The 115,343-nt window shown below is 27.6% G+C and carries 111 protein-coding genes, 1 tRNA gene, 2 pseudogenes, 2 riboswitches and 3 other annotated features (1 of these 119 running past the window's edge); of the genes and pseudogenes, 19 read left to right on the plus strand and 95 right to left on the minus strand.

The genetic code is table 11. The annotated features are described in order from the left end of the window. Together hypD and K0039_RS01775 are read right to left on the minus strand one after the other, a co-directional pair. Positions 1–1,405, minus strand: partial view of a trans-4-hydroxy-L-proline dehydratase gene (gene hypD / locus K0039_RS01770; RefSeq protein WP_228103346.1) — the 5' portion only. The gene continues 965 nt to the left of window position 1, outside the view; 1,405 of the gene's 2,370 nt are visible here — the first part of the coding sequence; the start codon lies at positions 1,403–1,405; the stop codon falls past the left edge of the window. Between the two features lie 3 nt (positions 1,406–1,408). Further along, positions 1,409–2,320 (minus strand): trans-4-hydroxy-L-proline dehydratase activase, encoded by a 912-nt coding sequence (locus tag K0039_RS01775; protein WP_228103347.1) that lies wholly within the window; start codon positions 2,318–2,320, stop codon positions 1,409–1,411. A gap of 210 nt (positions 2,321–2,530) precedes the next feature. Between K0039_RS01775 and K0039_RS01780 the strand changes: the two genes are divergently transcribed. Next, a complete protein-coding gene (locus K0039_RS01780) occupies positions 2,531–3,103 on the plus strand; it encodes a helix-turn-helix domain-containing protein (protein ID WP_228103348.1) in 573 nt (190 codons plus the stop codon). 44 nt (positions 3,104–3,147) lie between these two features. On the opposite strand, the gene K0039_RS01785 is transcribed toward K0039_RS01780, so the two are convergent. Next, positions 3,148–4,821 (minus strand): MutS-related protein, encoded by a 1,674-nt coding sequence (locus K0039_RS01785; protein ID WP_228103349.1) that lies wholly within the window; start codon positions 4,819–4,821, stop codon positions 3,148–3,150. A 206-nt stretch (positions 4,822–5,027) separates the two neighbouring features. Here K0039_RS01785 and K0039_RS01790 point away from each other — a divergent pair, with 206 nt between their 5' ends. The 3 genes from K0039_RS01790 (at position 5,028) to K0039_RS01800 (ending at position 9,100) form a co-directional block, all read left to right on the plus strand. After that, on the plus strand, positions 5,028–6,212 hold the full coding sequence (locus K0039_RS01790; RefSeq protein WP_228103350.1) for a M20 metallopeptidase family protein: 1,185 nt from the start codon (positions 5,028–5,030) through the stop codon (positions 6,210–6,212). 21 nt (positions 6,213–6,233) lie between these two features. Further along, on the plus strand, positions 6,234–7,805 hold the full coding sequence (locus K0039_RS01795; protein WP_306665631.1) for an AbgT family transporter: 1,572 nt from the start codon (positions 6,234–6,236) through the stop codon (positions 7,803–7,805). A 134-nt stretch (positions 7,806–7,939) separates the two neighbouring features. After that, positions 7,940–9,100, plus strand: a complete 1,161-nt coding sequence (locus K0039_RS01800) for a M20 family metallopeptidase (protein WP_228103351.1) — start codon at positions 7,940–7,942, stop codon at positions 9,098–9,100. 427 nt (positions 9,101–9,527) lie between these two features. Here the strand turns inward: K0039_RS01800 and K0039_RS01805 are convergent, their stop codons facing one another. The 9 genes from K0039_RS01805 to K0039_RS01840 form a co-directional block, all read right to left on the minus strand. Further along, positions 9,528–9,779: a hypothetical protein gene (locus tag K0039_RS01805; protein WP_228103352.1), complete on the minus strand. Its 252-nt coding sequence runs from the start codon at positions 9,777–9,779 to the stop codon at positions 9,528–9,530. A gap of 128 nt (positions 9,780–9,907) precedes the next feature. Next, a complete protein-coding gene (locus K0039_RS01810) occupies positions 9,908–11,695 on the minus strand; it encodes a hypothetical protein (protein ID WP_228103353.1) in 1,788 nt (595 codons plus the stop codon). 209 nt (positions 11,696–11,904) lie between these two features. Next, complete coding sequence (locus tag K0039_RS01815) at positions 11,905–13,293, minus strand: FAD-binding oxidoreductase (RefSeq protein WP_228103354.1); 1,389 nt, start codon at positions 13,291–13,293, stop codon at positions 11,905–11,907. A gap of 20 nt (positions 13,294–13,313) precedes the next feature. Continuing rightward, complete coding sequence (locus tag K0039_RS01820) at positions 13,314–14,534, minus strand: electron transfer flavoprotein subunit alpha (protein WP_228103355.1); 1,221 nt, start codon at positions 14,532–14,534, stop codon at positions 13,314–13,316. 15 nt (positions 14,535–14,549) lie between these two features. Continuing rightward, the gene (locus K0039_RS01825; RefSeq protein WP_228103356.1) at positions 14,550–15,338 is read right to left on the minus strand and encodes an electron transfer flavoprotein subunit beta/FixA family protein; all 789 of its coding nucleotides are present in this window, start codon (positions 15,336–15,338) and stop codon (positions 14,550–14,552) included. Positions 15,339–15,354: 16 nt separating this feature from the next. After that, a complete protein-coding gene (gene larA, locus K0039_RS01830; RefSeq protein ID WP_228103357.1) occupies positions 15,355–16,629 on the minus strand; it encodes a nickel-dependent lactate racemase in 1,275 nt (424 codons plus the stop codon). Between the two features lie 19 nt (positions 16,630–16,648). Then, a complete protein-coding gene (locus K0039_RS24605; protein WP_500303615.1) occupies positions 16,649–17,509 on the minus strand; it encodes an L-lactate permease in 861 nt (286 codons plus the stop codon). A 56-nt stretch (positions 17,510–17,565) separates the two neighbouring features. Beyond that, positions 17,566–18,210 carry an L-lactate permease gene (locus tag K0039_RS24610; RefSeq protein ID WP_331476646.1) on the minus strand — a complete coding sequence of 215 codons (645 nt, stop codon included), beginning with the start codon at positions 18,208–18,210 and terminating at the stop codon, positions 17,566–17,568. 154 nt (positions 18,211–18,364) lie between these two features. Then, positions 18,365–19,069: a FadR/GntR family transcriptional regulator gene (locus tag K0039_RS01840; RefSeq protein WP_228103358.1), complete on the minus strand. Its 705-nt coding sequence runs from the start codon at positions 19,067–19,069 to the stop codon at positions 18,365–18,367. A gap of 262 nt (positions 19,070–19,331) precedes the next feature. Here K0039_RS01840 and rd point away from each other — a divergent pair, with 262 nt between their 5' ends. Continuing rightward, entirely contained in the window at positions 19,332–19,493 is a 162-nt protein-coding gene (rd, locus tag K0039_RS01845) for a rubredoxin (protein WP_228103359.1), read from the plus strand. A 94-nt stretch (positions 19,494–19,587) separates the two neighbouring features. Here the strand turns inward: rd and K0039_RS01850 are convergent, their stop codons facing one another. From K0039_RS01850 to alr, 15 genes are all read right to left on the minus strand, one after another. Then, positions 19,588–20,436, minus strand: a complete 849-nt coding sequence (locus tag K0039_RS01850) for a DegV family protein (RefSeq protein WP_228103360.1) — start codon at positions 20,434–20,436, stop codon at positions 19,588–19,590. A gap of 112 nt (positions 20,437–20,548) precedes the next feature. Then, complete coding sequence (locus tag K0039_RS01855) at positions 20,549–21,238, minus strand: radical SAM protein (RefSeq protein ID WP_228103361.1); 690 nt, start codon at positions 21,236–21,238, stop codon at positions 20,549–20,551. Beyond that, on the minus strand, positions 21,231–21,809 hold the full coding sequence (locus tag K0039_RS01860; protein ID WP_228103362.1) for an ECF transporter S component: 579 nt from the start codon (positions 21,807–21,809) through the stop codon (positions 21,231–21,233). The genes K0039_RS01855 and K0039_RS01860 overlap by 8 nt, the downstream gene beginning before the upstream one ends. 1 nt (position 21,810) lies before the next feature. After that, the gene (locus K0039_RS01865; RefSeq protein ID WP_228103363.1) at positions 21,811–22,776 is read right to left on the minus strand and encodes a nucleoside hydrolase; all 966 of its coding nucleotides are present in this window, start codon (positions 22,774–22,776) and stop codon (positions 21,811–21,813) included. 1,442 nt (positions 22,777–24,218) lie between these two features. Next, positions 24,219–24,641 carry a cytidine deaminase gene (locus K0039_RS01870; RefSeq protein ID WP_228103364.1) on the minus strand — a complete coding sequence of 141 codons (423 nt, stop codon included), beginning with the start codon at positions 24,639–24,641 and terminating at the stop codon, positions 24,219–24,221. Positions 24,642–24,807: 166 nt separating this feature from the next. Beyond that, the gene (locus K0039_RS01875; RefSeq protein ID WP_228103365.1) at positions 24,808–26,025 is read right to left on the minus strand and encodes a glycosyltransferase family 4 protein; all 1,218 of its coding nucleotides are present in this window, start codon (positions 26,023–26,025) and stop codon (positions 24,808–24,810) included. A gap of 14 nt (positions 26,026–26,039) precedes the next feature. Further along, positions 26,040–26,897, minus strand: coding sequence for a hypothetical protein (locus K0039_RS01880; RefSeq protein WP_228103366.1), 858 nt, complete (start codon positions 26,895–26,897; stop codon positions 26,040–26,042). 141 nt (positions 26,898–27,038) lie between these two features. After that, positions 27,039–28,469, minus strand: a complete 1,431-nt coding sequence (locus K0039_RS01885) for an ATP-binding protein (RefSeq protein ID WP_228103367.1) — start codon at positions 28,467–28,469, stop codon at positions 27,039–27,041. Positions 28,470–28,472: 3 nt separating this feature from the next. Beyond that, the gene (gene walR, locus K0039_RS01890; protein WP_228103368.1) at positions 28,473–29,171 is read right to left on the minus strand and encodes a cell wall metabolism DNA-binding response regulator WalR; all 699 of its coding nucleotides are present in this window, start codon (positions 29,169–29,171) and stop codon (positions 28,473–28,475) included. A gap of 31 nt (positions 29,172–29,202) precedes the next feature. Beyond that, the gene (locus K0039_RS01895; protein WP_228103369.1) at positions 29,203–30,555 is read right to left on the minus strand and encodes a hypothetical protein; all 1,353 of its coding nucleotides are present in this window, start codon (positions 30,553–30,555) and stop codon (positions 29,203–29,205) included. A 10-nt stretch (positions 30,556–30,565) separates the two neighbouring features. Then, entirely contained in the window at positions 30,566–31,231 is a 666-nt protein-coding gene (locus K0039_RS01900) for an HD domain-containing protein (RefSeq protein WP_228103370.1), read from the minus strand. Positions 31,232–31,428: 197 nt separating this feature from the next. Continuing rightward, positions 31,429–32,199, minus strand: a complete 771-nt coding sequence (locus K0039_RS01905; RefSeq protein ID WP_228103371.1) for a hypothetical protein — start codon at positions 32,197–32,199, stop codon at positions 31,429–31,431. Positions 32,200–32,271: 72 nt separating this feature from the next. Further along, positions 32,272–33,423, minus strand: a complete 1,152-nt coding sequence (locus tag K0039_RS01910) for a THUMP domain-containing class I SAM-dependent RNA methyltransferase (RefSeq protein WP_228103372.1) — start codon at positions 33,421–33,423, stop codon at positions 32,272–32,274. Between the two features lie 15 nt (positions 33,424–33,438). Further along, positions 33,439–34,239 carry an ATP-dependent sacrificial sulfur transferase LarE gene (gene larE, locus K0039_RS01915; protein WP_228103373.1) on the minus strand — a complete coding sequence of 267 codons (801 nt, stop codon included), beginning with the start codon at positions 34,237–34,239 and terminating at the stop codon, positions 33,439–33,441. A gap of 64 nt (positions 34,240–34,303) precedes the next feature. Then, positions 34,304–35,227, minus strand: coding sequence for an alanine racemase (gene alr, locus K0039_RS01920; RefSeq protein WP_265589384.1), 924 nt, complete (start codon positions 35,225–35,227; stop codon positions 34,304–34,306). Between the two features lie 467 nt (positions 35,228–35,694). Between alr and K0039_RS01925 the strand changes: the two genes are divergently transcribed. Then, positions 35,695–37,056, plus strand: a complete 1,362-nt coding sequence (locus K0039_RS01925) for an APC family permease (protein WP_228103375.1) — start codon at positions 35,695–35,697, stop codon at positions 37,054–37,056. A 211-nt stretch (positions 37,057–37,267) separates the two neighbouring features. Further along, on the plus strand, positions 37,268–38,611 hold the full coding sequence (locus K0039_RS01930) for an APC family permease (RefSeq protein WP_228103376.1): 1,344 nt from the start codon (positions 37,268–37,270) through the stop codon (positions 38,609–38,611). A 53-nt stretch (positions 38,612–38,664) separates the two neighbouring features. Here the strand turns inward: K0039_RS01930 and K0039_RS01935 are convergent, their stop codons facing one another. The 7 genes and pseudogenes from K0039_RS01935 to K0039_RS01965 all read right to left on the minus strand — a co-directional run bounded on the left by K0039_RS01935 (position 38,665) and on the right by K0039_RS01965 (position 48,620). Then, on the minus strand, positions 38,665–39,306 hold the full coding sequence (locus K0039_RS01935; RefSeq protein ID WP_228103377.1) for an ABC-2 transporter permease: 642 nt from the start codon (positions 39,304–39,306) through the stop codon (positions 38,665–38,667). After that, positions 39,306–40,163, minus strand: a complete 858-nt coding sequence (locus K0039_RS01940; RefSeq protein ID WP_228103378.1) for an ABC transporter ATP-binding protein — start codon at positions 40,161–40,163, stop codon at positions 39,306–39,308. Before K0039_RS01940 ends, K0039_RS01935 begins: the two co-directional genes overlap by 1 nt. 3 nt (positions 40,164–40,166) lie before the next feature. Next, a complete protein-coding gene (locus tag K0039_RS01945) occupies positions 40,167–40,541 on the minus strand; it encodes a GntR family transcriptional regulator (protein WP_228103379.1) in 375 nt (124 codons plus the stop codon). Between the two features lie 153 nt (positions 40,542–40,694). Then, positions 40,695–41,006 (minus strand): annotated as a pseudogene (locus K0039_RS01950) (Spx/MgsR family RNA polymerase-binding regulatory protein); the annotation flags it as partial. Between the two features lie 43 nt (positions 41,007–41,049). Then, complete coding sequence (locus tag K0039_RS01955; protein ID WP_228103380.1) at positions 41,050–42,369, minus strand: YopA family protein; 1,320 nt, start codon at positions 42,367–42,369, stop codon at positions 41,050–41,052. 123 nt (positions 42,370–42,492) lie between these two features. Continuing rightward, complete coding sequence (locus tag K0039_RS01960) at positions 42,493–46,827, minus strand: 2-hydroxyacyl-CoA dehydratase (protein WP_228103381.1); 4,335 nt, start codon at positions 46,825–46,827, stop codon at positions 42,493–42,495. 404 nt (positions 46,828–47,231) lie between these two features. Continuing rightward, on the minus strand, positions 47,232–48,620 hold the full coding sequence (locus tag K0039_RS01965; protein WP_228103382.1) for an MATE family efflux transporter: 1,389 nt from the start codon (positions 48,618–48,620) through the stop codon (positions 47,232–47,234). Positions 48,621–48,709: 89 nt separating this feature from the next. Between K0039_RS01965 and K0039_RS01970 the strand changes: the two genes are divergently transcribed. Next, positions 48,710–49,528: a MerR family transcriptional regulator gene (locus tag K0039_RS01970; protein WP_228103383.1), complete on the plus strand. Its 819-nt coding sequence runs from the start codon at positions 48,710–48,712 to the stop codon at positions 49,526–49,528. A 266-nt stretch (positions 49,529–49,794) separates the two neighbouring features. Here the strand turns inward: K0039_RS01970 and K0039_RS01975 are convergent, their stop codons facing one another. From K0039_RS01975 to gap, 3 genes are all read right to left on the minus strand, one after another. Next, complete coding sequence (locus K0039_RS01975; RefSeq protein ID WP_228103384.1) at positions 49,795–50,451, minus strand: pentapeptide repeat-containing protein; 657 nt, start codon at positions 50,449–50,451, stop codon at positions 49,795–49,797. Between the two features lie 59 nt (positions 50,452–50,510). After that, positions 50,511–50,586: transfer RNA gene (locus tag K0039_RS01980), tRNA-Met, on the minus strand. A 393-nt stretch (positions 50,587–50,979) separates the two neighbouring features. Next, a complete protein-coding gene (gene gap, locus K0039_RS01985; protein ID WP_228103385.1) occupies positions 50,980–52,014 on the minus strand; it encodes a type I glyceraldehyde-3-phosphate dehydrogenase in 1,035 nt (344 codons plus the stop codon). A gap of 335 nt (positions 52,015–52,349) precedes the next feature. Here gap and K0039_RS01990 point away from each other — a divergent pair, with 335 nt between their 5' ends. Continuing rightward, entirely contained in the window at positions 52,350–52,958 is a 609-nt protein-coding gene (locus tag K0039_RS01990; RefSeq protein WP_228103386.1) for a DUF6143 family protein, read from the plus strand. Between the two features lie 81 nt (positions 52,959–53,039). Here K0039_RS01990 and K0039_RS01995 read toward each other — a convergent pair whose 3' ends face one another. Further along, complete coding sequence (locus tag K0039_RS01995) at positions 53,040–53,330, minus strand: FmdE family protein (RefSeq protein ID WP_228103387.1); 291 nt, start codon at positions 53,328–53,330, stop codon at positions 53,040–53,042. A 173-nt stretch (positions 53,331–53,503) separates the two neighbouring features. Here K0039_RS01995 and K0039_RS02000 point away from each other — a divergent pair, with 173 nt between their 5' ends. The 3 genes from K0039_RS02000 to K0039_RS02010 all read left to right on the plus strand — a co-directional run bounded on the left by K0039_RS02000 (position 53,504) and on the right by K0039_RS02010 (position 56,526). Next, positions 53,504–53,674, plus strand: coding sequence for a helix-turn-helix domain-containing protein (locus K0039_RS02000; RefSeq protein ID WP_228104169.1), 171 nt, complete (start codon positions 53,504–53,506; stop codon positions 53,672–53,674). An 845-nt stretch (positions 53,675–54,519) separates the two neighbouring features. Then, positions 54,520–54,807, plus strand: coding sequence for a hypothetical protein (locus K0039_RS02005; protein WP_228103388.1), 288 nt, complete (start codon positions 54,520–54,522; stop codon positions 54,805–54,807). A gap of 330 nt (positions 54,808–55,137) precedes the next feature. Then, positions 55,138–56,526: a GGDEF domain-containing protein gene (locus K0039_RS02010; RefSeq protein ID WP_228103389.1), complete on the plus strand. Its 1,389-nt coding sequence runs from the start codon at positions 55,138–55,140 to the stop codon at positions 56,524–56,526. A gap of 725 nt (positions 56,527–57,251) precedes the next feature. On the opposite strand, the gene K0039_RS02015 is transcribed toward K0039_RS02010, so the two are convergent. The 3 genes from K0039_RS02015 to K0039_RS02025 form a co-directional block, all read right to left on the minus strand. Continuing rightward, a complete protein-coding gene (locus tag K0039_RS02015; protein WP_228103390.1) occupies positions 57,252–57,959 on the minus strand; it encodes a recombinase family protein in 708 nt (235 codons plus the stop codon). 348 nt (positions 57,960–58,307) lie between these two features. Next, positions 58,308–58,559, minus strand: coding sequence for a hypothetical protein (locus K0039_RS02020; RefSeq protein ID WP_228103391.1), 252 nt, complete (start codon positions 58,557–58,559; stop codon positions 58,308–58,310). A 101-nt stretch (positions 58,560–58,660) separates the two neighbouring features. Further along, positions 58,661–59,227 carry a hypothetical protein gene (locus K0039_RS02025; protein WP_228103392.1) on the minus strand — a complete coding sequence of 189 codons (567 nt, stop codon included), beginning with the start codon at positions 59,225–59,227 and terminating at the stop codon, positions 58,661–58,663. 331 nt (positions 59,228–59,558) lie between these two features. On the opposite strand from K0039_RS02025, the gene K0039_RS02030 reads away from it, so the two are divergent. Beyond that, on the plus strand, positions 59,559–60,005 hold the full coding sequence (locus K0039_RS02030) for a hypothetical protein (protein ID WP_228103393.1): 447 nt from the start codon (positions 59,559–59,561) through the stop codon (positions 60,003–60,005). Between the two features lie 267 nt (positions 60,006–60,272). Beyond that, positions 60,273–60,524, plus strand: a complete 252-nt coding sequence (locus K0039_RS02035) for a hypothetical protein (protein ID WP_228103394.1) — start codon at positions 60,273–60,275, stop codon at positions 60,522–60,524. Positions 60,525–60,579: 55 nt separating this feature from the next. On the opposite strand, the gene K0039_RS02040 is transcribed toward K0039_RS02035, so the two are convergent. From K0039_RS02040 to K0039_RS24410, 18 genes are all read right to left on the minus strand, one after another. Then, entirely contained in the window at positions 60,580–61,308 is a 729-nt protein-coding gene (locus tag K0039_RS02040; RefSeq protein ID WP_228103395.1) for a toxin regulator, read from the minus strand. Between the two features lie 40 nt (positions 61,309–61,348). Continuing rightward, positions 61,349–61,609, minus strand: coding sequence for a hypothetical protein (locus tag K0039_RS02045; RefSeq protein WP_228103396.1), 261 nt, complete (start codon positions 61,607–61,609; stop codon positions 61,349–61,351). After that, positions 61,590–62,531, minus strand: a complete 942-nt coding sequence (locus K0039_RS02050; RefSeq protein WP_228103397.1) for a hypothetical protein — start codon at positions 62,529–62,531, stop codon at positions 61,590–61,592. Before K0039_RS02050 ends, K0039_RS02045 begins: the two co-directional genes overlap by 20 nt. 120 nt (positions 62,532–62,651) lie before the next feature. Then, on the minus strand, positions 62,652–63,272 hold the full coding sequence (locus K0039_RS02055; protein WP_228103398.1) for a hypothetical protein: 621 nt from the start codon (positions 63,270–63,272) through the stop codon (positions 62,652–62,654). A 92-nt stretch (positions 63,273–63,364) separates the two neighbouring features. After that, complete coding sequence (locus K0039_RS21895; protein WP_265589385.1) at positions 63,365–63,490, minus strand: hypothetical protein; 126 nt, start codon at positions 63,488–63,490, stop codon at positions 63,365–63,367. Beyond that, a complete protein-coding gene (locus K0039_RS02060) occupies positions 63,468–64,061 on the minus strand; it encodes a hypothetical protein (protein WP_228103399.1) in 594 nt (197 codons plus the stop codon). Before K0039_RS02060 ends, K0039_RS21895 begins: the two co-directional genes overlap by 23 nt. A gap of 272 nt (positions 64,062–64,333) precedes the next feature. Then, a complete protein-coding gene (locus tag K0039_RS02065; RefSeq protein ID WP_228103400.1) occupies positions 64,334–64,927 on the minus strand; it encodes a hypothetical protein in 594 nt (197 codons plus the stop codon). Next, positions 64,927–65,910 (minus strand): hypothetical protein, encoded by a 984-nt coding sequence (locus K0039_RS02070; RefSeq protein ID WP_228103401.1) that lies wholly within the window; start codon positions 65,908–65,910, stop codon positions 64,927–64,929. Before K0039_RS02070 ends, K0039_RS02065 begins: the two co-directional genes overlap by 1 nt. Positions 65,911–66,088: 178 nt before the next feature. Next, entirely contained in the window at positions 66,089–67,594 is a 1,506-nt protein-coding gene (locus tag K0039_RS02075) for a DEAD/DEAH box helicase family protein (RefSeq protein ID WP_228103402.1), read from the minus strand. 13 nt (positions 67,595–67,607) lie between these two features. Continuing rightward, on the minus strand, positions 67,608–67,781 hold the full coding sequence (locus tag K0039_RS02080; RefSeq protein ID WP_228103403.1) for a hypothetical protein: 174 nt from the start codon (positions 67,779–67,781) through the stop codon (positions 67,608–67,610). A gap of 195 nt (positions 67,782–67,976) precedes the next feature. Beyond that, a complete protein-coding gene (locus tag K0039_RS02085) occupies positions 67,977–68,288 on the minus strand; it encodes a hypothetical protein (protein ID WP_228103404.1) in 312 nt (103 codons plus the stop codon). A gap of 34 nt (positions 68,289–68,322) precedes the next feature. After that, positions 68,323–68,454 (minus strand): hypothetical protein, encoded by a 132-nt coding sequence (locus tag K0039_RS21900; RefSeq protein ID WP_265589386.1) that lies wholly within the window; start codon positions 68,452–68,454, stop codon positions 68,323–68,325. A 277-nt stretch (positions 68,455–68,731) separates the two neighbouring features. After that, entirely contained in the window at positions 68,732–69,637 is a 906-nt protein-coding gene (locus K0039_RS02090) for a tyrosine-type recombinase/integrase (RefSeq protein WP_228103405.1), read from the minus strand. A 77-nt stretch (positions 69,638–69,714) separates the two neighbouring features. Then, entirely contained in the window at positions 69,715–70,107 is a 393-nt protein-coding gene (locus K0039_RS02095) for a formylmethanofuran dehydrogenase subunit E family protein (protein WP_228103406.1), read from the minus strand. Between the two features lie 21 nt (positions 70,108–70,128). After that, positions 70,129–71,391: a histidinol dehydrogenase gene (gene hisD, locus K0039_RS02100; RefSeq protein WP_228103407.1), complete on the minus strand. Its 1,263-nt coding sequence runs from the start codon at positions 71,389–71,391 to the stop codon at positions 70,129–70,131. A gap of 206 nt (positions 71,392–71,597) precedes the next feature. Continuing rightward, positions 71,598–72,500: a 3-isopropylmalate dehydrogenase gene (gene leuB / locus K0039_RS02105; RefSeq protein ID WP_331476714.1), complete on the minus strand. Its 903-nt coding sequence runs from the start codon at positions 72,498–72,500 to the stop codon at positions 71,598–71,600. After that, positions 72,484–72,741, minus strand: a complete 258-nt coding sequence (locus tag K0039_RS24405; protein ID WP_331476647.1) for a hypothetical protein — start codon at positions 72,739–72,741, stop codon at positions 72,484–72,486. The genes leuB and K0039_RS24405 overlap by 17 nt, the downstream gene beginning before the upstream one ends. Then, entirely contained in the window at positions 72,726–72,911 is a 186-nt protein-coding gene (locus K0039_RS24410; protein ID WP_331476649.1) for a hypothetical protein, read from the minus strand. The genes K0039_RS24405 and K0039_RS24410 overlap by 16 nt, the downstream gene beginning before the upstream one ends. A gap of 505 nt (positions 72,912–73,416) precedes the next feature. On the opposite strand from K0039_RS24410, the gene K0039_RS02115 reads away from it, so the two are divergent. After that, positions 73,417–73,779 (plus strand): hypothetical protein, encoded by a 363-nt coding sequence (locus K0039_RS02115; RefSeq protein WP_228103408.1) that lies wholly within the window; start codon positions 73,417–73,419, stop codon positions 73,777–73,779. A gap of 107 nt (positions 73,780–73,886) precedes the next feature. On the opposite strand, the gene K0039_RS02120 is transcribed toward K0039_RS02115, so the two are convergent. From K0039_RS02120 to K0039_RS02185, 14 genes are all read right to left on the minus strand, one after another. Continuing rightward, complete coding sequence (locus tag K0039_RS02120; RefSeq protein WP_334307950.1) at positions 73,887–74,945, minus strand: redoxin family protein; 1,059 nt, start codon at positions 74,943–74,945, stop codon at positions 73,887–73,889. Between the two features lie 141 nt (positions 74,946–75,086). After that, positions 75,087–75,962: an NAD(P)/FAD-dependent oxidoreductase gene (locus K0039_RS02125; protein WP_228103409.1), complete on the minus strand. Its 876-nt coding sequence runs from the start codon at positions 75,960–75,962 to the stop codon at positions 75,087–75,089. Positions 75,963–75,987: 25 nt separating this feature from the next. Beyond that, positions 75,988–76,245 (minus strand): C40 family peptidase, encoded by a 258-nt coding sequence (locus K0039_RS02130; protein ID WP_228104170.1) that lies wholly within the window; start codon positions 76,243–76,245, stop codon positions 75,988–75,990. Between the two features lie 3 nt (positions 76,246–76,248). Further along, positions 76,249–76,800, minus strand: coding sequence for an SH3 domain-containing protein (locus tag K0039_RS02135; RefSeq protein ID WP_228104171.1), 552 nt, complete (start codon positions 76,798–76,800; stop codon positions 76,249–76,251). Between the two features lie 403 nt (positions 76,801–77,203). Then, positions 77,204–77,521: a thioredoxin gene (trxA, locus tag K0039_RS02140; protein WP_228103410.1), complete on the minus strand. Its 318-nt coding sequence runs from the start codon at positions 77,519–77,521 to the stop codon at positions 77,204–77,206. A 213-nt stretch (positions 77,522–77,734) separates the two neighbouring features. Next, positions 77,735–78,940, minus strand: a complete 1,206-nt coding sequence (locus K0039_RS02145) for a homoserine dehydrogenase (RefSeq protein ID WP_228103411.1) — start codon at positions 78,938–78,940, stop codon at positions 77,735–77,737. A 68-nt stretch (positions 78,941–79,008) separates the two neighbouring features. Continuing rightward, positions 79,009–79,236, minus strand: a binding site (T-box leader). 42 nt (positions 79,237–79,278) lie between these two features. Continuing rightward, positions 79,279–79,500, minus strand: a binding site (T-box leader). A 108-nt stretch (positions 79,501–79,608) separates the two neighbouring features. Beyond that, positions 79,609–80,454 carry a YihY/virulence factor BrkB family protein gene (locus K0039_RS02150; RefSeq protein WP_228103412.1) on the minus strand — a complete coding sequence of 282 codons (846 nt, stop codon included), beginning with the start codon at positions 80,452–80,454 and terminating at the stop codon, positions 79,609–79,611. 83 nt (positions 80,455–80,537) lie between these two features. Beyond that, complete coding sequence (locus tag K0039_RS02155; protein WP_228103413.1) at positions 80,538–80,747, minus strand: hypothetical protein; 210 nt, start codon at positions 80,745–80,747, stop codon at positions 80,538–80,540. Continuing rightward, on the minus strand, positions 80,732–80,920 hold the full coding sequence (locus K0039_RS02160; protein ID WP_228103414.1) for a hypothetical protein: 189 nt from the start codon (positions 80,918–80,920) through the stop codon (positions 80,732–80,734). The genes K0039_RS02155 and K0039_RS02160 overlap by 16 nt, the downstream gene beginning before the upstream one ends. 571 nt (positions 80,921–81,491) lie before the next feature. Then, positions 81,492–83,189, minus strand: coding sequence for a phospho-sugar mutase (locus tag K0039_RS02165; protein ID WP_228103415.1), 1,698 nt, complete (start codon positions 83,187–83,189; stop codon positions 81,492–81,494). A 176-nt stretch (positions 83,190–83,365) separates the two neighbouring features. Further along, complete coding sequence (locus K0039_RS02170) at positions 83,366–84,187, minus strand: resuscitation-promoting factor (protein ID WP_228103416.1); 822 nt, start codon at positions 84,185–84,187, stop codon at positions 83,366–83,368. Positions 84,188–84,384: 197 nt separating this feature from the next. Then, positions 84,385–84,549, minus strand: coding sequence for a hypothetical protein (locus tag K0039_RS02175; RefSeq protein WP_018592530.1), 165 nt, complete (start codon positions 84,547–84,549; stop codon positions 84,385–84,387). A 23-nt stretch (positions 84,550–84,572) separates the two neighbouring features. After that, entirely contained in the window at positions 84,573–85,529 is a 957-nt protein-coding gene (locus K0039_RS02180; RefSeq protein WP_228103417.1) for an alpha/beta hydrolase, read from the minus strand. A gap of 711 nt (positions 85,530–86,240) precedes the next feature. Beyond that, complete coding sequence (locus K0039_RS02185; RefSeq protein ID WP_228103418.1) at positions 86,241–86,423, minus strand: (2Fe-2S)-binding protein; 183 nt, start codon at positions 86,421–86,423, stop codon at positions 86,241–86,243. A gap of 237 nt (positions 86,424–86,660) precedes the next feature. On the opposite strand from K0039_RS02185, the gene K0039_RS02190 reads away from it, so the two are divergent. Further along, on the plus strand, positions 86,661–87,770 hold the full coding sequence (locus tag K0039_RS02190; protein WP_228103419.1) for a DUF362 domain-containing protein: 1,110 nt from the start codon (positions 86,661–86,663) through the stop codon (positions 87,768–87,770). A gap of 133 nt (positions 87,771–87,903) precedes the next feature. Here K0039_RS02190 and K0039_RS02195 read toward each other — a convergent pair whose 3' ends face one another. The 6 genes from K0039_RS02195 to K0039_RS02220 form a co-directional block, all read right to left on the minus strand. After that, positions 87,904–88,659 carry an N-acetyltransferase gene (locus K0039_RS02195; RefSeq protein ID WP_228103420.1) on the minus strand — a complete coding sequence of 252 codons (756 nt, stop codon included), beginning with the start codon at positions 88,657–88,659 and terminating at the stop codon, positions 87,904–87,906. Positions 88,660–88,672: 13 nt separating this feature from the next. After that, positions 88,673–89,296: a GyrI-like domain-containing protein gene (locus tag K0039_RS02200; protein ID WP_228103421.1), complete on the minus strand. Its 624-nt coding sequence runs from the start codon at positions 89,294–89,296 to the stop codon at positions 88,673–88,675. A gap of 28 nt (positions 89,297–89,324) precedes the next feature. Next, positions 89,325–90,242, minus strand: a complete 918-nt coding sequence (locus K0039_RS02205; protein WP_228103422.1) for a helix-turn-helix transcriptional regulator — start codon at positions 90,240–90,242, stop codon at positions 89,325–89,327. Positions 90,243–90,972: 730 nt separating this feature from the next. After that, complete coding sequence (locus tag K0039_RS02210; protein WP_228103423.1) at positions 90,973–92,064, minus strand: KamA family radical SAM protein; 1,092 nt, start codon at positions 92,062–92,064, stop codon at positions 90,973–90,975. 170 nt (positions 92,065–92,234) lie between these two features. Continuing rightward, the gene (locus K0039_RS02215; RefSeq protein WP_228103424.1) at positions 92,235–93,425 is read right to left on the minus strand and encodes a pentapeptide repeat-containing protein; all 1,191 of its coding nucleotides are present in this window, start codon (positions 93,423–93,425) and stop codon (positions 92,235–92,237) included. 87 nt (positions 93,426–93,512) lie between these two features. Beyond that, entirely contained in the window at positions 93,513–95,261 is a 1,749-nt protein-coding gene (locus tag K0039_RS02220) for a Na+/H+ antiporter NhaC family protein (protein WP_228103425.1), read from the minus strand. Between the two features lie 108 nt (positions 95,262–95,369). Then, positions 95,370–95,545, minus strand: a riboswitch (Lysine riboswitch). 203 nt (positions 95,546–95,748) lie between these two features. On the opposite strand from K0039_RS02220, the gene K0039_RS02225 reads away from it, so the two are divergent. Beyond that, positions 95,749–97,068, plus strand: a complete 1,320-nt coding sequence (locus K0039_RS02225; RefSeq protein WP_265589421.1) for a Na+/H+ antiporter NhaC family protein — start codon at positions 95,749–95,751, stop codon at positions 97,066–97,068. A 173-nt stretch (positions 97,069–97,241) separates the two neighbouring features. Here K0039_RS02225 and K0039_RS02230 read toward each other — a convergent pair whose 3' ends face one another. The 3 genes and pseudogenes from K0039_RS02230 to K0039_RS02240 all read right to left on the minus strand — a co-directional run bounded on the left by K0039_RS02230 (position 97,242) and on the right by K0039_RS02240 (position 100,918). Next, positions 97,242–97,952, minus strand: a complete 711-nt coding sequence (locus K0039_RS02230) for a tRNA threonylcarbamoyladenosine dehydratase (protein WP_228103427.1) — start codon at positions 97,950–97,952, stop codon at positions 97,242–97,244. Positions 97,953–98,087: 135 nt separating this feature from the next. Beyond that, a pseudogene (locus K0039_RS02235) lies at positions 98,088–99,833 on the minus strand (Na+/H+ antiporter NhaC family protein). Between the two features lie 225 nt (positions 99,834–100,058). After that, positions 100,059–100,230, minus strand: a riboswitch (Lysine riboswitch). 91 nt (positions 100,231–100,321) lie between these two features. After that, positions 100,322–100,918: a DUF4362 domain-containing protein gene (locus K0039_RS02240; protein ID WP_228103428.1), complete on the minus strand. Its 597-nt coding sequence runs from the start codon at positions 100,916–100,918 to the stop codon at positions 100,322–100,324. Between the two features lie 188 nt (positions 100,919–101,106). Here K0039_RS02240 and lplA point away from each other — a divergent pair, with 188 nt between their 5' ends. After that, positions 101,107–102,093, plus strand: a complete 987-nt coding sequence (gene lplA, locus K0039_RS02245) for a lipoate--protein ligase (RefSeq protein WP_228103429.1) — start codon at positions 101,107–101,109, stop codon at positions 102,091–102,093. Between the two features lie 41 nt (positions 102,094–102,134). On the opposite strand, the gene K0039_RS02250 is transcribed toward lplA, so the two are convergent. From K0039_RS02250 to K0039_RS02300, 11 genes are all read right to left on the minus strand, one after another. Beyond that, complete coding sequence (locus K0039_RS02250; protein ID WP_228103430.1) at positions 102,135–102,725, minus strand: TVP38/TMEM64 family protein; 591 nt, start codon at positions 102,723–102,725, stop codon at positions 102,135–102,137. A gap of 192 nt (positions 102,726–102,917) precedes the next feature. Next, entirely contained in the window at positions 102,918–103,775 is an 858-nt protein-coding gene (locus tag K0039_RS02255) for a mechanosensitive ion channel family protein (protein ID WP_331476654.1), read from the minus strand. A gap of 114 nt (positions 103,776–103,889) precedes the next feature. Next, complete coding sequence (locus tag K0039_RS02260) at positions 103,890–105,125, minus strand: diaminopimelate decarboxylase family protein (RefSeq protein ID WP_228103431.1); 1,236 nt, start codon at positions 105,123–105,125, stop codon at positions 103,890–103,892. A 254-nt stretch (positions 105,126–105,379) separates the two neighbouring features. Beyond that, entirely contained in the window at positions 105,380–106,915 is a 1,536-nt protein-coding gene (gene cls, locus K0039_RS02265) for a cardiolipin synthase (protein ID WP_228103432.1), read from the minus strand. A gap of 187 nt (positions 106,916–107,102) precedes the next feature. Continuing rightward, positions 107,103–108,569, minus strand: a complete 1,467-nt coding sequence (gene gatB, locus K0039_RS02270; RefSeq protein ID WP_228103433.1) for an Asp-tRNA(Asn)/Glu-tRNA(Gln) amidotransferase subunit GatB — start codon at positions 108,567–108,569, stop codon at positions 107,103–107,105. 3 nt (positions 108,570–108,572) lie between these two features. Then, positions 108,573–110,030 carry an Asp-tRNA(Asn)/Glu-tRNA(Gln) amidotransferase subunit GatA gene (gatA, locus tag K0039_RS02275; protein WP_228103434.1) on the minus strand — a complete coding sequence of 486 codons (1,458 nt, stop codon included), beginning with the start codon at positions 110,028–110,030 and terminating at the stop codon, positions 108,573–108,575. 12 nt (positions 110,031–110,042) lie between these two features. Then, a complete protein-coding gene (gene gatC, locus K0039_RS02280; protein WP_228103435.1) occupies positions 110,043–110,318 on the minus strand; it encodes an Asp-tRNA(Asn)/Glu-tRNA(Gln) amidotransferase subunit GatC in 276 nt (91 codons plus the stop codon). A gap of 32 nt (positions 110,319–110,350) precedes the next feature. Then, the gene (gene aspS, locus K0039_RS02285) at positions 110,351–111,247 is read right to left on the minus strand and encodes an aspartate--tRNA(Asn) ligase (protein ID WP_228104173.1); all 897 of its coding nucleotides are present in this window, start codon (positions 111,245–111,247) and stop codon (positions 110,351–110,353) included. A gap of 3 nt (positions 111,248–111,250) precedes the next feature. Next, a complete protein-coding gene (locus K0039_RS02290; RefSeq protein WP_228104174.1) occupies positions 111,251–111,544 on the minus strand; it encodes an OB-fold nucleic acid binding domain-containing protein in 294 nt (97 codons plus the stop codon). Then, a complete protein-coding gene (locus K0039_RS02295) occupies positions 111,541–111,678 on the minus strand; it encodes a hypothetical protein (protein WP_228103436.1) in 138 nt (45 codons plus the stop codon). The genes K0039_RS02290 and K0039_RS02295 overlap by 4 nt, the downstream gene beginning before the upstream one ends. 58 nt (positions 111,679–111,736) lie before the next feature. Then, positions 111,737–111,984: a binding site (T-box leader), on the minus strand. 158 nt (positions 111,985–112,142) lie between these two features. Continuing rightward, complete coding sequence (locus tag K0039_RS02300; RefSeq protein ID WP_228103437.1) at positions 112,143–112,697, minus strand: ferritin family protein; 555 nt, start codon at positions 112,695–112,697, stop codon at positions 112,143–112,145. Between the two features lie 206 nt (positions 112,698–112,903). On the opposite strand from K0039_RS02300, the gene K0039_RS02305 reads away from it, so the two are divergent. Next, entirely contained in the window at positions 112,904–113,494 is a 591-nt protein-coding gene (locus K0039_RS02305) for a manganese efflux pump MntP (protein ID WP_228103438.1), read from the plus strand. Positions 113,495–113,551: 57 nt separating this feature from the next. Here the strand turns inward: K0039_RS02305 and vanT are convergent, their stop codons facing one another. Further along, positions 113,552–114,724 (minus strand): serine racemase VanT catalytic subunit, encoded by a 1,173-nt coding sequence (gene vanT / locus K0039_RS02310; protein WP_228103439.1) that lies wholly within the window; start codon positions 114,722–114,724, stop codon positions 113,552–113,554. 152 nt (positions 114,725–114,876) lie between these two features. After that, a complete protein-coding gene (locus tag K0039_RS02315) occupies positions 114,877–115,275 on the minus strand; it encodes a hypothetical protein (RefSeq protein ID WP_228103440.1) in 399 nt (132 codons plus the stop codon). Between the last annotated feature and the right edge of the window lie 68 nt (positions 115,276–115,343).

The raw sequence follows: 115,343 nt of genomic DNA on the forward strand, positions 1-115,343 counted from the left end.
TTACATTATCATAACCATTGTATAAAGTAAGTTCTAATATTTTAGGAAGGTTGAAATATCCTGTTAATATATACGCTTCGTTTCCAAATGCTCCTGTTTCAACACATCCACTAGTTCCACCAAGTCTAGCATCTTCAATTGTTTTACCTGCATTTAATAACTCTTGTATTATTGCTTCTGTATTATAAAATGCTGGCTGACCCCATCCTTTTCTTGAGATTTCACAAGCTCTTTTTAAGAATTTACGAGGAGTTTTTTTACTAATTTGTACGTTTGAACTTGGTTGTAATAATTTCATTTCATCCATACAGTCAAGTATTAAGTAAGAAACTTCGTTAACTCCATCTTTACCATCTTCAGTAATACCACCAGTGTTTATATTTGCAAAGTCAGTGTAAGTTCCACTTTCTTTTAATGTTATACCTACTTTAGGTGGTGCTGGCTGGTTGTTGAATTTAACCCATAAGTTTTCTAATAATTCTAAAGCTTTTTCATCATCTAAATCTCCAGCTTCAACATCTTTTTCATAGAATGGATATAAATGTTGATCTAATCTTCCTGGACTATATGCGTCCCAAGGATTTAATTCAGTTGTTACACCTAAATGTACAAACCAGTACATTTGTATTGCTTGCCAATAAGTTTTAGGCTTATGAGCTGGCACTACATCACAGTTAGCTGCTATTTGTAATAATTCTTCTTTTCTAGCTGGATTAGTTTCAACTTCTGCTAATTCTCTAGCATAAGCTGCATATCTTTCCCCTAAAATTATTATTGCATCACAACATATATCCATAGCATTTAATTGAGCTAATTTATCTACAGCCTCTTTATCATTAAAATAATCTATTTTTTCTTTAGCTGCTTTAATATCTGCTTTGTAATCTAAAAATCCTTTTTCATAGATTTTTTTTGAACCAACAGTATGTCCTGGTCCACGTTGTTCCATAAATTCAGTAAAAATACCATTTTCATAACAAGTTTTCCACTCATCAGTCATAGCATTTAAAATCTTATGTCTTACTGAACGTTTTTCCCAGAATGGTATTATTTTTTCTTCTTGTAATTTCATATCTTCTTCAGTAACTTTGAAGAAAATTAAATCTCTATTGTTCATAACTTTCATATCTTCTAAAGTATGACAACAAAGCTCTGGGAAAGATGGTGATGATTGAGGTGAATCACCTTTTTCACCAACTATTAATTCTCCCTCGTTGATACAAAGTGTTTTATTTTCCATAAGATGTTTAAAAGCTAAAGCTCTCATTTCTGGAACTGAAACAGATCCTTCATATTCCATATAAGCATCAGTCATTAAATTAGCTCTTTCCATATAAATATGTGGAGTAGCCTCTACACTTTGCTTTCTTAATTTTTTAATTCTTTCATTCATTCCTCTTTCCATGGTTTAACCCCCTATTTTTGTATTATTAAATCCATTTTTTATAAACAGTTCTTGAAGTTCTTTCATTCTGTCTTTGCTAGGAATTGTAAAATTTTCACCTTTGTACTGCATATCTAATCTGTCATATTTGCTGCTAGCAATGTTATGATATGGTAATAAATTCACTTGTTTTACACTTATATTTTCTTTTAAAAATTTAATTATTTCTTCCATATCCTTATCATCATCATTTACAGTTCCTATAACTGGAATTCTTATATAAATATTTGCATTATTTTCACTTAAATATTTTAAATTACTAAGTATAAGGTCATTTCCCTTGCCCATATACTTTTTATGCTTTTCATTATCCATAGTTTTAATGTCATATAGAAAGGTATCAACATATGGTAAAACCTTTTCATAATTAATTTCAGGTGCATATCCACATGTATCAATAGCCACATTATATCCCTTTCTCCTTATTTTCTTTAACAGAGAAACTATAAAATCGCTATCTTGTAACATTACTTCCCCACCGGATAAAGTAACTCCACCAAAAGAAGATTCATAGAACATACTATCTTTTTCAATTTCTTTCATTATGTCATTAATTGAATAATCATTACCCACAATTTCTCTAGCATTATTTACACAATAATCTAAACATTTACCACAAACCTCACAATTAGTTCTATCATATTTAACGATTCCACTTTCTTCATCTTTTGTGTTATGTGAACAAATCTTAGTACAATATAAACAGTTAGTACATTTTTCTCTATTGAACATTACTTCTTTTTTAAAACTTTGACTTTCTGGATTATGACACCACCAACAATTTAGTAAACAACCCTTAAAAAAAACTGTCGTCCTTATTCCATCTCCATCATGGATAGAATATTTTTGAATACTTATTATATTTGGTATTTTCATAACCTCCCCTCTATATTTCATGTATATGAATTTTATTTCCTTATAATTTCATAATAGTATATTGTTATTAATTTGTCATTGGTTTTTTTCAATATTTTTATATTTTTTTATTAATATGAAATTATTTCTTATTTATATAAGTTGACTTATTAAGCATATTATTTTAATATTTAAATTATTAATAATAAAATTTTGAAAGGAGTTAAGTTAATGAACTATAATACTACTATAGGTTTAAAAATAAAAGAACTAAGAACTGAAAAAAAATTCACTCTAAAATATTTAAGTGAAGAGACTAATTTATCAATCGGTTTTTTATCTCAACTAGAAAGAGGCATGACTAGTGTGGCTGTAGATTCTCTTGCTAAGATTGCAAAAGTTCTAGATGCAAATGTTCTAGACTTTTTTGATTATCCAGATGAAATTAATCAATCTTGCGTAACAAGAAGTTATGATAGAAAGTACACTGTAATAGATTCAGAGATTATTCAATATACTTTAAACAAAGATACTTTTACTTATGATATGCTTCCAAGAATACAAGAAGTAATGCCACATAAGTATAATGAACCTGAAGAAATAGAGCTCTACTCTCATGAAGGAGAAGAGTTTATATATGTACTTGAAGGTATTTTAACTTTAAATGTTGATAATAATATAACTGATTTATATCCTGGTGATAGTGCACATATTAAGTCAGAATCACCACATAACTGGAGTAATAATACATCAAAGTTAGTAAAAATACTTACTGTAAATACTCCTAACCCATTAAAAAAATAATTTCATTAGAATGAAAAAAGGATATGATATTCATATCCTTTTTTCTATATCCATTTACCACTTTTTACAAAATTTTCTGCTCTTTCATGTGCTCTTTCAACTATATTCTTTTCATAACCTATTAAGCTTAACAACTTAATTGCATTTTTTGATTTAGCCCTATCTTTATTAAGTTTATAATCAAATACTATATCATCATCTGTAATTTCTTCTTCAAAATGATAATTGTCATATTCCTTTTCCAGTAAATAAGTCAACTCAATATCGTGAGTTGCTGCAATACAAATAGTATTTGATTTATTTAAATGACTTAAGACTTCAGAGGATGATGCAATTCTCTCCACTGTATTTGTTCCTCTTAAAATTTCATCTACAAAACAAAGACATGGTACATTTTCATTACATTTGTCTATTATTCGTTTTAATGATTTTATTTCTACCATATAATAACTTTCTTCGTTTAATACATCATCTTTAAGGGCCATTGAAGTGTATATATTAAAAAATGTTCCTTCATATTTTTTAGTACATGAAGTATAAATACTTTGGCATAAAATTTGATTTATAGCCACACTTTTTATAAAAGTTGACTTTCCTGATGCATTGGATCCTGTTATAAGAACTCCTCTATTTATCTCAAGTGAATTACTCACTGGATGACTAATTAGTGGATGATATATTTCCTCAAAATTAGTAATATTATCTTCTTTTTTTAAACTAGTTGAAAGCTGTGGTTTAGAAAAATAATCTAAAGAAGTTCTAAAAGAAGTGATACTTATTAAGGCATCAATACCGCCTACATATTCGTAGATATTTTTCAAATACTCTTTATTTTTTATAATAGTTTCTTTAACTTTTTCATAAGTTATTAACTCTGATAAAGTAATCATATTAGCATATTCACTAAAAAAATTTAGATCTGATAAGATTGAGTTTGGATTTTTAGATACGGATTTTTTCTTAATTTTTTTAACCTTTTCCAAGTCTTCATCAATATTCTTTAAATTATTGTCTAGTTCTTTTATCTTCATATCTTTTATTTTAAATGCTACATTTATGGTTTTAATTATATATGTAAATCCACTAGTATCAATTTTTCTATTCTTATTATTAAAACTTATAAATATGTTTAATGCTACACTTAACATTGTTATAATAAGGAAAGATTTATTTATACCCATTAATAATAATGATATAAAAGGAATTGCTCTTAAAGTTCTATAAAATTTCAATCTATTTTTAGAGTTGTCCTCTTCTAAAAACAAACAAAGAGTGGTATTAGCATCATAATTATATCCTAAATTTGATAAAATTAATTGTAATTTAAGTCTTTCTTCAAAATTATGCATAAAATATTCAATAATATTATCTCTTTTTTTCAACTCTTTCAAAGTATATAAAGGATTTCTCAGCATATCATATAATACTTCTCTTCCCGCAGAACTTTGTGTATTGTTTATTTTTTTATAAACATCATCCATAGACAAATCACTCCATGTAATGTCATCTACACCTTTCTTTTGATCCTTATTTTTAAAAAAAGTAGCAATATTATTCATTTTATAATCCGCATCTTCAATATTTATTTCACACCCATAGTTTTTAATTATTTTAGCTTTGTTTTTATTAAATCCCTTTCTGAATGAATATAAGTCATACAATGAACAAATTATAATCATCAAAATTATACAAGCAACAATTTTTATTATATCCCCCATTTTTCCCCTCCTTTTTACTTTGATCCTCAATTTTATATTTTATTCTTTATCTACTCAATAGTACACCTTTATTTTTTATATAACCTTGTTTTAAATATAAAATATACATAATTTCTATTTATTGTAGATAGACTCTATAAACAATATTACTATTTAAAAAGCATACTTTTATCATTTTGATAATAGCTTTATAGAAAGGAGAAAATATGGTAAATAAAATTAATGAATTATGTGAAAAGTATTACGACAAAATAGTTAAAATAAGACATCAGTTGCATATGTATCCTGAAGTTGGTTATGAGGAATTTAACACCTCCAAGCTAGTATGCAATGAACTTAAAAATTTGAACTTAGAAGTAAAAACCAACGTTGCGAAAACAGGTGTCATTGCATTACTAAAGGGAAAATATCCTGGCAAAACCATACTTCTTAGAGCGGACATGGATGCTCTTAGAGTAAATGAAGAAACTAATTTAAAATTTAAATCTAAAATCCCAGGCGTCATGCACGCTTGTGGTCATGATGGTCATACAGCTTCACTACTTGGTGCTGCTATGATATTAAGCGAACTAAAAGATGATTTACATGGAAACATTAAGTTTATGTTCCAGCCAGATGAAGAAATTGAAGGTGGAGCAAAACCAATGATTGATGAAGGTATATTAGAAAATCCTCATGTAGATGCTGCCTTTGGCGGGCATTTGTGGGGAGAAGTAAAAGAAGGAATGGTAGGTATTAAACACGGTCCTATGATGGCATCTCCAGATATATTCAATATAAAGATTATAGGTGAAGGTGGTCACGGTGGTGTACCACAAAATTCCATTGATCCTATCCCAATTTTATCTCAAGTAATAAATACATTCCAAACTATTGTAAGCAGAAAAAATAATCCTCTTAATCCATTGGTCTCATCTTGTTGTCATGTTAAAGCTGGAAATACTGATTGTCATAACGCAATTCCTACAGAAGCAATTCTTGGCGGTACTGTTAGAACATTCGATGAAAAAACTAGAACCTGGGCAGAAAAAACTATAGAAGACATACTAAATGGAATTACTACTAGCCAAGGTGCAACTTACGAATATGAATATATAAAACAATTTCCACCTTTGATAAATGATTTCTCTATGACAGATTTAGTTATGTCATCTCTAAAAAAAATTGTTGGTGAAGAAAATGTTTTTGAACTAAATGAGCCATCTATGGGTGGTGAAGACTTTGCATATTTAGCAAAAGAAGTTCCTGCTTCATTCGTATTTGTTGGTATAGCAGAGGATGAAAATCATCCTGTAGTTCATCATAATTCAAAATTCCAATGGGATGATAGAAATATGAAAGTTCTTTGTAAAGCTTTATGTCAAGTTTCAATTGACTATTTAAATAGTTAAATTTTTTAAGGGGGGATTATCTTGGGTAAAGTAAAGGTAGAAAAAAAAGAAGGATTGCTAATGCAATTCTTGAACGTTGTTGAAAGGGTTGGTAATAAATTACCAGATCCAGTTACTATTTTTGTAATACTTTGGTTTGTTGTTATGATATTATCTTATTTTGTTGCAAAGTCAGGCGTTACAGCTATACACCCTGGACAAATTGATGAAGCGACTGGCAAGAATTTAGTAGTTAAAGGTGTAAATTTATTAAGCAAAGAACAATTGCAATTATTTTTAACAAATATAGTTACAAATTTTACAAGTTTTGCTCCTTTAGGATTAGTACTTGTTACTATGCTTGGAGCAGGTTTAGCTGAAAAATCAGGATACATGGAAACTGTAATGAAAAGTACAGTTACTAAGGTTCCAAAAAAATTACTTACTGGAACTATAATATTCGTTGGGATAATGGCCAACGCTGTTGCAGATGCAGGTTTTGTCGTTCTTCCACCCTTAGCTGCTCTTGTATTTTTAGGTGTAGGTAGACATCCTCTTGTAGGTTTATTTTCTGGATATGCTGGAGTTGCCGCAGGATTTTCTGCCAATTTAATTGTAAGTATGTTAGATGTTCTTGTTGCTGGTTTTACTATTCCAGCAGCTCAAATAATTGACCCAAATTATACTGGTACTCCTGCAATGAACTGGTATTTCTTAATAGTCTCAACACTTATACTTGTAGTTCTTGGTACATTTGTTACAGAAAAATATTTAGCTCCTCGTTTTGAGGGAAGTGATTACCTGGCTACAGATAGTGATAGTGATGTTGATTCAGAAATCACTCCATTGGAGAAAAAGGGTATGAAATATGCTTCTATAGGATTATTAATCTGTATAATTATTTTTATTGCTTTATGTATAGGACCAAATGCATTTATGAAAGATGCAAAAACTGGCTCACTTCTTGCAGCTTCTTCTCCTCTTATGGCTGGTATGGTCCCAATCATTACTATAATATTCTTTGTACCTGGTCTTACTTATGGTATTATAACTAAGAGAATAAAAAATGATAAAGATTTAGCAGCTATTTTATATGAATCTATGGCTGGTATGGGTTCTTATATAGTCTTAGCCTTTGCTGCTGGGCAGTTTTTAGCTTTATTTAATTCGTCTAATATGAGTTCTCTTTTATCTATTAAAGGTGCTCTATGGCTAAAAGGTATTGGTCTTACAGGTCCAGGGCTTTTAGTAGCATTTGTAGTATTTGCAGCTTTCATCAATCTATTTGTTGGTAGTTGTTCTGCAAAATGGGCTGTAATGGCACCAATATTTGTTCCAATGTTTTTAATGCTTGGATATGACCCAGCACTAACTCAAATGGCTTATCGTATTGGTGACTCTATAACAAACCCTATAAGTCCAATATTCACTTACTTCCCTGTTATATTAGCCTTTGCTAAGAAATACGACAAGGATATAGGCATTGGTACGGTAATGGCAAGTATGACACCATACTCACTACTATTTGGTTTAGCATGGATCGCTTTATTAGTTATCTTTATGATATTTAATTTACCACTTGGTCCTGGTGGAGGAATCTACTATCATATGTAAATATTACTCTTTTCATAAATATAATTAATCTGAGCGTATAAAGCTCATATAATGTGACCTTTTATAATGTAACTAAAGAGCTATATCTTAATTGATATAGTTCTTTAAATTCCTACAAAAACGGGGGTAATAAAATGACAATTAATGAATTGGCTAAAGTAAATAAAGACTATGTTATAAGTTTAAGAAGGGAGTTTCATAAAAACCCTGAAGTTAGTTTTAAAGAATTTAATACTTCAAAAATAATAAAAGAAGAATTAGATAAAATAGGAATAGAATATATTTCATGTGCTTCTACTGGTGTAGTAGCTACTATAAAAGGCAATCATCCTGGAAAAACAGTAGCTCTTAGAGCTGATATAGATGCTCTGTCTGTTCAAGAATTAAATAACATGGAATATAAATCTCTAGTTCCAGGTATGATGCATGCGTGTGGTCATGATGGTCACGCTTCTATGCTTCTTGGTGCCGCAAAAATATTATATTATCTAAAAGATGAAATCCATGGTACTATAAAACTATTTTTCCAACCTGCAGAAGAAATAGGTGAGGGTGCCAAAGCTATGATAAAAGATGGAGCTATGAATAATGTTGATTCAGTTTTTGGTATTCATTTATGGTCAAATATTGACGTTGGTGAAATATCTGTAGAATCTGGACCTAGAATGGCTAGTGCTGATTGGTTTAGCATAGATATTACCGGAAAAGGTGGCCACGGTTCTGCTCCTCACGAATGTGTTGATGCATTAGTTGTTGCGTCTTCCATAGTAATGAATTTACAAAATATAGTGAGCAGACAAGTTGATCCTCTTCATCCTCTAGTTCTAAGTGTCGGTATGCTTAACTCAGGTAGTAGATTTAATGTAATTGCTGAAAATGCATATATGGAAGGTACTACAAGATGTTTTAATTTAGATCTTAGAAAAAAACTTCCTGACATGATGGAAAATATAATTGACAATGTAGCTAATGGCTACGGAGCTAAAGCTTCTTTAAATTATAATTTCCTTTTATCACCAACAATTAATGATACAAATTGCTCTGCCATTGCAGAAGTTGCTGCAGAGAAAATAGTAGGTAAAGATAAAGTAATAAAATTTGAAAAAGTAACAGGTAGCGAAGACTTCTCTTTCTACCTTGAAAAAGCTCCTGGCACTTTAGCTTTTGTTGGATGTAGAAACGAAGAAAAATCTGCTTGTTACCCTCATCATAGTGGCAATTTTAATATTGATGAAGATGCATTGGAAATAGGTACAAAGTTGTATGTTAATTATGCTATTGATTATTTAAATTAAAAATATCAACAAAGGAAAAGATTTGCCATTATTAAAATAAAAGAGTTAATGAAAAGTTAAACTATAATAATCCTTTAAATTACATAAAATCATAACCACCCGTAAAACGGGTGGTTTGTACTAAGGCTATAAGCCTTTTTTGCTGGCACCACCTAAAGGCCGTTGTTTTTCACTTCGTTCAAGCCATAATACCATTTATTACTAGGCAATCTATAAAGGTATTTCTTGTTACCAACCCCCCTTTAAAATGTTCCATATATTCTTTTACACTTAATTTATCTTTAAATATATCGTAATTTTTCTTGTTCCTGTATATATATAATATGAAGAGCGAGAAATGTCAGCAAGACTACATAATGCTAATATAGAACACCCTTCTTTATTTAATTCTTTAATTGCAGTATATATAGTTTTTTCTTGATATTAGTTAGCCTCGCCTACTTTCTATTTCCTCCAATTTTAAAAAAGCATTCTCCATTTCTAAATGTTTATTTTGAGCTTCAAGCCGTTTTCTATTGATATAAAAAATTTTAACTTCATTTGAATAAAAGGTATTTTTAGAGGCTGTTTTACCAACTACAATCATTTTACAAATAGCCATTAGGACTATTTCACCATTTAAATACATTTCAACTGATTTAATTTTTGTTTTAAAATCAACTTTAGGTTTTCGTGACATAAAAATATACTCCCTTCATAGTGATAGTTTTATTATTATAACTGTCTACTATAAAGAGAGCATATCAAATTTCATTCAAGCGTAGAATCTAATTTTATAATCTCACTAATTAACGTATTTATTTTTTGTTATGGTAGCAAGCTTGCAAATATAATTGGATTGTATGTAGGTTTTGCATTTGAAGGATCAAAATTAGTTACTCTAGTATAACCATCTTCATACCATGTATTACCTGTTGATTCCATCATTAAACCGTCCCCTAAGTACACCGATACATGGCCTATACAATAGTTCTTACCTTTGAATGTAAACTTATGTTCACTCGGCCCATCTGCACCATAGTCCCAGAATATTAAATCTCCTGGTTTTAAATTGCTTACATTCATATTTTTATCATACCCCTTTGTAAGAACATACTTTGCTTGTTCCTCAACAGGTTTGTAATACATTTTTCCAGTATCTTCACCGTACTTTATTAGTTCCTTATTTCCTACAGCGAGTAGCACTTCCCCTGCAAATCTATTACACATAAGTTGATCATCAGCTGAGCCATAAGGAGTTCCTATTAATTCGAATCCCTCTATTAAAGCTTTTGCTCTTTTATTATTTTCATAACCACTCGCAGCTTTAACACTACTTATTAATCCATTTTTATTACTTTCAAATACTAAATATCCTATTTTAACAGTATCGTTTTTCATCATTTTATAATTTGATGGATTAAAATAATATGATTTTTCCCAGATTGAATGAAGTCCACTTAAAGCATTGGAATAAGTTGGATGGAAATAATATGAATCACCATCTACTTCAGTTATTCCCTTAGCTGCCTTTCCATCTTTTGGTGAGAAATAGTATAACTTATTATTTATTGTTCTAAATCCTTTATGTATTCCACCACCATATAAAAAGTAGTATCTTTCATTATCAACAGTAACCATACCAGTTTTACTTGTTCCATCTTCATCTATATAAAGATATGGCTCACCATCTTTGTAAGTTATTCCAAATACTTTTTCATCCTCTAATAAAATACCTGTTTCCTCATGGAACTTATAATACTTTCCATCTATTATCTGAATTCCAAATAACATTTTGTCAGTATATTTGTCAAAATAATGCTTATCATTATTAATAGTTATAAGTCCACTTAATGCTGCTTTAGTCTCTGGTGAAAAATAGTATTTATCTCCATCAACTTCTCTTAATCCACTTAGGGCTTTTCCACTAGTATTTGAAAAATAATATCTTTCTTCTGATATAAATCTTAAACCTGTTTGTGCTTTGTAGGTTGTTGTAGAAAAGTAATATTTATCTCCTGATAAACTTCTTAAGCCACTTAAAGCTTTTTTAGTTGTTTTTGAAAAGTAATATTTATCTCCATCAATCTCTCTTAGTCCACTTAATGCTTTTCCACTAGTCTTTGAAAAATAGTACTTATCTCCCGATAAAGTTCTTAAACCACGTTGCGATTTAAAGGTTGTTGTTGAAAAATAGTATTTATTTCCTTCTATCTCCTTTAACCCACCTAATGCTTTTCCAGTTGATTTTGAGAAGTAATATTTATCTCCATCAACTTCTCTTAGTCCGCTTAAACTCTTTCCGTTACTTTTTGAAAAGTAGTATTTGCATCCATCTATAGTTCGAAGTCCAGTTTGCATTCTTCCTGTACTAGAAAAATAATATCTGTAACCTTCTATAGTTTGTAGCCCTGTAACTTTCTTGCCTGTTTTTGGACTATAATAGTATGTATAGCCACCCTTTTTGACAAAGCCCTTAAGTTGTGAATAGACTACATTGCTATTTTTAGTATTTTCACTTTTTGAATAAAAGTCTAACGGTTTTAATACTATGATTGATGCAAATGCTACTAAAATAATAAATTTTATTGATTCTTTTGTAAAACTACTTGACACTATCTCATCTCCTCCCCTCAAATTTATTATAAGTTAAAATGAAGCTTAATAAAAGTATAATTTGTAATATTTTACCTAAAAACCAATAAATTGTATACTTTTTTCAAAATAGCGATAATTTTTATTATGAATTTCTATTTACCTTTGAATCAAAAAAATATAAAAGGATGAACTTATATAAGTTCATCCTTTTATATTTTTAATATATATTAATAAATTTTGCCTGGATTTAAAATATTTTTAGAATCAAAAGCAGTTTTTATTCCTTTTAATATATTTACGTAATTTTCATCTTTAGACTCACAGAAATATGGACTCTTGGCATATCCTATTCCATGCTCTCCTGAAACTTCTCCATTTAATTCTCTTGCTTTACTAAACATTAGTTCAAAAGCATGATTAAGTCTCTTTCTCCATTCTTCTTCTGGTAAATTATCTTTATGAGGATAAACGTGTAAGTTACCATCTCCTGCATGACCAAAGCTTTTTATTTTAAGACCTACCTCTTTTTGTATATCATGAGTATATCTTATAAATTCTGCAACTTTATCTCTAGGTACAACAACATCACATTCATCTATTACACTATTTGCTTTAAATGCTTCTAAGAATGCCCCCCTTGCAGACCATATACTTTCATTTCTCTCTTCTGTATCAGAAATTAATACATCATAAGCTCCACATTCTAAACAAAGTTTTGCCACATTTTCATATTCTTTTTCTATTTCTTCAGTAGAATTTCCATCAAATTTTAATAGCAAGTATGCATTTGATGAATTATCTGGGAACTTCTTACCTAAAAATTCTTCTGCACCTACAATAGCTTCTCTTTCCATAAATTCTACTGCTGTTGGTATAGACTTAGATTTTATTATTTTTGGAACAGTATCTATAGCTGACTCTAAATTAGGGAAAGGAATTAGTAAACTAATAGCTTTTTTAGGTAGTGGTAGTAATTTTAAAATAGCTTTAGTTACAATTCCTAATGTCCCTTCAGAACCTACTATTAAATCTTTTATTGCATAGCCAGAAGAGTTTTTAACAACTTTTCCACCTACATTAATTATTTCTCCATTTGGAAGTACAATCTCTAATCCTCTTACATAATCTCTTGTCACTCCATATTTTACTGCTCTCATACCTCCAGCATTAGTATTTATATTTCCGCCGATGGCAGCGCTTTTTTCTCCTGGATCTGGTGGATAAAATAAATCATGTTCTTCCACAAATTGACCTATAGTCATAAGTAGTACCCCTGGCTCTACAGTTAAAGTCAGGTTTTCTTCATCAAGTTCTAATATTTTATCCATCTTACACATGTTCATCATGATTCCACCATAAAGGGCAACAGATGCTCCAGAAAGCCCTGTCCCTTGCCCCCTTGGTGTTACAGGTATATTATTTTCATGAGCATATTTCATTATTTTAGAAACTTGCTCAGTACTTTTAACATAAATCATTACCTCTGGATATTTTAACTCTCCTGCCAACTCGTCATGGGCAAAGTCTTCACTTATTTCATCGCCAACAATAATATCTTCCTCATTACAAATACTTTTTAAAAATTCTATATCATTTTTATCTAATTTTTTATACATAATATTCCCCTCCTACTATTTTAAGATAGTGCAAACTCAGCTTGTGAATTATTCTCTTTTTTTATGTTTTCTACCTTTCCAATTAACATTGGTATTATTTCATAAATATCACCTATTAATGCCAAGTGAGCCACGTCAAATATAGGAGCATTTTCATCTTGATTAATAGCAATTATATAATCAGAGCCTTTCATTCCTGCAACAAATTGAACTGCTCCAGATACACCGCAAGTTATTATAAGTTTTGGTTTTACAGTTCTACCGCTTAACCCTATTTGTTTTCTAGGATCTATCCATCCTGATTCAATAGTCGGTCTAGTGCCTGCCAATTGGCCTCCTAAAAGACCTGCTAATTTTTCTGCCATTTTTATATCTTCAGCTTTTTTAAATGCTCTACTTACAACAACTACAACTTCTGCATCTTCAATACCCACAACTTTATTTTTCACTTTTGTTTCTAGTACTTTTATATTAGATTTTAATTTATCTTTTCCTATCTCACAAATTGTAGTCTTTCCACTAGGATTTTCAACTTTCTCAGGAGCTGAAAATATTTTATATCTTACAGTAGCAAATTGTGGTCTATGATTTGGAGTGTTTATATGTGCCATTATATTACCACCAAAAGCAGGTCTTATTTGATCCAAATCTGTATTTTTCTGAATATCTAAAATAGTACAGTCAGCAGTAAGCCCTGTTCTAAATCTTGCAGCAAGTCTTGGTGCCAAAGATCTACCTATAGTTGTTCCACCAAATAACATTATTGTAGGTTTTATCTTTGATATATAACTTTCCACTGCTGCCGCATATGGTTCTATTCTAAATTTATCTAACTCTTCATTATCATAAACAAATACTTCATCAACACCATAAGAAAGTAGTGGTGCACATTTATCTTTTATTTTATTTCCCACAAATACACAGTAAACTGGATGATTTATTTTGCCTGCCAATTCTCTTGCTTTTCCTATTAGTTCATAAGTTACTGGATGAATTTCTCCATCTGAGTGTTCTACATATACTGTTACACCTTTCCACTCATCTTTATTTATTGCCACTATCTTATCTTCTTCAAATTCAAAAGCACCTTCTGGTCCTTTTTTTACACACATTTTACACATTTTACAAGCTGCATTTATTTCAACTTTTCCATCTACTTCTTCCAATGCTCCAAATGGACAAATTTCTAAAACTTCTTTTATATTATTAATATTCTCAGAATTTACAATTATTTTTGCCATTTTTATTTCTCCCTTCTATAATATTTTCAAGTCTACTATTTTATTAAATAAAGCCTCTGTAAGCTCCTCATTACTTCCTCTTAATACGTTTTTATCTGTGTTTGGAGTAGGCGGGAATATCCTTTTTACTTGAGTAGGCGAACCATTTAACCCATAATGATTTTCATCTTTATCTTCAAAATCATTTAAAGTAAACATTGGTATCTCTCTATTTTTAGTAGCCATTTTTAACTTGAAAGAAGGTAATCTTGGTTGAAATATATCTTTTTCCACAGTTATTAAGCATGGGTAAGTTATTTCACACACTTCCATAGAAGTTGGTAAATCAATTTCTACAACTATAGAATTTTCTTTTACTTCTATTATTTCAGTTACATTTGTCACATGAGATATATTTAAAAACTCAGCAATTTCTGATCCAACTTGAGCTGTATCTCCATCTGTAGTTTGTTTTCCACATATTATTAAATCTGGATTAGATATTTTTTTTATTCCTTGAGACAAAGTGTAAGAAGTTGCCAGTACATCAGCTCCACCAAATTTTCTATCACTTATTATTGCTCCTTCATCAACTCCCATAGAAAAACTTTCTTTTATTACTGTCTTTGCTTGAGGTGGTCCCATAGTTATTGCTTTTATAGTTGCATTATTTTCTTTTTTAATTCTTAATGCAGTTTCTAAGGCAAATAAATCGTAAGGATTCATCTTCGAATCTACTCCATCTCTTTTTAAAACGCCAGTTACTGGATCAACTTCAACCCCAGTTGTTCCTGGAACTTGTTTAATACATACTAAAATTTCCATTATTCTTCCTCCTTAACTATTTAACAATTACAGATACGCCATCTGGAATGACAACTACCTTAGCATCTTCACCTTTAATCTCATAAGCTAAATTTAAAGCTTCATTAAAATTGTAAGCATGTTTCATATGCATACTTGTAATCATTTTAGGGTCACATTCATCAGTAACCATTATTACAGTGAATTTATCTAAAATTCTTGCTAATATTTGAAATTCCCATTGATCAGGAACAGTATCTTCTTTCTTAACATTTCTCACATTTTCTAGTATTTCTTTTGGTGAAGGTGCATTAGCCACGTTATTATAGAAAGACTCTCCTCCATGGCCATCATTGCAAGCAGCCACCATTATTATTACTCCACCCTCTTTGCAAGTAGCTTCAGCTGCTGTCATCCCTTTTACTGATTGATAAATATTTTGATCTAGAGGATATCCTCCATTTGTACTTACAACTATGTCAGCTGGAATTTTATCTATTTTTGATAATTTAGTTACAAATTCACAACCTTGTTTATGTGCTTTATCTACATCTCCGGAAAAAGATGCTATAACCTTTTTATTCTTATCTATAGCCACATTAACTATAAATGCCAATTTTGCAGTTTTTGCGGCATATACCATATCTTCATGAATAGGATTATTACTCAAAGTTCCAGTTCTTGAATTTTCACTATCTATAAACTCACTACAATGGTTGTACATTATAGTTTTTGCTGATGCTATGCCAGGAAGGACACTTTTTCGTCCACCTGAAAATCCTGCAAAAAAATGCGGCTCTATAAATCCTTCTGCCACAAGCAAGTCTGCCTTGGCAGCTAATTTATTTATATAAAAATCTCCACCAGAAGGAAGCACCCCCATTTTTATCATATCTTCATCATTTGTAGATTTATGAATTACAATTTCTTCTTTTTCTACTATTTCTTCACCTAATTTGAAAATTAATTCTTCTTTTGTACTAGGTCTATGAAATCCTGTAGCAACTAATATTTTAATTTTTGCATTTGGATTTCCTTTTCTAATTTTTTCTAAAATTTGAGGCATTATTACACGACTTGGTACTGGTCTAGTATGATCACTTGTTATAATAACAATATTTTCTTTACCTTTTGCTAACTCTTCTAATCTTGATGTGCCAATTGGATTGTCTAAAGAATTCTTTACAATTTCACTCTCACTTTTTGTAACGATAAAATCATGTGATTTAGAAACTAAAATAGCTTCTAAGTTTTTATCTTCTATTTCTAAGTTCATACCTTGTTTTGAATAAGGTACTTTTATAATTGTCATAATACTTTCCCCCTTAAAATTAAAGTCCAAGTATAGGTAAAAACCTACCAAAATATACTATTAAACCAAGTATGATTACATATCCTAAACAATACTTAACTGTTGAACTAAAAATCTTACCTTCTTGACCAATTAGTCCTGTTGCAGAAGTTGCAATTGCTATACTTTGTGGTGAAATCATTTTCCCAGCTGTAGCACCAGCCGTATTTGCTGCAGCAATCCAATAAGGATCTATTGATAATGACTTAGCTGCTTTCACTTGTAATCCTCCAAATAATATATTGGCTGAAGTATCACTACCAGTAACAAATGTCCCTATAGCCCCAAGAAGTGGCGAAATTAATGGATAAAAACTTCCTGTCATTGAACAAAGTCCAAATGATATGGAACTAGTCATACCACTATGTGACATAATCTTTGATATGGCAACTATAGACATTATAGTAATAAATGATGTTTTTAATTGTATTACTGTATTTTTAAATACCTTTGCCATATATGAAAATTTTATTTTTTGAATAAATCCTGCAATCACTGTTGCAATTATAATCATCATACCAGGTGTATTTATCCAAGAAAAACCTGATGTAGAAGTAGAATCCCCGCTGTATATATGAATATTACTACTAAATTGTCCTACAAATGAATTTAAACTCGGTACTAAAGGACTTGTTATTAAAATTAATGTACAAAGAAAAATATAAGGTAGCCAAGCTAAAATTCCTTCTTTAGCTGATACTTTCTTTGCAATTACTTCAGTATCCTCATCTGTAGTTAAATCTTCTGATTTTTCTTTATTCCTATTCATAAATTTTGCCATAATAATTGTACATATCATGGAGCAAATACTTCCTATAAGTGCTGGCAGTTCAGCTCCCAAGTATTTGGCTATAAAAATTTGAGGATTGGCAAAGGATGCCCCAGATATTAAGGTAATTAAAAAACACCTTTTACTGCTTTTATATTTCTTTCTGTTAAAATAACTAATAAAAATGGAATTAATATTATAAAACCTGCAAGTTGTAATGATGTGATAAAACTTAGTTGAACAACGTCCAGATTGGTAACTGTTGCTAGTGTTGTAATGGGTATTCTTATTGCTCCAAATGCAGTAGGAACAGTATTGGATATTAAACATATAACTGCTGCAAAAATAGGATTAAAGCCAATGGATGCTAGAATACTTGCTGGTATGGCAACAGCTGTTCCATATCCTGCTACAGCTTCAAGAAATCCTCCAAACCCCCAAGCTAGAATTAAAACTTGGATTCTGTTATCAGTAGTTATACTAGATAACATAGTTTTCATAACATCCATTGTTTTAGTTTCACAAGCAAGATTATAAGTAAATAAAGCTGCAACTATCACCAAAAGTATTGGCCAAAGTGCAATGGCCATTCCCTCTATTGAGGCTGTTACTCCGTCAATAACAGGCATTTTCCAAAATATTATTGCAATTAGTAAACTTAGAAACGCAGTAAACAAACATGTCTTATGTGCTGGCAATTTTAGTACACCTAAAGATACTATAAGCCAAACTATAGGAACTAAAGCAATAAAAAACAAAACATATTCATTCATTAATATATACCCCCTTGTTTATACTGGTCATTCCAAAGGTGGTCAGTGGTATTACCACTTTTATATTTAAAGTTTATTCCAATTTTTTTCAAAAAACAATAATAGTCTGAAATTTAACAATTTTTTTTATATTTTCATAATTTATTTAAAGACATTATTTGTCAAAATTTTCTTCAATGTACTTCATATGGGCTTCCATGGCTTTTAAAGCTTCCTTTTCATCTTTTTTAATTATTTTATTACAAATTTCATGGTGCTGACCTAATAAAAATTTATCAGCCTTATCATTTTGAATAATTTCAGATCTGGCATCTTCAATAAATCTTTCAAATAACATGGATGCTGTGTTAAATAAACTTTCTATTAAACAGTTTTTACTCATAGATGCAACCTTATTATGAAATCTTTTGTCTAATTCAACTAAAATTTCATTTCTATTTGCTCCTTTACTTTCTTCTTCCATTTCTTTCACTATACTAAGTAATTCCCTGCAATCCATGTCAGTTGCTCTAATAGCCGCAAGCCTCGCATTTTCCACTTCTAAGACTTTTCTAAGTTCAAAAATATCTTTATACTCACCATTATTTAATTTAAACATCATGGATAAAGGTTGTAATAATGATTTTTCAGTATTCGAGCAAATAAAATTTCCTTCTCCATGAATGCTCTCTACTACTCCCATGCTTTCCAATACTCTTAACGCTTCTCTTATAGACGTTCTGCTTATATTCATAAGTTCTGATAATTCTCTTTCTGATGGTAGCCTATCACCCTTTTTTAAATCACCATCAATTATATTTTTTTGTATTTGTTCAATTACTTCCTCGTAAACCTTTTTATTTGATATACTATTAAACATAAAATTCCCCCCATTGTACGCTATTTCGTCATAATTAAATTATATATTATTTTTTAGAAAAATGAAAATAAGTAAACATTAAAAAATTGTCATGTTATTGAGAATATTGTTGTTTTGTTTATATATCAAATATTAATTTAATAATATTATCCAAAAGTATTTTGTATACTTGCATTAATAATGTAGATTTTTACATTATTATCCATTATTATGAGTAGTAATGAATTAAATACATTTATAGTTAAATAAAGGGGGATAAATTATGAAAAAGTATATTTGTGATATTTGTGATTATGTTTATGATCCAGAAATAGGAGATCCTGATCATGGAATAAACCCAGGAACTTCATTTGAAGATTTACCAGATGATTGGGAATGCCCTTTATGTGGTGTTGGCAAAGACGAATTTTCTGAAACTGAATAATTAAAAATTAATTACAAAAATAGTATATCAAAATTGATATACTATTTTTGTAATTATAATTTATTTTATATAAGACCTTATATTTTGTAGTTTTTTACTTAGTATAGTATGCAATGCCAATGCTACCAGGACCCACATGAAGACCAATTACTGGTCCTATAGATTGAATACCAACCTTTTTACCAAGCTTATTTTCCAAAGCATTAGCTAATTTGAGACCTTCTTCTTCACAATTAATATGATGTACAACAACATCTCCTAACCCTTTAGATTCTATATCATTTAATACAGTTTCTACTATCTCATCTACAGCTTTTTTTCTAGTTCTAACCTTTTTGAATACAGAAGTTTCACCATCAACAACAGTAAGTATTGGTTTTATTTGTAATAAATTTCCAAACAAGGCTACTGCTCCACCTATTCTACCACCCTTTTTTAGATATTCTAAAGTCTCTGGTGTAAATAAAAATCTACCGTTATCTAACACCTGACTAGCTACATCTTCAACTTCATCTATACTTTTTCCTTCACTTGCAATTTCACCAGCTTTAATTGCAGCAAATCCCATTTGCATACAGTTAGTCTTTGAATCTATTATACGTATATCTGCTTTAGGATAATCTTCTATTATCATATTTTTTACCATATTTGCATTTGAATATGTACCACTCATTTTTGATGATAAGAATATTCCGACTATTGAATCTCCATCTTTTACTATCTTTTCAAATGCACTTAACATTTCTTCTGGTATGGGCTGAGATGATTTTGGAATTTCGTCTACTTTGCTCATTTCTTCATAAAAATATTTATTATCTATATCAACTTCACGTCTACTTACTCCATCCATAACAACGTTTAAAGATATTATTTTTATATCATATTTATCTATATACTCATTTGGAATATATGATGTACTGTCTATAACTACTTTTATTGCCATATACTTCACTTCCTTTTAATTGATTCTGTTTATAAGTACATTAATTATTATATACTAAATTTATTTATAAAGTTAAGTTAATATAAAAAAGTAGTCCCAGAGGGACTACTACTTAATCTCCTACTCCAAAATCTGTATTGTTAATCAATACCTCGATCTTAGGATTATTTATTAAAAACTTATATTTTTCACTAAACCAAGCAACTAATTTTTCATCTCTTTTCACTTTAGATGAATTATTAATAAAAACATTAATAGTTGCATGTTCAAAATAATCTTGTATAATTTCCATATCTTTATCAATCATTTCTTTGGTTTGACCTTTTATTCCTACCATAATACATGGAGAATCAAAATATTTTTTCAACTCTTCAACAGTCTCAAATTTTGCATTTTTATTAAGATATACATTTCTAAAGTTATTATCAAAAGTCTCCACGCCTATCTTAAATGTTATAGGAATTTCAAAGAAATCTCTCATTTGTTGAATTTTATTTTTGTATACCCAATGACTTTCTAAAAACAATCTTTCAATTTTCTTTTCTTTGATTATTTCCTTTATTTTAAGTAAAGTATCCTTAGGAATTTCAAAGCAACTTCCGGAATTTATTACTTCCAATACTTTATATTTGCCAGTAACATTTTCTAATACTTCAAAATTAAGTTTATTTATCTCTTCTTCATCTTTAGAATTATCTAATATATAATCACAAAAGCTACATTTTCCCCATTTACACGGAAAAGCTTTAAGTAGCACTATTTCACGCTGATTTTTATTTATTACTTCACTATATCTATCCATGTTGTTCATTCACCTTCTGTTTAAATGATAATTTGTAACTTTTAGGTAAAGCTGCTACACCTAAAGCTACTAAAACTACAGCTAAAAATTTATCTGCATAATCTGTACATACTTGAGTTATAAATACACTAACTACCATTGGCACATTAAAATGACTTAATATTTGTACTATATAAGAAGAACCAGAAGATGTGACTCCTCCAAATAAAAATGCTGCTATTACTGCACTTATAATACTTGTTGGTAACGTAAATATAAATACTCCAAATGGTGTTTTCTTTCCACTCAAAAATCCTTTTTCATACATTAATCCTGCTAAAATCCCTGTACTTATTTGTACTGGAGCAAAATACAATGAATACGGATCAAAAGTCATTCCACTTACTAAACTACCACATACCCCCGTCATAACTGCAAATTTAGGTCCTAGTAAACAAGCCACTAATATTGTCCCTATGGAGTCTAAATAAATAGGTAATCTTAATGTTAATGCTATTAATGCTCCTATTATATTTAAAGAAATCCCCATTGCCATCAAAGTCAAATTTCTTGTATTCATACTCTTATTCATTTTATATTACCCCCTGGATTGTATCTATTTCATCTTCATACCCTTTAAATATTCTTTTTAAGAACATTTTCATAAAAGCTTTTTCATCTACTTCTGTTAAAACATAAGCATTTGGATCATTTTGGTAAAAGTTAAATGAGTCTACTATAGATTGACCCATTGCCACTCCATCATGAGCTACTTCTACATAAGAATCAAAGCCTTTACATAAATTTCTATCAATGAAATATGCCACTGCAAGAGGATCATTAATTACACATCCTATTATGTGCTCTTGTTCCCAATGAAAATCTATATAAAATCTTGTTATTTCACTTATAAATTTTGATTTTTCCTTATCAAGTCTATTTATAAACTCGATAATATTTGGTGTTAAAACTATTCTTCTAGTTACATCTAGTCCTACCATATGAATTTTTTTAGGTAAATTTTTGTAAACATAATCAGCTGCATGAGGATCTACCCAATAATTAAACTCTGCAACTGGCGAACAGTTTCCATGTATCCTAAAGGCTCCACCCATAGATACAAATTCGTCTAAATTATTGAAAACTTCTTTACTCTTTATTAAAGCTTTTGCAATATTAGTCATTGGCCCTAAAGCTATTATAGATACTTTTTCATTGTTTTTTAAGGTATCAATAATAAAGTCTACTCCACCGTCTAATATTTCCTTGTTTACATCTTCATAGAAATTCTCTCCTATACCATCTTCTCCATGAGTATCTTGCGCTGTTACAAGGTCTCTTTTCAGTGGGAATCTTTCTCCCATATAAACTGGTATATCAAGTCTTTTTGATATTTGAAGTGCTTTTGAAGCATTTTTTGCTCCAATATCTGCTGGAACATTGCCACTGCAGATTGTAAGTCCTACAACTTCTAACTCCTTGGAATTTAACGCTAGAAGTATTGCCAGGCAATCGTCTATACCTGGGTCACAATCAATTATTACTTTTCTTTTTTCCATATTTTATCTCCTCCCAATCTTTCTAAAGGAGATCCTATACGCTTTTTTGCACAAAAAAAGCCGTATCTAAGGATTAACTTAAATACTGCCACTAAATAAGCTAACCTAGTTTTTTATACTTGGAGGATCTCGAACAAGTCCTAGATTATTTTTATAACCTAGTATTTTCAATTGTTTTATTATTATAAAACCACAATTGTCTAGTCTTTTAAAGTTATCCACAACTAAACAATTAATATTTTATCACAATTATATGTTTAATCCAATAATTTTATTATTATATTTAATAGAGTAATATTTTTGATGTACTTTTTCATAACAAGACCTATAAGTGAAACATTCTAAAACTTGCTTTAGATATTTTCCGAAGTGATTTAGTTTTGTGCAAGTGATATAGACTGCTTCTATTGTTTTGAAGAAGTAGTCTATTTTTTATAAATTTACATAAAAAAATTATTGTAATACTTTGTATTTTTGCAATCTTTGTGATGGTAGGTTGTAATTTTTATGAAAAACCAGTGTTACACGGTTATTATTCAAGTAAATCTATAGGCAGGTATACTATTGAACTTTCATTCTAGTAAGATGACAAAACATTTGTTAAGTATATTTACAACAGAGAGGTTGATAAAGGTATATATTAAAATTCAGATGACAATCAATAAAGATAAAATTTGTAAACAAAACACCACAATATTTCTGACAACAATTTGATGATGTAGAAGAATATAAAAAATTATGTAACTAATTAAAATTTGGTATTAAGGTAAATAAAGTATAGGTTTTATTAAATTTAACAGAAGAAAATAGTTTAAAATGGGGATTTTGAATGAGAATAAAGAAGAAAATTTTAGGTGCATATCTTTCACTAGGGGTAGTTCACAATAAAGAGCTACTTTAATTCTTAAAGTAGCTCTTGTAGTTCGATGGATTTTAGTCTCTAAAACCTTTACTACAATTACAGCAAGAAAAACAACGACCACATCTACGACACCTTAGCCTTCTTAAAAATCTTCTACCGCAGACAGGACATGTAAAAAATAGTATTGATTTAAAACACCTACTCATTAAACCACCTCTTTATAAAAAATTAAGCTTAAATTCACATTTAAACTTACTGTAAGATATGCATAAAATGTATTTTTGTGAGTTTTTTCAATGAAAAATGTATAAGTTAAAATACTGTTATATAGACCTGAATATTAAATAAGTGGATGGTAGTTCACGAATAATTGCATTGATTGGTTTAATTGCATTTTTAGTATTAGTAATAAAAATAATATTCAATTTTTGTAGGTGATGAAAATGGAAACACATAAAATAAATGTAACTATTACTAATTTTAGTTAATATTACATTTTAATACGGGCAATATTATAACATAAAAAAAGAAAGGTATAATCCCTTTCTTTTACTTGTTTAGACATAAACAATAAAATTGTTTATTTTAGGTTTGCTGGTCCAAATCCTAATGGTAATATTTCTTCCAGTGTATATTCTATATAATCATCAAGATTGTTTCTATCTTTCGCTAAGTAAATTTTAAATTCTTTTGGTTTACAAAATTCCATCATTACCTGTCTGCATACTCCACATGGTGAACAATATTCTCCTACTTCACCTGCTTTGCCTCCTACTATGGCAATTGCATCAAATTCTTTTTGTCCCTCTGATACTGCTTTAAAGAAAGCTGTTCTTTCAGCACAATTTGTTGGAGTATATGATGCATTTTCAATGTTACAACCTTGATATATTTTTCCATTCTTCCCAAGCAAAGCTGCTCCCACATTAAAATTAGAATATGGTGCATAGCTCATCTCTTGTGCTTCAAAAGCATTTTTTATTAATAATTGTATATTATTCATAAATTTTTAATATCCTTTCCAATTTAATACTTTAATATATTTAGTATGTGCATACAAATATATAAAGGATAATTATTATAACATCTATAAATGAAAAAGTATATATATTTTTGAAACTTATTTATAACTCTTATCTACTAATTATAATATATATATCATCATTATTTTATACAATTAATTTTATGATTTTATCTATTTTTTTTCCAAGGCCATCCCAAGTTTTGTTTGTCATATTTATCTCAGGTTTTTTTTCATCTTTTCTAATTACATTTATTAAACTTTCCATATTTCTCGCAATATTTTCTTCAAATTTTGATAAATCATCTTTTAATGGAGTAGTGCAATTTATCATCCTCGGCATTGTCAAATATAATATATTGCCAGAATTATTTATTTCATCTCCAATAAAATCCTCCAACCCATTAATTTTACTAACTATTACTTTACACCCACATGATAAAGCTTCCAGTGCAACTATAGGAAGTCCTTCATAAAATGAGGGCAATATAAAAATATGACTTTTATTAAATAACTCTGATAGCTCTATATGATTTAATCTTCCTTTAAAATTAACTTTGTATCTAGATTTTTTTGATATCTCTATTATTTTATCAATCTCTTCTTTATCACTTCCACTACCTGCTATATTTACAATTATGTCTTCTTTGTTATAGTTTAAAAGATTAAGACTATTTAATAAAGACTTTATTCCCTTGCTCTCACAAATTTTACCTGCATAAGTTATATTAATTTCTTTACCTGTTTTGTAGTTTTTATTATAAAAAACTTTATCGTCATAACCACTACCTATAACAGTAACCTTATCATCTTCAAAATTAAAAGTCTTAATTATATCTTCTTTTTGATCCTTATGTAAAGCAAAAATATAGTCCAACTTATTTATATTTGAAATAATATAATCCTTTTTTAAATCAATATTTTTCAATTGTCTAAGACAAGTTCCATGGCAAATTCCAATTACTTTAATATCTTTTACTTTTTCTATTACTAAACTAGTAATTAGATATAAATGATTACATATAATAATATCTGGCTTAAAATCCTTTATTGCCATATTTAAAATACTTAAAAACTCTTCTTTAATTTTATTTATCATATCTTCAGTAAGCTCTTTATATTTTGTACTTTCATAGGGTATAATATCGCTCATACCTATTACTGAAAAAGGTAATTGAGGAGTATTATAAGTCATTGGATAAAATTTTATATTGTCATTAAAATAAGTTTTTTCATCTTTTATATCTATGCCTGCTATTATACCTTGCTCATGACCTAATTTATGTAAACTTTCAATTACTCCATTCATATACACTCCACTACCTGTACTGTTTGGTTTTTGAGCTGTAATGTGTAGTATTCTCATATCGTCCATCCTTTTTATTTTTTTATAATATGTAAGTAGACACAGGATGAATCATCACTTTCTTTAAATCTTGGAAATATCATGCCATCATTATCTTCTTTTTCCAATTTTCTAATTTTATCTTTAATATACTCAATCCCTTTATGTTGTCCTATTTTTATCATTTCATTTTCTTTAAAAATATTATACCTATCCCAGGCACAAGAAAATCCATCGCTACTCATCATAATTTTTACCTCGTCTTCTACATCCATATAACCATGTATAGATTTTTCAACAGCTTCCTTGTTAAATTCCAATATCCAATATCCTTTTTCATTATTTTTTTTAAGTCTATTTTCTATTATGAGAGGAAGTAAAATATTCTTTTTTTCCAATATAGTTAAATTCCCTCTTTTATTTAACTTTTCCATCCTTGAAAATACTTTTTCATCAAGTCTACAAACACGGTCATCCTTGATTATTATATTTTCATTTAATTTATTTAAAAATAAAGTACAATCTCCAATAAGAAGATACTCTAGTTTATCTTCATAAAGTTTTATCATTATAGCAGAAGCTGAAGGCACATCTAGATTTTCTATTTTTAGCCCATTTAATTTTAATAAATATTCTTTTTTTACATTTTCTAATCCTTCTAGTACTATTTCTTTCAGTGTTTTATCTTTCCCTATATTCTCTTGTAAGTATTTATTCCACCAAGATACGTACCACTTAGCATCACTTTCTTTAGATATTAAATTTTTATTATTTAATCCTGTGGCTCCATCTAATACCCACGCACCTTTATTACATAATCCCACCATATCTTCATTGTAAATTCCACTACCTTTATCACAAAGTAGCTCAAATTCCTTAATACCTATTTCCATAGTCTCCTCCAAATTATGATATAAATATTTATCTGTAAATATTATTGTATAGTAAATATAAATTATTACAAATATTTATTAGTAAGAAAAATTTACTACTCTTAAAAAGCTGTACCATCAGTTTGATGATACAGCTTTTTATTATATAGATTCAATAATTTTATTTTTTAATGTGAAAGTTATGTTTGTACCAACACCTTTTTCACTATCTATTATCATTTTACCACCATGTAATTTTACTATCTCATTACTTATGGCAAGGCCAAGTCCACTACCTGATTTATTGAAATCTTCTTGGAAAAACTTATCTAAAACTTTGGTTAAGTTTTCTTTATTAATACCAACACCATTGTCAGTAACAGTAAATGTTGTAAATTCTTCTCCTTGCGATACAACTACTACAACATATCCACCCTCTGCAGTAAACTTGATGGCATTTTGAACTAAGTTAATTAAGACTTGTCTAAGTCTATTTTTATCGCCTTGAATGTCAAGAATTTCTTCTGTTTTAAATTCTGTAAGAAGTGTAATATTTTTTTCATTTGCCTTAACTGCCAACTGAGTTACTACACCTTTTGCCAATTTAGTTACATCTACCATATCAATTTGAAGTCTTATTCTGTCTGAAGATAAACGAGAGAAATCTAGTAAATCTTCTACTAAAGATATCATTCTTTCAGTTTCATCTTGTATTATTCCAAGACCTAAATCTAACTCTTCTTTACCTATACCCTCATAAGCTAAAGTTTCACTCCATCCTTTTATAGATGTTAAAGGTGTTCTAAGCTCATGAGATACAGAAGATATAAACTCTTCTTTTAGTTTTCTACTCTTATCAATTTCCACAGCCATATGCTCAAATGTTTGAACAAGATCTGCTATTTCATCATCATGCAATTGTTCTTTTTTCAGTTTGATATTGTAATTTCCTTGAGCTAATTCATTAGCAAACTGTTTTAAGTTTTTAAGTGGCTTAATTAAAGATTCTGCAAATCTTAAACTAAGCAAGAATGCAATAAGCAAAATAATCACACCTGCAACAATAAAGAAGAAAACAAGTTTAATTATGGTATTATCAATATTTCTTAAAGATAAACTATACCTAACAACACCTTCTATTTGGTTATTAACTTTAAGTGGTACAGATATACTCATTACATGTTCATTTGTTCCTACAATATTGTATGCATAAGGTGCTAAATCACTACTTCCTTTTAATGCCTTATTTACATCTTCATATTCATACTTTTCATTAGTTTTTATTCCATATTTATCTAATATTACATTTTTATTTTTATCTATAAATTCAATAGAAAAATTTGTATTACTATTTACTTTTCCCTTTTCAAAAATATTGGAAACTTTATTTTCAAAACTAGTAGACTCCATTCCTATCCCATCGTATATATCCGTAGTATAGTTTGCTTGAGAAATCAAGGATTGTTTAGCTGAGTTGTAATAATAGTTTTGAAGATAAAACATAAATAGCCCTTCAAATAATGCTACTGTTATAATTATCATTATAAAATAATACTTTATGACTCTTTTTCTCAGACCTTCTAAATGTAGCACCTATTATTCATCCTTTCTAAAACAATATCCATAACCCCAAACTGTTTGGATGTACTTAGGTTTTGATGGATCATCTTCTATTTTATTTCTAATTCTTCTTATGTTAACATCGACTATCTTAAAATCGTATAAGTAATTACTTCCCCATACCTCATTTAATATTTGATCTCTACTTAATGATTTTTTAGCATTTACCATTAAGTATTTCACTATAGAGAATTCTGTAGGTGTTAATTCAATTTCTAATCCATTTTTATATAATTTTCTTTTGTCTATGTTTAATACAAAAGGATCAGATATTATTTCATTGCTCTTAAGCTTATTATCGTCTTTTTTAACTCTTCTTATAAGAGCTGATACCCTTACTAGCAATTCTTTTATGCTAAATGGTTTTACAATATAATCATCAGCTCCAGATATAAATCCTTCTAATTTATCTTCTTCTTGGCCTTTTGCAGTTAGCATAATAACTCCAATTTGGTCAAATTGTTGTCTTATAAATTTACATACATCTATTCCACTCATATCAGGTAACATTACATCAAGTAGCGCTATTGATATGTCTGGGTGATTTGAAAGTTGCTCGATAGCTTCTGACCCACTACCAGCTTCAATTATTTCATATCCTTCTCTTTTTAAATTTATACTTACAAAACTTCTTATGCCTATTTCATCTTCTAAGACTAATATTTTTTCCTTCATTTTTTAATAATTCCTCCCAAAATTTCTATTTCTATTCATAAATTATAGAAAAATATTCCTTCATATTTTCCAATGTTAAGTCATATTTTTTAAAAGTATCTTTATTATTAACTACTAATTGGTAATAGTTATTGTCTGTTTCAGCCAAGATACTATCCATCTTAGGATTTGATTTAGTATCCTCAACTAAGTTTTTAGCAGATATACCTATTTGGAACAATTCTAAAGGCTCTTTACTACTCTTATCATAGTAATAGAAAATATAATATGGTGTATCACCTGCTATGCTCTTTTGAATATATAGTTTATTTGCAAGATTATCAGGTACTAAAAATTTAAAATTATTCTTATAGTTATAATAAACTTGGCTTATAAATATTGTATCTGCATCTTTACCAGTTTTATTATTCCACTTTCTCCAACTCACAAGGGCTGATGGCTTACCATTTGATCCAAAACTTTCAATCATATTATTATTTAGTACTGGTATATCTAAAATTCCATCACTATTTTCATCTCTTACAGGCACATAGTAAGAATTGAATATAAGATTATCATCATTAAATACTTTTTTAAGTTTACTATCTTTCATAAATAATATTTGAGTTGCATAACCATTTTCTTTTAAAGTAGGCATACTTAATATTACACCTTTTTTATTATTGTAGACTTTTCCAATTACTAAGTATAAATCATTTAAGTTTTTCACATTAGGTATTTTAATGGCATTAGTTGCAGATAACTCATTATTATTTGAATAATTTAACATAGTTGCATACATTTCACCACTACTGCTATCATAATTCATCATTAAAATATCTAGTTTTAAGTCATTATCTATAAATCCTACTTTTATTTTCATCTGAGAATATTTTTTATAATCTTCTAACCAAGTTGGTTTTATTTTGGAAATTCTCGTGACTTTATTGTCTTTTATACTATATACATTCATAGTGGTCACTGACTTGTTTTTTATAAGTAATATAACCTCATCACTTCCATCATTATTTAAATCATAGAAGTTTGCATACTCTATTTCCTCACCTTCTTCAAGATAACTATCTTCTAATGTATATCCTTCATCATTTTTGGAAATAAGTACAAAACCAACCTTATTTATTTTCAAATTTACATCTTGTTTTTTTTGAAATGCAATTATATTTGAGTCTACTTCATTTATTTGCCCAACCTCACCTGAGTTATCCGGTAAAACTAACGTGGTTCCATCTAAGGATTTGTTTATAAAGGTGTATAATTCGTTATTTCCTTTATCGTAAATAATATTATCATCAAGTAGGTTTTCAGGTAAATCACTACTTGTATCACAGCCTGTTGTCATTATACATATAACAAATACTAAGGCTGCTATTTTTAGTAACTTCATATATTCCCTCCTATTTATATTTGTCAGCAAAGAAGTTCTTAAAATTATTTATCCTTTTTTCTTCTTGTTTTATTTTTTCTTCACATAAACCAGACCTTCCTAGTCTATCGGCCAGAGAAAGTAGGCTTATTTCTTCATAATCAGAATCATTAATTATTTCTTTTTCTTTAAAATATGGTAGCTTTTTATCGTAGAATAGTGGTTGCATGTGGTGCTTTACTAAAATACATACTTCATTAATAAACTTTTCATCTTCTATCACTTGATGTAAAAATTGTCTAGATAGTATTTCTCCTTGTAAATCATGTCCATAAGCGGTTATTTTATTTTTTCTTTTTTTTGTGGTTGTTAATTTCCCTAAATCATGTAGTAATGCAGCCCACATAAATACTCTTTTATTTTTAGATTTATCTTTTAAATAACTTGCTTTGTCAATTACTAATAAAGTATGATTTAACACATTTCCCTCAGGATGATGAGTTAAATTTTGTTCTATATCTTCTAAGTTTTTAATTTTAATAAAGGGTTTTTGATCAAACTCACCTTCATCAATTAACTTTCTAATTTCCACTGATGGTTTATCACTACTTTGCAATATATCATCCACTTTTAAAAATATTTCTTTACAAGTCATAATAATCACTCTTTCTACTTTATTATACATGAAATTTTTCAAAATAAAAGATTACTTCCTTAAGTAAATCTTATTATATTCTAACATAAGATTGTTCTTTTATTTATATTTTCTTTTTTTCTTAAGATTTCTTATTATTATCTATTATGTATTTATACAAAAAAAATATAAAGCTAAATCTAAAGATATATAGTAAAATAAAAATATACCTTTAGGATTTAGCTTTTATAGTATTTTATTTAGTTTTTAGGAAACTTGTCATCTGACCAAATTATATCTTCAAATTTATATTCATTTAATTTTGCTTCCTCAACTTCGATCTGAGGATTTTCATCAATAGGTTCTTCATATTCTTCCATACTTCTAAAAACATTACCTTCTACAATTTCGTCTTCCTCGTTATTAACCTCTTCTACTTCAATAGTTTCTACTGATTTAGTTTTTACATCATCTTCTTTTCTTGATTTTTTAGATGATTTTTTACTTTTATCTTCTTTAGTAGGCTTACTATCTTTTTTCGACGTCTTCTTATTTGGTTTATTTGATTTACTTGATTTGCTTGTGTTATCTTCACTTGGTTGTTTTTTGGAACTCTTTTTGGATGATTTGTTTGATTCCTTTTTAGCTTTTTTAGATTTTGTTGATTTTGCTGATTTGCTATCTTTAGGTTGAGCTTCAACTTCCGGTTTATCTTTTTTACTTTCCACATCTATAATTTCTTTTGGCTCATCATTATCACTTTTATGTTTTTTATTTAAAGCTTTTCCTTTTTTATTTTTATCTTCATCAGAAGTAGATTTTTTCTTAGCTCCTAAGTTAAAATTAATTGCTTTCTTTTTCTTTCTTGTTGGTTCTTCTTTTACAATATCTTCATTATTTGGTTTATTTTCATCTACTAAATCATTTAATATTACTTCATTGTAATCTTCCACATATGAAGAATTTTTCTTATTATTTCTTGGTTCTTTGTGTTTTGCATTTCTTCTAAGGTTATTTTTTGTATTAAACAAGTTTACACCCCCTTAAGCCTACTTATTATAATATATATTCAGTTTAAGGGAATATATTTAACTTTTTATAAATTATTTATTATTTTTAGGTGGTCTTGGTCCTATATATTGATATAAATTACTTTTTAACATACCGTTATATAACTTTCTTCTTCTACTTGCCTCTCCGCCAAATTCATTTTCAAAATCTTCGTAAGAAGTAATAAGATAGTACGACCAATTTTTAAGTTTTCTAAATGTATATCCTAATTGCTTATAAAGCATCTTAACTGTATCTGTATCTTCTAATCTTTCTCCATATGGTGGGTTAGTTACTATAAATCCATATTCTTCATCACTAGTAAACTCAGTAGCATCGCCATAATTAAATTCTATATAATCTGCTACACCTGCTATTTCTGCATTTTCTCTAGCTATTTCTAAGGCTTCTTCGTCTATATCGTAACCATATATTTTAAACTCTATATCTTCGTTTACCTGAGCATAGGCTTCTCTTCTTACATCCCACCAGATTTTTTTGTCCATAGTTCTCCATGACTCAGAAATAAACTCTCTGTTAATCCCTGGAGCCATATTAATTCCCTTCATAGCCGCTTCTATTAAAAGAGTTCCAGAACCACACATTGGATCAACTAAAGTTCTTCCCGGTCTCCAAGGAACAAGTTCCATTATAGCAGAAGCTAAAGTTTCTCTAATTGGTGCCTTATTTGCTCTTTCTCTATATCCTCTTTTATGAAGAGCCGTTCCTGATGTATCTATTGTTAATGTTACTTTATCCTTATGTATAAATACAAATATAGGGTACTTTTCTTTATCTTCTTTTAGTAGTCCTGTTTCTAAATAGCTTTTCTTTAAACTTTCAACTACAGCTTTTTTTACTATAGATTGTATATCTGGTGTTGAGTATAATTTTGATTTTATTGAAGATGCCTTTGATATAGGAAACTGTGCACCAAAAGGTATATATTTTGCCCAATTTATTTTCTTTGTTCCTTCAAATAATTCATCAAAGCTTTTAGCATCAAATTCTGCCACCTTAAGATGGACTCTTTCTGCACATCTTAAATAAATATTTGATTTAGCAATACCCGCTTCATCAGTTTTATATGTAATCCTTCCATCTTCTGTTTTAATTATTTCATAACCTAAATTTTGTATTTCTCTACTTAACATTTTTTCCACACCAAAAAAACATGGCGCTACTAAAGTATATTCTTTTTTCATTTGTTCCTCCTGTTCTTAATTCATACTTCCCATTTTGTAACCACTTAAATCTAAGGTAACGTATTTAAAACCTATTTCTTTAAATTTTAGATTTACTTTATTTATCATCTCGTCATCGTAAAATTTGCAAATTTCTTTTTTATCAACTTCTATTCTTGCAATATTGTCATGCACTCTTACTCTATACTGACTAAAATTATTATCTTGTAAAAAGTTTTCTCCTTCTTCTATCATTCTAAGCTTTTCTTTAGTTATTTTATTCCCTACTGGTATTCTAGTAGCCAAGCAAGAAAAAGAAGGTTTTTTATATGTGGCAACATTTAATTCTTTTGATAAAATTCTAATTTCTTCTTTGCTTAATTTAGCATTTTTTAAAGGACTTATTATGTTTAATTCATCTAAAGCCTTTAGGCCAGGTCTATAGTCATCTAAATCACTTAAATTAGTTCCATCAAGTATATATTTAATATTATGTTCACTTGCTATTTCTTTTATTTTACTAAATACAAATTTCTTACAATGATAACATCTTAAAGGTCCATTTTCTATAAATTCTTGCGAATCTAGATTATCAATATTGCAAAGAATATGATTAACCCCATATTCTTTCGCATAATTTACAGATTCTTCAATTTCCCTACTTGAATGCATCATAGCACTAATAGTAATAGCCACAACATTTTCTCCAAGTACATCCTTTGCAACTTTTAATAAAAAATTGCTATCTACGCCTCCTGAATATGCTATTGCTACTTTTTTCATTTCTTTTAAATCATTAGTTAATAAATTTAATTTATCATTTAATATTTTATCCATATGTTTTATCCCACCCACTTAAAATAATTTATCTACTCTAGTATATATAAAGATTTTTAATAAATCAAATTTTAAATTTTGCTTTGATAAATGACCTATTTCTATATTCATATTCTAAGGGAACTTTAACCATACATTGATCCATGCATACTCTACCCACGACCTCTAATATTTCTCCTTTTATAGAAACCTTCGGATTATGTTGAGTCCTATTAAATCCGTCTGCATATCCTATGGAAATTGTCCCTATCTTGCTCTTTTCTCTTGTTTTATAAATATGACCATAACTGATACCTATATTTTCGTCTAATATTTTGATATTAGTTACAACTGATTTTAATTTTAAATATGGTTTTAATTCTATATCCTTATTTACTTCATCTGATGGATAATATCCATATAATATGATACCTATTCTAACCATATTAAATAAATCTTCATTTAAATCAATTATGGCTGCACTATTTGCAACATGTTTTATTGGTATATTAATATTTAAAGTAGTTAGTTCTTCAATTACTCTTTTATATCTGTTTAATTGAACTAATGTAGTTGTTTTATCTTTCTCATCTGCCTTTGCAAAGTGAGTAAAAATACCTTCTATATATATGTTTTTTAAATTGTTTATCTCTTCAATAGATTTTTTAGCTTCTTCTGCCAAAAAACCTAATCTGCTCATTCCTGTATCAATCTTTATATGTACCTTAGCTTTTTTATTTAATTTTTTTCCTATTTCATCTATTTTTTTAGCATATTCCAAGTTATATACTGTAATGGAGATATCTTTTTCTATTGCTTCTTTTATCATATGTATATCTATATATCCTAAACATAAAATAGGCAAATTTATATCATTATTTCTAAGTTCTAATCCTTCTTCTATTCTAGCCACTGCAAAAAAATCTATATTCTTATGTTCCAAGTATTTAGAAACCTTCACAGAACCACACCCATATGCATTTGCTTTTACCACACAACATATTTTCATTTTTTCTTTCAAACTATTCTTTATTTCTTTTCAAACTATTCTTTATTTCTTTTAAATTGTAGCCTATGCTATCTAAGTTAATTTCGGCCCAGGTTCCTGATTTGATTACCATATTTACCTCCTCAAATCTTTTGGTATGGTTTTATTATATAATTTCATATTTTTTTTTACAATAAATATAATGTTTATTTAAATTCAACAGTGTTATATCTTCTCTAAAAGTTTATTATTCTGTTGATTTTTCAAGGAAAATTATTTTTTAATTTTCTTATATTTATGTAACATTCAGCACTTTAAAATTCAATATTTATACTTTTGAAAATTTTATCGAATTTTATATAAAAAAGTATTGTTATATTTAAAAGAAAATTATATAATGATACAGGATTATTTGAAGAAATGCTTTTCAAGTAAAAGCATAATAGTAAACTTACTTAAAAAATGAATATTGAAAGGAAAATGTAATAATGAGTCAAAAATTACAAAAAAACTTAGGACTTGCTGCTGCATTATCTACAGTTGTAGGTATGGTGATTGGTGGTGGAGTATTCTTTAAACCACAAGCGGTTTACACTTTAACAGGAGGGGCACCAGGTCTTGGAATATTAGCTTGGTTTTTAGCTGGTATACTTACAATTACTGCTGGTTTAACTGCTGCTGAGGTTTCTGCTGCTATTCCTAGAACTGGTGGTATGATGGTTTACATCGAGGAAATTTATGGTAAAAAATCAGGAATGTTAACAGGTTGGATGCAATCAGCATTATTCTTCCCTGCTACAATTGCTGCATTAGCAGTTATGTTTGGTAACCAAACTTGTATATTGCTTGGATTAAATGAAAATATTGCTATTCCAATATCAATTGCTACGGTATTATTAATAAGTATATTAAACACATTTGGAAGTAAGACTTCTGGAACTATACAAACGGTTGCAACCATAGCTAAATTAATTCCACTTGCTATAATAATAGTATTTGGTTTCATTAAAGGTGGTGGAGGTAATCCTATAATTACTCCACTAGTTGCTGAGGGTGTATCTCCTGCATCAGTAATAGGACAAGTATTGATAGCTATATTATTTGCTTATGATGGATGGATTAATGTTGGCGCTATAGCTGGTGAAATGAAAGACCCAGGGAAAGATTTGCCAAAGGCAATCGTTGGTGGTTTATCAGTAACTATGGCTGTTTATATAGTAATAAACATAGCTTATTTATGGGTACTACCAGCTGATCAAATATCTCAATTTGCTAACCCAGCTTCTGCTGTTGCTCAAGTATTATTTGGAGAAGTAGGTGGTAAAGTTGTTACTGCTGGCATATTAATTTCAGTATTTGGATGTATGAATGGTTATTTATTAACTGGTCCAAGAGTTCTTTATACTTTAGGAACACAAAAATCATTACCAGGATACAAAGTTGTTGGTGCTTTAAATAAAAATAATGTTCCTGCTAAAGCAACATTAATAATGGGTGTTTTATCTTCATTATATGCATTATCTGGACAATTTAACTTATTAAGTGACCTATCAATGTTCGCTGTATGGTCATTCTATGTATTAACTTTCATAGGTGTTATAATCCTAAGAAAGAAACAACCAGATTTACACAGACCATATAAAGTTCCTATGTATCCATTTATACCAATGGTAGCTATAGCTGGTGGATTATTTGTTGTATTAAATCAATTATTATTTGCTGGTATGACAAATACTATAATTTCACTTGGTGGAGTTCTAGTTACTTTAGTTGGTTTACCTCTTTACAACATAGCTCAAAAGCAAGTTGCTAAAGAAAACAACAATTATGACTTAAATAAAGTTGCATAATAAAAATAAAAGAGCTTTCTTCATACTTATTGAAGAAGCTCTTTTTTAATATAATAAACAAATTTTAATTTTTCATAAATACATAAAAAATATCCTTTTACAAATATTAATATATAATTTATGAATTAAATTTTAATAATATTACAAATTAACATTTTTGTTGAATTTATAATTTTCATTTAGAAAATATGTTTGAAAGGAAATTTAGATTATGAGCCAAAAATTACAAAAAAATTTAGGTCTTACTGCTGCTTTATCTACAGTTATTGGTATGGTTATTGGTGGTGGAGTATTTTTCAAACCCCAAGCAGTTTACACTTTAACTGGTGGAGAGCCTGGGCTTGGTATGATTGCTTGGGTAGTAGCTGGAGTTATAACAATAACCGCCGGTTTAACTGCTGCAGAAGTTTCTGCTGCCATTCCCAAAACAGGCGGCATGATGGTTTATATTGAAGAGATTTATGGTAAAAAGTTGGGTGTTCTAACAGGATGGATGCAGTGCGCTTTATTTTTCCCTGCTACTGTAGCTGCACTGGCAGTTATGTTTGGTAACCAAAGTGCAAAACTAATAGGAAACGAAAATTTAATAGTCCCCATAACTTTAGGTGTTATTTTACTTATTAGTATTTTAAATACCCTAAGTTCTAAAACAACTGGTCTTATTCAAACAATAGCTACCATTTGTAAGTTAATCCCTCTTATCTTAATAATAATCTTTGGTTTTATAAGAGGTAATGGCAATAATCCTATAACTTCTCCTTTAGTAGGCCCTGGCGTATCTACTGTCTCTATTATAGGCCAATTATTAATCGCAATATTATTTGCTTATGATGGATGGATTAATGTTGGCGCTATAGCCGGAGAAATGAAAAATCCTGGCAAAGATTTACCAAAAGCGATCATTGGTGGTTTAGCTTTTGTTATGGTTGTTTATATCATAATAAATGTTGCTTACTTATGGGTTTTACCAGCCAGCGAGTTAGCGAATTTTGATTCACCAGCTTCTGCAGTAGCAGAAGTAATATTTGGCCCTATTGGTGGAAAACTTATAACTACAGGAATTCTAATTTCTGTATTTGGTTGTATTAATGGTTATTTATTAACTGCACCTAGAGTTCTTTACACTTTAGGTCAACAAAAATCCATCCCAGGTTATAAATATTATGGTCCATTAAATAAAAGCGGAGTCCCTGGAAATGCAACTATAGTAATGGGTATTTTATCTGCCATTTATGCTTTATCTGGTCAATTTAACTTATTAACTGACTTATCCATGTTTGCAATTTGGTCTTTCTACGTATTAACATTTATAGGTGTAATTTTACTTAGACAAAGACAACCTGAATTAAATAGACCATATAAAGTTCCTTTATATCCAGTAATACCAATAATAGCTATTGCTGGAGGATTATTTGTTGTAATAAATCAATTATTATTTGCCGGCATGGAAAATACCCTAATATCTTTAGGTGGTGTAATTGTCACTTTAATCGGACTTCCTCTTTACTCGTTAGCACAAAAACAAGCAAATAATGATAATAATAAAGCTGCTTAAATTAAAAATATAAAAATAGCATGATAAATATGTATTTATCATGCTATTTTACATTAAATTACTTCTTTTTTTTCATATAAAAATCTCGTAATAAAGTATGATATAAGCAATATTAATATTGTTAATATTGCACTAAAAAGATTAATATTTATTTCACTTAATTTGTTAAGTATTTTTATAACTGTTTGCATATCATCAACAGCTAAAGATGGTATCATCACAATAATCATAAATATAAATATCATTGCCATTCTACCTTTTTTCATTCCAAAATATAATAAAACTGGAATTAGTACTGATACTAAAGTAACTGCGCTTATTATGCCAATATATAAAATTATTTTATAATCAATTCCACTTAAATCAACTACATTTACTTTATTAGATATAAAAAATATCAAAGAACATAATATACTTGCTACAACAATAGTTATTATACAGAAAATATATCTAGAAATAACATATTCATTCTTTGTAACAGGTAAGTGCGAAATCATATAATCTATTCCATATGAATCTTCGTATGCCATAGTTTGATATGCTATAACATAAGTCATCATTCCCATTAACATTGTTGAAAAACTGGGATTTATTAGTGATGCAATACTAAATGCAACTAAAATAAATAAAGCCATTTTCTTTACTGAGAGAAAATTATTAAAACTTAAATTCACTAAATTCATTATATTTCTCATTACTTATTCCCCCTTGTATAATAAGTTAAAATATCTTCCAAGTTAGGTTTATCATAAACCACTTCTTCACCAAATAGCTCATAAGCTTTTTCTTTATTTTTTACTAATCCTTCAAATCCAAAAGTATTCTTATTTACCGATATAAATATATCTTCTGTATCTTTTTGTAATAGTTCATTTTTACCTTTTACTATAATATGATCTTGTAAAATACTATCTTTATCATCAGCTAAGAAAATTTTTCCCTTATAAATAAAAACTAAGTAATCTCCTATTTTATCCAAGTCACTAGTTATATGTGTTGAGAAAAATACTGTAGCATTGTCTTCCTCAATTCTTTCTTGTAACATTTCTAGTACTTCATTTCTAACTAAAGGATCCAGATTCGCTGTAGGCTCATCCATTATAATTATTTTAGGACGATGAGATAATGTCATTACTATATCAAATTTTTTTTGTTGACCTTTAGATAATTCTCTATAAATTTTATTTTCATTTAATTCAAATTCTTTCATATATTTTTTATAAAGTTTTTCATCCCAGTCTCTGTAAAATAAACAAAGGGATTTTTTTATCCTACTTAATTTTGATTCTTGTAAATATCCATTAAATTCCCCCACATATCCTATTTGCTCTTTTAAAGATAAATCATCACCTTCATATTCTTGGTTAAATAGTTTAACAATCCCACTGTCTCTTCTCAACATACTAAGTATTAGTTTTATTGTGGTTGTTTTCCCAGATCCATTTGGTCCGATAAATCCTGTAACAAAGCCTTGTGGTATTTTTAAATCTTCTATTTTTAAAGAAAAATTATCAAAATCTTTTCTCAAACTATTAATTTCAATTGCATTCATTTTTTAAACCTCCTCATAAATACTTTTAATAATCTCTATAAAATCTTCCTCATTTATTCCCATCTTTTTAGCGCCTAGAATTATTTCCTCTAGCTTACTTTCCATCTCAAATAATGCGGCCTCTTTTAATCTTTCTGTACTTTGACTACATACATAACTACCTTTGCCTGCAACAGTTTGTATGTATCCTTCTTTTTCTAATTCTTCATAAGCCCTTTTTGTAGTAATTATACTTACCTTTAGTTCTTTAGCTAGAGATCTTATGGATGGTAGTAATTCCTCACTACGTAAGTCTCCACTTAGAATCTGTGACTTAATTTGATTTTGAATTTGTTCATAAAGTGGCACTGCTGAAGAGTTACTTATAATTATATTCAACTGCTATTACCTCCTTTCATACATAAGGTATGTATATAAGTGTTTATATTTGTTTATAGCTGTATATATATCATATATACATATATTAACTATTTTGTTACACCTTGTCAACTAAAAAAATCTCCTTTGAAATTAATCAAAGGAGATTTCTAATTATAATAAATTTTCTTTATATTCATTTTCTTTAAAACCAATTAAGACTTTTTTATTATCTACTAATAAAGGTCTTTTTATAAGTTTTCCGTCACTTACAAGTATTTCAAGCATTTCATCTTCACTTGCTGTCTTTAATACTTCTTTAAGTCCTAATTCTCTATATTTTACCCCACTTGTATTAAAAAATTTCTTCAATTCATGTCCACTTTCTTCATAAATTTTTTTCATTTCTTCTTTTGTCGGTGGTGTATCTACTAAATCTATTTCTTCAAAGTTTATATTATTTTCCTTAAGCCAATTCTTGGCTTTTCTTGCTGTAGATCATTTTTTGTATCCATAAAGCTTCATATTATTATTCTTTCCTTTCATAAAAATTCCACGGCACCAATTCCACCTCTCCATAAGATCTTTCCTTTAATCTATTGGAGTACTCACCTTTATAGTTTATTAAATGTAGTATAACCAATTCCACATATCTTATTGCAATTTGAATTATATTCCACATATCTTCCACATGAAGAGTTGCTCTATTCCTTTTTCTACTTGGATGAACTATTTTATTTCTGAAATAAGTAATTAAATCTACTCCATCTAAAAATTTACTTTGAATATATTCATCAAATAAATAAAGTTCTTCCTTTCCTGTAGGAATTTTACAATTGTTAAGCAACTTTCTGATGTTTGTTGATGATAAATTTTCATCAAATTCCTCATCACTTAAAATCTTTTGTTGCTCAACTAAAACGACATAAGATAAAGTTTCAAGTGCAATTTGCATGGAAATGATATTATTTTCAATTGTAGTATTACCCAATGTTTCTATATACCAATCAATAACTTGTTTAATAGCATGTCCATAGTATAGGTCATTTAATCTTTTACACATTAACGCCATATATTTTTCTATATTGTGGTTATTAGCTATGGTATCCTTCCAATTAGGTACAAATCTAAAAGGACTTACTATGCACTCTCTACATAGTCTAAATATGTTATTGTTTAACTCATACCCTTTAACTATGCATATATCAACATATCTCCCACACATAAAACTAAGTGCCATAGATATGTTATCCAACACATCGTTTATATTATTTGTCTTAAATAAACTGTTATCTTTCTTTTTCATTCTTCCGATGTGGGTAATTATAGTTCCAGATTTATCTTTTAGTTCACGATTTAGTTCCTTTGTAAAATCATATCTTTTATCAATGGTTACTTCTAAATCTCCTATATTAAATTCCATCCTCCCAGCAAATAGCTTATCTTCATGCATTATAAGTTTGCCTGAATATCTATCAAGATTTACTATATAAAAATCTATACTATCTACAAAATAATTTTTCGACTTAATATATCCATCATTAATGTAACCTTCTAAGAATAAATCACTTGACGCTGTTACTGTTACGTTTATTGGTTTATAACCATAAACTTCTAATATAGCATTATCATAATCTAGAGTTATATCTACATCATAATCTTTTCTTGATAAAACTTTTCCTTTAAAATTTATAGACATGGGAGTGGTCATTTTATAAAATACTTTTCCGTAGCATTTATATTTTTTATTATATAAGTAAACACAAAATCTTCCTTCATGGATACTAATATCTTCGCTTACATTATAGTCTAAATAATCTAAAGATATAGCATCTTTAAGTGATTTCATAACTACTCCACCTTTTCTAATATATTGAATTTAATTATATCATAATAAATATATTCATTGTTGATAAAATTCCATTTTATATGCAAGAACAGATTAGAAATAACTCTAATCTGTTCTAGATACTTAGCATTTAACTAAACATTCCTTTTTATTTTCTTCCGGCTCTTTAGATTTGTAATCATTAATATCTATATAAGTCATTTCCTTATTATTCATTGTCTTAAATGCCTTTGACAACATTAATTTTATTCTATTTATTTGATTTACTTCACTTGCCGATGGATCATAATCTATTGGAATTATATTTGCATCTTTATATCTTCTTTTTAGCTCCTTAATAGATCCTTTGCCAATTATATGATTTGGTAAACATCCAAAAGGTTGCATGCAGATAACATTTTTCACATCATCTTCTATAAGTTCTATCATTTCACCTGTTAATAACCATCCTTCTCCTGTTTGATTCCCAAGAGATACTACTTCAGAGGCCTTTTTCGCCAAATCTCTAATATCTTTTGGAGGAGAAAATCTATTACTTTCTTTTAATGATTTTATATAAGTTTTTTGATAAAAGTTAGCAATTTTAATAAATAATTTAGCTAGTATTGTTGATTTATTACTCCCTTCTAAATATTTACTTTTGAAAAGAGTATTTACAGACCAAGCAGTAAAGAAATTAATAAGCTCTGGCATTACTGCTTCTGCACCTTCTTTTTCCAATATATCTACAACATTATTATTTGCTGTTGGATGAAATTTAACCAAAATTTCTCCTACTAATCCTACTCGTGGCTTAGTGATATTTAGTATTTCTAAGTTATCAAAGTCTTTTACAATATTTCTTATATTATTTTTAAACTCTGAAAATTTACCATTTTTTACAGATTTTTTGCATTTAATTACCCATTTATCATAAAGTTTATTAGTGCTTCCTTTTACAGCTTCATAAGGTCTGACCCTGTATACTACCTTCATTAATAAATCTCCATAAATCGCACTCATAATAGTTCGGTGTATTAATTTTAATGATATATTATCCATTACACCATTATCCTCTATATTATTTACACTTAGTGATATAACCGGTATATCACTAAAACCTGCCTCATATAGCCCCTTTCTCAAGAAACCAATATAATTAGTTGCCCTACATCCTCCACCTGTTTGAGTAATAGCTACAGAAGTATTATTTAAATCATATTCACCTGATTTTAAAGCCTTTATTAATTGACCTATTACAATTATTGCTGGGTAACAAGCATCATTATGTACATATTTTAGTCCCTCTTCTATTACTTCTCTATTAGTATCTTGAAGTATTACCAAATTCCATCCACAAGAATTAAAAGCCTCTTGTAAGAATTGAAAATGTACAGGAGACATTTGAGGTGCAAGTAGAGTATGCTTCATGTTAAGCTTTGTGTTTTTCACATAAGGCATTTTCTTAACTTCTATATTTTCTGCCCTTATGTTATTTTCTTCCCTTTCTTTAATCGCTGCTTTTAAAGATCTAAGTCTTATTTTTGCCGCTCCCAAATTATTACCTTCATCTATTTTTATTACAGTATAAATTTTAGATTTTTCACTTAAAATCTCTTCTACCTGTTCTGTAGTTACTGCATCTAACCCACATCCAAAAGAATTTAACTGAACTAACTCTAAATTATCGAAATTTCTTACAAAAGATGCAGACTTATATAACCTCGAATGATATACCCATTGATCTACAACACGAAGAGGTCTATCCAAATTAGCAAGATGACAAATACTATCTTCTGTAAGCACTGCCATGTCTAAAGAGTTTATTAATTCAGGTATTCCGTGGTTAATTTCTGGATCTAAATGATAAGGTCTACCTGCTAAAACAATTCCTTTTAAGTTATTTTCATTTATATATTTTAGTGCATTTTCTCCTGCTTTTCTTACTTCATTTTTAAAATTATTCTCTTCTTTTGTTGCTTCGTCCACTGCATTAAATATCTCCGACTTTGCAATATCACTGAAATTGTCTTTAATCACTTCATATAATCTATGTTTTAATCTTTCTTTATTATTTAAACTTAAGAAAGGATTAATATATTTAATATTTTTTCTTCTTAAATCTTCCAAATTATTTTTTATAACTTCAGAATAAGATATTACCACAGGACAGTTATAGTTGTTATCAGCACTTTTGTCTTCTTTGTATTCATGGGTAACAGCAGGATAAAAAATTGTTTTTATTCCTCTGTCGATTAAGCTTTGAATATGTCCATGAACCATTTTACCTGGATAACATACTGTTTCTGATGCTATTGAATCTATACCTTTTTCATATAATTTCTTTGACGATCTTTCTGATAACAGCACTCTAAATCCTAAAGATGTGAAAAATGTATACCAAAATGGGTAATCTTCATACATATTTAAAACTCTAGGTATTCCAATTTCCCCTCTTTTTGCTTCCTCTTTGCTTAATGATTTATAATGTTTAAATAATCTATCATACTTAAACTTAAATAAATTAATAGGATTTTCTTTATATTTTTTTACACTTTTATCTCCATTTAAAAAAGCTCCATTTTCACATCTGTTTCCAGATATAAAAACTCCTCCTTCTGAGAATTTATTTATGGTAAGCAAACATTTGTTTGAACAACCATTACACCTTTTAACTGTAGTATCTAGTTTAACATTATTAAGTCCATCATAATCTAACAATTGACTTTCATATCCTTCTTCGTAATGTGATTTTGCAATTAAAGCACAACCAAAAGCTCCCATTAATCCAGCAATATTAGGTCTAACAACTTCCCTACCTGTTAATTTCTCAAAAGCTCTAAGAACTAAATCATTGTAAAAAGTTCCACCTTGAACAACTATATTGTTGCCCAGTCTACTAAAATCTCTTATTTTTATAACTTTAAATAAAGCATTTTTTATTACCGAATAAGAAAGTCCCGCAGAAATATCTGCTACTGTAGCTCCTTCTTTTTGCGCCTGTTTAACCTTAGAATTCATAAATACTGTACATCTAGATCCTAAATCCACAGGATTTTTTGAATTTATACCAACTCTGGCAAAGTCCTCTATACTCATAGATAAAGATTTAGCAAAAGTTTCTAAAAATGAACCACATCCTGAAGAACAAGCCTCATTTAATATAATGCTATCAATTACTCCATTTTTTATTTCTAGACATTTCATATCTTGACCACCGATGTCTAAAATAAAATCTACATCTTCATTGAAGTATTTAGCAGCTTTATAATGAGCTATGGTTTCTATTTCTCCATAATCAACTTTTAATGCCTTTTTGAGTAATGCTTCACCATATCCTGTTACGCAAGATGAAAGAATCTTCATATCCTTAGGTAAAATTTTGTATATGTCTTTTAAAACTCTTATTGAAGTTTCTAAAGGACTTCCTTCATTGCTACTATAATAAGAATATACTAAATTTCCATCTTCATCTATTAATGTAGCTTTTGTAGTAGTTGAACCTGCATCTATCCCTAAATAAACATTACCTTTTACCTTATTAATATTTACTTTTTCCACTGAATTTTTATCATGCTTATGTGTAAATTCTTCATATTCATTAAAATCTTTAAACAAAGGCTCCAAACCCTTATTCCCACTAATATCAATATGATCAATTTCGTCTAATCTATCTAATAAATCATGTAATACTAAAAAATCTTCATCTTTTGATAGTAGACTAGCACCCATAGCTATATATAGCTGAGCATCTTCTGGAAAAATTATATCTTCATCTTTAACTTTTAACACATTTTGAAACGCTTTTCTAAGCTGAGATAAGAAATATAATGGCCCTCCTAAAAAAGCAACTTTACCTTCTATTTTTCTTCCACAAGATAAAACACTTACTGTTTGGACTACAACAGCATTAAATATACTCATAGCTATATCTGATTTTTTTGCACCATCATTTATAAGTGGCTGTATATCTGTTTTTGCAAATACACCACATCTTGAAGCGATTGGATAAATGACATTATAGTCCTTCGCCATTTCATTTAAACCTTTTGCATCTGTTTTTAGAAGTGTGGACATTTGATCTATAAAAGCCCCAGTTCCACCAGCGCATATTCCATTCATTCTTTGATCAATACCACCACTCAAATAAGTGATTTTGGCATCTTCTCCACCTAGTTCTATTACCACATCTGTTTCTGGGTGAAATGTTTCTATTGCCTTTGTAGATGAAATAACCTCTTGAACAAATTTTAAATTTAAATAATTTGATATATCTATTCCTCCAGATCCTGTTACTACCACGGATACACAAATATCCCCTAATTTATCATAAACATTTTGTAGTATTTCTTTAACAGCTTTTTTAACATCTGAAAAATGTCTTCTATATTCCTTATAAATAGGTATATCATCATATAAAATCACAGTTTTTACTGTTGTTGATCCTACATCTATTCCCATATTGTATGTCTTTATCATAACTATCCCTCCATGACATATAAACCCTTCTCATATTCCATGTATACTAAAATTTTTATTACGACTTTATAGTATAAATTATAAGGCAAAACTGCACATACTTAATAATGTTAATTAAATTTTAATATAATATCAATATAATATTTAGAATTCATATTATAAAATTTAAAATATTTAATTTTAACCTTATATATATTCTAACCCTTAAATGCTTTATTGTAATGTATATTTATAATTTTACTTAAAAGAACTTTTACCTTTATTACCTCGCATTTTTGTATATTTGAATTTATTTAAATATACCTTATTAATTAATTATGATTAAGAAGCATATAAATATGAAGGAAATTGAAAAGAACTAATAAAAAGAACAATGATAATTAACTTTATCATTGTTCTTTTTATTAGTTTATATTATTTATTGTTTCATTGTTTTTTTCATCTATATTGTTAAAAGTTTTCTTATAGAATACTCCAAATATTATTACAGTACTTATTATAGCTATAATATCTGCTATTGGTTCTGCTAATAAAACAGCAGTTAGACCATCTTCAATAAACATAGGTAAAATAAATATTAGCGGAACTAGCAATACAATTTTTCTAAGCATAGCAATAATCAGTGATGTCTTTGCTTGACCTAAAGCTAAGAAAGTTTGTTGGCAAGCTATTTGAGCTCCAAATAAGCACATACCTGCAAAATATATTCTCATCGCCCATGAAGTTATTTCAACAAGCTCTGGTTTATTATTAAATATACTTACGAAAACCTCTGGGAATACCATTATTAATAATACCATCAGTGCAGAATATGCTACACATATTATAAATAATAATTTAAATGTCTTTTTAACTCTATCCATTTCTTTAGCCCCAAAGTTATAACTCATTATAGGCTGTGCTCCTTGAGTAAGTCCCATCAGAGGCATCATTATCACTTGCATAATGCTACTCATTATTGTCATAGCTCCTACAGCTAAATCTCCACCGTATTTTAATAATTGATTATTTAAACTAACCAATACTAAAGACTCTGTGGCTTGCATTATAAATGGTGCCACACCTAAGGCTACTATTGAAAGAGCTAATTTTTTATTAAGTTTTAAATATTTTTTTCTAATTTTAAGAATACTTTTTTTACCAAATAAAAATTTTAATACAAAAATAGCAGATACTCCTTGTGCTATTATAGTTGCTAAAGCAGCTCCTTTAACTCCCATATTAAATCCAAATATTAAGATTGGGTCAAGAATAATATTTATTGCAGCTCCTATAATAACAGTAAACATACCTATTTTAGTAAATCCCTGAGTATTTATAAATAAATTCATTCCTAAAGATATCTGTACAAATATAGTACCAATTAAATATATAGATAAGTAGTCTAAACCATATCCTATAGTAGCATTACTAGCTCCAAAAGCCCAAAGTATAGGTTCTTTGAATAAAAAGAATACTATTGTTAAAATAATTCCTCCAGATATAAGCATAGAAAAACAGTTACTCATTATTTCCTCTGCTTTATCATTATCTTGTTTACCCATTTCTATAGCAGTTAGTGGTGCCCCTCCAGCCGCAAATAGCATTGCAAAGGCTGATACTAATAATATTATCGGCATAGCGACACCAACACCTGCCATAGCTATATCTCCACTAGCCATCTTACCTATAAATATTCTATCAATGATATTATATAATAGGTTTACTAATTGACCTATTATAGTTGGGATAGCCAATGTAAATAGTAATTTACTAATACTTCCCTTTCCTAAATCAATACTTTTATTACTCATATTATTACTCCTTATAATTATTACATATTATTTATCACATTGCTATAATATAGTATAGAGTAACCCAACAGTCAATAGGAGATAAAAAAATGAAAATGAATTTAAGAAAATTAACTACAGGAGAGTTTGCTAAACTTTGTAATGTTACAAAACATACATTGTATCATTACAATGATATTGGATTATTAAAGCCTAATTCCTGTGATGATAATGGCTACAGAATGTATACCTATGATCAATTAAATCTATTTTATTTTATTTCTGTTATGAAGGAAATGAGTATGTCTTTAAATGAAATTAATTCATTTTTAAATAATAGAACACCTGAAAAAGTAAAAAATTTATTTGAAAATAGAATTGATGAACTAAATGATGAAATAAATAGAATTAGAGAACTACAAAATACGCTAAAATCAAGAATTGAGAAAATTAATTATGCATCTTGCATAAATAGTGAAGAAATAAAAATTGAATATGAAGAAGAAGAAAAATTATTTCTAAGTAAGTCTTTAAAAAATGATGCTGATAAAAACTTCTTCTTCATGGTCAAAAATAATTTTAACCAGTTTATTAATAATTATAGCTTGAATGATTCTTTATCTACTTTACTAAGTATAGAAAAAATAAATGATAGTTATAATTTTACACCAGAAAACTTTTTGTTTAATTGTGAAACAGAAATACCTACTTCTAGGTTATTTATTAAAAACTCTGGTAAATATTTAGTTGCATATCACAAAGGATCTTACAATAACATAGAATCTACCTACGATAAAATGATTTCCTATATAAACCGTAATAATTTAAAAATCGGTAACTATTCTTATGTTAAAAATCTATTGGATGCATTAACCACAACTAGGACAAATATGCATTTATTTAAAATCACAATAGAGTTGTCTGACTAAGATCCATATTTTATAAAACCACCTTTTTATAAATTAGGGTGGTTTTATTTTATATATTTTGTTTTAAAAATGAATAAAATATATATCTATTTAACTTATTAACTTATTTTAAATTTATAATAAATAAAGTTATTGAAAACAAATTTTTATACGTATTGATAAGTTAAAATCAATTAATATACAGAAGCTAGTATATGAATAAGTAATAAAATTAAAAATAGCCTTAGATTTTTAACAAGCTAAGGCTATTTTTAATTTACATAAGTTTATAAAATTCCTTTATCCTTATAACTTTGTAAACTTTTTATTATATAACTTAAAGTACAGAAATCTTTATCAACTTTTTCACTTAAAATTCCTAAACCTTCTATAAGTCTTTTTTCTCTAAATTCTTCTAAAAGTATCATTATACTTATAGTATTAATACCTCCATCTTTTGTATCTAGCGTTCTTGATTTCTTTACATAATTATTTTCCATAGCTTTTCCTATGGCATTTTTTAAATTATCACTTATTTCTATTTCTGGCATTTCATCATATATTCTTACTTCATCTTCTTTATAGTTAAGATTTGAAGCTTTACTTAAGTCAGTATTTACAAATATAACATTTTTAAAAGTTGATCCAGTAAAATCAACGCTTTCTAGTTTAGCACCTTCAAATAAAGTGTCTTCAAACTTAGCTTTTGTAAATCTACTTCCTTTTAAATTACTTCCTACAAACTCAGCAGACTTAAATGTACATCCATAAAAGTTACAAGATTTAAAATGAGCCCCTCTTAAACTTGTAAAATTGAAGTTTGATTTTGAAAAATCACAATTATAACAATTACTTCTTTTCAAATCTTGATACATAAAATTTTTGTTCATTTTTGATGTCTTGTTGTATTTAAGTGCAGTATCTATTTTTTTATTGTTAGTCATTATTTCCTCCATAAAAAAACTCTTATACCAAACGATATAAGAGTTTTATATTTATATATTGGTTGCGGAGATAGGACTTGAACCTATGACCTTTGGGTTATGAGCCCAACGAGCTGCCAACTGCTCCACTCCGCGTCATTATTTCCTGCTCTATTATTAGGATAACATAATTAATTCAATATAACAACCCTATTTATTATGTACGAAACTTTTTATTTATTAAAAATAAATACCTACTTTAATAAGTATGGTCATAAAGTAGATATTTTATAACCATTATTTTATATATAAATTATTTAATATTAAATTTTTCCGAAAAAAACTTGCAACATTTGTCGAACTTTGTTATCATTAATAAGCAGTTATTTCCCCAATAACTGATTACTCCCCAAATAAAATATATTCCCTAATAAACCCCTTTTTATAATATATTTTAGAATCCTTACTTGATCGGTTAAAGTAAGGATTTTTTTTATTTCTAATTTTTTCAAAACAAGACATCTTTTATGCAGATGTCTTGTTTAACTATTAAATATTGCCTTTTGAAACTTGCATTCTATTAGCGACAAAATCAACTAAGTCCACTGTTCTTGAAGAGTATCCCCACTCATTATCATACCATGAAACAACTTTAAACATTCTACTACCCATGGCCATAGTTGATAATCCATCTACTATTGATGAACGTGCATCTCCTCTGTAATCTATTGAAACTAATGGTTCTTCGCTATATCCTAAGATTCCCTTCATTTCATTTTCTGATGCTTTTTTAAATGCTGCATTTATATCTTCAACAGTAGCATCTTTCTTTAATACACAAACTAAGTCTACAAGTGAAACAGTTGGTGTTGGAACTCTTACAGCAAATCCATTTAATTTTCCTTCTAATTGTGGTAAAACTTTAGCAACTGCTTTTGCAGCTCCTGTTGTCGTAGGTATCATTGATTCTCCAGCAGCTCTTGCTCTTCTTAAATCCTTATGTGTTTTGTCTAAAATTCTTTGGTCATTTGTGTAGGCATGTATAGTAGTCATTAGTCCTTCTTCTATTCCGAATTCTTGATCTAATACTTTCGCAAATGGTGCTAAACAGTTAGTTGTACAAGAAGCATTTGATATTATATTATGAATGTTTTCATCATATTCATTTTCATTCACACCCATAACAATCGTCTTGTCTTCATTTTTTCCAGGTGCACTTATTATAACTTTCTTCGCTCCAGCTTCAATATGTTTCATACAATCTTCTCTTTTTACAAACTTACCTGTAGATTCTATTACCAAGTCCACTCCCAATGCTTTCCATGGAATTTGACTTGGATCACCATATCTAAGTATTTTTACCTCATTGTTATTTATAACCATGGTCTCTTCATCTTTAACTTCTACATCACCTTTAAATATTCCATAACAAGAATCATATTTAAATAAATGTGCTAAAGTGTCTGCTTCTGCTCTTGCATTTATAGCCACTATTTCGAAGCTACCTTTTGGCATTTCCTCTACTATTCTAAGCACATTTCTACCTATTCTTCCAAAACCGTTAATTCCTACTTTTATTTTCAAGTCTATTCCTCCCACATATCATTTATAATTATTTAGGGTACACTATATATTTATTTTCATCTCTTTTTCTTTAGCTTTCTAAAGAAATATAAAATCATCATTAATATAATGTATATTAAATATGTTATTTTTCGATAAATAGTTTATTTAGTGTGTTATATTTACAATATATAGTGTACACTACATTTTTATAGTACACTATTTTATATACAATTTCAATATCTTTTTAATTATTTGTATACAATAAATATTACAAAGCGTCATCATTTATAAATATTCATAGTTTTTTATATTAATTCATATACTCTTTTAAGATAGTAATAGGAGTGATGAAAATGAAAATAACTCAAAATCAATATATAAATAAACCCAAATCATCTAAAAATATGAATAACTCAGAAATACCATCAACGATTAATTACTCTTGTGATATTTCTAATGGATATATTCAAACTAAAAACTTATCATTATTTAATGGAGTTAGTGAAGAAATGGATTGTGGTGGAAATAGCACCTTTGACTGTGCTTATTTTTTATTATCTAATCCTAAAAAATCAAACGTAAATATTTATGTTAAAAGTTCTATAATTTCCAATTTATCATCAAGTCCTGTTATATCTAAAATATATTACTGCGTGGAAGATGTCATAGGAAATTTAGAAAGTTCTAGTGATATAACTATAACCAATTCAAATTCTTGTGGAAGCATGCCTACTGGCAAGATATTTTTTGGTAATGATATTGAAAAAATTTATGGTATTTATAGTCAAAACTTAATTATATCTCCTTATAATATGCATATTTCCAATGAAAATGGTGGCGTAGTTATTTCTCCTGGGTTTAGTTACCTATTTGAAATTAGTTCTGTTAAAGAAGAAATAACTTCAAACTTTGTCATGTCATTTTCATGGTGGGAAGAGCCCTTATCCTCCTTCTTGGATTAAGAAATCTTACAGTTATATTATTAATCAAATAAAAAAACTCCTTTCTTTACAATGATTTCATTGTAAAGAAAGGAGTTTTAATTATAAGCTGTATTTTACTTCAGAAAAATCAAATAATTCATCTATATTTCCATTTAGAATATATTTTGTATACTCATCTTTTGAATTAGTATTATTTTTTCCTATATAAATAACCCTTAAACTATCACTATTATTAGTATTAAAAATATTAAAAGCCAATTCTCCACTTTCTTTATAAAATAAGTTCTTTTTATCATAACCACATCCAAAAACATACTTTATTCCATCTACTGGACAAGTATTATTTTCAGTTATACATATAATTAGAAATATGAAACGTTGAAATTTCAATAATCTTATAAAGCAAATGAAGTTATATTATTATACAGTTATACATAACCTTTTTATTTAATTTTATAATATTAGTGTACGGTAACACATAGGCCGTGTCAAGGTTTGATTCTGTGGAATATTTTGTGCTACAATTAAAATAAAAAGGAAATTTTGTAATATGATAAGCTATAATCCATGACAAAGGAATTTCTAAGACTAAATTGAGAGAAATGGCTAATTTTAGTACACATACGTTGAGTAAATTATCTAAAAATGAAAGTGTGAGTCTGTATATTATTGATAATATTTGTTTGGCTCTTAACTGTAAAATTGAAGATGTAGTAGAAATAAAAGAGGAGTAACCGACATTGGCTGCTCCTAAATTTTTGTTTTTAATCCTAAATCGTTCACAACGATATAGAACTTTTTGTACATAATTTACGAGTCATTTAAACTATCTTGTTTTTAATTGTTATAAAGTTTCTCATTAATAATAAGAAATTTACATCACAATTTGTGATACCTAGTAATTGATATTACTTAACTTTTTGCAGATAATTCCCGTAAAAATGTAATAGTTACAATCTATTTTATGTAGACACTTAATGTCTATTTGTAGACTTTATTCTAAGTAAGTATCGTAAAAAAATTGTAAATGAAGCTGAAATTAGACACTAATATTTTTTTAAATGAAATATAGAAGTAAAACACTTATTTTCGACTGTGTATAAACGATTTATAGCCTTTATGATTTATTCCTTTTATACTTTATCCTTCCATTTCTATAATTCAATTTTAGATAGTTATTATAATCATAAAATTACATTTTTATTTAGCAGCATTAAATACTTAATACTCTAACCTCGTATAAGTGATTTAATTATTATTACTTAATCTTTGTGCATTTTCCGTTATGTAGAAGTAGAAGTACTTAACTAATATGACTTATAAAAACTACATAAAAAATATAAAATATCCCCTCCATATCACCTTTTAAAATTGATTCTAAGCAAATAAAAAAGACTAGATTATTTCTCTAGCCTTCAATCAATTCTTTTTTATATTTATAATAACTATTTCTACTAATGCCTATTAGTTAAGGGGTTTTCTTATGCAAAAAATAGAATTGATAAGGTGAATTGTACCATAAGTAAAGGAAGTTTTTTATATGTTTCCTCGTATGCTGCACGTTGAGACGGTTGTCCTTTTGTCCCACAAAGATGCAGATGGATTTATTAGTGTAAAAATGGAATATGAGGACGGTGTTGATAGCATACCCGAACGAGTTACTTATTCAATGATACAGGCCTATGTTGAAGGAAAATACGGCTTTAAAGTGCATACAGCCTATATTGCTGAGGTTAAATGTTTGCTTGGTTTATCTATATATGATGCACCAAACAAGGTCGAAGAATTGAAATATCCATATAAACCAGCACCAGTTCATAAGGTGGAAGCAATTAAGGATGCCTTGAAGCATTTTGAGCTTATATGATGTTATACTGATATAAAAAGGCCTTTGAGGGATTAGTCAAAAGATACTTTGCATAAGTTTTTATTAGGGGTTTAGAGATTTTCGCTTATCCCTACAAACCATAAAAGCGGTTATGTATGATACTGGGTACAAACCGCTTATTTTTTTGTGCCTACAACAATGCACAACACTAATAATCATTTAAGACCGTGTGAACTATAGATTTACCAAATATTATGTCTTATAATGTATAATTATAACAGAGTTATTCAGATGAGTATGCATAGCATTAGTAACTATGCTTAAGCAGAACTCTGTTTCTTATTAGACACGTATAAAGGAGATACCCTAATGATAGATGAAATGAACGTTAATAAAGCTGCCAATATGTATAGTCTAAGGCAAAGTGAACATTCTATGGACTTAAGTAGCACAGAAGAAATGGTGCATTCGTTAAATAATGAAGGCAAGATTATAGAGGTAAGTCCGTGTTGGTTAAAAACAACTGGCTATGAGAGAACTGAGGTAATCGGTCGCTTTTTTGGTGAATTTTTACTTGATGAGAGTCGTGCCGTTGTTTATAATGAATTTTCACATCTAAAAGATTATGGATTCGTAAACAACGTACGATTGAAGTTAAAACGTAAAGATGGCGTTGTAATGGAAATTGTACTAAATGGTACTTCCAGATATCAGGAGGATGGTGCTTTTGAACGCACATTCTGTGAATGGAGGTCTTTAGACTACTTTATCAACTCAGTAGAAAAAGTGAATCAACTTTTAATTAAAGAAAAATTTTTCAGAATGATTGGATATATCAAGTCCAATATAACATTATTACTGTTAAAGGGTGATGATTATAATTACTGTGAGTCATTGAGTGAAATACTGAATGAACCTTCTGAGGTAAAGCAAGCTACTGTAGAACCAAATGTTGATAAATTTGAAAAACTGGATACAACTCAGATTATACGAATCAATGAGATTAAAGAACAAATAAATGCTAATGAACTGAAAGGTCAAGTAAATATTCTTAGAAGTGATAGTGAAAGCTATACAGCAGTTATGCGAGTTAATGATGAATTGATACCAAGAAGAGAAAGAATTCTTTTAATTGACTTTATTTGTTCTGAATATATGTTGAAAGATTGGAAAGAAGCGTTTCTAAATTTATGTAAATTAATTGAATCGGTTACTCAAATGATAAAAACAAATTTAGAAGTCAAAAGGCTTGTTGGTGAACTTCAAATAGCTTGTGAAACTGACAGGTTAACTGGAATAAATAATAGAATGATACTGGAAAGAATATTATCAAAGCAAAAGGACTCCTACGATAGATACAAGGAGAAAAGCTCTGTAATAATGGTTGATATTGACTATTTTAAAAACATAAATGATATATATGGTCATAATGTTGGAGATAAAGTACTTGTTGAAATAGCATATATTTTGAGAGAAAACATTCGTAAAACAGATGCAGTAGGCAGATGGGGCGGTGAAGAATTTTTGATTGTTTGTGAGCATACCGGAATAGAGGATGCAATGGTAATAGCTGAATCTTTACGAAATAAAATTGAATGCCATATGTTTGAAGAAAATATTCATCTAACTTCGAGCTTTGGAGTGGGTGAGTTTTCCGAAGGACTATCAATAGAACAAGTAATAGATACTGCAGATAAAGCATTATATAAGTCAAAACACTCTGGGCGTAATTTAGTTTGTAGTTGTGAACGGGAATAGCTACATAACTGTCATAATTACTGCAAAACCGTCTTCTGCAAAACCGAGGAATTTTTATCCGCTAATAATCAAAAGTAGAGAAGCTAGTATTGGTGCCAGTAAAATTATATAAAAAAAGTCTCCTTTGGATTAGACGACTCTTTTTTAAGTCTTTATATTATAACAATGGTATTTACCCAGTAGAACTTTCTGATTTTCTTTCTCTGCTATAATAGGCATTGGTGAAAAAAAATCAGAAAGTCTAAAAAATTAAAGTAAGGTTTATTAGTTGGTGAAAATTCTGTATATCAGAGCAATAGCTCCATTAAAATCTGCACTCAAATATTATATGAAAAATATCTCTCTTTTTCAATAATTTTTTACTATTTAGAAAAAAGTATATACCTTTTTTCGTAAGCCTTTACATTGTAACAAATATATTCTTACCCCATAGGGCTTCTGGTTCTATATTTCTAATCCTCCACAGTATTTATGCATAAAATTTACATAATATTACCCCCTTTTTATTATTTTTTATTAGCTTAATAGTTAGAGTTATTATTTTTTAACTTTAAATACTCTAACCTATCTATTTTAAGCTTAGTTTCCTTTAGAATATTCTTATCAACTAAAGCATCTTTTTTTAAGTAAGCATAAATGGCTTTAATTAAAATTGTATTTAGAGTTTATTCAATTAAAGCTATTCTAATGAACATAAGCAGATAATTATTGGATGTTCATTGATTTTAATTACGACATTGGGCATTGTGTAATTCTTCAATCAATTCTTTTTTATATTTATAATAACTATTTCTTGCTACTCCTATTAACTTCATTACCTCTGTATCTTTAAGTGATCCATTAAAGTCTTTACTATATTTTTGTATTTGTTCCTTAGCAGCTATACTTTTTTTAGTAATTAACTTAGTTCCTTTTTCAAGTCCTATCTGTTTACCATTTAATCTAGCCGTTTCAATTCCTTCTTTTGTTCTTTGTTGTAAATCCTTAACTTCTTTTTCTGCTTGAATAAACGCTAGTTTTATTTGTTCTTTTGCTAGTGCTAATAAATACTCATTCACACCTTTTAAAATGCTATCCACTGATGTTCCTGTTAACTCTATATTATTTGTTAATGCTTGCTTGTAAGTAGTTGTATTGATGTGTGGTTCTTTAATAAATATTAACTCTATACCTTTATTGTATAACTCTTCATATAGCTTATAACCTTCTTCCACATTTCTACTCATTCTACTTACACTATCAAATACAATTGTGTCTCCTGATTTAACTTTAGATAATAACTTATTAAATTCTTTTCTACCTTCTATTTTAGTTCCAGTAAATGATTCTTCTAATATTATTGCACTTGGATACAAATCCTTTATATTTCTTATTTGGCGTTCTATTGATTGATTTTTAGTTGATATTCTACAATAGCCATAAATTTTACTCATGTTTAAGTACCACCTTCTTATATTACAGTATTAAAATTAATGTTCATTTGTTTTTATACTACGATATTAATATACTATAACTAATGAGTCAAGCACTTTTGGTACTTTTTTATTTAGCATTAGTTTTGATACTTTTTAAGACTGTATTAAAAAAGGTTCTTTATTTTCTTGAACATTATTGTCTTGTCTAAATATTGTTTTTACTTATATTTTTAGTGATTTTAATGTATTAGTGAATGTTCACGATAACAAGTGTTTTGTTGAACATACCTAAAACCTAAATTTTGATATATCATTCAAACTCGTATATATCCTCCTATTAATTTCTATATAAGTTTATATCCTACATTAATCATTATTCATTAACCTTTTTATCAAATTAATATTTTTACCAGCTAATCTTGGTTTTCTTCGAATAGGATATAGCTCTTTTAGTCTATCTTGAATTTCTTCATAAGATTTACCATCTTCCGTCATATAGCTAACCCTTCCTTCTACATTTCTAATGTCTTCTATATCTTCCATACATAAATAGTTTCTTACTGTATCATTTGGTTTTAAGTCTAATCCTAAAAAGTCTTTTATATCATTAGATGTCATACCGAAAAGCAATTTATATATGTAATTAGTTTCTTTTGCATAAGTATTTTTTCTTCTATCACTAGGATCATGCTCTAAATCACCTTTTTCAATAAAATATTTTATTGTATCTGTAGTTTTTTTCTTTCTTTCTTACCAAGCAATCTTAGAACATATTGTTCAGCATCTTCACTGCTCAAAATAAGATTTCTCATTCTGAAATAGTCTCTTATTACATTTTTATATATCACCTTAGATTTAGAATCTGTCATCAGATTTATTAATAAAGAATACCCTTGCTCCGATAGTATAAACAAATTATTAGCTCTATTTACTGAGTTTTGAGTATATATTTTATTACTAATTAAATTTTTAATACATGCTTTGTGGTCGTTTGAAACGTCCTCGGATTTTAGGTCTATAATATCTACTCCAAATTCAAAGTATTCATCCCCACTATCAAGTATAATATTATTATTTATAAGCTCATTTATTCTTTTTATTTTACTTGTAACTTCAGCTTTATTTAATGGATCTACTGCGTGTAACATTGCTATTTGAGGAACAGTTAAGATCTTTTGACCTTGACCAAATCCACCATATAGTTCTTTTACAGATGTATTCACATCTTTTATTTTAACATCTGTACCAGTACATACTATATCCCATTTTAATTGTATATTACCCATTTAGAACCTCCATTATTGTAATTATTTATACTTCATATATTATACGAAATGTTTTCGTTTGTAATCTTCTTTAAGTTTCTTATTTATGAATTCTATTTGCTCCATTATACCTAATTTATTTAATGTATCTTTATCCACATTATCATCTCAAATACATTATAAACTACTTTTATAGTTAAAATGTTACTTATATAAATACTAAAATAAGAGAGGTTTTTAAATAGCTATTTTTATATTTATAAATAAAGGATAAAAGTGTTATTTGGTCTAATATAATTAATAGTATAATAGTAAGAAATTTAACAAATAAAAAGTATACGGAGGAAATAATTTGAAGAAATATATACTTATATTATTTTATATTTTATCTACGGTTATTTTAATAATTGGATGCCAGACAAAAGAGGATACCACAACAAAATACTTAAATACATTTAATGAAGGTCAAAAAATAGCTAAAGAAAATGGATATTCTTTAAAAAAAGATAAAGATGAATACGATTTAAAATTAGATATTGAAGATGAACATGTATTTTCTATGATTACATCATCATGTAAAGAAGGTGGATATGATGAAAATATTATTGAAAAAAACAAAAATAATTTTAAAATTAGTACATATCAATTAAATGAACATTCTAAATTTAATGATGGAATTGTAACATTATCTTTAATAGTTAGTGAAAATAATTCTATTATTGGTGCATTTTTAAATTACGAAGGATATATTCCTAGTATTACCTCAGTAAAATTTACTGAAAACTTAATTAAAAAATAAAACCACTTATTTATAAAATTATGTATGGTATTACTATCAGAAATAAATTGAACAAGATTTTCTGTGTTTTCGTAGACATATATATTTAACTTTATACAATAATGTGATACTAAATAATTATCTCTCCGTTTATATCTATTACAAAACTATTTCTTTATTATTTGTATTACTTTTGTAATTCATTAATATTTCCTTTTATAATATTACTAGATTTTAAGCCATCAAGTTGCTATAATTAAATGTAAATATATATTGGAGGAATTATAAATGCATAATGTATCTAACAATATAATAATACTAATAAGTACAATTATATGTTATATCTTATTGAATAAGTTTTATACGTATAAATCATATGAAAATAATAAGTACATAAAAATCAAATCTCTTATGTACGCTTTTATATTTATGCTAATATTCTATATAAAAGAAGTAATTGGAACATCAGGATCTATATTACTAGGAGCGCTAGGAATATATTTAGTGAACAATATTTTATGTAAATATTTTGAAAATTAATAATATGCAAAAGATAAATAAAAAACACTTACATATTTGTAAGTGCTGATAATATTTACATATCTATTTTTTCAACCATCATAGAAGGTATTGTAATTTCTCCGCCCATTGTAGATGTATAAGTTATTAAGTCTGAGCTTTTACCCATAACTGTTATATAATCATCTTCTAAAACTCTCGATGTTACAATTGAACTATTATATACACAATACATTATATTATCATAATCTCCATTTACAGCTAATCTTACTTGAACTTCTCCATCACCTTCCATGACTTGTACAACTTTTCCCTTGAATTTAATTTTTTCTCCTACATAATCCTTTGGATTTCTAGCTAGATCCTTATATCCTATTCCTGTATCATAACCTTTTTTCTCTTTTTCTTCTGCTTTTCTCTTTTCTTGCTCCTCTTCTGCCTTTTTCTTAGCCTGTTCCTTCGCTTCTCTTTTTTCATTCTCTTGTTCTATTGCTTTTTGTTCTTCTTTTTTCATTTCAAACCATGGTTTGGCTTCATCTAATTTGGATTTTAATTCTTCATTCTCTTCTGATAAATTATTATACTTCTTAACCAAAGAGTTATAATCATTTACTAATGAATCATAATTATCTGATATTGCAACATTCTCACTACATAAAATAAAAAATGATATTACTATAAAAAATACTATAATTTTTAATATTACTTTCACAGTTCCTTTAATACTAAAGTTTATATCTGTTTGATTTTTTAATTCTTCTTTGATTTTTAACCTAAATTTATTAAAATTATCCTTCATATTCATTTTTATCCCCCAAATTTAAATTATTGTATTAAAACTAATACTATTCTGCATCATCTGTATTATCGTACTGTGATTCTTGATCCCAACTATTATCAGCATTATCCGAATTATTATTTGAATTATCATAATTATCATCATATATTTCTTCTTCACCCGTATTAGAGTTATAATAATACGCACAGTAAGGGCAATTTACTTCTACATTATTAAAAACACTTATTCTTCTGCCACAGTTAGGACATGGTATTTTACTATCGTCATAATTTCCATTAGATTTATTTTTATTTTTTACTAGACGCATTTGACTTGCTGCTTGATGATTTTTTGCTTGTTTTATTTGAATTGTCTGATTGCTCATCTTTACTTTCTTCTGTTTCTTTCTTATCCTCTTTTTTGTCTTCATCATTTTTTGAAGTTAGTAAGTCAACATTTTCATTACATAATTCTTCGCCTGTATCTGCATTCATGATATAAACTCTACCCTTTACATCTTTAATATCATCTATTGATTTAACATTTTCATTAGTGCTTGAATTAGTTACCCATTCAACTTGACTATATGCTTTATTCTTAGCAGTTATATCAACTGCCCACATTGGATCATTCATAACGCCATCTACAGATACATCTTGTAACCCAACTGATATTGTATCATTTGTTTTATTTTCAACTAAAACTTTATATCCAACTGTTTTCATACTTTCATCTTCAGCTGGTTCTAATACTGTAAATTTACACACATCATTATCTAATATAACTTTTTTAGTAAAATTATTATTTTCATTCTTTGTTATTTCTTTAGTTTCGTTATCATTACCTTTAATAACTTTGTTTCCTATGATACTAGCTCCACCAATTATAAATACCATTACAGCAACTATTATTGTGGCTTTTTTCTTATCTGTAACTTTGAAGATTAGTGCTCCAGCGAATATTAAATTTAGTATTGACCATATTTGTAAATCTGCATATGAACCAATATTGCATGAACCCGTAATACCTCCAAGAATATAAAATACTATTGCGGTGATTAATACTCCTTTACTTTCTCTTGATGCTAATGTTAATATACCTGATACCAACATTATAATTGCCAATATAAATCCAGCTGTACCACTTACTTCTCCATTATTTACAATTGTATTACCTAATCCTGCTATCATACTTTGTAATCCTACAAATACACTTAAAACAATACTTATGATACCTATAACTTTCTTCATAATTATCCCCCTCCAATACTTAAATTATTGTATTCAAACGCCATAAGGCGAATAACTCAATTGCAAAAAGCCACTCATTGGGAATACCTTAGACTCTAAGTTACTCTATTTCATTGGCTTCTACATCTCACTAAATTCATCCTCATTTATGTTATATTTTTTGTATATGTCATTTTGTTTTTTTATATCTTTATCCGTAAATCTACTAGGAAACTTTTCTAAAGTTTTATTATCTATATGATATAATGATAACTCTTGTAATTGTTTTATTTCTTTACGTTCACTTTCTGTTATTTTATCGTCTAATATATATGGTATTATTTCAGAATAATAAGCAAATTTTCTTTTTATATTAAATATTTTCTTTTGAGTTTTCTCATACTTATCATGTTCTTCTTTTTTATTCGTACCTCTATATTCCTGTGCATTTTCATAAAAATTTTTAAACTTACTAATATCCATACTGTTTAATTTTTCATTATATTCTTTTAATTCATCCTTATAACATTCAAGGTCATCAGAATTAATATTTAGTGTATATTCAATATCAGGAATATCAAATTTCTCAATATATTCATCTACTCTCTTCTTTATTTGATTAGAGTCCATATTCATACTTTCAATATCTGATTCATAATCACAATATTTCTCCATTTCTTCATTGCTCATTTTGCTTTGACATCCAACCATAAAACCACAACATACAATTATAAATAATCCTAAACTTAATATTTTCCTCATATAAAACACCCCTTTTTATTGCATTCTAGTATTTCTTTTAATTCATCTATAACTTAATATCTTCTATCTCCGATTATGTTGTAGACTTCAATTTATATTTCTTTATCATCTTCCTTATAAGGTATAATACATCTTATTAAATCATTTTTAAGTTCTTCTAATTCAACTCTTTTTTCTTCCATAAAATCAATTCCTTTAGTTAACATCTTTAACTTCATATTTCTTATCAAACTTATTCTGTTTATCTATTAATGAAAATCCATATTTTTCTACTATAGATTTATACTCATCATTATCTTTCATTTCGTCTGAAAGTGGTGTATCTGAATTACATATTTCTCTCATGCATATCCAAGTCAATACCTCATTATCATCTATAGTATCATCTTTAAGCATATCTGTGATTCCATCTGTGTATTTTACACTTCTATTTATTTGATTGTATTTATTCTTTAGTTCATTATATTTATTTATGTTATTCTCATTTGTGTAATATTCTTTCATTTCATCCAAATTTATATTTTCTAAATCTCTACTTATTTCTCTCATTGATTTTTGACAGTTACGAAATTCATCACTATCAATAGATTTATTTTCATATTTAGATTCAATATATCCATCTATAATTGCAATTTTATCTTGTACTTTATTGTAAAGATCATTAATTACTGTTTCCTGATATTTAATATTTTCTATTTCTTCATCACTTATTTTACCTTCATTACCACAACCAACTAGAATAGTTACTACAAAAATATTCATAATTACTATACTTAATAATTTCTTCATAATATACCTTCCAAATTTAAATTATTGTATTCGAGCTCCATAAGGTGAATAACTCAATTGCAAAAAGCCACTCATTGGGAATACCTTAGACTCTAAGTTACTACATTTCATTGACTTATACATCTCACTAAATTCCTCAAAGGGTGTCACATTTTGAAGTGCTCCCCTTAAAGTAGATAGTTTAAAATTTCTCTAACTTGTTCTTCTTTTTTCATTTATTGAATGGGTATAAAACTTCACCAATAATTTTGTTTAATTTTAAATCGCTTAAATTAATCATTCAATTCAACCTCTTCATAATTTAAATCGTATTTTTTCTTCAATTCTTCTTGGAATTTATATTCTTCTTTATTATCCTCATCATCGCTCTTATAAAAATCTAATCTACGTGTAATTAATTGTATATCTAATGCATGGCAATATTCATCATATGTCAACACATCGTCGTCAAAATAAGTAAATATCTCCGTATATAATGAAATGTATTTTTTTATAGATTTTTGTGAATCTTTAGCATATTCAAATTGTAACCCTGCGTCATCATTACCCTTATCGTATAAATTTCTATAATATTCTTTAACCCCATCTATATTTAATTTATCTTGTTTCTTTTTACACTCATCAAATTGTTTTTTTAATTCACATAACTCTTTATAATATTTCTCTGAGTCAAGTTGGTTTTTAGCCTCATGTATGCTCTCTACTTTTTCGTCAATTTTATCTGTTAATGCATATAACTCCATCTCTACATTTTCAATATTTTTACTCTCATTAATAACATCATCTTCACTCATTTCACTTTTACACCCAACCATAAAACCACAACATATAATTATAAATAATCCTAAACTCAATATTTTCTTCATTATATTACCTCACAATTATTTTCAATAAACATTCTATATGATAATCTTTCAGCATCATTGAAAGTTTTACATTTCATTATTTTTTCGTATGATTTAGTTTGTTTGAATTCTTTAAAACACTCATATGAATTTTTTTCATCAGGAGACGCCCATAAAAGCGTTGACATGAAAAAAGGATTAGTGTCTAAGCTATACTCATCATCATAAAATTTAGATACATAAGCGTGCATTATCTCGTGCTTTAATGTTAATATTATATCTCTGCTATTTTCACTTTCTATATCATATTCATCAAGAAAAATATAATTTTTATCTATATCAATTTTGTATTCTTTAAATCTGAATCTTCCTTTAACATTTTCTTTGTCAAAGTAACTCCAATTTACATTTAAATCTAACTGACTAAACAAATCTTTACTATCAAAACATCTTTCATTTAACTCACTCATTGCTACATTATACAAATCTTGTAGGTATATTTTTCTGTAATGCTCTAATTGTTGATCTATTGACTTAATTTCATTATTAAGAACTTCTAGTTGTTGATCTATTGACTTGAAATATAGATTATAATTAGCATCGCTTTTGTCAAAGTCAATTTCATTTACAAATTTAACTAATGAAACTACAGTTATTTTCTTCTGTTCTTCGTCTAGCATATTGAATGTGATATGATTATTTTCTAAAACTAATTCATCAAACAATTTTTCTACTTCATTAAGATTATTTTTGAAGTTAAATTTTTTACATTTTTCATTTAAATCATATATTTCATAACTTACTATTTCAGAAGATCCTTCAATTAAACTTAGCATACCTTCTAATACTTCATTAAAATTATTTGATGCAATCGCTCTCACTTCATTGAAACAATAATACTTATTATCTAAATCATACATACTGTCGCATAAATCCTCAATCTCTAAATGTAATCTTCTCTTTTCATTAATTAACTCATTTTTATTTATAACTAATCCCTCCAATATTTAAATTATTGTATTCAAACGCCATAAGGCTATCCATACCCCTAGGAATGTACGTTTGAGAAAACCACTCAAGCCGTCCATTCTTCCCCTACTAAGGGGAGATTTATACTTTTTCTCACATGGTACCACTTTTAACGAATAATAGTTTATAGAAGTTCGTTATTTTCGGTACCAATTAAATGAACTCAATTGCTCTTGGTCGCTTACCGTTGATTCTTGGCTTAGTTTTATTAACATTGATTCCACTATTGACTATAATATTTGTCAAGTAGTTAAACGTCAATTCATTCCTGTCTTTACCTCTTATGCCTAATGAATGAGCATGAGATATTATTTCATTCTTTTGTTCATCAGTGTATATAAGTACATTTAGCCAATTATCTTTGATGTATTCAATGAATGAATCATTGTCTTTCTTATCTATTCTTTTGTATAAACTTTCATTATCTTTCTTTTGAACTATATTTGTGAAATGTGTGAACCATGTGAATGATTCTTTGTTTACTAATTCTCTAAACTCATAATAATGTTGCCTTTGAGCATATGTTGGTTTTTTATTTTTATCTTTTGAATTAATAATTCCGTTTAATGCCCTAGAATTAAGTATGTATAAATTTTTTATATTTCCTCTATATCTTCCTATGAACTGCTTAATTGCTACTGGATCAGAACTCTCAACAATTATATTCTCAATGTTATTATTGATTGTAAATTCGAATCCCTCTCTTATGCAACTTGTTCCTATTAAAATGTCAACTTCGTCTGGTAATTTTTTATATTTACATATGTAATCTTCTAATTTATCCATGTCATCAGTTCTCAAGTTATCTTTATTAGTTCTGCTTACTATAGCTCTAGCTTTATGATATTTATTAGCAAATTTTACTGAGTCTTTAGCTGATGCTGACATAAATAATGTTTTTCCTTTTGATTTTTTTATTACATCATCTAAATATAGTTCACTTGTTATCAAACTGATTGATTCTATTATTTTGTATTTATAATATGGAGTGTCTAGTAAGTTATTGATTAGTTTTTTGAGTTGTCTATCGTATTTGAAGTCATCAGTTGTTGCTGACATACCTACTATTATTAAGTCTTCATGTTTTTTTAAACCAAATATTTCTCGTTGCATTTCCTTATTTTTATCTAATAACATAATCATAATATCATATACATATTGTGCTTCTTTGTTAAATGTATCTGTTAGCATTGAATGAAATTCATCTAAAACTATTAATCTGAATTTATTTAATATTGATATGTTATCTTCAAGCATAAATTTGAAAAAGTTATATGTAACCATGTGAGCAATTCTTTCACGTTCTATGTTATCATAACAAGTTCCAATAGCATTAGTTTCTTTATACATTAATGCGTTATAAAAATTTGCATAATTATTTAATCCTAGTTGGCTATTATTATCTAGTCCTCTTACTATATCTTTATATTCTTCGTCTATTAATTGTTGATATTTTGTTATTGATCTACTTGTTACAAATAATACTTGTTCAGGTCTAATATTTTTTAATTGTGATGGCAATGTTTTCAATGCCCAAAATGTTTTACCTGTTCCAGTTCCTGCTTCAACGAAGTTTATTTTAGATTTGTCTATTCTTGAAGTGTCAATTAAATTACTTACTGTTATATCTTTTTCTTCTTCTTTTAATAAATTGCTCATCCTATTATACCTCCTAATGTTTTCTATTTAACCATTGCAAATACACTTCTTTAGTTTCATCATAGTTGAATATAAAAAACATTTTTTTAGTTTGTCTGTGTACATCTACGCGAACTGGCATTATACCATTTGATATATAAAATCTGGCTTGCTCAGGATTATAAATATATTTTTTTCCATCTCTCATCTTATTCACCTCACTTTTTTAAATTTGTATCACCCTCTCTATAAGAAAATATCTATTTTTTAAGCATTTAACCTTCTTGTTTGCAACAATTGTATTATGATATTGATATTGTATTGGTCAATCTAGTTCCCCTATAATTATTATACGACTCAAAATCTTAAATTTCTACCAACGTATCCTTGAAACGTATATCTTTTAAATTACATCTAGTAATACACATACACTGTAACAGTTATTTCCGTCAATTTCTTTGATTAAATCTTCCTTCGACACATTACTTTCAAATAATTTTCTTATGTAAAAATAATTTCCTTCTTCCTCAAGAAACATTTCTGCTACTAAATGTTTAAATTCTTCATAGTCGCCATCTTCTTTTGCTTTAAATAATGAATCCATCAAAATATTGATTTTCCCTGATTTATTTCTTTCATCAATTATGTTTTCTCTTTGCTCTGCCTTAGCAAACCAATTTTCTCCAGTTAGTTTTTTACTTATTCTTGCTATCATTTGTATACCCCCAATTAATTTATTTTCATTTGTTTTACTTTACACTTGACTCATGTCTGTTTATTAGTATTAAGTCGTATAGATCCTTTATCGTCATAGCTGGAAAAGTATCAGCTAAAAATTTAAGTCTCTCTAATGTCATTATAATTTTTCCATTCACACTCATCAGCGTTTGCGTATCATGCACACCTTTTAAATTGGTAGGCATCACCTAACATTGTAAGTGCAAATGGCGTAACTAAGATAATAACTTACTTACAACTGTTGATTTTATAGCATCGGCTCAACTCACCTTTTGAATTATTTATAGTTGTTCTTCTGCGTTACAACTACTTGAAAAAATCATATCAAAGTGATACAATATTTTCTTATTAAATTTTAGTGTTTTTATTTGAGTTTCTTGTATCAGGAGTGTTACGAGCGCTCTCTTTTTTATTTGCAATTTACTTTATATTCATTAAAGTTGAAAATCCTTGAAACATATCAATTATTTCATCATCTTGAATAGACCTTAGATATCTCTTTGTTATTGATAAATTACTGTGTCCCATGATTCTACTTACTGTATATATATCTGCTCCATTCCTTAAAAACTGCTGACAAGCTGTATGACGAAAAGTATGAGGAGAGCATCTTATATTCTTTCTTATGTTAATATTTTTTTCTAATTTTTTAACCATAAGTTGTACGCCTTCATTAGTTAGGGGTTTCCCAGTTCTACTAATGAAATAATTTTCAACATTAAAATAATATTTGGTAGCGTAATTATCTCTTATCCTTTCATATTTAATCATTATTTTCTTTAATGATGGACTTATTGGCACTACCCTTGTTTTCTTTCCTTTTCCTTCAAAAACTATAATTGACGTTTCTCCTACATCATTTATTTTTAATCTGCATAATTCTCCTACCCTTATGCCCGTATCCAATAAAGTTGCAATGATACATTTATTTCTAGCATTTAAGAAATTGTCCATTTTGAAATAATTAATCATGGATTTAATCTCGTCATTATTAAACGCTTGTATTATACCGTCTTCTTCTTTAAGCAATCCAATTTTATCTACTTTGTTAATGTAATCTTCTTTAACACAAAAGGAAAAAAATGCTTTAATGGCTCGTATATGAGTATTAACACTGCTTGGCTTTAATCCTTTTTGTTTCAAGCTAACAATATAATGCTTTATATGAAACTTAGAAATTTTACTAACATTAGTCACATCATGTTCATTCTCTAAATATTTAGCGAACATATTTAGAATGGATCTATAACTTTTAAATGTACTCGATGATAAATTTTTAATTTTTATCTCATACTCGTATTCTTTCAATATATCTTTAAGCAACAAAAAAACACCTCCACAACAACAAGGTTATGTAGGTGTAATAATACATTGTTCAATAATATAATTTTAGAAAATAATACTTAGTCTAAGCTGTATTTTACTTCAGAAAAATCAAATAATTCATCTATATTTCCATTTAGAATATATTTTGTATACTCATCTTTTGAATTAGTATTATTTTTTCCTATATAAATAACCCTTAAACTATCACTATTATTAGTATTAAAAATATTAAAAGCCAATTCTCCACTTTCTTTATAAAATAAGTTCTTTTTATCATAACCACATCCAAAAACATACTTTATTCCATCTACTGGACAAGTATTATTTTCAGTTATACATATAATTTCATCTTTATTTGGCTTTATATTCATTTTGCTTATTATTGCTTCACAAGCTTTTATTCCAATAGCTAACCCTGGACATTCATGACCATGAAATCTAATAGCTTCTTCCCATAATAAACTATTCATATTTCCTCCCAGATTTATGTATTATTTAATCCTTACTTTAGCCGCATTTGCATGGGCATATAATCCTTCTTCAACAGCTAAATCATGCGCTACTGGTGCTAATAAATCTACTGCTTTTTGACTTAATCTTTGAGTGGTACATGTTTTTATAAATGTTCCAACCCATACTCCACCTGTATATCTAGACGCTCTAAGAGTTGGTAATGTATGATTTGTTCCTGACACATAATCACCAAAAACTTCAGCTGATAACCCTCCTACAAATAAAGACCCATAATTTATTAGTTTGTCTATTATTTCGTCTTCATTTTTTAAGCTTATTTCTAAATGTTCTGGTGCATATTTATTACTAAGTTTGACTGCTTCATCTAAAGTATCAACATATATTATTTCTCCATTGTTTCTCCATGATGATACTGCTATATCTCTTGTAGGAAGATTTTTTAAAATTTCATCTACTTTTTTAGAAACTACTTCTCCCAATTTTTTATCTGTAGTAATTAAAATACCTCTAGCACTATAATCATGTTCACATTGTGCTAAAACGTCTGCTGCAATATAATCAGCATTTGCAGTTTCATCTGCTATAATTAAAACTTCACTTGGTCCTGCCACAAAATCTATTCCAACATTTCCATAACATTGTCTTTTAGCTTCTGTTACATATTTGTTTCCTGGTCCAACAATAATGTCCACTGGCTTAATACTTTCTGTTCCATATGTAAATGCTCCTATTGCTTGAACTCCTCCAACAGCATATATTTCATCCGCTCCTGCTATATCCATTGCAACTAGAGTTTTCGGATTTATATCTTTGCTATTTCTCATAGTTGGTGAACAAGCACAAACCCTTTTAACTCCTGCAATTTTAGCTGGAATAATTAACATTAGCGCAGTAGAAAAAAGCGGATATCCTCCACCTGGTACATAAGCTAATGCTGATTCTATAGGTATATGTTTTTGACCAAGTATTACACCAGGATAAATTTCTCTTTCAAAGTTATTTTCAAAGCTTTCTTTTTGAACTTTTGCAAACTCTTCAATATTTTTTACTGCAATTTTAACATCTTCAATAAATTTAATATCTACTTGTTTATATGCTTTTACTATTTCATCTCTAGTAACTCTGTATCTTAATCTTGGATTTTTATCAAACTGAAAATTATATTTTCTTACTCCAATATCTTTATTAAGTTTTATATCATTTAATATTTCTCTTACTTGTACCTTTACTGCTTTTTCAGTTTCTACATTTTTAAACTGAGATTTTTTTAATACTTCCATTTTTACTCCTCCTATGATAACTATGCAATAGATCAAATATTCCCCTATTTTATTCTATATAAAAATAATCCTATCTATTTACAAACTAGATGTCAACAATAATTCAGGTAATATAATTTTTTATTTTATAAAGGGTTAAATATAAATAAAACACCCCTCATACTTATTAATATTAGTAAGTTGAAAGATGCTTTATTTTAAATTATTTATATTTCATTCGCTATTAAATATCCCATCTCTTTCGTACCTATAACATTTCCTATCCCATTATATATGTCTATCGTTCCATATCCTTTATTAAGTACTTTCGTAACAGCTTCTTCTATTTTTTTTGCTTCTTTTTCTAAATAAAATGAGTATCTAAGCATCATAGTTACTGATAATATTGTGGCAATTGGATTTACTTTATTTTGACCTGCAATATCTGGTGAACTTCCATGTATTGGTTCGTACATTCCAGACTTATCATCTCTTAATGATGCAGATGGCAACATTCCAATAGAACCTGTTATCATTGAAGCTTCATCTGAAATAATATCTCCAAATATGTTATTAGTAACTATTGTATCAAACTGACTAGGGTTTTTTATTAACTGAATGGCAGCATTATCTACGTACATAAAATTAAGTTCAATATCTTTATATCCTTCACTTAATTCATTCATTATTTTTCTCCAGAGTTTAGAACTATCAAGAACATTTGCTTTATCTACACAAGTTAATTTTTTATTTCTAATTCTAGCAGTTTCAAAAGCTTTTCTTTCTATTCTTCGGATTTCATTTTCATCATATTTTTCCACATCATAAGCTACTTCTACATTATCTATTACTTCTGTTTTTCTTTCTCCAAAATAAATTCTACCTGTTAACTCTCTAACTACAACAAAATCTATTCCTTTTTCTACTATATCACTTCTTAGATGCGATAATTCCTTTAAACTTTCATGCATTGTTGCTGATCTTAAATTTACAAATAAATTAAGTTCTGATCTTAAATCTAGAAGTCCTTTTTCTGGTCTTATGGAAGGCTCAATATTATCCCATTTAGGTCCTCCAACAGCTCCAAGTAATACTGCATCACTTTTTTTACATTCAACTAAAGTTTGGATCGCCTACTTTATCTATGGCTGCTCCTTCGATTGCTATATCTATGATCTCTTTCTTACTTTTATTAAATACCACATCTCTTTGAAGTATAGATGTTGAATTATACAAATGAACAATTGCTTTTTTACATCCATTTAAAGCTTCATCTATTAATTTTCTCAAAAAATTGTATTCTGTCTTAGAAGCTGAAGGAAATCCTATTTCAATCTCTTTAAATCCAACTTCAATTAACATATTAAACATTTCAATTTTTCAAAAACGCTCATTGGAATAGGTAATGATTGATTACCATCTCTTAAATCAACAGAACACCAAATTGGCGCCATATTTATTTCATTATCCGGCCATTGTCTATTCTTAAAATTTTTAGGCTGAAAATTTATTTTTTTATATTTTTTACAATCAAAATTCATAAAAAACTCCTCCTTATTTTTAAATAAAATTCCACTATTTTTTAATTATTTTCAAAATTTAACTTTTGTACATTGTATTCAATATAAAATTATACTTTTTGTAAGTTTTAAACATTTCTAGAAATAAAAAACCTCATCTCTATATTTAGAGACGAGGTTTAACTCTCGCGGTACCACTCTAGTTAACTTTAATAAGTTCCCTTTACAACAATCCGATACCAAATTCCACCAAACTTTGGCTCTCTGTAAACTTCAAAATTCTTACTACTTCTATTCTTAGCTTTCCAATTATTTAACTTATTAGTAGTAATATACTAGAGTTAAACCTACGTCAATATATTTTTTTAGAATTTTCTGAATATTTTATAATTTTTTAAGTTATAGCTTCAAAAAAACTTCTCAATTCTTACATTTATTTATATTTAAGGGAATTAATATTATTTCTATCTAATAATATATATAAAGGGTTGTAGAATACTAAATTATCATGGAAGGAGATTATGAAATGGATGACATATACAAAGAAGCTCATAAAATGGCCAAATCTATTTATGAGGAGTACAAAGATGTAGACTATAAATTCCAATTTCAATTATGTTTGTCTTACCTTTCTGATAAAAGAATTACTGAGAGAATCCAAGAAATTTTAGCTGAAGTAAAAGTAAACGAAGAAGAAGCTAGAATATTAGAAAAAGTTGAATTTTACTATAAAAACTTTTTCAAAAATGAAGAAAATCTTAAGTTTAGACTTTGGCAAAGACAAGATAAAAGAAGAGTCTATTTATCTGCATCATACATTGTTAATAAGCCTTATATAGACTTAATAAGCAACAAATTATTTGATAAAAAAGAAATAAAGAAATTTTAGTAAAAAGGTGATATCGTGCTAAGAATAGTGCGATACACTTTTTTGCTTAAAAAAGAGCTGTTACATTTAATTTAAAATTATTTGTAAAACAGCTCTTCTATATTTTATTATTTATCTTCAATAAGATTTCTCATAGTTTCTTTATCCATTGCTCCTGGAACATATTTAGTTATATATCCATCTTTATCAATTATAAATGTAGATGGGAATGAACTTATTCCATATCCGTATATTTGACTTCCTCCTTCATCAAATACCACAGGGAATGTATATCCTTCCTCTTTTAGAAATTTTTCTATATCTTCCTTACTTCCTTCATTACCTAAATTTGGAGATGCTACACCAAGTATTATCACATCATTTTTATTTTTATTATATTCTTTGTATAACTCTTCTATATAAGGCATTTCTCCTTTACATGGAGGACACCATGTAGCCCAATAATTTAAAAATACTGTCTTTCCCTTATAATCACTAAGCTTATGTTTTTTTCCATATTGATCATATAAATCAAAGTCCAAAGCTTGTATTTTCTCGTCCTCTTTATTAGTATTTGCACCTTGACTACTTTCTGTCTTATTTTGCATTTCCTTTTTAGATGTATTCATATTGTTAGTAAATCCATTAAAAAACATTAACAAACCTGAAATAATAAGAATTATACCTCCAAATTTCTTTATAGCATCCATATGATTTTTCATTTTATCTACAGTATTTACAAGTTTATTGTAGAATAATGACATTATTATAAATGGTAAGATAAATCCTATGGTATATACTCCTATTAATAAATAAGATGATGCTGCACTTTTCGAACTAGAAGACATGATAAGTACAGATGCAAGTATAGGACCTATACATGGAGTCCAACCAAAACTAAAAGTAAATCCTAATAAAAATGAAGATATTGGAGTCATTTTTTTAGCTTTCATTTGAAATCTTTTATCTTTATTAAGAAAATTCACTTTTATTATATTCATATAAAATAGCCCCATGAATACTATAATAGTTCCACCTATCACCATAATTAAGCTTTTATTTGCACTAAAAAATGAACTTAGTGCATTTACAGATGAGCCTAGTATAAAGAATGTAGTTGATATTCCAAGCGTAAAGAACAATGTATTTCTAAATAAGGCACTTTTTATAAAGCTACCATTTTTCATATCTTCAATACTACTATTGGATAGCATACTTAACTATATTGGTAATATTGGCAATATACATGGTGATAAAAAGGATAGCAATCCTTCTGTAAACACCACTATTAAATTTAATTTTTCCATCACAATCTCCCTAAATTATTTTTATATACTATTTTTTTCTTCTATTCTTTTTTTGTCTAAATATGAAATTGCACTTAATACAGCGGTTTGTCCTTGTCCTGCTGATTTCAAATATTGATATGGCTTACCTGCACAATCTCCAGCTACATATAAACCTTCTATATTTGTTTTCATATCTTTATCACATTTTATATGGGGTCCATCTACTTCTACCCCAGGTACCATATATTTTGGTGATATACTATCTTTTATTACAAAAATTCCATCTACTTCTAATTCTTGATTTCTAAGTAATAATTTATTAGCTAACTTATCGCCTTTTATTTCTTTCGCTCTATCTTCTATTATTTGTATACTTTCGTTAAGTTTATTTGTCATTTTATATGTTGGTATATAATAAACTTCACTTGCTATTTCACTCAAGAAATTAGCATCTTCTTCTCCCTCATGATTACTACCTATGATTGCAACTTTTTTATTTCTATATAGAGCAGCATCACAAGTTGCACAATATCCTACACCTTTTCCTAAGTATTCTTCTTCACCTTTAATCATTTTTCCATATTCTACTCCAGTAGCAAGAACAACAGTTGTAGCTTCATACATATCATCTCCACTTACTAAAGTAAAATAATCTCCCATACTGTAAATGTTGTTTATCCTTTTTTCTGTAATTTCTACTCCCATGCTATTTACATGTGATATAAATTTATTTTTTAATTCTATTCCACTTATTTCTTCAAATCCTAAATAATTTTCTACTGAGGGTGCTTTTGTAATTTTTACACTAGCACCATTGCTTCCAAATATTATTATATTTTTATTTCTTATTTTTGCATTTAATGATGCTGCTAGACCTGCTGGTCCACTTCCTACTACTGCTATATCGTATCTCATATTTAGTCTCCTATAAATTGTTATATTATAATATCCTTTTAGCTCCAACATACACGCTGTTCCAATAACTATTGTTTATATCAACCTTTTTTACAACACTTTTAGAATTTGGCGCATGTATCATTTGACTATTTCCTACATAAATTCCCACATGTGTTACAGTTCCATCAGATCTTGTGCTTGAAAAAATTAAATCTCCTGGTTGTAGATTTGATTTACTTACAGATTTACCTACTTTGTATTGGTCTCTAGACACCCTTGGAGTTTGTACTTTATGTTTTATGAACTAAACCCGAGCAGTCAAAACTATTTGGACCTTCTGCACCCAAACATAAGGCTTCCCTAATTGTTCATGAGCTGTTTTAACTATTGCTTGTGCTTTTGATATATTGCTTGAATTGTTGGTACTTGATTCTGTTTGGGAATTAGAACCAGCGTATATAGATATATAATCTCCACTTGCCCATCCAGTAGATTCATTAGATAGTTTAACTTTATACCATCCATTACTTTTTTCCAATAAATCTACTATATCATTATTTCTTAACCTCGAAATTACTGCATAATTTTCAGAAGGTCCTTTTCTTACATTAAGACTAGTCCTTACTTTTACCTGCCCTTTTTTTCCTATAATATTTACACTATTATCTGAGATTAAATTATTTACATTTATATATTTTATACTACCATAACCTATTATTCCATTTGACAACTTTACTTTATACCACCCATTATTTTTTTCTAATATCTGTAGTTTATTACCTAATTTAACTTGAGTTAATGCAGTGTAATTAGTACTTGGTCCACTTCTTATATTTAAAACACTCGTGTTTACTATTCCTTATTGATTATTAACATATACACCTGATATAGACATCGCTATGCTCATTATTGTTAATCCTGCTATTAATTTTATATTTTTTGTCATCATCTCTCTCCCTTTTTATGTATTAGTATTATAAGATTATCTAGTTCTTATATATTTAATATAACAAAAATAAAAAATTGTCTCAATTAGGCATTTTTTCGTAACCTATTTAATCATTCAATAGAAAATATGATTTTATTATTACATCACACTGCTTCTACTTATAACATGCATTATAAATAATGTTGTTACATTATAATATTTTTCAAACTATAATTTATATAATGTGCTTTTTAATAAACAAACTTCTAGCAAAAAAAGCTATTACACTAGCTATTAGTGGAATAACTCTTTTTATGATTAAATAATTATATTATAAAAATAACCCAATTTTATCTATCAAATTATTTTTAGGTATAAAGCCTACTAGTCTATCCATTTCTTTACCATCTTTAAATACTATTACTGTTGGAACTGTCGATACAACAAATTTTTCTGCTAGTTCCATACTCTCATCAATATCAACTTTATAGAAATCTGCTTTATCTACCATTTCCTCTGCCAATGAGTTATATACTGGTGATAACATTTTACATGGTCCACACCAAGTTGCAAAGAAATCAACTACAACTATTCCTTTTTTATTTTTTACAACATTTGCAAATTCATTTGTTTTTATTATTTTAGCCATTTTATATTTCTCCTTTTATAATTTTTATAATTCTAACTTACTTAGTAATAATATTATTTAAAAGAATTACATTTAGTAAATTATTTTATTATCAGTGTGATTAGTATAATAAAATTAAAATTTAATCTCAATTAGGCACTTTCTAGTAACTATATCTTTACAAAAAATTCCCTTATAAAATTTTATAAGGGAATTATAATATTTTATTTTACTTTAACTAATTTTCAATAGTTTTCTACTCTCTTCACAATATCCCTTATCCTTAATTAGACATAAAATATTGTTAATTTCATATTCAGAACCTGCATAAACCATAACTGCCAATTCGTCATTATCATCAATTACATCATATTCATCTATACAAGCATTTATAAGAGATATTATCTCTTCTTTTTTAGGAGATTTAAATCTTAATAAAGCTTGGCACTTATTATTTATAGTTTTTTCCACTTCAATTTTCTCTTTTGTAAATTGATCTATCTTAGCAATTCTATTGTTAAATATATCCATAACATCTGCATAAACAGCACTACCTGTAGGTTCTTTTCCTGCTCCTTTACCTACAAAAGATAATTCTCCTATAGAATCTCCATTAAATACAACAATATTGTATTCATTATCTATTTGAGATAATAAGTTATTATTGTCAACAAGGACAGGTCTTACATAACCACTAACCTTTTCATTTTTCTTCTTACTTTGACCAACTAACTTAATTTTGCATCCCATTTGTTTTGCATAATTAATATCCTTCATATCAATTTTTGATATACCTTCTAAGTAAAAGTCTTTCCAATATACTCTACCATTGTAAGCCAAAGTTGATAAAATAGATAATTTTCTAGCTGCATCATATCCTTCCACATCAGCTTCTGGATTTGCTTCTGCAAAACCTAATTCTTGAGCTTCTTTTAATACTTCATCATAAGACAAACCTTCATTATACATTTTGCTTAAGATAAAGTTTGTTGTCCCATTTAATATGGCATACATACTATCAATAGAATTACCTTCTAATGACTCTGTTAAAGGTTTAAGAACTGGTATTCCACCACCAACAGATGCTTCAAATTTAAGACTTACATTATTTTCTTTTGCTAACTTAACAAGTTTATCCCCATACTCTGCTAGCATATCCTTATTAGCTGTGACTACGTTAATTTTACTTTCTAATGCTCTTTTTATATATTCATATGAAGGATGTAATCCTCCTATTAACTCAACTAAAATATCGATATCCTCTTTAAATACATCTTCAATATTTTCAGTTATTATATTCGCATATTTAGATGATTTGTATTTATTTTTATCTCTTACTAATATGCTTGTTATTTCTATATTTCTTTTATTCTTATTTCCCTCAATCATTTGTACTAGACCTTTTCCCACTGTTCCATATCCAAGTATAGCTATTTTCATATTAAGACCTCCTTTTTACTTTAAAAACAAATTTTACTTTTCTCAATCAAAAAAGAGACTAATTCCTCTAAAGGGACGAGTCTCTCGCGGTTCCACCCAATTTAGTTTTATTCATAATAAAACTCACTTTAAACTTTAACGCAGCTTACGGTTAATCTTACTAAAATCAACTGGATTACTTCAGATCACAGCTCCTAGGTAGTTTTCAATCCCTCTAATTTGAAAAGCCTTACAGCCCATGAGCTTTTCTCTCTGATAATCGAATTAGATTTACTTTTCCTATTCATCGCTTTTAAATATTAATTTGTATTTTTTTAAATAAAAAACTCGTCCTTATAAATAAGGACGAGATATATTCCCGCGGTTCCACCTAAATTGACTTAAAATCCACTTAATGCTTTAACGCAGCTTACGGTTAATCTTACTGAAATCAATTAGATTACTTCAGATCACAGCTCCTAGGTAGTTTTCAATCCCTCTAATTTGAAAAGCCTTACAGCCCATGAGCTTTTCTCTCTGGTAATCGAATTAGATTTACTCTTCCTATTCATCGCTTTTAAACTCTAAATTTATATTAAATTAATATTATAAGAATTATTATTAAATGTCAAGATAATTTTTAATTTATTAATCTATATAAAAGAAAAATAATTATAAACGATACAAGTTTATCTTATTTTTCTTTTATATAGCCTTGCATTTATTTCACAACCAATTAATATGGTCCAGCTGCTTAAATAAACCCAGGTCATAAGCACGATAATTCCACCTAAACTCCCATAAATAATATCGTATCTTGCAAAATTATTTGTGTAAAATGAGTAACAAAATGATGCTACTAACCAACATAAAGTAGACACTATAGCTCCTGGTAATACATCTTTAAAAGACAATTTTTTATTAGGAGTAAATCTATATAGGTTCATTAAAATTATAATTACAGTTATAATTCCCACCACGTATCTACAAAGGTTCCAAATATACATAAAATATTGATCCAAGCCAATTAAATTAAATAAAAATGAACCTAACCTCTCACCAAATACTAAAAATATCATAGATGTAAAAATCAAAACAACTAACATTATTACAAATACTAAAGATATGAATAATACCTCAAAATATGGTCTGGTTTCCCTAATATTATAAGATCTATTCATACCTCTAATTAGTGATAATACTGCCCTAGACATGGTGTACATTGCTAACATAAAACTTAATATTAAAAAACTAAAACTTCTGTTTTCTATGGCAGATTGCATTAATGATGATACTATATTAAAAGCACTTAAAGGTAATATTTTCTTTAATAGAAATATATATTTGCTAATTTTAATTATGGGTGTATATACCACCAAACTTATTGTAAATATTAAAAAAGGAAAGAAAGATAACAGTAAATAAAATGACATTTCAGCTGCTTTGGAGTTTATTTCTCTATAATTAGAATATTCCATAAGAAACTTCATTCTTTTACTATATGTCTGGAATTTACTATTAAGTCTATTTTTCATATTATCCCTCCTATTCTATATTTTTCTTATTTACTATTTCAATATAATAATTAATACAATTTTATTTTTTTATATTTTACATTTTAACTCATACTTAATACTTCATGTATATCTGACAATTCCGTTTTTTCATTTGTATATATTTTCAACTTTTCCAATTCTAATTCCCTTTTTATATCATCAGAAATATCCATACACGAAATAGCTATCTCTTTATTATTAAGTTTCTCTACTAGTTGCATAGTACAATATAACATCATTTCATCAAATCTATTTTTTATAATTTCCTCCATGAACCTGTCTTATTAAGAGATTTTAATACTTCATTACTATTATCTAGTTCATCAGATATATTATTAAAAAGAGAATTTAGACTTTCCATTCCATTATACTCTAAGTTAAAGTAATAGTCTTTAATCTTTTTATTAGCATAAATAGTATCTCCTTTTTTATTACAAATAAGCATAAAGCTATGTATATCATTATCAACTATACTATAAAATACCTTCCTATTTTAAGTTAATATTCTTGATTTATTTATATATATGTATAATTCAATAAAACTTACCCCTATAACAATTAATGATAATATATATGTTATACACACTGAGATTAATATAGCGTAAAAAGAAGTTTTTTTAATTGTAAAAATAGAGAAAACAGATTCAGAGCCTAACATGAAAATAATAATACTTAACGCCATAAATAAATATTTTTTCTAAAGTCGTTTCTAAGTATGGATTTTCAACATCTCATTTAATAGTTATTTTAGATGATAAAATAATTAATCTCCTCAATAAAATATTATTTTATTTAAATATAATTTTTGTTGCAAAGTATATATTACCAAATATTTGCAATCAAAAAAAGTTAAATATATAACTTTATATATATGAATACTAGGTAAAAATACCAAATATGATTATATAAAAAAAGTAATAACTTTTGATATTTTTAATCAAAAATCATTACTTTTCCTTTACTTTATTATAAACTTCATAAGAAAACGAATATCTCCCTTATAATATTATTTTTTTTTACATTAATTTGTTTAATATTTCGTTTATACTTTTCTTTATACTGGATACTTTACTATCACAAGTAACTTCATCATTACCTTTTACTGCTACATAGAACTTTAATTTTGGCTCTGTTCCAGAAGGCCTAATAGCTATCCATGATTCATCTTCTAAGAAGTATTTTAATACGTTTGCCTTTGGTAAATCATCTATACCCTTTGCGAAGTCTTTAACTTCAACAACTTTTTTATTGTTTATACTTTCTATATCATTATTTCTAAAATGAGAAATTATCTCCCCAATTTTTTCTAATCCTTCTATTCCAGCTAAAGTTAAAGATATCGTTTCTTCTTTGAAGTATCCATATTTTTTATATAACTCCTGTAATCCTTCATATAAACTCATGCCTTTTGAATAATAATATGCAGCCATTTCAGATATTAATAAAGATGCAACTACCCCGTCTTTATCTCTTGCATGAGTTCCAACTAAGTAACCATAACTTTCTTCGTATCCAAATAAATAAATCTTATCATTTTTCTCTTCAAAATATTTTATCTTTTCACCTATAAACTTGAATCCTGTAAGCACATTCATAACTTCCACATTATTTGCTTTTGCTACGTCTGCACCAAATTCAGAAGTAACGATTGTTTTTATAAGCACTGAATTATCTTTTAATTTATGTTCTTCTTTTTGACCTTCTATTATATAATTAGTTAGCATTCCACCAATTTGATTTCCTGTAAGGAGTGCATAATCTCCAGAAGTAGTTTTTACAGCCACCCCAACTCTATCACAATCTGGGTCTGTTGCTATTACTAAATTAGCCCCTTCTTTTTTAGCAAGTTCTATTCCTCTAGTTAGTGCTCTTTGGTCTTCAGGATTTGGATATTCTATTCCTGCAAAGTTTGAATCTGGTACCTCTTCTTCTTTTACAATAAGAACATTTTCAAATCCAACTTCTTCTAATGCCCTTTTTACTGGTACATTTCCTGTTCCACAAAGTGGTGTATAAACTATTTTAAATTCTTTTCCTACTTTTTTAACTAATTCTTTTCTTATTACTTGTATTTTAACTGATTCAATAAAGTCAGTGTCCTGTTTTTCATCTAATACTCTCACTAAATCTTTATTTTCTTCAGTTAGTGTAGGTATTATTGAGTAATCTTCAATTGAATTTATTTCTTCAGTTATTGCATTTGCTATTTCTGGCATTACTTGTGCCCCATCTTCCCAATATACCTTGTATCCATTATATTCTGGTGGGTTGTGGCTAGCCGTTATAACTATACCTGCTATTGCATTTAAGTTTCTAACTGCAAAAGAAAGCTCTGGCGTAGTTCTTAAACTTTTAAATATATAGGCTTTTATATTACATGCTGCTAGTGTATTGGCAGCTTCTATACAAAATTCTCTAGACATAAATCTATTATCATGAGCTATAACTACTCCTCTTTCTTGTTCTACTTTAGTAGTATTTTTTAATATATAATTAGCTAGACCAAAAGTAGCTCTCCTAACAGTATATTTGTTTATTCTGTTTGTTCCTGCTGCAATTACCCCTCTAAGTCCAGCTGTCCCAAATTCTAAATCTTTGTAAAATCTATCTTCTATTTCTTTTTCATTATCTTTTAAATTAATCAATTCTTCTCTAGTTTTTTCATCAAAATATTTATTATCTATCCAATTATTGTATTTTCCCCTATATGCCATTTAAGTTGCTCCTTTACTTTTTACTTTTTATCCATAATCACATATGAATAATCATATGTATATTTTATCCTTATTTTTCTATTTAGTAAACATGAACCGCTAATATCTAAATTAATTTTTTCTACAAAAACTACAAAAGTATTAGGTCAAGTTAAAACTTGACCTAATACTTTAATTTATCCAACAATATAAATATCTATACTTCTTACTCCCCAATTATAGCAAGCCGAGGAGCTATTCATAAATATATCTATTCTATTTCCTTTTATCCCACCGCCACAGTCTTCTGCTACAAAAGTCATATTAAATTTAGGTATATACACTTTTGTACCATAAGGTATTATTCTAGGATCCACTGCAATAGTTCCCCATCTTGGGCGTGTTCCAGTTGAAGTTGAACTATCACCACTATAGGCAGTAGCTGACACTACCATTTTATCCCTGTTAATATTTGAAGATTTTTTTTGTGTTGATAAATTTACAACACTAGCCGCATAACTCGTTCCTGTACCTTTTATAACAACCTTATTAACAGGCTCTTCTCTTATCATTTCCTTATTAGCAACTCTAGACACCAACTTACCATCATGATAAACTTCTTCATATACAATTGTTTTTCTTCCTTCTTTTCCTTCTTGAGCAACTTTAGTAACTCCCTTTGGCAAAGATTTATCTGTTTTAACTTCAGTTTTATATGATATTCTTGAATGCTCACTAACAGAAATTTGCTCTACATATGTAATTTTTATATTCATATAATCTTCTAATTTACTATCTAAACTAGGGTATATAATATCATCTTCGTTATAACATATATCTTTTTCACTCAATAATTCTTTTACAGTCTTACAATAAGTGTCTACAGTTGTCACCTTTCCATTCACTTGTAAAACTATTTGCTCTTTTTTCAATATAAAATATGATGCAAGAAGAACACAAAAAGATAGAGTTATTAGTAAACTTCTAAAAATTATATTATTTTTAAAATTATTTTTCATTTTTACTCCCCCTATAAATATTCAATATATAAAACTTAAGTATTTTAAATTTCAAACTGTTTATATATTTATATTTATAGAAGCAATAAAATATGTAACTAATCTGTAACTAATATTTAATTTTCAGATTCATTTTTGATAACATTTAGTAACCATCTCAATTTTAGCTATAAATTTTTTTAATATTTTGTAATAAATTATCTTGCATCTTTAACTATGTTGTAAATTCTAACGTAAGTTTCTCCAACTTCTTCTGCTGATTTAGCTTCTTCTTTTGACACTCTATAATATAATTCTGTTAGCTCTATAGCCACATCCTTTGCATTTCTTTGTGAAGATCCTGTTATTTTTGTTTCTGCCATTTCTATTTCCTCCTAAAATTTTCTTAATAATAACTTTGTTTTTTATTTTCTATTTTTTCAACTATCCACTTCATTACATCTTCTTTTACTTCTTCTTTGTTAATCTCATTTAATATTTCATGTCTACCATCTTTATATAATATACATTTTACATCTTCAATACCTGATTTTTCATATCTAATTTTTAGATTCAATAAACCCTTTCCGTTATTCCCAACAGGATCTTTATCTCCTGAAATTATTAATATGGGTAAATCTTTTCTGATTTTTATTATATTTTCTCTATCTTCTATAAATTTAAGTCCGTGTATAAAATCTTCAAAAAAACCACAAGTACATTTAAATCCACACATTGAATCATTTATATATTTATCTACTTCTTTTTCATCTCTGCTTAACCAATCATAATCTGTTCGACATGGTTTAAAGACTTTGTTATTTGACCCAAAGAATAAACTATCAATAAATTCACTAACATATTTTCTGCCTTTAATTTTACAAGTAGATTTTACTATTATATTCGCTAAATCTAGTTTTCCACCAAAATCTCCATTTGAACCAGAAAGTATTAATCCATCGATTTCATCTCCATATTTTATAGCATAATTTTGCGAGGCAAATGATCCCATACTATGACCAAATAATATTAAAGGTACATCTTTACTTTCTTCTTTTATTATTTCTGTTAAAGTATGTATATCATCTACTAAACAATCAAATCCATTTTCATCTGCTAAATAACCTGCATTTTTTAAATTTTTTGCCGTTTTGCCATGACCTCTATGGTCATTAACATAGACATTATATCCATTATCTGTTAAGAGTTTAGCAAAATCTTCATATCTTTTCCCATGCTCTGCCATACCATGAGATATTTGTACTACGCCTTTAACAGTTACGTTTTCATCACATACAAACTTATATGTAAATATCTCATTCTCATCTATTTTAGAAGTAAAATAAAAATTGCTATATCTCATAATTTTCACCCTTTCAATTAATCTTCTATATTAAGTATAACAAATATTTAACATATTTGTCTTTACATACAAAAAAAGTAGCACGATATTTATTCGTGCTATGGTGGGTTAAATTACTTAAGCTAATTTTTCATTTAATGTTTAATAAACTTTATAACTAAATAATATAATAATATTTTTTACAAATCAATTATATATCTTAAGGAATGATTCTCTTTTGGAATATAAATGTGTTTAGCTAAACCGTTGTATAATTATATACTTTATATAGCTTATTAATAATTTGATAAAAATAAGTCATTTTAAAACCCCCATTTTAAAATGACTTATTGAAAAGAATAAATTTAATTATTGCAAAATCCGATCACAATTTCCCCAAAAGATTTTCCCTTCCAATAGGAAAACCTTTTCAACCAATTACTCAAAGTTTAAATTTAATATACCCAAACTTTTGCTTGTAATAAAAATTTCCGTTTTTCTATTACAAATATAATTATAAAACATTTTCCTAAGAAAAGCTAATACTTTTTTTCTCATTTTTAAATAAAATTTTTTATTTTCATAGAATTTTTATTTTCCACTATAGATATTTTTTATTTAAATCCATCAATAAATTATTTCATTAACAATAATCAACATATAAATCCATTATATAATATCTAATAATATCAAAAAAAATAAAGATACATTCGCATCTTTATTTTTTATATATTATTTATTTAATTTACTTTTAACTATATCTTCCACGTAAGATTTGCATCTTCCGCATCCTTTTGTCGCCTTAGTTTCTTCTACAACTTTTTCAAAACTATCAGCTCCATTTTTTATACTATCTTCTATTTTGTCGAAAGATACTTTTTTACAATTACATACATTCTTATTTAAACTTTCCATATTTGCCCTCCAATATATTATGACTAATTTTATGTTTATATCATATATAAATATATTTATTCCCCTATATGTATTATAGTAAACAAATATTTTTTTCTATATTACAACACTTCAGAATAATTTTTTTAATGTATAATTATTTTTTTACGAATTATATATTTAAATCTATGGAAGAATTATTATTATGGGATTATAATATATTGAAATAACTTAATTTTCATATGGAAAGGGGAACTTATGAATAAATCAAAAGTATATTATACTAATCTAAGAACAGATTTTAAGAGCAATTTATTAGACAAATTACAAATGCTAGTCAAAAAAGCTGGCATAAATGACATTAATTTTGAAAACAAGTATACAGCCATAAAAATCCACTTTGGAGAACCAGGAAATTTAGCTTACTTAAGACCTAATTTTTCTAAAGTTATTGTGGATTTAATAAAATCAAAAAATGGTAAAGTATTTTTAACAGACTGTAATACTCTTTATGTTGGTGGTAGAAAAAACGGCCTTGAGCATTTAGATTCAGCTTATACTAATGGCTATAATCCATTTACTACAGGATGCCATATAATAATAGCTGATGGCATAAAGGGTACAGATGAGGCTCTTGTTCCAGTTGAAGGTGGAGAATATGTTAAAGAAGCTAAAATAGGCCAGGCTATAATGGATGCTGATATTTTCATATCAATGAATCATTTTAAGGGACATGAATCTACAGGTTTTGGTGGAGCATTAAAAAATATAGGTATGGGATGTGGATCTCGTGCTGGTAAAATGGAAATGCACAGTAGTGGAAAGCCTTTTGTAAAGGAAAATAAATGTGTTGGCTGTAGAGCATGTGCAAAAAATTGCGCTCACGATGCTATTACATTTGGAGAAAGTAAAAAGGCTTCTATTGACCATAATAACTGTGTTGGATGTGGAAGATGCATTGGATCATGTAATTATGATGCTGTAAATTCACCTACTGATGAATCCAATGATATACTAAATAAAAAGATAGCAGAATATTCTAAAGCTGTATTACAAGGTAGACCTCATTTTCATATAAGCTTTGTTATAGATGTATCTCCAAATTGTGATTGTCATAGAGAAAATGATTTAGCTATTATTCCAGATGTTGGTATTTTCGCTTCCTTTGACCCTGTTGCTTTAGACATGGCTTGTGTAGATGCTTGTAACAAGCAAAGTGTAATACATGGTAGTTATTTAGATGAACAAAAACACCATTGTCATGACCACTTTATAAATACTCATCCTGAAACAAATTGGGAAGTTTGTATTGATCATAGTGTCAAACTTGGTATTGGGAGTAAGGAATATGAATTAATTGAAGTATAAAATTTGAATACATAAAGAGTAGTAATCTTATATTGTACTTTATTCAATAAAAGTTACTACTCTTTTTTATATAAAGTATATTGATACATCTTATATAAAGTCTAATTTTAATATTTTGTTCTTTTATTTTTATTTACTTTATCATACTAAATATATAATCAAACTTTTTAATACTTAAAATTTCATGAGTTATAAATTTTCCGTTATAGTATAAACTATATGTTGTGAAAGGAGTTGAGGAATTTTGTGCTTGAACTTTATTTTCATACCTAACAATATGTAAATCTATATCTTTTTCCTTTGCATAATCCTTTATCATAGAAACATATTTAGAAGTAAAAGGACATTGGTGTGAATAATATAAAACAAATCCTTTTTCATCAATAGATTCTTCTTTTACTGTGTTTTTAAATTTAGGCATAACTTCACTTTCTTCAAAAGGCATATACAATAATTCAAAATAAGGCCTTGCAATATCAGCTACTAAGAAGCCCTTTTTTATAAAATATTTTTTATCAGATAAAAATGGTTTCTTTTTATCCGAGGATAATACTATTAATCCCTTCTTCCCCTTTTCTTTACTATCTTTTATACATTCTTCTAGTAACTTACTCCCTATACCTTGTCCCTTATATTTCCCCGACACCCAAAAACAATTTATAAACATATAATTATCTGCAATAATTGGGCACCAAGCATTTTCAACAGGTATGTATTCAATAAAAACTTTTCCCCTAACATCACCTTTTTTAAAAACTAGATTGTCTTTTAATCTATCTTTGAGCCAAGTTTTTTTTGATGATACTTGAAACTCTCCTTTTTTATCAGAAATAGCACAACATATATGTTCTTTATCTATATTTTCAAAATTTATATCTATAAAGTCCAAAGTAAATTCCTCCTTAATTAGCTTCTACCATATATCTCAAAACTGTCTTAAGTTTTTCTGATGAAATTTTTCTAAAGTCAGAAATATAAATTTCTCTATGATTTTTATCTTTTATCAATAAATTTTTCTCATGACAAAATTCTTTCATAAGTTGAAATGTTTTATATTCCTCATCAAAAGATCCTCTATGCATCATTTGAACACACATACCTTCATATATATTACCAAATTCTATCTCATCTAAGTACTTATTAAACTTTTTCTTTTTAGTCATGTCCACCGCCAAATCAAAAACTTCTTTAGTCACAAAATCAGGTTGTCTAATCATTATGTTATATACTAAATTATTTTTATCAAATACGTCTTTTTTCTCACCTTCTTCGTCTAAACCCCAAATTCCTTCCAATGGATATACAGTGTAATCAAAATATCCATCTGGAGTTATACCTTTTTTAGGCATCATTTTGATTGCATAAGCTATTGAATATAATGCACCTACCTTCTCAGAGAACTCCTCACTGTTTGGATTCCCACTGCCTTTTATTTGTATAAACTTAAATTTTTCAATGTTTGCAATTTCAGGTTTTGTTTTTGGTAAGTAATATTGCTTTTCTTTTTTTCTCCATTCATGTTTCATAACAAATCTTCCTTTTTCTTAAATTATATTAAGTATTTTTATTATACATATTTAAAGTTTCTTGCATTTTTTCTAAAACTATATTTCTTATATGCAATGGCTCTACTACTTTAGCATATGGACCAAAAGAAAGTATATACCCATACAGCCATTCATTCTCTGGAAATTCTATATTTACTTGGTAAGTTCCATTTTTATTATCAATAATTGATTCTTCTGCAAAATCATCAAAAGCCCTATATAAAGCCTCCTTTTTAACTTCTAATTTTACCTTAACAATATTGAAAACTTCCTTTTCTTCCTTATTTATTTCTTGATTTTCAAAATATCGTTTTATAAAACACTCATTCTTTACCTCAAAATCTTTTATTCTACTTATTCTAAATAATCTAAGGTCTTCTTTTAATCTGCAATATCCATATAAATACCAACTTTGACCTTTATAAGTGAGTTTAATGGGTTCAATAATTCTCTTAGATTGATTAGCTAAACTATTAATATAACTAAATTCTACTAATTTATTATTTAAAATTGCATATCTTATTTTATCGAATTTATCATCTTCATATGTTTTATTTCCCCATCTTGATAAATCTATATCTATCCAGTTATCGTTGTCCTCTTTATTGTTTACAAATCCAACTTTGTTAATTACAGAATTTATGTTTGGATATTCAATAGTAGATAGGGCTTTGAGTGCTAATGTAATACTTTCCTTATCATTTTCAGATAATAAAGTTTTATTTATAGAAAAACATTCTAATAAACCAATTCCTCCATTTTTTCCTTTACTCATATATACTGGCACTCCTGACAAAGATAGAGTTTCTATATCTCTATATATGGTTCTAGTTGATACTTGAAATTTATCTGATAATTCTTTGGCTGTTACTGTCTTTTTATTTAAAAGTATTAAAATAATTTCAGTTAATCTATTAATTTTCATGTTATTACCCCACTATTTTTAAAATCATACACAATACTTTTCAATATAAGTCTTCTCACTTATTTTAATATTATCACTATTAATATGACAACATTATGTCTTATTTAAAATATTTTGCACAAAAATTATATATCATTTATTATAATTTAAATGTAAATCTTCATTTATAATTTAATCCAAATTTCATTTTAACTTACTTATACCTTTTTATTTATATTTTTCCTCGTAATACAATAAATTTTTAAATGTTATTTAGAAAATAATAAAGCTATAACTGATAAAATTCATTTACCAATTATAGCTTTTCAAAGTAAGATTAGTTTACATATTTTAATTTATAAAAAAATCAATTAACTTTTATTAATTACATATCTTTTACTAATATAACTTTTATTTCATCATGAGTAGCTTCAATTGGGTTAGTAGCACCACAAGCATCTGTAACTGGAGTATTAGCAGCAGATACATAAGCTTATACTGCATGAGTTAATGCATCTATACCTATAGCAGCTGTTAAAGACACTGACATACTCACCATTAAACTAGAGTCATTTATTGACTATGTAATGGATTAAATCTATTTTTTAATAGTTGCATTTCTTATTGTTACATTATAGTTTTATGTATAGTAATATATTGTTTATACTTAACATAAAATTAAAACATCATTTAAAAAGCAATATTAACTTTTTAAATGATGACTAATAATAAGAAATTATTCTGAAATATTCTAATATATCCACGTTTGATTATCAGTAACCTTCTCTATAAATATTCTTCCCCTATCTTCTTTGTATTTTGCTTGATGAAATTTAAATACCATCTCATTATCTTTTGTTTTTCCTATTACTTCAATCTTTCCCTTTGTTGTTGATAGACAATATTTAAAACATTTACCTTGTCCATTTTGCAAGCTTTTAGCTCCTTCTACTATATCAATCCCCTCTTTAAGTGGAACTTGAAATTGATTTTTTACACCTGTAACTGGTCTACACTGAAATACATAGTAAGGTACTATTCCTATAGCAGTTATATTTTTTAGCAATTCTCCAAGAATTTCAATACTATCATTTACTCCTCTTAACAAAACTGTTTGATTTTTTACTATAACACCAGCATCTCTTAAATATTTTATTGCCTCAGTAACTTCCTTAGTCACTTCTCTAGGATGGTTAAACTGAGTTACTACATAAATTTGTTTTTTTTGTCCATATTTGCTAAGTATCTCTTTAAGTTCATTATCTCTTGTTATTCTCTCAGGATAAACTACAGGTATTCTTGTTCCAAATCTAATCAAATCAATATGAGGAATGTCACATAATGCAGCTAAAAATTTTTTAATTTTAGTATTACTATTTAAAAATGAATCTCCTCCAGAAATTAGCGCATTACTTATTTTTTCATGTTTTTTAATATATTCTAACATTTCTTCAAAATGTGTAGCTATCTCTTCATCTGATAAACCTACTAAACGTTTTCTAAAGCAATGTCTACAATACATTGCACAGTGATTTGTAGAAAGCACTATAACTGTTTGCTCATATTTATGTTGCATCCCTGTAATAACAGTATTATCTGCTTCTCCACTCGTATCAAAACTTCCACTTAAATCAATTTCTTCTATTGAAGGTATGCACATTTTTTTTATAGGATCATTTTGATCATTAAAATCAATTAAAGATAGATAATAAGGTGTAATAGACATAGGATATTTTTCAAGTATTTCATTCATTTTTATTTCTTCATCTTTTGTTAGGTTCATGTATAAATTTAAATCTTCTGCTTTAGTTATGTTTTTTTTTAATGACTCTGTATTATTCAAGATACCACCCCTTAATAAGTATATAGAATTTTAAAATCACTTTAACATATATCATTCACATAATCAATGTATATGAAATAGTTAATTTAATAGTAAGAATATTACAAAATATTAATATATATATTACTAAATACTAGATTATACGGTAAATTTCCTTTTTTTCATAGATATTATCTTATAATTTTTCTCACTATTGCACCTATACCAACCCCCACAGTTACTGTCCCTAAAATCATTTCAATATTAGATAGCATCAATGATATTTGGACTGGTTCACAGCTATATCCACCCACACCTAAAAATATACCTGAACTTAATGCTAACGATTCATTATAATCTTCAATGAATCCAATAAAATTAAAATGCTTTAATGTTTCTAAATTATAAATAACGTAATTATTATCAATATCCAAACCAACAATTAAATATAACAACGCAAATACTGCTATTAAAAATATTCCCATAAATAGTGCATTAAAAGGTCTCTCACCATAACCACAAGATACCCTATACAAAAATGATCCTATTCTTGGAAGAGGGTCCAGGGTTTTACTTTGAATTTTCTTACATAAATAATAATATTCACCAAAGTTATTATCCAGAGTATTTTCTTTAAATTTATTGGCAATAGCCTGATAAGTTAAATATAGCCCTTCATATTCTTCTCTACTTTTTTTAATTTCTACTAATTTATCAAAAAATGTTTTTTCATCTAATTTAGTTTTATACTTATCATCAAATTCAAAATCTAAAATATAACATTTGTGTGTTTTAAATCCACTTAAGTCACTATCCGAAATTTTTATTTCATTCAATTCACATTTATTTGCTATCATACTTTTCATCATGCATATTTCAAATGAAGTATTTTTTATTAAACAATTTTCAAATATTGAATATGATAAATCACAATTCTTAAATTTACTATAAAACTCACAATTATAGAATTCACAAGAGTAATTTGTTGTATTATTCAATGATGGTGACTTTATATTATCTTCCATAATAAATATACAATTTTCAAAAATAACGCCACCTAAAATAAATTTGCAATCATAAAATTTACAACCTATCATTCTACAATTGATAAATTTTGTATTTGCAAAAGTACAATCTTTGAAACTTGCACATATTATGTCTTTATTGGAGATATTATAATAATCTTTTTCATCTAACAATCCTTTTTTTCCAATAAATTCGTTTTCTATTATCTCATAACTATATCTACTATCTGGATTATAATCAGTCATCTCCTTTTTATGCTTTGTAATATAGCTATAATTTTTTTCGTTATTCTTTTTTCTTTTTTCTAATTGAATCTTTAATTTATAATTTTCTTCTTTAAAATTTACATAAGCCATAGTAATTTCTCCTTTTACAAACTCTATAACTTATTATTTGCATAAAAAAAGACTTAAATGCATTATAATTTAAGTCTTTTATAAATATTAATTTTCTAACAATTCATTTCCTTGTACATCTTCAATCTCTACACTCTTACCAAGTAATTGTATTCCTATAAACATAGCTACAAATGATAATGGTAAAACTAAATAAACAGGTAATCCCAATCCTGCTGGTATATAGCCAAAAACTATAGTAATAACTCCAACAAATATAGAATAAGGCATTTGTGTTCTAACGTGATCTATATGATTACATCCAGCACCCATTGATGAAAGTATTGTTGTATCTGATATTGGAGAACAATGATCTCCAAATATAGCTCCAGTTAATACTGCAGATGTTGCGACTATTACATAAGACATATCTGTATTTATTGAATATGCAAGTGGTATAGCCAGTGGCATAAGTATTCCCATTGTTCCATAAGAAGTTCCTGTTGCAAATGATATTATTGCTCCAAGTACAAATATTAAACTTGGGACTATAAATGGAGGTAGCGAACCTGATAATAATGTAATTAAGTATTTTGCTGTTCCAAGTTCTTTTATTACAGATGAAAGTGACCATGCGCATATTAATATTACACCTGTTATTACTAATGTTTTCATTCCATCTACCCAAATATCTAGCGCTTCTGACACACTAAACATTTTTTTACATACACCCATAACCATAGCAACTATTCCTGCGAATAACGCCGATTGGAAAAGAGCAACAGATGCATCTGCATTTGAAAAAGCTTCTTTTATTGCATCAAATGATGCTGGTGCATTTTGCATAAGTTGTATTATTGCTGTATCTTCTCCTCCCATTATTGCAGTATATCCACTGTAATAGAAAGCAAATAATGCACCAACTATTAACGCTCCTATTGGTATTATTGCATTCCATACACTTAATTTAATACCTTCTAATGGTTCCATGTCATCATGTTTACTTAAATTTTTATTTACTTCATCGTTTGAAGTAAGATTTTGACTTCCTCTTCTACATTCTAATTCGGCTTTCCTCATAGGTCCAAATTCTTTTAAAAGTAAAGCTGTCATTACTATAAATCCTAATATTAATAGATTATAAAATCTAAATGGGATTGTATTTAAAAATATTCCGAATGGATTTGCTTCAACACCTATACTTTCAAATGCTGTACCTATAAGTCCAACTTCTAAACCTATCCATGTAGATATTATTGCTAGACCTGCGACTGGTGCTGCAGTAGCATCTATTATAAAAGCTAATCTTTCTCTTGATACTTTCATTTTATCTGTAACTGGTCTCATCATAGGACCTATTATTAAAGAGTTTGCATAGTCATCAAAGAATACAAATAATCCTGCGAACCAAGTCATTATTTGAGCACTTTTTGCTGTTTTTGCTTTATTTGATAAGGCTTCTGCTATGGCTTTTGCTCCACCCATTTTGCCCACTAAGTTTATAACTCCTCCTATTGCTAAAACTTGAAGAATTATACCTGCATTCCATGGATCTGCTAGAGATTCCACTGATCTTTGAATTAAATCTAAAAATGAATAAAATATTGCCATAAAAGGATTGTTTCCAGTTATATTTAATATAAATCCTCCTGACATAATGCCTAGAACTAAAGAGACTATAACATTTTTGGTTATAAAAGCAAGTGAAATGGCAACTAGTGGTGGTATTAAAGTCCATAAACCAAATTTACTTGCATTTTCTGCCGCAACATCAACTTCTTCTGCAAAGGATAATGCCGTCGTCATTATGAATAGCATGGTTGTCATTAAAAATAATCTTAAATTTCTTTTTCTCATTTTATTTCCCCCTAATATTTTTGTAGTGAACATTATAAGGGCTATTTTTTTCATTAAAAAAACCTTGATGTAAGAGCATCAAGGTCATAATTATACTAAACTATAAATCCATTTGATAGCTCAACACTAATTTCTTAGTGACAGTGGCACATATATTATATATACCCCCAGCCAAATAACCTTAAAGCTTCAGTTATATGCTTCGGCGATGTTTCCTTTCACAATAAATCAACGTTGCTTAACTCCTTATTGTTACTTATAAAAATCGCACCTCTACCTCAAATATTCACTTATTAATATGAGTATATATTACCTTACAATATTTAGCAACAATTAATTCTATCTTTTTACCATATATGATTTATAAATATTTTTTTATATTCAATTAATATTTTAATATTATTTCTCTATAATTTTATTATAATGATAAATTATGGGAGGAATTATTTGTATGAGTATTTTTTTAATTATTGTTATTACAATCATAATGTTAATATTTAGTGTTTTTAATGATATTTTTCTTGGATACGGTTTAACTATTTCTTTAATTTTATTTTCTTTAATCGGTTTAAAAAGAAATAAAAACATAAAAGACCTTCTTAAACTATATGCTTTTGAGTCAAAAAGAAGCTTTCCCATTATACAAATTTTATTATTAATTTCAATTTTAATAAGTGTTTGGTTAAGTTGTGGTACAATCCCTGCAATAGTTTATTATTCATTAAAATATATTAATCCTAATCTATTCATTTTGTTTTGTTTTTTAATACCAGCCATAACATCTTTTTTAATTGGAACTTCTTTTGGTACTGTAAGCTCAATAGGTATACCTCTTATTATCATTGCACAGGCATCTAATATTAACTTGAATTTAGTTGGAGGGGCGATTATGTCTGGGGCATATTTAGGTGATAGATGTTCACCTCTATCTTCTAGTTTACTTCTGCTTTGTAATTTAACTAACGTTGATTTATTTAACTATGTTAGAAAAGTTTTCATCTTTGGTATTATTCCAACTGTAATTAGCGTTATTTTTTATCTATTGTTCTCATTTAAAAATCCTTTAACTTTTATTGATAACTCACTAAGTTTAACTTTACACATTGATTTTCATATAAGTTTTATTTTATTAATACCCGCTATTATAATTATTATTTTGTCATTAAAAAAAGTTTCAATTTCAAAATCAATAACCATAAGTATAATAACATCCATAATAATTTGCTTTATTATTCAAAAAATAAATATTATAGATTTGTTTAATTATATTATATTTGGATACGAAGCTTCTTCGTCTTTATCAAATATTATTAAGGGTGGCGGTATTATTTCTATGCTTAAAACTTGTTATATAATTATTGTTTCGTGTTGTTTAACAGGGTTTTTTAGTGGGTTAAATATTTTTGACGGTTTGAAAAAATATTTGAAAAAAATAAAGCTAAATAGAAGTAAGTTATTTTTATCAACTTTATTTCTTGGTTTAATAATTGCCTCTATTGGCTGTAGCCAAACTATAGCTTTTATTTTAACTATCGAAATACTTAGGGATACTTATGAAGATTATAAAAATGAAGATATGGCTATGGAATTTTCCGATTCTGCCATTGTCACATCTGCCTTAATTCCATGGTGTATAGCTGCACTTGTTCCTACTTCAGTCTTAGGTATAAGTAGTTACAAATTTATTCCCTATGCTATTTTTCTATATATTGTCCCAATTTGCCATTTATGTTATTGTATCTACTTGGACTATTATAAAGATAAATCACAAAAAATTTTTTCTAAAACAAAGGCTTTTGATAAATAAATTAAGTATTATATCTCTTTATAAAAAATACCATTAAATTCCTAATCAGCATTGGCATTATGGTTTTAAGTAAGGTCTTCTTGAAATATTTTTTATAATTTATTAAATAAAAATAGCAATAATTTTAGCCATTCATACTTAAAATTATTACTATTTTTGTTTTGTATTTTTAACTATTTTATATTTAGTAAGTCTTTTATAACCTGAGATGACATTATCAATCCTCCACAGGAAGACATAAAAGGCATACTTCCTGGTAGTATTCTATGACCATTTGATATCTTTTCCTTAACTTCTATAGGTTGTTCTGTGGAAAATACTACTCTTAAATGCTCTATTCCTCTATCTCTAAGTTCTTTTCTCATAACTTTATCCAATGGACAAGTATGAGTATTTGAAATATCATTAATTTCTATCTTTGTGGGATCAAGTTTGTTGCCCATACCCATGGAACTTATTATTGGTATATTTTTATTTAAACATAGCTGAATTAAATGAATTTTTGATGAAACCATATCTATAGCATCTACAACATAGTCATACTCTTGACTAAATATTTTATTACTACTTTCCTCATTAAAAACACAGTTTATTGCTTTTATATTTAAGTCTTTATTTATATCTATCAATCTATCTTTTACTACTTGAATCTTGTCTTTGTTTAAATTAGATATTAATCCAGGTAATTGTCTATTAAAATCACTTTCTTCAACTTTAGCATAATCTACTATAGTTATATTTCCTATACCAGCTCTTATTAAAGCTTCTACACAAAAACTTCCAACTCCGCCCACTCCTATGACAAGAACATGAGAATTTTTTAATTTTTTCATTCCTTCTTTTCCTATAAGTAGATTTGTTCTCATTGTAAAATTATTATTCATTTAAATTCTCCTTTAAAAATTACAACTAAATCTACTATTTAGTTTTCCCTAGAAACATAAGTATATTACTTAAATACTAAAAATCCCTTTAAACTATTGTATATACAATAAATTAAAGAGATTTTTTATAATAAATTAAGCTATTAAACTTTCTTCTTTTTCATCTACATCTACACTTTTTCCAAATATTTGGATTCCTATAAACATAGCAACAAACGCTAAAGGAAGTATTAAATAAATAGGAAGTCCAAATCCTGCAGGTATATATCCAAATAATATTGCTATACTCCCCACAAATAAAGCATATGGCATCTGTGTTCTCACGTGATCTATATGATTACATCCAGCTCCCATTGATGAAAGTATTGTTGTATCTGATATTGGAGAACAGTGGTCTCCAAATATAGAACCTGTAAGCACAGCACTTATACAAACTATTATATAAGACATTTCAGGACTTATTGAATGAGCAAGTGGTATAGTAAGTGGCATTAATATTCCCATTGTTCCATAAGATGTTCCTGTTGAAAATGAAATTATTCCACCTAGTACAAATATTATACTTGGTAATAAAAATGCTGGCACAGATCCTGATAATATTTGTATTAAAAACTTAGCCGTTCCAAGTTCTTTTATTACTGATGAAAGTGACCATGCACATATTAGTATTACACAAGTAATAACTAAAGTTTTCATTCCATCTACCCACATTTCTAATCCTTGTGACACAGTAAATATTTTTTTACATACACCCATAGCTATGGCAACTATACCTGCAAGTAAAGCTGATTGGAATAGTGCTACTGATGCATCAGAATTAGAAAACGCTTCTCTTATTGCTACAAATGATAATGGTGAATTATTAATTATTTGAATTAAACTTGCATCATCTCCACTCATTATTGTGGTATAACCACTGTAGTAGAATGCAAATAATGATCCCACTATTAATATACCTATTGGTATTATAGCATTCCAAATATTTAATTTAGCACCTGATAATGGCTCTAAATCACTATGCTCATTACTTATTTTTTCATCTATATCTTTATTAGAAACTAAATTTATATTTCCCCTTCTAGCTCTTAACTCCGCTTCTCTCATTGGACCAAACTCTTTTAATAGTCCTGCTGTTATAACTATAAATCCGAGAATCAATATATTATAAAATCTATATGGTAATGTACTTAAAAATACACTAAATGCATTTGTATTTACTCCTATAGCATTAAATCCATCTCCAATTAGTCCAACTTCTAAACCTATCCATGTTGAAATCATTGCTATTCCTGCCACTGGTGCAGCTGTAGCATCTATTACAAAAGCAAGTCTTTCTCTTGAAATATTCATTTTATCTGTAACTGGTCTCATCATAGGACCTATTATTAAAGAATTTGCATAGTCGTCAAAGAATACTAAAAGTCCTGCTGCCCATGTTATAAGTTGAGCACTTCTTGCACTTTTTGCTTTTTTAGCTAATGATTCAGCTATTGCCTTTGCTCCACCCATTTTAGCAACTAAGTTGATTACTCCACCTATTGCTAGAACTTTAAGCATAATTCCCGCATTCCATGGGTCAGCCAATGCTCCTACAGCTCTATCTACTAAATCTTAAAATGCATTAAATAGTGCCGAAAAAATATTTATACCATTTAAGTTTAATAAAAATCCACCTGACATAACTCCAATAACCAAAGATACTATAACATTCTTAGTTATAAAAGCTAAAATAATAGCTACAAGTGGTGGTAATAATGTTAATATTCCATACTTTTGTGCATTTATTACAGCCATATCTTGTTCAGCTGCAAAACTTGGTATGCTTGATATTAGAATCAGCATTGTTGGCATTAATAATAATCTTACATTTCTTTTTTTCATTTTATTTCCCCTATGAGATAATTGTGAATATTTTAGGGTTTAGTCATTTTTAAACAAAAATTTGCTTCGTTCATGTGGCTAATGGCTTTTAAAACAAATCCATTATTCCATTAAGTAGTTAGAAATTAGTATTTTTTAATAAAGAATTATGATTTCTTTGTAATAAAAAAACCTTGATTTCTTCATCAAGGTTAAAATTACATACTAAAAATATTATTAGTTCTTCTCAATGATAGCTCAACACTAAAGTTAGTGACAGTTGTATATATATTTTATATACCCCCAGCTATATAACCTTAAAGCCTCAGTTATATACTTCGGCAATATTTCCTTTCTTAATAAATCATCGTGCTACCTCATTATCAATACTTATAAATATTGCGCCTCTACCTATATATTCACTTGTTTTTATAGTATATAATATATACCATAAAAACAATACATTTTGTTCTAATTTGTCAAAATTATATTTACTTTATTATAATCATCTATGAATTTATATAATAAAATACAAACCCATAAGATATCCAATCTGATATATTTGAACTCAATAAAGAGTAATTAAGTTCATCTAAAGTTATTTTTTTATCATCTAATAAATATACATAGGTTTTATTGTTTTCTTGAAATAATTTTAAATATTTAAAACTATATTCAAAATAATCTTCATCTTTACTATCCCTATATTGATCTCTAGAGTCATCTTCAATCATAAAGAATTTATTGTCTTTGCAAGATAAATAAGTTAGTATTGGATCATCCTGTTCAGTATATTGAACAATTAATATGCTATCTTCTTTTTTCTTTTTGCTATTATTATAAAAATCATTCCATATCTCTTCATTTGCTACTATTTGTTCATTTTCTATAACTATAATATTATTTTTTTTTGCTTTTTCAACTGTTAAATTTTTCGATTCTCCATATGATTTTAATAGTTCTTTTACTTTTTGTGAGTCTTTTTCTGAATATATTTTAAGCTTTTCCTCATTAAAAGTATCTATAGTCTTTTCAGTATCAACATTTTTACATCCTACTAAGCTACAAAAAATTAAGCAAATAATAATAGAAATTATCTTTTTCATCTTATCCCCCCTATATGTTGATTACTACTATCTTCTTTTTTTTTGAAGTAATTCCTTCATTTTTCATTCTCTATGATTATAAAAATTGCGACAAATTCTTTAATTTTTAATATTTATTAAAGGAAATTCTCACATCTTGTTGAATATTAGTAAAATATCTGATTACAAAATATACGGAGGAATAGACTATGTTGTTAATCAATAATACTAGTACAAATGCTTACTTTAACTTGGCTATGGAAGAATATTTTTTAAAAAATACTACTGAAGACATATTTATGCTATGGAGAAATGAGAGTGCTATAATCGTAGGTAAAAATCAAAATACATTATCTGAAATTAACTATGAATATGTGAAAGAAAATAAAATAAAAGTCGTAAGGCGACAATCCGGTGGCGGAGCTGTTTTTCATGATTTAGGGAATATAAACTTTACATTTATTTCTTGCAATGATAATAGTTTTAGCGACTTTAAGCGATTTACTATGCCAATAATAGACGCTCTAGAAAATTTAAATATATATGCTGAGTTTTCAGGAAGAAATGATTTACTTATTGATAATCAAAAGTTTTCAGGCAATGCCCAGTATAATTATAAAAATAAGGTAATGCACCATGGTACACTATTATTCTCATCTCAAATAAATGATTTATCCAGTGCTTTAAAAGTAAAGCCATCTAAGTTTCAAGGAAAAAGTGTAAAATCTGTTAAATCTCGTGTTACTAATATAAGTAATCACTTAGAAAAAAATATGACTGTTTTAGAATTTAAGGATTATTTAATGAACTTTATAAATAGTAAGGATAAAAATAATCACTCTTACGAATTAAGTAAACAGGATGTAAATGAAATAAATATATTAGTTGACGAAAAATATAATACTTGGCAGTGGAACTTCGGTCATTCTCCTAAATATGCTCTTAATAACGAAATTAAGTATCCCGGAGGTAATATAGAATTAAGTTTAAATGTTGAAAAAGGACTAATTAATGAGATAAAATTCTTTGGAGATTTTTTTGGTAAAAAGGATGTTACTTATATAGAAGATTTATTGAAAAATGTAAAGCATAATGAAATTAGTATTAAAACTACCTTAAGTAGTATGGATATAAATGATTATTTTTTAAATTGCAATATTGATACTTTAGTAGATGGTATAATGGGAGCTAAATAAAATTTAAGTGGTTAATAAAAAATGAAGAATAGACTTTACGCCTATTCTTCATGCATTCTTTTATTTTCAAAATTATCTAAATCCTTATTTAGTTTATTTCCTATTTTCCAAGCAAAAAAAGTTATTAAAATTAAAGTTAATACTTTCAAAGGATTTGTTATAAAACCAACAATATCCTTTCCTATATAACTAACTATAAAAAACATAACTAATTTTCCTGCTACTACTGCAGATATAAAGTCTGTAGTATGCCTTTTTGCTAATCCCTGAGATATTGTAACCACACAAGCTGGTAAAAATGGACAAGCATAAGCAAAAAATAATAGCTTAAACCCTTTTTCTTCTACCCAATCAATTGCTTTTTCTACTTTTTCATTTTTTAATAATTTAATAAATTTTTTATTACTAATTTTCTTTACTATTAAAAATAGACATATAGTTCCAGCTGTAGAACCAATCCATGATATTATTAACCCTTGAAACATACCAAATAAGGCCGCGTTAGCAGTAACAATTGCAACTAGCGGTAGTATAGGTAGAAAACTTTCTACAAATACACTTGTCAATCCAACAATAATAGACAATAACCAATAATCATTTACTATATTATATATGTTTTGAATATATTCCATAAATATCTCCTTTTTTATGATTTAAAATAATTATACCATAATAAGTTTTGTTTAAATCTATTATGAATAAATTTTCATTTTTTCTTAACAATTTGCACTTTTATACCCTATTTTCTTAATTTTTTCTTACTATTTTGTTATTAATTTTTTTAAATTTATAGAATAAAAAAAGATTGCTAAAAGCAATCCTTTCTATTTTAGAACTTGTTTTACGTGTAAATCCATTTGAGGATATGGTATTGAAATCTTTTCCTCATCAAATCTAATTTTAACTTGTTCTAATAAATCATAATATACAGTCCAATAATCCGGTGTATTTACCCAAACTCTTACAGCAAATTTTAAAGAACTAGGAGCTTGTTCAAACAATCCAACAAATGGCTCTGGATAATCAAGAATTAATTTATTTTTAGATACTATTTCTTTTAGTACACTTCTAACTTTTAAAATATCACATTCATATCCTGCTGAAAATGTTAAATCAACTCTTCTAGTTTCTTTTGTAGAATAATTTATTAAACTTCCATTTGATAAAGTTCCATTTGGTATTAGTACCACTTTGTTATCTACTGTAGTTAAAGTTGTATAAAATACACCAATTTGTTCAACTGCTCCTTCAAATTCAGCTGCCTGAATATAATCTCCAACCTTAAATGGTCTAAGAAGTAAAATTATAAATCCTCCAGCAAAGTTTGATAAACTACCTTGAAGTGCAAGACCTATGGCAACCCCAGCTGAAGCAACTATAGCTGCTAATCCTGATAACTTTAGCTCCCAATATGCACCTGCAATTACAAGCACTAATAAGCCTTTTAAAGATATACTTATAAATGACCTTGTAAATCTAACTAATGTCATATCTATATTTCTTTTTTCTGCAAAAGTTACAAATCTTTTTGATAATCTATTTATTATCTTAAATCCTATTATTATTAAAATTGTACCTATTATTAGCTTTACTCCGCTACTTAGTGCCCAATCTAGCATTTTGGTAGCCATAGTTTCCATGGTCATATTTTTAAGATTCATATTTTGTATTTCTTCAATCATCAATTTACCTCCAAGTCTATTACATACATAAATAAAATAATACACTTTTTCACGAAAATTGTCTAGGATTGTTGTAAATAATTATAAGAAATCATATAATGTAAATTTATGTAATTAGTCTATTAAATATTCATACTCACTTATAAAATAGATTTCTACAGGCTTTTCTTGACTACTAAATAAAAGCGGTGTAAGAGAATAAGCATAACTTCCAGCATTATTTATGAAAATCAAATCATTAATTTCAGCCTTAGCAATAAGTATATCTTTAGCTAAAATATCAACAGCTGTACATAAATTTCCACCTATAGTAACCACTTCTTTGTGATTTTCTTCTTCATTTTCCCTTTTTATTAAACTTATTGTATAAGAATCATAAGAAGTAAAAAGTGGTTCCATCATTTTTAGATTATCTTTTTTATTAGTATAAAACAAAATAAGTTCACTAATTGTAGGTTTAAAAAAACCATTATATCCATTTTGTACGATGAGATATTTTGTACCTCTTGATTCTTTAATATCAATTATAGGTGTAACGTAAGTTCCACTTTTACAAACTAAAAATCTTCCAATTTCTATAATAAATCTAGCATTTAACTTTTCTTTATATATTTCAATTAACTTATTAGACATTGTGCTCAGTTTATCAATGTCTAAATTTTTATAAGAGTCTCCATATGATATTCCCAGCCCTCCACCAAAATTAATAAACTTAAGATTAAAGTTCATCTCTTCTTTACAGAATAAAGCAAGCTTCAATACATATTCATAATAATTGTATATTATCTCATAGTCTAAAATTTGTGACTGAAGGTGTACATGAACTCCAACGATTTTAATATTACTTAAACTATCTATAAAGTTTTTATTTTCTAACAATGTTTCTTCATCTACACCATACTTACTACTTATTGGGTCACCACCAAATATATTATAATTAGCATTAATTCTTAACCCAACTTCCAAGTGAATATTTCTATCTTTCCCTATTTCATTTAATAAACTTAATTCATTATAACTATCAGCTGTTATTATGCATTTATCAATAGATTTTTCAATATCTTTTCTTCTTTTTCCTGGTGCAGAATAAATTATATTGTCTTTATTAATATTTGCTGTACTTGACATTTGCACCTCTTCAGCAGATGCAGCATCAGCACCTATATTATTCTTACTCATCAGATTCAATATATTTTTATTTGGATTAGTTTTAACTGAATATAAAATTTCAAATTCTTTAAATTTATCTTTTAAAATATTAATAGATTTTAAAATCTCTTCTTCATCATATACATAAAAAGATTTATTTACCTTCCTCATTAATTGTCTCAAAATATTATTATCTATCATTTTCATCCCCCTAGAAATTTTAAAAATATTCTTTATATATTCCTATAAAATTCTATATTTCTTGTTTTTATCCTTTATTATTGCATATATTTAAATCCATTAACACATTCTTATTGATTAATAAAAAATTTGCTTCGCTCATGTGTCAAAGATATATCTTCCCTTCTCTACAGATACATCCGTTGTTCCGTTTGAATGATTTGTGATCATAAAAAAAAGATCTTCCTTATATGAACATTAAGGAAGATCTTTAACTACATTAACGGTGAAAATAATCGAAGTATTAGTCTACCAAATTTAATAGGCCATTTTATATTTTCACACTCTTTTAAATTTATTATTTGACAAAGTTCTAATGTTTCAATAAAATCATCTCTTACTTTTAATACACTATCGGTATTATACAACCATGCTCCACATTCAAAATGAAGATATAAACTTCTAAAATCTAAGTTAATGCTTCCTACTACTGCATATTCATCATCAACTACAAAAGTTTTAGAATGCATAAAACCTGGTGTATATTCATAAATTTTTATACCATCTTTTATAAATGAATGATAATAAGATTTTGTAACCGCATGAACAAACCATTTATCAGGAATATGTGGTGTGACTATTCTTACATCTACACCTGATTTTGCTGCTATTTTCAAAGCTGTTGCCATTTCATTGTCTATTATTAAATAAGGAGTATTTATATATACATAGTTTTTCGCCTTATTTATTAAATTTAAATATACGGTCTCTCCAATAGGTTCATTTACTAATGGACTATCATCAAAAGGCTGAATATACCCTCTGCCTATATATTTTTCATTTGTATAATTTTCAGGCTTATATTTTAAATAATCATCATCCGTATTATTTATAAAGTCCCACATACTTAAAAACATAACTGTTAAATTAAAGACTGCATCTCCCTTAATTAATATGGCAGCATCTTTCCAGTGCCCATATTTCTCATAAGTATTAATATATTCATCAGCTAAATTAATTCCGCCCATGAAACCTACATAACCATCTATTACTGTTATTTTCCTATGATCTCTATTATTTAATCTATTCGTAAATAAAGGCACAAATGGATTAAACACTCTACATTCTATCCCATATTTTTGTAATTCTTCTGCATATTTATATGGTAACTTCATTACACATCCAACATCATCATAAATTACTCTAACATCTACTCCTTCTTTAACTTTTTGCTTTAAAATATCTAAAATCGTATTCCACATTATACCTTCTTCAATAATAAAATACTCTAGAAATATAAAATGTTTTGCCTTTTTTAGCTCTTCAACTAATTTTTCAAACTTAGCTTCTCCTGGTGATAAATATTCATTATAACAGTTTTCATATATAGGACAATTTGCATAATTCAATATATATAAAGACTGATTTTTAGCATACTCACTTTCTTTTTCCAACCTTTTAAAAATATCATAATTTTGGATTAAAGATGATTTCATTTTAATATTTTCATTTTTCATTTTTTTCTTTTCTCTTTTACTTAGTTTATTACCTCCGTAAATAAGATAAAAGGTTCCTCCAAATATGGGTAGAATTAATATTGGTACTATCCATGCAATTTTATAACTGGGATTACTTTTTCCATTTAATATATATATTACTAAAATACATCCAATTATCAGAGATATTAAATAAAAGTATAAAAAATATTCTCTACACTGTAGAATAACTAAAATAATAATATATATTTGCACTGCCAAAGTTAAAAAGAAAAATATGAACCTTTGAATAGAATTTTTATATGGTTTTTTCATATATATTTTAATTTTCTCCTCTTTTAAATTTCACATATATAAATAGTATATATTAGTTTATGTTTCAGTGTGAAAATTTTCCAATAAATAGTTATATCAACTAAAAAAGACTTAGAAAAACCTAAGTCTCTTTAATATATATTATTACATTTTGCTTTTATTGTTAACAAATAATACTTTATCATTTTTAGAATAAATAAAAATCATTGTAAATTAACATATTTTTAAGTTTTTTTTCTATCATTTGTTTTGCCACTAGAGGATTTGCTTTTCCTTTTGAAGCTTTCATAACTTGCCCCATTAAAAATCCTATTGCTTGAGTTTTTCCTGCTTTAAAATCCTCTATTGATTTAGGATTATTATTTAAAACTTCATCAACAAATTTTTCTATTTCATGTGAGCAGCTAATTTGAGATAATCCCTTTTCCTCAATAATGTCTAAAACAGGTCTATCACTTTTAAATATTTCTTTAAATACTTCTTTTCCTGCCGTATTACTTATCTTACCTTCTTCTATTATATTAAATAATTGTACTAAATTTTTAGGTGAAATTTTTATATCATCCGCTTCCATATTATTAGCATTTAGTAGACGAAGTAAATCTCCCAATATATAGTTTGAAGCTGTTTTAGGATTTGCTCCTTCATTTACAACTTCTTCATAAAACTTTGCTAGTGCCTTACTTCCTATTATTATAGAAGCATCTTTTTCACTTAATCCATACTCTTGTACAAATCTAGCTCTTTTCTCTATTGGCATTTCAGGTAATAATTTTTCTAAGCTTTCAACTTTATTATCATGTATTATTATAGGCGTTAAGTCTGGTTCTGGGAAATATCTATAATCATGAGCTTCTCCTTTAGAACGCATCGTCAAGGTTTTACCCTTTCCTGCATCCCATCTTCTAGTTTCTTGTTTTATTTTATATTCTTCTCCATATTGGTATAGTTCTTTTTGTCTTATTTCTTCTTTTTCCAAAGCCTTTTGAACTTCTCTAAAAGAATTTATATTTTTTATTTCTACTTTTGTACCGTATTCTTCTTGTCCATAAGGTCTTACAGATATATTTGCATCACATCTTATAGATCCTTGATCCATACGACAATCTGATATTTCAGCATATTCAAGTATTGCTTTTAACTCTCTCATAAATTCTGCTGCTTCACCTGGAGATCTTAAATCTGGTTCAGTAACAATTTCTACTAAAGGTACACCCGCTCTATTGTAATCTATAAGGGATACTGGTTCATCTTCTAAATGGACAAGTTTTCCTGCATCTTCTTCTATATGTATTCTGTTAATTCTAACAGATACTTCTTTTCCTTCGTAATTAAAATCTACCTTACCATTTACGCACATTGGTAGTTCATACTGTGATGTTTGATAGTTTTTACTTAAGTCTGGATAAAAGTAGTTTTTTCTATCCATTTTATTATAATTATTTATGCTACAATTTACAGCTCTTCCAGCTTTTATTGCTAAATTAATAACCTCTTCATTTAGTACTGGTAGCGTTCCTGGTATTCCAAGGCATATTGGACATGTATTTTCATTTGGTTTAGCTCCAAATTCAGTAGAGCAGGAACAAAATATTTTTGTATTTGTTTTTAGTTCTGCATGTATCTCTAGACCTATAACAGTTTCAAGTAACATAAATTACACCTCTCTTTCAAAGCTAAGATTTAGTCTTTTCTCGAGTGCATAAGCAACTTTGTATATTTTATCTTCAGTGAATACGTCTCCAATTAATTGAAGTCCTATAGGTAGACCTTCTTTACTTTTTCCTCCTGGCATAGATAGTGCTGGAACTGTTGCTAAGTTAATATTTATTGTATAAATGTCAGCTAAATACATAGCTGTAGGGTCTTCGCATCTTTCTCCTATTTTAAAAGGAAGTATAGGAGATACTGGTCCCATAATAATATCGTATTTTTTGAAGGCTTCCTTAAAATCTTGTTTTAATTTAGCTCTGAATTTTTGTGCTTTATTATAATAAGCATCATAATATCCTGAAGATAGAGCATAAGTACCAAGCATGATTCTTCTTTTTACTTCTTTTCCAAATCCTTCACTTCTACTTTTTTCAACTAAGTCTTCCACAGAGTTATAATCTTTAGCTCTATATCCATATCTTATAGAGTCAAATCTAGCTAAATTAGAGCTAGCTTCAGCTGAAGAAATTATATAGTAAGGAGCCAATCCATCTTTTGTAGCAGGCAGAGAAAATTCTTCCACTTCTGCGCCAAGCCCTCTTAGAATTTCTATATCCTTTAATATAGATTCTTTTATCTCTTCATTCAATCCCTCTTCTTCAATAAACTCTACAGGAATACCTATTTTCATTCCTTTTATTCCAGAATCAATTCCTAAGGTATAATCTTTTTTTGCAAGATTTTTAGTTGTAGTTCCATCTAAATCATCTTCTCCTGCTAATATATTTAATAAATAGGCATTATCTTCAACAGTCATGGAAAATGGTCCTACTTGATCAAGAGATGAACCAAAAGCAATTAAACCAAATCTAGATACTAATCCATAAGTTGGCTTCATTCCAACTATCCCACAAAATGAGGCTGGCTGTCTAATAGATCCACCTGTATCTGAACCTAAAGCAAGTGGAACCATATTAGCTCCTACTGCTGCTGCAGATCCTCCAGAAGATCCTCCTGGGACTCTAGATATATCTATTGGATTCTTTGTAATTTTAAAAGCAGAGTTTTCTGTTGAAGATCCCATAGCAAATTCATCTAAATTAGTTTTTCCTATTAATATAGCATCTTCTTCTTCTAATTTTCTTATAACTGTTGCATCATAAGGAGGAACAAAATCTTCTAGCATTTTAGATGCACAAGTTGTAGTTATTCCATTTATACAAAGATTATCTTTTATTGCAATGGGAACTCCTGCTAGTTTTCCTACTTTTTCTCCTTTATCAATTTTTTCATCTAATTCTTTAGCCTTTTTCAAAGCTTTATCTTCTTGAATGGATATGAACGCATTTATATCTTCTTCTTTTCCTTTTATATTTTTAATATAATAAGTCAGTATTTCTTCACAAGAAATTTCTTTATTTTGTATTTTATTAACTAATTCTTTTATTCTATATTCTTTCATTTAAGCATCCTCCTACTCAATGATTTTAGGAACTTCTATGGAAGTTTCTCTCATATTTTTGGAATTTCTATATAAATCCTCCATATCACATTTTTTGCATATGTCTTTTCTAACTACTGCAACTTTTGGTCTTTCAGTTTCAACATCTTCAAGATTAAGTTTATCTAAAGTTTTAAATTGTTCTAAAATATTTTCAAATTCTCCTGCAAATACTTCAGCTTCTTCTTCACTGAATTTAAGTTTTGCCAGCTTTGCAATATATTTAACATCCTCTTTAGTAATTGCCATTTCCTTCACCCTTTCTTTTATATATCAATTATTTATGGACTTAGTCTCTTCATATCCCTTGGTATAAGAGTCGCCTCTCTAATATTTTTAAGTTTTAATATTTTCATAGTAAGTCTTTCTAGTCCTATGGCAAATCCTCCATGCGGTGGCATACCATGTTTAAATGTTTCTAAATAGAAATCAAAATCATCTGGATTTAGTCCAAATTTAATTATATTTACTTTTAATATTTCATAATCATTAATTCTTTGTCCACCTGTAGTTATTTCCAAACCATCATATATCAAATCAAAACTCTTAGTTAATTCTTTATTTTCATCATCTGGCATTGTATACATTGGTATTTTACTAACAGGGTATTTTGTTAAAAATACAAAGTCACAGTTGTACTTTTCTTTAATATATTTAGAAATTAGTACTTCACCTTCTGCATCTATATTTCCAATTGGTGATTTCTTATTATATTTATTTAGCAATATTTCATGAGTTTCTTGTAAAGTTATTCTTGGAATAAATACTTCATTAGGTAAGTCTATTTTATACATATCAAGTTCCTTTTTACAAACTTTATTTAAATGATTGAATAAATAATTTATAAAACCTTCTTCTAAGTTCATTAATTCAAATTCATCTTTGATAAATCCCATTTCCACATCTAAACTAATATATTCATTTAAATGTCTCCATGTATTATGAAATTCAGCTCTATAGGCATGACCTATTTCAAAAACTCTTTCAAAACCAGCTCCTACCATCATTTGCTTATAAAACTGAGGTGATTGTGCCAGAAAAGATCTTCTATCAAAGTAATTTACAAGATCCGCCTTCTGTTGATGAATCAATAATTTTGGCTGTGTGAATTTGCTCAAAATTTTTTCTTTCAGATAATCTCTAAAAACAGTTTCTATTTCACCTTGTACTTTAAATATTGCTCATATCTCAGGTCTTCTAATAGAAATGGCTCTATGATCTATTTGAGTTTCTAAAGCTGCTTTGTTTTTAAAACTATTAATTTCAAATGGAAGCCTATCATAGTACGTATTGCCTAAAGTCGTAATATCTTCAGCTAATACCTCTATTTTTCCAGGCGCTTTTTCATTACTACATACTTTTCCAACAACTTCTATAGAGTTTTCTAATCTCAAATTTTTAATTTGATCTTTTTCACAAACTAACTGAATTATTCCTGACTTATCTCTTAGCCTTATAAATACTACTTTGCTTATAAGTCAGTAATTTTGTGTACCCACCCTCTAAGTAGCACTTTTGGGTTTTTGCAATCATTTAATTCATTTATAAATATTCTTTCCAGTCCTTCTCCTTTCTCATCATTAACAAATCCTCTTTTTAACTGTGCCATTTTATTCAATCCTTTCTTTTATTATTTTTATACATTAAAAAACGCCCCTATACAAAAGTATAGGGACGTGATATTTACGCGGTACCACCCTAGTTGACTATTTTTAGTCCACCTTAATTACGTACAGAATAAATATTCGACACGCTTCCTTGATAACTGTAGGATTCCGTTTAGGTCTACTCTTTAATATAAATTTCGGCTAACCACTCCAAAGTGTTCTTCAACTAAATTATCATACAAAGCTTCCACCATCCTTTGCTCGCTATAAATCAACATATAGTTTACTCTTTTTTTTATAGCATTTTTCTATATATTTTTAATATTATAAATTAATTTACAAATAAAATCAATAACTTTTTGTTATATTTCTAATCATTTCATCAATGCTTCACTTATATTATAATAGCCATTATTCACTGTTTAAAAGTATTATATTCAAAAGATATAAATATGTTCATCCATTTTCATAATTCTACAAAATATTCATTTAACAAACTAAAAAACTCTTTCCCATGTTTAGCTTCATCTTTGCACATTTCATTTAGTGCATTATAAATAGTATCTAAACCAAGTTCTTTGGCTTTTTTAGCTAATTTCAATTTACTTTGTATTGCTTCGTATTCATCTTCTATAATTAATTTTAGATTTTCCTCTGTCCAAGGTTTAACTACTTCTCCTAGAAGCTCTGCTAAAATAGATGCATGCTCAGCTTCTTCGTAAGCTATTTTTTTATAAATTTCTCCTACTTTTATGTATCCTTCTTTCGTAGCAATTTTACTCATAGCTAAATACATACCTACTTCTAAACATTCCCTAGAAAAAATAGTCCTTAAATCACAAATCATATTATCATCTGCTTCTTTTGCTATCCCTATATTTTCCCCGAAATCAAATATCTTCTGTTCTTCTTTTATATCAACTTCTTCAAATTCTTCACATGGTGCATCACAAATAGGGCAGACTCTTGGTTTTTCATCTTCTATAACATATCCACATATTGGACAAATCCACTTATTCATTTATATTTCCTTCCTAATATTTCCTCAAAATTATTTTATACTTATATTATGAATATATTTACATTTTTTTATTCTTCCTCTATTTATTTATAATTTTATAATAATTTTCAATTTTTATTTAAGAATAATAAATGTGTATCTTAAATATATTGTAAGTAATAAGAATTATTATTAATGGTTTGATTATTGCCAAGGAGGACATATTTATGGGACTTTTAACAATATTATTAACTGGATTTGCTTTAGCCATGGATGCCTTTGCTGTTTCTGTAACAAAGGGTATGACTCTTAGAAAAGCCACATCTTTTATATCTTTTAAAATTGCTTTTTTCTTTGGATTATTCCAAGGATTGATGCCCTTTATTGGATGGTTTGTAGGTATTCGGTTTCAATCATATATAAAAGCTGTGGATCATTGGATTGCCTTATTTTTGTTATCTTTTATAGGTCTTAAAATGATATTTGAAGCCTATGAAGATAACCAAAACCCCGAAGTAACTGTAACTTGTGATGATGAATTGGATAATACGGAATTAATAATTTTATCCATTGCTACTAGTATAGATGCTCTTGCTGTTGGAATTAGCTTTGCATTTTTAAATGTACATATTATACCACTTTGTTTAAGCATAGGCATAATTACTTTTATTTTATGTTTTTTAGGCGTTATGATTGGTAAGCTTTTAGGTCCAGTATTTAAAAACTATTCTCAGATTGTAGGTGGTATAATATTAATACTCATAGGTATTAATATTTTAAATGAACATACTAATTTTATTTATAGAATGTTAAATTAATTTACATACTAAAAAACTGTAGATATTACAATCTACAGTTTTTTAATTCTATTCAAATTAATAATGATATACTCTTTCCACTCTACTACCTATACAGCTTAATGTTTCATTTGTTATTGTTCCACTTAATCTACTTAATTGATTTACTGGTAAGTAAAACTCTCCATCTTGCCCAAATAATGTTACAATATCTCCTTCTTTAACATTATCAATATTAGTCACATCTACCATTGTTTGATCCATACAAACATTACCTACTATTCTTCCATATTGACCATTTATTAAAACTTTAAAATCTTTTTTAGATACTGCTCTAGAAAACCCGTCTGCATATCCAATAGTAATAGTAGCTATTTTTATTGGAGTTGATGTAGTAAAGTTATTACCATAACCTATATTTTCACCAGCTTCTACTTCTTTTACCATGGCCACCCTACATCTTAATGACATTGTTGGCTTTAGTTGCTCCTTATCTGGTAATTTACTTAATATAGTGTCACATGGATCGCAAGGTACGCCGTATAATATAATACCTGGTCTAGCTAGGTCTCTATGTATTTCTCTATATGATGCTATACCATAAGAATTTTGTAAATGAATTTTTCCTAAACTTAACTTTTCATTTTTTAGTTTATTAATTATATAATCAAAGTTCTCAATTTGTTTTCTTGTAAATAATATGTCTTCTTCTGCCTCACTATCAGCTCTACATAAGTGAGAGAATATACCTGTAATTTCAATATTTTTCAAATTAAATATTGACTTAATATCCTCTAAATTATCTCTATTCTCACCTATTCTGTTCATACCAGTATTAAGCGCTACATGACATTTAACTGTCCCTGGTAATTCACTTAAACTTTTAGCATATTTACTGTTTACTAAAGTCTGAGTTAAATTATATTTTATTAATTCTTCTTTTTGACAAACAGGTGTATATCCTAAAACTATTATTTCACCTTTAATATTTCCTTCTCTTAATTCTATTGCTTCGCTAATGCACGCTACTGCAAGATATTTTATCTCAATACTTTCAAAATAACTAGCCACTTTTACTGCACCATGTCCATAAGCATTAGCTTTTACTACTCCTACTATTTCACAATCTTCATCTAACATGTTTGAAATCACATCTATATTATGTTTAAAATTAGTTAAATTGATTTCTGCAAAAGCTCTTAATTTAGAAGTATCAATTTCGTCTCTGCTATTATAAATTTTTGCCATCATTGTATTATCCCCCTAATATACTCTTAAGTTAAAAAATCATATTATTTCATATAGAAATTCTACCTTAATTATAACATATTTTTTGAGTATTAAAAATATTCTATAAAATACATTTTAAAAAATAAGCCAAATAAATGGCTTATTTTTTATCATTACCCATCATACTCATTAGTAGTTTTGTATGGTTGAGTTTTTTCTCTTCGTTTGTTCTTTATTCTTCCTTTATTTTCTGAGCAACGAGGGCATTCTTCTCTTTTTAACCTTTTAGAATTAAACTCATCAACTACTTTTTCTAGCTCTTCTTGTTCTTCCTCTTCTTGTCTTATAAATTCATCTTCATAAAACTGCATTTTTTCTTTTTCTTTAAAAATTTCTTCTATTTCATCTTCATAATATCTTGCCAACCTTTTATCTTCAATTATTCCTAGTAACTTTCTTGACCCAATATATGCTGCTGCACCTACTCCTGCAGTTACTGCACCAAATATTAAGGCTTTTCCAAGCTTTCTGTTTACATGTTTATAGTGCTCAATACATTCAATACTTTTCATATTAAAATCTCCTTCCTTAAAAGGTTATTATATATAAATAGTATTTGTATTTCTTCTGTAAAAAAGTT

Origin of the sequence: Terrisporobacter mayombei (assembly GCF_020748465.1) — a bacterium.
Classification (GTDB): Bacteria; Bacillota; Clostridia; order Peptostreptococcales; family Peptostreptococcaceae; genus Terrisporobacter; species Terrisporobacter mayombei.

Bases quoted from the DNA above. Each gene is read 5' to 3' on its own strand.
- K0039_RS02180 (WP_228103417.1), bottom strand. From the start codon at position 85,529: ATGAGATATAGCAATTTTTATTTTACTTCTAAAATAGATGAGAATGAG.
- lplA (WP_228103429.1), top strand. From the start codon at position 101,107: ATGTTGTTAATCAATAATACTAGTACAAATGCTTACTTTAACTTGGCT.
- K0039_RS01800 (WP_228103351.1), top strand. From the start codon at position 7,940: ATGACAATTAATGAATTGGCTAAAGTAAATAAAGACTATGTTATAAGT.
- K0039_RS01870 (WP_228103364.1), bottom strand. From the start codon at position 24,641: ATGAATAATATACAATTATTAATAAAAAATGCTTTTGAAGCACAAGAG.
- K0039_RS01820 (WP_228103355.1), bottom strand. From the start codon at position 14,534: ATGGCAAAAATAATTGTAAATTCTGAGAATATTAATAATATAAAAGAA.
- K0039_RS02155 (WP_228103413.1), bottom strand. From the start codon at position 80,747: ATGGAGGAAATTATAAAAAATAGATTTGATGAAATGATGTTATATTGT.
- gatA (WP_228103434.1), bottom strand. From the start codon at position 110,030: ATGAAAGAATATAGAATAAAAGAATTAGTTAATAAAATACAAAATAAA.
- K0039_RS01965 (WP_228103382.1), bottom strand. From the start codon at position 48,620: ATGAGTAATAAAAGTATTGATTTAGGAAAGGGAAGTATTAGTAAATTA.
- K0039_RS21895 (WP_265589385.1), bottom strand. From the start codon at position 63,490: ATGAAGTTAAAGATGTTAACTAAAGGAATTGATTTTATGGAAGAAAAA.
- K0039_RS02025 (WP_228103392.1), bottom strand. From the start codon at position 59,227: ATGGGTAATATACAATTAAAATGGGATATAGTATGTACTGGTACAGAT.
- K0039_RS02010 (WP_228103389.1), top strand. From the start codon at position 55,138: ATGATAGATGAAATGAACGTTAATAAAGCTGCCAATATGTATAGTCTA.
- K0039_RS01860 (WP_228103362.1), bottom strand. From the start codon at position 21,809: ATGAATAAGAGTATGAATACAAGAAATTTGACTTTGATGGCAATGGGG.
- K0039_RS01775 (WP_228103347.1), bottom strand. From the start codon at position 2,320: ATGAAAATACCAAATATAATAAGTATTCAAAAATATTCTATCCATGAT.
- K0039_RS01855 (WP_228103361.1), bottom strand. From the start codon at position 21,238: ATGGATAGATATAGTGAAGTAATAAATAAAAATCAGCGTGAAATAGTG.
- K0039_RS01840 (WP_228103358.1), bottom strand. From the start codon at position 19,069: ATGTTTAATAGTATATCAAATAAAAAGGTTTACGAGGAAGTAATTGAA.
- cls (WP_228103432.1), bottom strand. From the start codon at position 106,915: ATGAAAAAACCATATAAAAATTCTATTCAAAGGTTCATATTTTTCTTT.
- K0039_RS02145 (WP_228103411.1), bottom strand. From the start codon at position 78,940: ATGAAAATAGCTATACTTGGATATGGAACAGTGGGAAAAGGTCTAGTA.
- K0039_RS01975 (WP_228103384.1), bottom strand. From the start codon at position 50,451: ATGACTAACAATAAAAAAATAGATACTGCACTTAAATACAACAAGACA.
- gatB (WP_228103433.1), bottom strand. From the start codon at position 108,569: ATGTTACTTGAAACTGTTATAGGTCTAGAGATACATGCAGAACTAAAA.
- K0039_RS01780 (WP_228103348.1), top strand. From the start codon at position 2,531: ATGAACTATAATACTACTATAGGTTTAAAAATAAAAGAACTAAGAACT.
- K0039_RS02230 (WP_228103427.1), bottom strand. From the start codon at position 97,952: ATGAATAATAATTTTACAATGAGAACAAATCTACTTATAGGAAAAGAA.
- K0039_RS01955 (WP_228103380.1), bottom strand. From the start codon at position 42,369: ATGAAATCACTTAAAGATGCTATATCTTTAGATTATTTAGACTATAAT.
- K0039_RS01960 (WP_228103381.1), bottom strand. From the start codon at position 46,827: ATGATAAAGACATACAATATGGGAATAGATGTAGGATCAACAACAGTA.
- vanT (WP_228103439.1), bottom strand. From the start codon at position 114,724: ATGATGGCAAAAATTTATAATAGCAGAGACGAAATTGATACTTCTAAA.
- K0039_RS02120 (WP_334307950.1), bottom strand. From the start codon at position 74,945: ATGAAAAATGGTAGCTTTATAAAAAGTGCCTTATTTAGAAATACATTG.
- larE (WP_228103373.1), bottom strand. From the start codon at position 34,239: ATGGATAAAATATTAAATGATAAATTAAATTTATTAACTAATGATTTA.
- K0039_RS02035 (WP_228103394.1), top strand. From the start codon at position 60,273: ATGCATAATGTATCTAACAATATAATAATACTAATAAGTACAATTATA.
- K0039_RS02055 (WP_228103398.1), bottom strand. From the start codon at position 63,272: ATGAGGAAAATATTAAGTTTAGGATTATTTATAATTGTATGTTGTGGT.
- K0039_RS02250 (WP_228103430.1), bottom strand. From the start codon at position 102,725: ATGGAATATATTCAAAACATATATAATATAGTAAATGATTATTGGTTA.
- walR (WP_228103368.1), bottom strand. From the start codon at position 29,171: ATGAAGGAAAAAATATTAGTCTTAGAAGATGAAATAGGCATAAGAAGT.
- K0039_RS01910 (WP_228103372.1), bottom strand. From the start codon at position 33,423: ATGAAAAAAGAATATACTTTAGTAGCGCCATGTTTTTTTGGTGTGGAA.
- K0039_RS02125 (WP_228103409.1), bottom strand. From the start codon at position 75,962: ATGAGATACGATATAGCAGTAGTAGGAAGTGGACCAGCAGGTCTAGCA.
- K0039_RS01990 (WP_228103386.1), top strand. From the start codon at position 52,350: ATGAAAATAACTCAAAATCAATATATAAATAAACCCAAATCATCTAAA.
- K0039_RS02175 (WP_018592530.1), bottom strand. From the start codon at position 84,549: ATGGCAGAAACAAAAATAACAGGATCTTCACAAAGAAATGCAAAGGAT.
- K0039_RS02040 (WP_228103395.1), bottom strand. From the start codon at position 61,308: ATGAATATGAAGGATAATTTTAATAAATTTAGGTTAAAAATCAAAGAA.
- K0039_RS01935 (WP_228103377.1), bottom strand. From the start codon at position 39,306: ATGAGAAATATAATGAATTTAGTGAATTTAAGTTTTAATAATTTTCTC.
- K0039_RS24410 (WP_331476649.1), bottom strand. From the start codon at position 72,911: ATGAATTTTGATTGTAAAAAATATAAAAAAATAAATTTTCAGCCTAAA.
- K0039_RS02020 (WP_228103391.1), bottom strand. From the start codon at position 58,559: ATGACATCTAATGATATAAAAGACTTTTTAGGATTAGACTTAAAACCA.
- K0039_RS21900 (WP_265589386.1), bottom strand. From the start codon at position 68,454: ATGAGTGTGAATGGAAAAATTATAATGACATTAGAGAGACTTAAATTT.
- K0039_RS02215 (WP_228103424.1), bottom strand. From the start codon at position 93,425: ATGGCTTATGTAAATTTTAAAGAAGAAAATTATAAATTAAAGATTCAA.
- K0039_RS02115 (WP_228103408.1), top strand. From the start codon at position 73,417: ATGGATGACATATACAAAGAAGCTCATAAAATGGCCAAATCTATTTAT.
- K0039_RS01815 (WP_228103354.1), bottom strand. From the start codon at position 13,293: ATGTATAAAAAATTAGATAAAAATGATATAGAATTTTTAAAAAGTATT.
- K0039_RS24405 (WP_331476647.1), bottom strand. From the start codon at position 72,741: ATGTTTAATATGTTAATTGAAGTTGGATTTAAAGAGATTGAAATAGGA.
- alr (WP_265589384.1), bottom strand. From the start codon at position 35,227: ATGAAAATATGTTGTGTGGTAAAAGCAAATGCATATGGGTGTGGTTCT.
- gatC (WP_228103435.1), bottom strand. From the start codon at position 110,318: ATGGCAATTACTAAAGAGGATGTTAAATATATTGCAAAGCTGGCAAAA.
- K0039_RS01850 (WP_228103360.1), bottom strand. From the start codon at position 20,436: ATGGCAATAAAAGTAGTTATAGACAGTACATCATATATTCCAAATGAG.
- K0039_RS02085 (WP_228103404.1), bottom strand. From the start codon at position 68,288: ATGATAGCAAGAATAAGTAAAAAACTAACTGGAGAAAATTGGTTTGCT.
- K0039_RS01940 (WP_228103378.1), bottom strand. From the start codon at position 40,163: ATGAATGCAATTGAAATTAATAGTTTGAGAAAAGATTTTGATAATTTT.
- K0039_RS01880 (WP_228103366.1), bottom strand. From the start codon at position 26,897: ATGGAAATAGGTATTAAGGAATTTGAGCTACTTTGTGATAAAGGTAGT.
- K0039_RS24610 (WP_331476646.1), bottom strand. From the start codon at position 18,210: ATGAATGAATATGTTTTGTTTTTTATTGCTTTAGTTCCTATAGTTTGG.
- K0039_RS02305 (WP_228103438.1), top strand. From the start codon at position 112,904: ATGGGACTTTTAACAATATTATTAACTGGATTTGCTTTAGCCATGGAT.
- K0039_RS01785 (WP_228103349.1), bottom strand. From the start codon at position 4,821: ATGGGGGATATAATAAAAATTGTTGCTTGTATAATTTTGATGATTATA.
- K0039_RS01895 (WP_228103369.1), bottom strand. From the start codon at position 30,555: ATGAAGTTACTAAAAATAGCAGCCTTAGTATTTGTTATATGTATAATG.
- K0039_RS02160 (WP_228103414.1), bottom strand. From the start codon at position 80,920: ATGCTTATTTGTAATAAAAAAGGAGATACTATTTATGCTAATAAAAAG.
- K0039_RS02205 (WP_228103422.1), bottom strand. From the start codon at position 90,242: ATGAAAATTAATAGATTAACTGAAATTATTTTAATACTTTTAAATAAA.
- hisD (WP_228103407.1), bottom strand. From the start codon at position 71,391: ATGGAAGTATTAAAAAAATCTCAGTTTAAAAATGTAGAAACTGAAAAA.
- trxA (WP_228103410.1), bottom strand. From the start codon at position 77,521: ATGGCTAAAATAATAAAAACAAATGAATTTGCAAATGTTGTAAAAAAT.
- K0039_RS02060 (WP_228103399.1), bottom strand. From the start codon at position 64,061: ATGAAGAAATTATTAAGTATAGTAATTATGAATATTTTTGTAGTAACT.
- K0039_RS02200 (WP_228103421.1), bottom strand. From the start codon at position 89,296: ATGAAACATGAATGGAGAAAAAAAGAAAAGCAATATTACTTACCAAAA.
- K0039_RS02045 (WP_228103396.1), bottom strand. From the start codon at position 61,609: ATGCGTCTAGTAAAAAATAAAAATAAATCTAATGGAAATTATGACGAT.
- K0039_RS01875 (WP_228103365.1), bottom strand. From the start codon at position 26,025: ATGAGAATACTACACATTACAGCTCAAAAACCAAACAGTACAGGTAGT.
- K0039_RS02240 (WP_228103428.1), bottom strand. From the start codon at position 100,918: ATGAAAAAGATAATTTCTATTATTATTTGCTTAATTTTTTGTAGCTTA.
- K0039_RS02050 (WP_228103397.1), bottom strand. From the start codon at position 62,531: ATGAAGAAAGTTATAGGTATCATAAGTATTGTTTTAAGTGTATTTGTA.
- K0039_RS02165 (WP_228103415.1), bottom strand. From the start codon at position 83,189: ATGGCATATAGGGGAAAATACAATAATTGGATAGATAATAAATATTTT.
- rd (WP_228103359.1), top strand. From the start codon at position 19,332: ATGAAAAAGTATATTTGTGATATTTGTGATTATGTTTATGATCCAGAA.
- K0039_RS02150 (WP_228103412.1), bottom strand. From the start codon at position 80,454: ATGAAAAATAGACTTAATAGTAAATTCCAGACATATAGTAAAAGAATG.
- K0039_RS02260 (WP_228103431.1), bottom strand. From the start codon at position 105,125: ATGATAGATAATAATATTTTGAGACAATTAATGAGGAAGGTAAATAAA.
- K0039_RS01970 (WP_228103383.1), top strand. From the start codon at position 48,710: ATGAAAATGAATTTAAGAAAATTAACTACAGGAGAGTTTGCTAAACTT.
- K0039_RS01925 (WP_228103375.1), top strand. From the start codon at position 35,695: ATGAGTCAAAAATTACAAAAAAACTTAGGACTTGCTGCTGCATTATCT.
- K0039_RS02225 (WP_265589421.1), top strand. From the start codon at position 95,749: ATGTTAATATTTAGTGTTTTTAATGATATTTTTCTTGGATACGGTTTA.
- K0039_RS01930 (WP_228103376.1), top strand. From the start codon at position 37,268: ATGAGCCAAAAATTACAAAAAAATTTAGGTCTTACTGCTGCTTTATCT.
- K0039_RS02295 (WP_228103436.1), bottom strand. From the start codon at position 111,678: ATGGCACAGTTAAAAAGAGGATTTGTTAATGATGAGAAAGGAGAAGGA.
- K0039_RS02080 (WP_228103403.1), bottom strand. From the start codon at position 67,781: ATGAGAGATGGAAAAAAATATATTTATAATCCTGAGCAAGCCAGATTT.
- K0039_RS01865 (WP_228103363.1), bottom strand. From the start codon at position 22,776: ATGGAAAAAAGAAAAGTAATAATTGATTGTGACCCAGGTATAGACGAT.
- K0039_RS02220 (WP_228103425.1), bottom strand. From the start codon at position 95,261: ATGAGAAAAAGAAATTTAAGATTATTTTTAATGACAACCATGCTATTC.
- K0039_RS01790 (WP_228103350.1), top strand. From the start codon at position 5,028: ATGGTAAATAAAATTAATGAATTATGTGAAAAGTATTACGACAAAATA.
- K0039_RS02015 (WP_228103390.1), bottom strand. From the start codon at position 57,959: ATGAGTAAAATTTATGGCTATTGTAGAATATCAACTAAAAATCAATCA.
- K0039_RS02300 (WP_228103437.1), bottom strand. From the start codon at position 112,697: ATGAATAAGTGGATTTGTCCAATATGTGGATATGTTATAGAAGATGAA.
- K0039_RS02095 (WP_228103406.1), bottom strand. From the start codon at position 70,107: ATGAATAGTTTATTATGGGAAGAAGCTATTAGATTTCATGGTCATGAA.
- K0039_RS01805 (WP_228103352.1), bottom strand. From the start codon at position 9,779: ATGTCACGAAAACCTAAAGTTGATTTTAAAACAAAAATTAAATCAGTT.
- K0039_RS02255 (WP_331476654.1), bottom strand. From the start codon at position 103,775: ATGATTGAAGAAATACAAAATATGAATCTTAAAAATATGACCATGGAA.
- K0039_RS02170 (WP_228103416.1), bottom strand. From the start codon at position 84,187: ATGAAAAATAATTTTAAAAATAATATAATTTTTAGAAGTTTACTAATA.
- K0039_RS02075 (WP_228103402.1), bottom strand. From the start codon at position 67,594: ATGAGCAATTTATTAAAAGAAGAAGAAAAAGATATAACAGTAAGTAAT.
- larA (WP_228103357.1), bottom strand. From the start codon at position 16,629: ATGACAATTATAAAAGTACCTTATTCAAAACAAGGTATGAACTTAGAA.
- K0039_RS02315 (WP_228103440.1), bottom strand. From the start codon at position 115,275: ATGAAAAGTATTGAATGTATTGAGCACTATAAACATGTAAACAGAAAG.
- K0039_RS02190 (WP_228103419.1), top strand. From the start codon at position 86,661: ATGAATAAATCAAAAGTATATTATACTAATCTAAGAACAGATTTTAAG.
- K0039_RS02185 (WP_228103418.1), bottom strand. From the start codon at position 86,423: ATGGAAAGTTTAAATAAGAATGTATGTAATTGTAAAAAAGTATCTTTC.
- K0039_RS02065 (WP_228103400.1), bottom strand. From the start codon at position 64,927: ATGAAGAAAATATTGAGTTTAGGATTATTTATAATTATATGTTGTGGT.
- K0039_RS01825 (WP_228103356.1), bottom strand. From the start codon at position 15,338: ATGGAAATTTTAGTATGTATTAAACAAGTTCCAGGAACAACTGGGGTT.